Source organism: Pseudohaemophilus parahaemolyticus, assembly GCF_938021905.1.
Classification (GTDB): domain Bacteria; phylum Pseudomonadota; class Gammaproteobacteria; order Enterobacterales; family Pasteurellaceae; genus Haemophilus_A; species Haemophilus_A parahaemolyticus_B.
The window spans coordinates 1-81,421 of the sequence record NZ_CALIFA010000086.1 but is presented as its reverse complement, the minus strand read 5'-3'; the positions used below and the strand labels follow the sequence as shown (position 1 = coordinate 81,421).

Below are 81,421 nucleotides of genomic sequence, written 5' to 3'. Positions count from 1 at the left end.
ATTGGTTTTCCAGTCGGGGCTTTTTTATGCCTCGAAAACGGGGTGGAGTATGAAATCAATGTTTAAAGACCCAGGAAATCAAAGTTATCTTTGGTCGGGTTTTTCTGGACTGCTTGCGTGGTTGGGCGATCAGAATAACCTGATGTTGCTCAGTATCACAATTGGTATTATCACAGCGGTGGTGAATGCGTATTCAAAATGTGCTGAAGGCAGAATGTTAAAACGAGAAAATGAGCGAAAAGAAGAATTGCACCAAGTTAGAATGGCTAGATTGAAGAAGGGATTAGATGATGAAGTTATCTAAAACAAGAACCGCTTTAGGATTCGGCACGGGTGTCTGTTCTGTGGCGGCGATTATTCCGTTATTGTTTGCCAATTTTGGTGGTGAAATTCGCACCTCTAAGCAAGGTTTGGAAATTATTGGCGATGCAGAAGGGTGTAGACGAGACCCGTATCAATGCCCAGCGGATGTACTTACGGTGGGGATTGGTTCAACAGCAGCAAGCGGTGAGAAAATCGATCCAAAACACAGATATTCTGATTTGGAAATTGCCGAGCGTTGGAAGAACGATATTGTGATTGCCGAGCAATGTGTGAATAAATATGGCAATGGTAAACAGCTGCCGCAATCGGTATTTGATGCTGCAGTGTCGATTACTTTTAATGTAGGTTGCGGTGCAGTAAGTAGGTCCACGATGTTTAAGCATTTACAAACAGGCAATTACAAGCAAGCGTGCAATGAGTTTTCTCGTTGGGTCTATGCTGGCGGGCGTAAGCTACCTGGTTTAGCTACACGACGTGAGAAAGAGAAAGCATTATGTTTAGCCGATTTAACGTCGCATTAACCGTAGTCATTTTGAGCTTGTGTGTTTGGTTATGGGGTCAGCATCAGACGGTATTACACTTAAGAGCCGAAAACCTCGCACAAGCCCAAACGATTGTTGAGCAAGAACAAGCGAATGCCAATCTCACCATTCAACTGGAACAAGAGATTGAAGCGGTCAGACATCAGCAAGCAATTGTAATTGAGTTACGCAGACAAGCAGAGGTAAAACGTGAAAGCATTAAAACAATTTTGGTTAAAGAGCCGTGTGCTCGTGTGCCTATGCCTCGTGCTGTTATTGAGCAGCTGCAGTCAAAGAGTAACAATAAAGACTGAGTACTTAGCACCACCACAAGCCTATTTAACGCCTTGCACGCAAACTGCTTTCAAGGGAATTACTTATGGTGATGCAATAGATTACCTGGTTGTAGTAATGAGCGAGCGGGATTTGTGTGCGGCCCAGGTGGATAATATTCGTGAATATGTAGAAAAAAATAAGAAAAATTGAAGACGGGATTAGTGCTAGACACTATCGGAGGAGGGAGTCGGAGAGTGTACATACCCGATTTTCAGCGTTCCTGTGGGCTTAAGCTCGACCGAAAAAAAAGCCCAATAAGGGCTTATTCTGATTTTTCTGCTTGCAAGTTTTTAATTAGTTCTTCAAGGGTGAACTGTAAAGAATATGAGTGTGGACGGTATCGATCATCTGTTCGCATATAGTTATATAAACCGCTGCGGTTTACTCCGATCAATCGGCTAATTTCACTTGTAGAAAGGTTAAAATCATTTTGCAAAGTGCTAATAAGCCGCGAGAAGTATTCGCGGCTAGGGTTGAAGTATTTTTCTGCGTTCGGTCTTAAATCGTCCATTCTAATTCGTTATACTCTGTCATTGTCTCCAATGCATAGCGTGCAAGCTGTTCTAAAAATGCTTTCTCTAGCGAGCCGTTCCATAAAGGTTTTTCGGTGCATTGATAGGCTAAACTGTGGCAAAGTTTAATAATTTGCAAATTGCTATACCATTGACGACTGCGTTTAGGGTTAAAATAAAGCATTACGCTTTCTTGATAGCGTTCGTTATATGATCTAACGTTTGCACTCAGTAGGCGTTGCCCTGCTTCTTGGTAATTATCTTGTGTAATTTTATAACTATGCCCTTGATAGTAGCAAGTAAAGCAAGAGTGAAGTGCATAGGTTAAAATTGCGTTGATGTGTTTTTCAGATACGATTTGTACTGACATAGTTCGATTCTCCATATTGGTATATAGGTTCTTGTTATCTAACAAGTGGTATTGCTTGCCGATGTGGGTATATTAGCAAATAATTATTGACATTGTCAACACTTAAGATTAAAATTATCTCGAATTTTTAATATAAGGTAAAAATATGAAAGCGTTATCTGTAAGACAACCTTGGGCACATTTAATCGCTAATGGTGAGAAAACGATAGAGGTAAGAAGTTGGCAAACTGATTACCGTGGTAAATTGCTTATTTGTACCTCTCTGGCAGAAAAAAATTCATTTTTTAATGTATCTAAAGAAGTTGGTGGCAAAGAGAATGAAGTTTTAGTTATGCCGTATGGTGTAATGTATTGTTATGTTGATCTTGTTGATGTAAGAAAATTAAGAATGTCTGATTTTGAAGCTGCTGTTTTAGAAAATGGCTTTGATTTTAGAAATCAATATGCGTGGGTTTTAGAGAATCCCGTTCCAGTTCGCTTTAATAAGGTGTATGGCAAATTACGCCTTTTTGAAGTTGAAGATGAGCTGATAGTACCAGTTTTAACTACTAATGATTGGTTAAAGCAAGCGAGAGAGTTTGAACCTCAAGCAAAACCAACAAAAAGAAGTCAAATTTGGTAAAATCTATGTGTGAAGATAACCGTCCGATAGGGCGGTTTTTTTATGAGGTAAATTTATATTATGGCTGGATTTACAATAAATCGAATTGTGCCAAATACGCACTTATCCCATCAAGGATACCGAGGTAATGCAGCAACAGGTAATGCAAAACCACATTTTAAAATGCATAAAACTGCAGGAGAAGCGAAAAAAGCACAAAGAACCGCTAATCGCCGTAAATCAATGGGTGGTAAAGGTGGTTAATGTATGTCGAAACTTTACGATCCGATAAAAGCACAATCACGCATAACGGATAATGTTATTGTAGCTTTTTCTGGCGGTAAAGATTCGGTGGTTACGCTTGATTTATGTTGTAGATACTTCAAGCGTGTTTCAGCTTTCTTTATGTACCAAGTGCCCGATTTGAGCTTTCAAGAAGCAACTATCAACTTCGCTGAGAAAAAATATGGGATTACGATTGAACGCATCCCTCATTTTGAATTATCGGAAATCTTAGCTGCAGGTGCATTGAGAAAAGAAGACTATAGTGTGCCAATTATCAATATTAATGATTGTTATCGGTATGCTCGTTTAGTCAATGATTCGTGGTGGATCGCTGCTGGTGAACGTATTGCTGATAGTATTATTCGTCGTGCTATGATCAAACGGTCAGGTTGTATCGACGAAGTGCGAGGGCGGTTTTATCCAGTGGCGAACTTCACGAAAGAGGATATTTTACGTTATATCAAGCATCATAATTTAAAGCCTGCACCTGAAACGGCTGTAATTGGGCACAGTTTTAGGTCGTTAATGCCTAAGGATGTTTGGTCGATTAAGACGTATTATCCGAAAGATTTTGAAAAAATTAAGCGGTGGTTTCCTTTCGTAGAGGCTGCCGCTTTACATTATGAGTTATACGGCGATGCGGCATTATGTAGCAGTTGCACAAAGTCCGAAAATTGACTAAAACCGTATTCCAAATTAAATGCCTTTCCGAGATGATCTCGCGAAAGGCATTTATTTTTTCTGAAATTTTACTAACAACATCATCATTTTTCACGCAAATTTTCCATTTTCCGCTGATTTGAGCGTAGCTAATCCGCTCGACCGCGATTTTGGTAAGCTAATTATCTCTTTCTATTTAAATCTGATGAAATATATCTAAGTCAGTTACAAGTTATGCAGCCAACAGCATTTCATCATACTTCATCTGTTCTTCTAATCGCTTGAAGTAATTTTGTGAAATTTCTTCGGGCGCAAAGGCTTGCATGCCGATTAACTCACCTTGACGGTGATTCCCTTGCCAATAACCGACCCATTCTTTGAGTGGTAATACCCATAAACAGCGTTGAAGTACATCAGAAAATAATTCACCATTGGATTTTCTACGATTATCCGACATAAATGCCGCTTGATTGGCGTAATGCAGGGCATATTTATTATCGGTTTTGTGATGTACGCCACGATGTAAATCACGAAAACGTGCGTTAAAGGATTCCGCAAGGTTGTTGTTTATGCCTTTGGCACTAAAGGCTTCTTGATGATTGACCGACCAACGCGTGTAATGGAAATCGAGGTTGTGATAGGCTGGATTTTCATCGCACATAATATCGCTGCCTGCGGTGACAAAACGTTGATTTAAGGCGAATACGGTGTTGGCACTTTCGGTGTAATCCATCGCGACAATGGTGCGATTTGAACCCCACATTTGTTCATCGTTGGCGGAGCGTTGGTTCAAGCTGATAATACAGCGTTTAGTCGGGCGGAATTTGGGAAATCTCCGTCCTTTTTCATGTTGGCGTTGTTTGTAGTTGTTTTTGCGGTAGTTTGGCTTACGTAGGGTAAAATTAATCCACGCCCCATCTTCGTGAATTTCGCCTTGCATTGGACGTAAATCACGGGTTTTGAACAGAGCTTCACGCAGCTTATGGCAAAGCACGAATGCGGTTTTGTAATTGATGTTGAGATGGCGGCTAATATCAATAGCACTAATGCCTTTTGAGCTATTTACCATCAATAACGTGGTGGCAAGAATATCAACTAACGGGAGCTTGTGAAAAGCGAAAATCGTGTTGGTGGTAATATAAAAATAACGTTGGCAATGTTTGCAACACCAGCGTTTGCGAGATTCGAGAAAATAGGCGTGGTGGCGAATGCCGTAATGCGGACAACAAACATCGCGAATGTTATCAGGATTGCCCCAGCGTTTTACTTTGAGCAGGTGAAAGGCTTCGCTTTCGGTTAAACGGAAAATATCTTTTAGTCCGATATTTTTGGATTTACTTGCTAATAGGTGATGTTGAGCCATTGTGAATTTCCTTGTGTAGTACAAGGCATTCGAGATTGCTAAACGCTAGACATAAAAAATCGCCCACTTGAAAATTCAAGTCGACTCAAAGCGTTTATGTCTCGAATACCGTAACACCACAAAGAAATCCGTGGATTTTTAAATAAAAATGGCGACAAACTTAAAATAGAATCTTGATATAAATGCAAGGTTCTACGCCTATTGGTTCATCTTACTTCCAATAAGGAAATGTTAGGCTTAATTAAATAGTGGTTCGTTGGCAAATTGTAGTCATTCTTGGTGGGAATTTTTTCCTAAAGAATGAGATTTGAATGTAATCCTAAATGATGGATTCGTCAAGTACCCCCCCTTTCGGGGTTGATTTACAAGTATGAATAATCAGGTTCTAGTTGTTCGTTGAACCTTGATAACCTGTTCATAGCCACAACAAGGACATTTAGATTTTCTGTCATAAAAATTTGTGGTTTTATTATGTACATCTGTTGTGTAGTAATGAGAAAACTGATCTTGATCTAAATAACGCAATTGAGTTGTGCTTGTTTGGTGTGTACCTGTATGCTGCATATCAAGTTTCTCATATTCAGATAATTTGCTTGTAATGAAGCAATATTGACATTGGTACTGTTTCCTTTTTGACATATAAAATAGATAAAGACCAATAATGATAGTACCAATCAGATATAACCCATCTCTGATTTCTGTTGATGTGTTCATATTGAATAGAATCACTACTATTGCAATAATTAGTCTTAAATACCGTATTTACAAGATTATCTACTTTAGGTGAAAAATTGAATTTTCTACTAATAAATGGATAGATAATTTTAAACAGATTAACAATAATAAACTTTAACATAGTGAGTTCCTTTTAATAGGATAGGATATGTTATTTATAACATCGCAAGGTGATTTTCTAGTAATCTGTAATGGATTAGGTAAACAGCTTACACATACAATATCAGATTAGATCAGATAGAATATTGTTTCAATAAAAAGCAACCATTACTAGGTTGCCTAAACTATAATATAAAATTATTAGCGGTTTCTTATTCCCATTTTATTGGTATAGAAGCCACTAATTTCCAACGTAATTTTTCATCATCTGGAGAAGAGACGCGCGCATACGGAGTAGTCGAATCATTAGTGAACTCATCTTGATATTCTTCTTTAATACTATCATATTTTATAATATTAATTTCACCATCAACTAACTTTGTCGCTATACATGCAGAATCAGAACTGACCACCGTTCCATTAAGTAAACCCAAAGAACCTCTGTAAGTTTTAGTGTCTGCATTGCAACCATGACGCATAAAGTCTTTCAGACTACCTAATTTTAGATTCATTTTTACCCTATAAGATGCTTGTTCTGACCAATCCTTTAACTTAGAAATTAAATCTATTTGTTTCTGAGATGGTTCTATATAAAACACCAATTGGTCAAAAGGTTTTCCACTTGCTTCTTCAATACTAAAAGAGGAAACTAAATTTTCTAAATCTAATTTAACTCTTCCTTTATCTTTATAAAGGGCGTGTTCATATTCAATATTTGGACCATTAGCATTTTTAATTTCATAGGAACTCTCGGAAAGTAGATATTTTTTAGCCTTATCAAGGTGATCCTTATAATCACTCTGTAATGATTCAAAATTTTTCTCTAAATACTCTGTGGCTTCTGCCTGTTTACGCTTTAATGAATCATCATTGTTACAATCATATCTAGGAAAATACTCGCTATTTCTCAGATCTATCTTATTTTCAACAAAATAATCCATATATTCATGACGATATAGCATGCCCTTAGCAGAGATCATTTCTACATCTGAACGACACGTATTTTTTACATTGTTAGGAAATCCAGCTTCATCTAAATTTCCTGATTCTCGATAAGAAGGATCATAATAGGACATGTCATCATATACCGACGATAAAACATCTAATGTACAAAGTGTAGCAACAGTAGGGAAAATAAATTTTCCAAATTTGTTAAAATTCATGATTATTCCCCTGTTTGTTGAGATTTATTGCTTTCTTCGTGTTGTTTCTTACTAAATTTTGCAAACAAGTCTTTCGGATATATACATACTATCTTTAAGTAAGTTTTGAGAAAATCGGGAGAATTAACGTCAAGCCCAGCGGTTTTACGGTGAGCAACGTAGCAGCCAACAATGAGATAAAAGTAGATGATTTCTTTCATAATTTGTCCTTAAATGCCTAATTAGATAGGTTAAATTTGAATGAATATATGGTTCTGGGCGTGTGTAATTTAGTTGTTTTATGATAAAATTTGACTTATAAATTAACTAGCAACAGGTAGTGTCTATTAGCTTCCCTAGTTGTGGGTAAGCTAACCTGATAGTGGGTGATGCGGTGAGTGTGAACGAAAAAATCCGAAAAGTCAGAGAATCTAAAGCATGGTCGCAAGAGCAAATGGCTGAAAAGCTGAATATGTCATTAAATGGCTATGCCAAAATTGAACGTGGCGAAACAAAATTATATCTAGATAAACTGGAGCAAATTGCTCAAGTGTTTGATATTGATGTTGTAGAGCTGATGCAGTCTGATGGTCAAAATATCTGTTTCCAAATTGAATCGCCGCTAGGCTCGGTCTATCAAGGTGGTGGAGAAACTCAAATGTTGATTGAGATTGAGCGGTTGAAGTTAGAGCTTTCTCACGCTAGAGAAAAGGAAAGTTTACTTACCAAAATGCTTGAACAAAAAGATAGTGAGATTCAGGCATTAAAAGATTTACTGAAGGTAGTAATGCCTGAATAACTAAAACAAAAATGTAATTGACTACCGTATTTTTCGAAGAAAGAGATAACAAATGAATATTTTAGGTATTAGGGTTTCTCCCAAAACTATTTATTTTTCTATTTTTGATTCAAATGAATATTCATTTAAGAATGTTGAAAAAATTAGTGTTCCACAAGCTCTTATTATCCCTGAGCAATTAAAATATATTCGTAACAATATTTTAGATTTATTACGCGAATATAAAGTTGAAAAAGCTGGCATAAAAATTACTGAAGGAAATGCTCAATCCATCTCAATAGAACGATTATATCTTGAAGGTGTAATTCAGGAAACATTCGCTAGTAGCCAAATTAAAAGTTATAAAACATTAATGCTTTCAGGGATTGCTAGTCGATTAAATACTAATGCTAGAGAATTAAAAAAATATATTGAAAATAAGCCTAATAATACAGGGATTGATATGAGTGTTTCTGACTTTAATAAAGAAGAAATAGAAGCAATGCTAGTTGCAGTGGCGGTGGCACAATGACGATGGAAAAAGTTTATTCACCGGCATTAGTTTCTTTCCATAAAGAGAAAGAAATTGGACAGGAAGGTAAAAACTCTAGGGTATATCTCGCACATGATGAATATATGAATGCTCAAATTGTTGTAAAAGAGATACCAAATTCAGGAGATACCCAAAAACTATTGTTAGAAGCTCAGATTCTCTATGCAAGTTCACATCCAAATGTAGTTCAGATTCAATATGCCTGTAAAGATGATAGTAATGTTTATATAGCAATGCCATTTTATAAAAACGGCTCATTAAAATCTATAATGGCTAATAGAATGCTAACAGCGAGAGAAATTATTCGTTATGCCATTCAATTTATTAGTGGTGTAGCACATATTCATTCAAAGGGGCTTCTGCATTTAGATATTAAACCTGATAATATTCTTATTTCTGATAATAACGAAGCTTTATTATCGGATTTTGGACTTGCAGATTACACCGATAATAACGGGTGGTATCAAGTAACCAGACATTATATAAAACATACGACTCCTGAAATTTGGGACGATAATGGCAACTGTTTAGGCTGGGCAACAGTTCAATTTGATATATTTCAAATTGGTTTGACGTTGTATCGAATGTGTATTGGTGACATAGCCTTTAATGAACAATTTGAAAAAGTACGTGTGTCTCGTGAGCGTTTTTTGGACAGTTTAAATAAGAAAGAATTTCCGAACCGCAGTATTGTTTTACCACATATCCCTGAGACTTTAATGAGAATTATTTGCCAATGTCTAGAAGTTGATGTGAGCAAACGATACTCTAGCGTTAGGGCAATCTTAAATGATTTGAGTAAAATAGAGCACGAGGGATTAGATTGGCAATATACCAGTACAGAATCTAATCATCAGTGGAACTTTGAAGATGAAAAAGGTCTAAGTTACATAGTGAGTACTAGTAAAAATGACTATAAAGATTATAGAGTAACAAAAAATGGTAGGAAATATACTCCTAAGGCTAAGGGCATTAGAGCTTTTTTACTAAAATTAATATGAAAATAGCAATAAAAGTAGATCGAAAAACATTTCAATCAAGATGCTCTCTTGTTGAGTCTAAAAGAAATGAGCCAACAGCAGAATCAAAACAAAATGCTCAAAAAATTATAGGCTATAAACAGGAGGGGAACTATTTTGTTGCTGTAATAAAAGAAAAAGACTAATTCAAACCGCTATTGTGGCGGTTTTCTTTTATCTATTGCTTGGAGATATACGACTACTTTTCTATCAAATTTCTGAATGTTATATCAAATGCAATTTGAGTATCATTAGACATTTTCCGATAATACTTAATTAGCTGTTGCTCTTTTTCGTTTAACTTAGAGCTATTTATTGAACTATAAAACATTTCTCCTTCATTCCGCATTAACCAATTCAAATCAACATTCAACACATCACTAACTTTTATCAAAACTTCAGCACTTGGATCACGTTCATTGAGCAAATAGTTCTGAAGGGTGCGATAAGGTACATCAAGTAATTCAGCAAAGGCTTTAATACTCAAGCCTTTATACTCCATCACCTCTCTTAAACGGTTGTTTATACTCATTTTTGTATCCCATATTGACTTTTGTGTAGTTTTTGAGTATGATTAAATCATCTTATATACCCACATTGTACATTTTTTTAGATTTATGGCACAGCATTTTTTGTTATCTAGCTCTGCAAGAAAATTAAGTCCGCTAAAGATAGCTCAACTATCTGATGCAGATGCATTTTCTTTATTGCATGAATTGCGCTGGAGAAGTGAAAATGAACAAGTTTGCCCTAAATGTGGTGTACAACATCAAGCCTATTTTATCTCTACTCGTAAACAGTGGCGATGCAAACATTGTAAGCATACCTTTAGCATTACATCAGGGACGATTTTTGCGAATCATAAGTTGCCGATTCAAACCTATTTATTTGCTATTGCATTATTTGTGAATGCGGTAAAGGGAATTTCCGCTTGCCAACTCTCGCGCGATTTAAACGTGCAATATAAGACGGCTTTTACACTTGCTCACAAAATCCGTGAAAGTTTACAAATTCAGAAACAGTTATTTCCGCTTTCAGGTGAAATCCATATCGACGGCACTTACATCCATTCCGCCCCACGTCCTAAAAACAAGAAAAGTGAACGTGTCGATAGACGTTTAAAAGCGAATGCAAATCCGAATAAACGTTCTATTTTGGTGATGCGAAACCGTTATAGTGAAGCAGAAACGGCTCAAAATCCGCACTTAATTGGTGCGAAGAAAACCTTAACGTTTCAGATTTTATCGGAAAATACCCAAGTCGTGAATAAACTTGCCACCACCTACATTAAAGCAGGTAGTCGCATTCACGCAGACGAAAACTCGGCTTATGACGAATTGATGATTCACTACGATTTACGCCTTGTGAACCATCAAAAAGAATACCGTAGCGATGAAGGTATCACTAACAATCTTGCAGAAAGCTATTTCAGTCGCTTTAAGCGTATGATTATCGGCACGCACCATAAAATCAGCAATAAATACCTCGATAATTACGCCAATGAATGTGCTTATCGTGAAGATAATCGCCGTGTCGATAACCTTAGCTTGTTCAACAGTACGCTTGAGCAATGCCTTGCCACCGACAATGCAACCGACTGGCAAGGCTATTGGCAAGGTAATCACCGCCCAGCAGAAAGGCTCATGATGTAATGGCAAAGAAAATCTACCTTAGTCAAATTCAGGCGAAAGTCGACCGCTTGCAGCGTGAACGAAAGCAAGTATTAGAACACCTTGAATTGGTTGATAGCAAAATCAAAAAGCTCCAAGATGCCTTAGAGGTGATGGAAGCCGAAGCTTTGACTAATGAATACGATACCGAGGTTTACTCTTATCGTACTTATAAACGGCGATTTAAAGGGAAACTCCGCCAATTATTACTGGCAGAATTAAAAGCCGAACCCGACCGATATTTTACCGTGAATGAGTTGATTAAACGCGTATTAATCAAGTGCGGTCAAGAACCTATCATTCACCCTCAACATACCGTGTCGATGCGTGCTGCGTTAAAGCATTGGCTTGATAAAGGTGTTGTAGAACGATTGGAAATTAATGTGGTGGACGTGAAATGGAAATTCAAAGATAATGAGCTTAAAACATAATCAATTTAAGGAAAGTTTATGCTGTATATTCCTCAAACACACCCTAAACGCTATGTAAGTAGTATTGTGGCATTAAACGTGCATAGTCCAAATGGTACGGGCGATTGGCATAGTGCGGCAGCGTTAAATGATGATGCTTATCCGCAAGATTTTTACATTTACGGTGAAAACCAAAAAAGAAACACTAATCATCTATTGGGAAATCTAGGCGTAATTGATGGCACTAAACGATTAAATGAAATGGGATATTACCCTAAAAATTATCCTGTTTGGCTTGCCGACCACCCCCGTGCTTGCGTGGATTATCTCTATACCGCTGTACTTCAAACAGGCTCAATCGGACGTGTTATTTTAGATGATTGGTTCCCTAATGATGAAGATAAACAGTCAGTTTATGATTTGCTGAATCAAATTGAACCACACTTAACTGAACAAGAATGGGAAAATTTACAATTATGGAAACGCAAAAACCCGATAATGTAATGCTCACGGAACGTGATAAACATCACGAAAAATTGATGGTGAATATCCTAAAAAATCTTTCTGATACGCCTTTGGTTTTAAAGGGCGGTACAGCACTTTATCTCGGTTACGGCTTAAACCGTTTTTCCGAAGATTTAGATTTTGACTCTGGTAAGAAGTTAAATTTGCTCAATAAAATTAAAGCATCAGCTCCGCACGGTATTGTCATTGATGAGATTAATGTGAAAAAAGATACAGATACAGTGAGCCGTTATATTGTGAATTATCATATCCGTGATACAGGTGTCAAAGATGCCCTAAAAATGGAAATTTCTTACCGAACACCCGCATCAGATGAGCAAATTACGGTTAAAGATGGCATTCGTTTTTCATCGGTAGAACGCATTATTGATAACAAACTGCACGCCGCTTATGATGGTGATAATATTCGAACGAAAGGGCGTGATTTATTTGATTTGCATTTCTTAGCAAGCCATTATGCTGAACATTTCGATGATGAACTTGCTGCACGTTTAAAAGGTTTTTCACAAGATCCTGATAAATTAGTGAGCTTATATCGGGAAGATATTGAAGCCGATCCATTACTAAATAAGATTATGGACGTTGAACAAATTGCACTTGAGCTAAATGAAATGGCAGAAATGATTTATTTCACGCAACAAATGCACAATCACCCAGCTATGCAGGCATTAACGCCTAATGCTCAAAAGCAATTTAAAGCATTGCTAGATGAAGCAACAAATAAGAAAGAAGAAACACCACAAAATGTTGTGTCGTCCTCGCTTAAAATGAAATTCTAAATGATAATAGCGGTATTTCTACCGCTATTCCTTCCCCCTATTCAAACGATTTTAACCGCCATTCTGATGTATCAAACATTCCTCTTTTCTTAATCTTATAATGTAAGTACTTCTCTTGTCGCTCAATGATTCCTTGTTTATATAACTTACGCAGTGCATTTCCGATAGCACATTTATGCTGTATTGTTACTTCAGGGTAATGAGTGGTTAATAACTCTTTATCTATTTTAATCGCATAAGAAGTGATTAAATATAAATCTAGCCATTGATTCTTTTGTTTAAATACTTCTGAAATTAGATACGATAAATTCTTATTGAATGGTTTTTGACGAAGTAATTTTGCAGCATCATAATCCTTTTTAATCGTGTTAAAATCAAAATTGGGATCGATATATCCTAAAGATGTTGTAAAAGAGCTAATCTGTGCTTCTAATAATTTCTCTTGATTAACCAATTCTTTCAATCTATAAGAGACAATCGTTTTTTCTTTATGGCATTTCTCAAGTAACTTTACCATTTGCGAAATTAGATAGGCTTCTGACATAATAAAAATCTCCATTGAATTGTAAGTTCAATGGAGATTGTAGTGTTTTCAAGTGGTTAAATCTTTGTGCAACTGCTACATAATGCCGCGGCGATGGCAAAAACAAAGCTTCAGAAATACGAGATGGCAACGCTCAAGCGGAGTGATATTTTGCCACACCCTAAAAATCCTCGACAAATTGATGCAAAGGCACAAAAAACACTTTTCAACAAGATGGGAGAGATCGGTTTATTGCAGCCGCTAATTGTCAACAAAAGAACAGGTTATTTACTCGGTGGTCATCAACGCTTGGCAGTGATGGATAAACACGAAAAATACAAAGACGGTAAGAATGATTATGAGCTTGATGTTGCTTTAGTTGATTTACCAGAAAAAGATGAATTGGCGATGCTAGTTTTTCTTAATAATCCTTCAGCACAAGGGACTTGGCAAACTGATTTATTAGCAGAAATCAATTTAGAGCTTGGTGTTTCGTTTGATGATATGGGTTTTGACCGTTTAGATGTCGATTTATTATTTGATGGAGATAGTCGTTTCAGTGAGTTGTTTGAAGATGATCCAGAAGTTAAAGAGACGAAAGCATCCCTCGACGAGATTAAGGCTCACCGTAAAGAGAGTACGGAAAAATTAAAAGAGGCTAACTCTGCGGAGTTCCATTTTGTTGTGGTGTGTAAAGACGAAAAAGAAAAGCGAGAATTGCTCAAAAGTATGAAAATTCCTGCTCACGAAAGTTGGGTAAGTGCGGCTGCATTGCAAGGATTGAAGAGAGGTTCTGATGGCTGATAAGAAAAATAAAGGCGGTCGTCCTGCAACGGTTTTAAATGATGATCAACTTGCTCAAGTAGAGGCATTAGCATCATTTCTTACTTTAGACCAGATAGCAGATTATTTCTGCATTGGTAGAACTACATTTCATCGTATTATGGAACGACAAGAAGAGGTTTCGGTACGCTATAAAAAAGGGAGAACAAATGCGATCGGTACGGTTGCAAAATCTCTTATTCAACAAGCTCGTGAAGGCAATATTACTGCTCAGATTTTTTACTTAAAAACACAAGGCGGCTGGAAAGAAGGTAATCAACTTGAAATTGAAGTAAAAAAAGAACAAAAACTACCATCACTATCGGAGTTATTTGGCGATGCGACAGAAACTAAATCCGATACTACAACCGCTAATTAGCCCATTTCGCTATAAGGTGCTTTATGGTGGGCGTGGGAGCGGTAAATCTTGGGGAGTAGCTCAGCTTTTAGTTGAAATTGCAATGCGTTCTAAAGTACGTGTTTTCTGTGGGCGTGAGTTGCAAAATTCGATGAGTGATTCGGTGATTAAGTTGATTGCGGACACGATCGAAGATTTAGGTTATTTGGCTGATTTTGAAGTACAACGCAATGCGATTTATTGCTTGAAAACGGGTGCTGAATTTATGTTTTATGGCATCAAAAATAATCCGAACAAAATTAAATCACTTGAGGGGATTGATTTAGTTTGGATTGAAGAAGCCGAAAACGTCTCTGATGAAAGTTGGAATATTTTGATCCCAACTATTCGTAAAGAGGGTTCTGAAATTTGGATTACGTTTAACCCGAAAAACTTGCTTGATCCAACTTACCAGCGGTTTGTGATCAACCCTCCTCATAATGCCTTTGTTCAAAAGGTTAATTTTACTGAAAACCCCTACTTTCCCGAAACGTTGCGGCTTGAGATGGAAAGTTGCAAAGAGCGGGATTTTGAGCTTTACCGTCATATTTGGCTTGGTGAGCCAGTGGCAGATTCAGACTTATCAATCATTAAGCCTGTTTGGATTGAATGTGCGGTGGATGCTCACAAGCGGTTAAATTTCGCTGCAAGCGGTCGAAAAATTGTGGGCTTTGACGTTGCCGATGATGGGGCTGATGCGAATGCTATTTGTTTTGCACACGGTTCTGTGGTGCTTGGTTTAGAGGAGTGGCGGGGCGAAGATGTGATTAAATCCGCATTACGTACCCATTCAAAAGCAGTGGAATGGCAAGCAGATGAAATTGTTTTCGACTCTATCGGTGTTGGTGCGGGTGTGAAAGCAAAATACCGAGAAATTGAGACGAATCAGATCAACTGTATCGGCTTTAATGCAGGTGCTGCAGTGTTTAATCCTGATTCCTTTTACACACAAGGCAAGAAAAACGGCGATATGTTCGGCAATATTAAAGCTCAAGCGTGGTGGCAATTACGAGATCGTTTTTATAAGACCTATCGTGCGATCAAATATGGCGATGTTTATTCCGTTGATGAAATGATTTCACTCAGTAGCGATATACCTGATTTGGACTATTTAAAAGCAGAACTCTCTCGCCCTCGCGTAGATTACGATAATAACGGCAAAGTGCGGGTAGAAAGTAAGAAAGATATGCGTAAGCGTGGTATTCCCTCACCAAATAAAGCGGATGCACTCGTGATGTGCTTTGCCCCAATTAGACGCGATGTGCTCAAACAAACCGCCCTCAAACTCTATTAAGGATTCACTATGTCAGTTCATCTTCCCACCGCTGAAATGGTGGAATTAACCAAGAAAACTAAAATCATTGATGATTTACTCGGTGGCACGGCAACAATGCGAAAAGCCGCACAAACCTACCTTTTCCAAATGGAAATGGTAGAGCCCGATAGTTACCGCAAACGCCTTGAGCGTTCGACCCTTTATCCTGCCTTGTCGGAAACCCTTTCGCAAATGACAGGGCGTGTGTTCTTCAACCCGATTGACGTTGCCGATGTGACAGAAACAGTGCAAGCCCTTTTTGATGATGTGGATTTAGTAGGCAATAACCTTGATGTGTTCGCCTCCCGCTGGTTTTATTCCGCCTTGGCATATGGTTGCTCCTTTGCTTTGATTGATTTCACGCGTGTTGAAGCGGTGAAAAGCCGTGCGGAAGAGAAAGCCTTAAATGCCCGTCCTTATTGGGTGCATATTAAACCGCATCAAGTGTTAGGCATTAAAACCGCACGAGTCAATGGTAAACAAGCGATTACTCAATTTCGCTATGTTGTCCATGAACAGGTTGAGGAGGGTGAATTTGGCGTGAAAACCGTGAAGCACGTTTATGTGTATGAAATCGGCAAAGTGCGGAAATTTAGCGAAGCAGAGGGTGAGTTTCGTTTTGAATCGGAATTGCAACTGACGGCACAAAATCGACCGCTTGATTTTGTGCCTGTCGTGCCATTTATCACCAAGCGTAACGAACTCACCAATGCCATTGAGCCGCCTTTAATGGAGTTGGCGTATTTGAATATCAAGCATTGGTCTAGCCAATCCGATCAGGACAACATCACTAACATTGCTCGCGTGCCATTGTTAGCGATTTATTCCAATGATGAAGTGAAACAGCTTGCTATTGGTGGCAGTGCGGTTCATCTTCCGACGGGTAGCTCAATGCAATTTGTCGAACACTCTGGACAAGCGATTGAAGCAGGAATGGCAAGCTTGAAAGACTTAGAAGAGCAAATGAAAACCGCAGGGGCGAAGTTGCTCACTAAAACCGCCTTAGCAATGACTGACAGCCAAGCTCGTGATGAAGCGGGTAAGGAAATTTCCCAATTGCGATTGCTTGCTAATCGTTTTGAAGATGCGATTGATTTAGCCTTGGAATATACAGGGCATTGGCTTGGCATTGCCAAAGAGCAAGTGGGTAACGTGCAGATTTCGGGCAACATTGAAAACGATCTTGACCCGTCCGCTTCAATGGCAAGCGTGATTCAGTTGCGTAATGCGGGCGTGATTTCGAATCAATCCACCTTTGACGAAGCCAAACGCCGTGGATTATTAGCCGACGGCTTAGAATGGGATACAGAGCAAGAACGCCTGCAATCGGAGGGAATGCATTTTGACCTCGAAAAAACATCAGAAACAAACACTTAGACAACGCATTGCCCACGCTTTAACTGACCGTAAAATTCTGCATTTTCGCTATGATGCCCATTTACGCCAGCAGGTGTACAAGCGGTTAAATGCACTGCAAAAATTGCTGATTAACCGCATCAGTGCTATCGGTGTCGAAGCCTTGCCCGCTAAAAAACTGGATAAACTGCTCACCGAACTGCAAACGGAAATTGCAAAAACGTATCAAGAAACGACCGCTTACACTCGATACGAGTTAAGCGGTTTTTTACCGCTTGAAGCAGTCAAAATCAGCCAGCTTTATAATGATGAAATCGGCTTTGATTTGTTTAATGATGTGCCAAAAGAACGGATTAAAGCGATTAAAAACGTTGCTGTGATTGAAGGGCAACCGTTAGAAGCATGGTGGAATAAACAGCGTGCCGATTTAGCCTTTAAATTTGAGGGGATTATTCGCACAGGCGTTGCCGAAGGCAAACAAAACGGACAACTTGCCACTGAAGTGCGTGAGTTAATGAGCGTTAGCCGTCGTACCGCAGATACTTTAGTCATTACTGCTGTGGCAAAAGTGGCTGACACTGCCCACGAAGCTTTGCGTGATGCCAATCTTGATATTCTGCAAGGAGAAGAGCATCTTTCCACCCTTGATATGCGGACTTCTACCGTTTGCCAAGTGCGTGATGGCAAGCGATGGGATTTAGACAAAAAGCCAATCGGGCATAACATTCCCTACAAACGCCCACCGTTGCACCCTCGTTGTCGCAGTATTCTCCAGCTTGTGACGAAAAGCTGGGAAGAATTAGGCGTGCAAGGAATGCAAGAAATGCCCACCAGCACCCGTGCATCAATGGACGGTCCAGTTGATGAGAGGGTTAACTATGAGAGTTGGCTCAACAGTAAAACAGCTGAAGAGAAAGAGCAGATTCTGGGTAAAGGTAAAGCCGATTTATGGCAACGTGGTGTGATTACGTTTTCGGATATGTTAGACCAATCTGGCAGGGCGTTGACGTTGAGGGATTTACAAAAATCCTATACGCAATCTTGGATAGCGGAAGATATTTATCAACGTATTTCAGAAGAAGTAAAAAATAGTCCTAAAATTCAGGCATTTAAAGCCGCTTATAACATTACTCATCACGAGATTGTTGCAATGAAAGCCTACACGAGCGAGCTTTATTGGGATTTAAATCAAAATATGCGTAATGATAATCTTACACTGACTGATAATCGGTTTATTGCTGTGGTAAATCAAGGGTTGGAAAAAGCGCCTGCTTACGAAGGTGTAACTTATCGCGATACGACTTTGCCAGATGAGGTATTAGAAAAATATCAGATAGGTAAAATAGTCACAGAAAAAGCTTTTACGAGTTCAAGCATTGATAATAGTTTATCAACTTTTAAAGGTAATGTTCGATTTATTATTCAAAGTAAGAATGGTAAAATAATCGAAGATATTAGTGATTATCCTGATGAACGAGAAGTTTTATTTAAAAATAAAACTCAATTCAAGGTTCTTAAACGAGCTATCAATGAGAATGTTACGGAAATTACACTGGAGGAAAAATGACATCAGTTCTTGATTTACCTTTAGAAGAGCAAAAAAAATTAGCCGAAGAAGATGGAATGCCTTTTGAGGAATGGGTGCTGCATACAAAAAAAGTACTTAAAGAATGTGATGAGTTTCAAGAAGAACTCAAAAATCACAAACCAACGGAAGAAGAAAAAGCTGAAAAAATAAAAGCACTTCGAGAAAATCCGAACGCTATCCATTTTTATCGCAGAGTAACTGATAATTACAATTTAACAGTGGAAGAAGCGATTGAAGCTATTAAGCGTAGTTAGGCAATCCAATGAAACGCAACTGGGATTTAATCCGTCGCATTCTGCTTAAACTAGAAGAAAAGGCTGTTCCTGAAGATTTTTTGATGTCTGATCAGATTCAAGGCTTTGATCGTGTAACTGTCGCTTATCATTTTAAGTTACTGCATCAAGCAGGCTTAATCGAAGGAATGGATAGCTCTTCGATTGGGCAGTTTGATTTTTATGTCACGGGGCTGACCTGGCAAGGGCACGAATTTCTCGATAAAATCCGTAACGATACTTTATGGCAAAAAGTGAAAGCAACCGTGCAAAGTAAAAGCCTTGATTTGTCATTTGACGTTATCAAAACAGTCGCAACGAATTTAATTAGCTTGGCATTATAAACAAACTGAAAAATTTAACCGCTTACAGCAATGTAGGCGGTTTTTTTACGCCTTGGAAAAGGCAACTCTCACTAAACTGGAAGGAAATCCATTATGACAATGAAACTTAAACTTGATGAAAACAACAATGTGGTGGTGAAAGACGGAATGCCTGTGTATGTTCACGCAGATGGAAAGGAAATTCCCTTTGATGCGAATAAAGCAACCGTCAAAATCGCAGAATTAAACGGTGAAGCCAAACAACATCGTGAAGCAAAAGAGGCGGTGGAAGCCAAATTGAAAGCCTTTGAAGGGATTGACGATCCGAAAGCCGCTATCAAAGCCTTGGAAACCGTGAAAAATCTCGATGATAAGAAGCTGATTGATGCGGGCGAAGTGGAGAAGGTCAAAGCAGAAATGCGTAAAACCTTTGATGAACAACTGGCAGAATCCAAATCTCACGCTGAAAAACTGCAATCACAATTGCACGCAGAACTGATTGGTGGTTCGTTTGCTCGCTCTAAATATGCTGCAGAACATTTAAATTTACCTTCTGATGTGGTGCAAGCCTTCTTCGGTAAGCATTTCAGTATTTCAGATGAAGGTAAAGTGGTCGCGAAGTTCGCCGATGGCAATGAAATTTACAGCCGTTCACGCCCAGGTGAAAAAGCTGATTTTGAGGAAGCATTAGAGGCGTTAGTCGGGGCGTATCCAAATAAAGATGCGATTTTAAAACCATCAGGTACATCAGGTTCAGGTGCAGGCACGGGAACCGGCGGTGGTAATGCCCCGAAATCCCTTGCCGAATGCAAAACTGACGCAGAAAAAATTGCGTATATGCAACAACATTCATAATCGGGTGCAAGAGATTGCACCTTTTTTATTTTAACTACGGTGCAATCGCACCATTTAATAGGAGCTTATTATGGCTTTTGACTTACAAGTCTTCAACAAACAAACGCATTTAGCGTTAACTGAAACGGTCGATCAAGATATTGAAAAATTCAATCAAGCCTCAGGTGGCGTGATTACCTTGCAAAATGCCCCAACACAAGGTGATTTTGATATTCGTGCAAGCTTTAAAGCGATTCAAGGCTTAGTGCGTCGTCGTAATGCGTATGGCAGTGGTACGGTGCAAGCGAAACGCTTAGAGCAATTACTCAATGTAGCCGTAAAAGTGGCTGCAGGCACGCACCCGATTGAGTATGAACCGCAACAATATCGTTGGGTATTACAAAACCCTGAGCTTGCGGCGGTAGAAATCGGGCAACAACTTGCCAAAGCCCGTTTAGCGGATATGTTAAACACCGCAATTTTAGGGGCGGTTGCTGCAATTGGCGGTCAAACAGCAGCCGTGTTAGACGACAAGAAAAATGCCCCGAATTTCCGCACACTTAATAAAGCAGCGGCATTATTTGGCGACCGCTCTAGTGCATTAAAAGCGTGGATTGTGCATTCAACCACCTTACACACCTTGTACGACAACGCCTTAACCAACGCAGAACGTTTGTTTACTTACGACAACGTGAGTGTGATGCGTGATCCGTTTGGTCGCTTGTTTGTGGTTACAGACAGCCCTGCATTAGTGGATAGCACTGGTGCGGCTTATAACACGCTAGGTTTGCAAGAAAATGCGGTGATGGTGAGCGGTAACAACGACTTCAACAGCGAAATGCAGCCAAAATTAGGCGGTGAAAATATCGCAGCGGTTTATCAAGCAGAATGGACTTATAACTTAGGTATTCTCGGTTATGAGTGGGATATGACTGCAGGCGGTAAATCTCCTGATGATACTAAATTAGGGGCTTCAGCCAACTGGCGTAAAACGGCTACCTCATTGAAAGATACTGCAGGTGTGTTGGTGAAAACCAAGTAACGGTAATAAAAAGCGAAGCCCCGTGTAACGGAGAATTACACGGGGCTTCTTTTATTCCAACTTTAAAGAGGTGCGTAAAATGCTGAAAATGTATTTAGAACATACGCAAATTAAAGTCCTTGTTTGGGCTGTTTTATTTATTGCTTTTACCTTTGCGATGGCGAATTTAATTGCCGCGATCAAATGGTGGTAAGTTAAGGAGCAAAAATGACCGCTTATCTTTCCGTAGAAGAAGCCAATGCGTATCACAATTTGCGAATGAGCAAAGAGGCGTGGGCAGCGTTAGATGAAGAGGAAAAGGCTCGCCGCTTGGTGAGTGCGTCAGATTTCTTAGATGTGAATTACCGTTTTACGGGCGAAAAAGCCGACCCAATGCAGCTACGCCAATTTCCGCGTAAAGGATTTGAATCGTTAAAAATCCCTACCGCCATTATCTATGCCGTGTGTGAACTAGCATTACAAGAAAATCTCAACCAAAACGCAGAGCAGAAGATGACCAGCGTAAAAGTCGGCAGTTTATCGGTCAATTATGACAACCGTGCAACGATTGCCGATAGCAGTAACCGCTTTGATTATGTGCGACAACTGTTAGTCGCTTGGTTAGATCGCAGTAGCTTTGGCGTGGTGAAATTGGAGCGTGGCTAATGCAACTTTATCAAAACTTACAGCAGGTCTCGACCAAGCTTATTCGCCAGTTTGGCAGCCCTTGTGTGATTTCACAAGTAAAAACGGGCAAATATAACCCCGAAACGGGCGAAGTGAGCCAATCAAAACGCAGTGTATCGGCATCCTGCTTATTTGATACGCTTGCCTACGATTTTAGCCGTCAGACCACGCATGCCGATGTTCAAGTGGGCGATGTGTTGATGTTACTCACTGAAAAAGCGGAAGTGAACGACATTGTGTCGGTCAATGGCGAAAAGTGGCAAGTGATTCGGGTGCAGCCGATTCGTCCTGCACAACAAGCGATTTATTATCAAGCACAAGGAAGACGTTATGGGTAGATTTAGTGCCACCATTGATGGCTTTGTGGATTCCGCATTATTGGCTCAAACACAAGGCTTTCGCAAAATTGCGTTAGATACCCTCAACAAGGTACAGAAGAAAACACCTGTTGATAGTGGCGCGTTGCGACGTTCGTGGACGGTTGCCTTGAATGCTGTACCGAGCAATTACGATGGTAGTCAAATCGCCATTGCTCAGGCTCGGTTGTCCGATACGATAGTGATTGCGACGGATAAACCTTATGCCCCTATGCTGGAGTATGGGTTATACCCTAGTCCTTCCAAAACAGGGAAGACACGACGTGGTTATTCTGTGCAAGCCCCTCAAGGGATGATTCGCATTTCCGTGGATGAAATCAATGCGTATTATGCTCAACATTCACCTCTATGAGGTAGGCAATGAAACCGCAAATTCGACGCATTTTAGAAAGTCATTTAGCAAAATTGGATGCTTTTCCGACCGCTTGGGAAGGGGTGAAAACAGAGCCTAAACTGCCTTATCAAGCGGTCTATTTAACGGTCAATACAGCAAAGACCAGTACGATTTCCGATAAACCGCTTGCGACAGAAACGGGCTTTTTACAGCTCACTTTATTTTTTGACAACGGGCAAGGCACAAAAGCGATTGAGCAGAGAGCGAGTCAGCTACGCCAACATTTCTACGGCTTGAGTGTGGTTGAATCCCACATTCAGCTGATTATTCATCACCCACCGCAAATCGGTGGGCTTTTTTTATCAGGCAATAGCCTTGCATTGCCGATAACGATTCCTTTTACTGCTTATCAATTGGAGGACAACGATGGCAAACTCACAAGGGACACAGCGTTCGGTGGCACTGTCTAAAGAAACCACCTTCGGCACGAAACCTGCCAAAAACACGGCGAAATTATTGCCTCGTATTGAAACTTCACTTAACGTTAATTTTGAGTCATTCCAGTCTGAAGAAATTCGCGACGATATGCAACGTGCGGCTTCAATTGTCGGGTTTGAAAAAGTGGAAGGCGATGTAAAAGGTGAACTTGCCGCAGGGCAATGGGCGTGGGCATTTGCTGCGGCTTTACGAGGTGCTTTTGGTGCTGAAGCGAAACCGCCGATTATCAAGAAAACCGCAAACGGGCAAGGTGAGAAAAACGGTAAGATTTTAGTTGTACCACAAACCGCACATTCGACGGATAGCTTCACGATTGAAGACTGGTTTAAAGATATTGGCTTATCTCGCCAGTATCTCGGTTGCCGTGTATCAAAATTATCACTGGAAGTGGAGCCGAATGGCATTGCCTCTGTTACCGTCACCTTTTTAGGGCAACGTGGGGAAGAGCAAACTGCCCAATACTTTACCAATCCGACTGATATCGCACAATCGGGCAAACTAGCGGGCGTGAAGGGGTCATTGCAAGTCAATAAGCAACAAATGGCACTAATTACCTCGTTTAAGCTTGATATTGATTTGAACGCATCCAGTGAAGCGGTGCTAGGGGCGACTTATGCCCCCGATGTATTTATTGGCACCGTTGCCGTCAGTGGTTCATTTACGATGTATCTGCAAAATAAAGCGATGATTGATGCGGTACGTCTTGGCACTAACCTTTCTTTGGCGTTGCGAATGGATGCAGAAACCGCGAACAACAGCGATTACATGGCGATTATTCTGCCAGCGATTAAAGTCACCTCTTCTGAAATTGATGACGGGGCGAAAAACTTAATGCAAACCCTTAATTTTGATGCCTTCCCTGGGGTGTGGGATGCAGCCAGCACGATTGACGACAGCTTAAAAGTGGCTACGACAATGATTGTGCAAGATACGCTGGCTTAATACCTTTACAAGCGGTCAATGTTGACCGTTTTTTTGCAACATAAGGAAATTTTATGGACTTAAAAAACTTATCAAAATCAGCTTTAGCAGAAACTTTTACCTTTAACTTGCTTCATCCTGAAACGAGTGATGAATTGGGGGTAAAAATCAGTGTGGTGTCGGCAAAATCAGACAAGGCATTTGCTTACTTGCAGAAAAAACTGAAAAAAGAGCAATTGCGTGAAATTGAAAATGCCAAAAGTCGCAAGCCTCAATTAAAAGGTTTAGATGAATTACGCACAGAAACCTTAGAGCTTGCCTTAAGCCGCTTAGAGAATTGGGACGGTTTAGAGTGGGAAGGTAAACCGCTTGCCTTTAGCGAAGAAAATGCCCGTATGGTATTGAGTGAATGCGATTGGATGATTGACCAAATTCTGGAACATTCCAACGATTTGGGAAAGTTCTTGACGGCTTAATTGACGATTTGCTGCGTTACGCCCAAAAAGAGTTTGAGTTGGATAAACGCCCCAAAGAGAGTAAAGCGACCTTGAGAGCACATTTACTCTCGCTGTATGAGCAGACAGGCGAAATGCCCGTCGAGCTTGACAATGAGCCACCGAATGATGCGGTGGCTTATTTATTGGGTTATTTCCAACAACTTTCCACGGCAAGACAGTGCGGAATGAGCTTGAACCCGCTGACTTTTACGGAAATAGAGGCGTGGGGCAGGCTCTATAAAATGAAGCTCGACAGTTGGGAAATTGATGTGATTAAACAATTGGATTTAATTTATCTCAATACGCAAATGGAGCATTGATGGAAACCTTAAATTTTAGTCCTGATTATCAAGCGAGCAAAAAGCAAAGCCCGAAATTGAGTGAAGTTGATTTTGGCGATGGCTATACCCAATCTCGCCCGCAAGGGTTAAACCATAACCGAGCGACCTTTAATCTGACTTTTAGCGGTAATCCTGCTCGTATTCGGCAGATTGATGATTTCCTCACAAGACACGGCGGCTATCAAGCCTTTCTCTGGACGCCACCGTTTGGTCAACAGGGGAAATATAAATGTAAAGAGCATCAAATTACCTACCAACAAAGCTATTGGCAACTGACTGGCGAGTTTGAGGAGGTCGTTTCATGACCGCCAATATCACTCCAACATTTCAGCTTGAACTGGCAAAGCTCGAACAAACGGCGTTGCTTGACTTGTTCGAGGTCGATATGCGACAGCTTACGGGCAAAGACGGCAATCGTGGCGAACTGTTCCGTTTTTATGCGGGTACGAATGAACTCACTCAGCCGATTATTTGGCAAGGCAACCGCTATACGCCCTTTGGGGTCAAGGCTGAGGGCTTTGAAATGTCAGGACAAGGAGCGAGCAATCGCCCCACGCTCACGGTCATCAATTTTGATGGTTTTGTGACCGCACTCTCGAACAACTTTGAGCAATGCTTAGGTGCGATTGTACGCAGACGGCAAGTGTATGCTCAGTTTTTAGATGCCGCAAACTTTAAAGCGGGCAACCGCAATGCCGATCCACAGCAAGAGCGAGTCAGTTATTACCTGATTGAGCAATTAACCACGCTCACGCAAGATATGGCGACCTTTACGCTGGCGTTGCCGATCGAAACCGATAATGCCGTGATTAACAAGCGAACGATTTTAGTCACGTGCCCGTGGGTGTATCGCTCAATCGAATGCGGTTATACGGGCAATCCTGTTGCGGACGAAAAAGACCAACCGACCACCGACCCGAAAAAAGACAAATGCTCGGGGTGTTTGCGGGGGTGTCGGCTACGTCATAACACTCTCAATTATGGTGGGTTTATTGGGGTCAATAAATTGGGGTAGAAAATGAAAACCATTGAACAAACCATTTTAGACCACGCTAAACAATGCGAACCGCAAGAGGCGTGCGGATTGATTCTCAGTGACCCTATGATGGGCGAGCGGTTTTATTACCCTTGCCAAAACATAGCAGCCGATCCGCTTAATTTCTTTGAGATTTCGCCTGAGGAGCAAATCGAGGCAGAAAAATTGGGGTGGATTGAGGCGATTGTTCATTCACACCCGAACGGTGAACCTGTGCTATCGCTTGCCGACCGTCAGGTGTTCGCTCACACCGATTGCGATTGGCTTTTAGTCTGTGAGGGGAAATGGCAACGTTTCCCGAAAATTGCACCGCTTGTTGGTAGAACCTTTGAGCACGGCAAAACTGATTGCTACACGTTGTTTAAAGATTTTTACTTTTTAGCGGGTTTAGATATGGATGAGTTCAATCGTCCCGATGAGTGGTGGCACAACGGGCAAAATCTTTACTTAGATAATCTCGAAGGGCAGGGATTCAAGCGGTTAGATTCTCAGGAAACTTTGCAAATTGGCGATGTGATTTTGATGCAGGTAGGGGCGAACGTGCCGAATCACGCGGGCATTTACTTAGGCAGTCAGATGGTGTTGCACCATAGTCCCAAACGACTTAGCAAGCGAGATTTATACGATGGCTACTGGCTCAAACATACACACTCGATTTGGCGACATAACAATGCCGAGCACTTGGATTTTTCTATTCCGCTCGGCATTTTAGGTTAAATTGGGAAAATCTGGCTGTAACCCGTTGGCATTTTGACGGCAAGGCTGAGTTCACCGCCCATTTTCTCAATGTAGCGTTTAAGTGTAGAGAGTTTAACATCATTGCCACGCTGTTCAATCTGAGCAATCGCGGATTGAGATACACCTACGGCTTGTGCCATCTCTTTTTGCGACAATGCTAGGTTTTCACGAATCATCGCAAGCCCTGTTTCTAAAATCAGTTCATCGGACATCTCTTTGATTTTTTGTTGAAACTCAAGTGTTTCACGGGCAATCATCTCTTCAAGGGTGTACATTTTTTTCATCTTATTGCTCCAAACTTTGTAAGTAGTCGGTAAATTCTGCATCGGCGATTTCAATCATTCGCTTATAAAATTGTTTGTCGTTACTTTTATCCCCCGCACAGAGCACAATAGCTTGTCTAAGTGGGTCGAAAGCGAAAAACGCTCGCAACGGCTTGCCTTTATGCTGAATGCGAAGTTCTTTCATATTCGGATATTTTGAGCCTTTTATCGTGTCAGCATAAGGACGTGAAAGCTGGTAACCATACATTTTCAAGTTATTGAGCGATGCAAACACCGATTGACGAACATCTTCGGTTTGCTCAAGCAGCCAGAGATTAAATCGCTCAGTAGCGATTACCGTCCATTGAGATTGTTTTTTCATTTTGTGGTTTTATTGGGTAAGTTTTATCTTATTTTATAATGTATAGATTATATTTTCAATAAGATACAAATTATATCTAAGGAGATATATGATCAAGATTAAATTCTACGGCTCACTCAAGCGTTTTGGCACGGATTTTCAGCTAGATTGCCAAACGGTGGCAGAAGTGCTGAAAGCGTTAATGAGCCAACTTCACGGCTTACGTGAGCAGTTGCAAGCAGGCTATTACAAGGTGCGTATTGGTTCACAGTATTTAGATAATCGCTACTTGGAAAAAGGCTTGCAGTATCGTCTGAAAGAGGGAATGACGGTGCATTTTACTCCCGTGATTAAGGGAGCGAAACGTGGTGGGGTCTTTGGCATTGTGGCAGGGGCATTACTGATTGGGGCGGCAGTGTTACTCGGTCCTGTGGGGGGGGTTATCGCTTTACAAACGGCAATGATGTTAGGCGGAATGGGGCGTCGATGCTGCTCGGTGGGGTGGCACAAATGCTGACTAAAACGCCGAGTATGGGGAGTTTCAATGAGCAAGAGAAAAAATCTTCGACGGCATTCAGTGGGCTACAAAATCGGGTCGCACAAGGGCAAGCCATGCCACTGGCTTACGGGCGAATTTTGGTGGGATCATTGATTATTTCGCAAGGGATTGAGACCTTTGATGTGGTGGAAGAGAAAAAATAACCCGAAGCATTCTCATACTTCGGGTTATTTTACGCCCAGTTTAAGTTGGGTCTACGATGGTTGATCGCACAATCTTTGAGGTAAGAGTTAATAAGCGTTTGATAAGGAATCCCTATTTCGGCGGAGAGTGATTTGAAATAATCGACAGACTCGTCATCAAGGCGAATCGTGATCACCTTTTTCGCTTTAAGTTTTGCGGCATAAGGATTACGCACCGCGTGGCTGAAATTATATTCTTCTTTCATCATATTTGCTCCTGATATTGTTTTGTCTCTCGTAACGTTGCTCGTCTGGCTGAAATAATGCGAATATTTTGATCACGTTCACAATGAACAACCACTAAAGTTCGATTTTTTTCACTCAATCCGAGCAGTAAAAAGCGTTCTTCATCAAAAGAGTGCTCTGGGTCGGGCATAAATAAGGAAAAATAAGAGAATTTGTGTCATAACCATTCCTAAAATTGCTGTTTAATCGTATTCAGTGTGCCAATCCATTCGATTTTTACAATACCATTGACGTAATGCACCTTAATGACAAGGCGGTAATGATTGCCTTTAATATTAAAAATCACGTGATTATTGGTAAGATTTCTTCAAGCAACATTTTTAGAACAAAGAAAGCTGATGAGCTACCTTAGGTTTAGACTGCACTAAATTAGGAGGCAAATCAATTGGCTTTTCTTTTAGCGTTTCTAATGCCTTTTTAATTCCAACTGCAATTTCATACGCCAAATTTACAGGCACAGCATTACCAATCATTTTGTAGGCGTCATTTGTATTCTTGTAAATAAATTTAAAATCATCAGGAAAACCTTGTACTCGAGCGACTTCACGAATTGTCATTCTACGATATAAATTTTCTTTTCCCGCTACAAAACGGTAATCGTTTGTTCCATGCTTTTCCATTTTCGGAGCTTGTGGGTGTAATTGGCATTGTCGTCCCGATGCTTGAACAGTAAAACCTTGTTCATGCCACGCTTTCACTCGATTTCGACTCATAAAAATTGGAGAAAAGCTACCTGTAAAATATTCGTTATTATTGACCGCTTGCGGATTCGTCTGATTTCGTTCTAATGCTGGAACAGCACTATCTTTTAAATCCCAAATAATATCTTTCAATGAAATTTTCTTTTCATCATCAACAGTTGAACCTTTTGGAAATTGAAAATCAATTTTTAGATCTTTTCTAAATCCAATGTAAAATACACGCTTACGTTCTTGTGCTACGCCATAATCTTTCGCATTAACCATAGTCAAGGTTACGTCATAGCCACACTCATCAAACATTTTCAGCAAATTTTGTACTGCTTCCGAATGGCGATTAGCAAGCTATAATTTGCTACGCCTGAATTATCGATTTTCTCACCGTTTACAAATGAATTTCGCTTATCAGGTGGTAAATTATTCCCTGCATAGACATCAAGATATTGTTCTTTGTTTAACAGCATTTCACCCGATAATTCTCCACTTAATTTATTCATTAGCTCAAATTTCCAGCCTAATGTTATCGCCCCTTTTTCAGTTCTTTTGTACTTGTTTTTATAAATCAGGGGTTTGGCAAAGAATTTATCTTTGATTTTTGATGTAGATTGTTCAATTAAAGAATACCATTTACTTCCAAATAATTGTTCTGCACGTTCAGCCTTGATTTTGTTTTCCAAGAAATCTGCATTTTCTTTCTTGTATGAAATTTTGATTTCAACTTCACCAGACTGCTCATTAGCAAGCAAAATATAAATATCTGTTTTCAGCTCACCGTTCTTACAAGTAGGCTTTCCTGATAATGTAATTCTGCGAATTGAATTCAACGTACTCACCAACCACAAAATACTGCTGAATACTTCTTTCGGCTTCTCCAAAATGTGCCATTTTTAGCTCCTAAATTATAGTATTTTTGTTACTTATAATCAACAATTACATTCCTTCAAAAAATTGATGAAAAGTTACACCAAGCGTATTAATGATTTTCTCTAAGCTCTTAATAGATGGATTTCGTTTGCCTTGCTCAATTCCTGCAAGGTAAGTACGGTCAATTTCAGCTTTCAATGCAAATTTTTCTTGGCTTAAGTCTTGGGCTTTCCGTAACTCACGCACTCGGCTGCCTATCTGTTCCAAAATCATAAAAGAATCTCCCAAAATTTTTGCTGATTATCCTTTTTGTAGGTTATAAAACAACGGACTATAAGTAACAAGTCAGAAATAAAACTGAAGAATTACTTGAAAATTAAAAATGCAAGCGGTCAAATGGTGAGTGAAAAATCGCAAAGTTTCACCATAAATCGCCCACTGTACCCCGTGATGTGCGTGTGTTAGGCGGATTGGGGAATATTTCTATCTCGTGGGCGTGGGTAGATGATTTCACCCAAACTGAAATCTGGGCCAGCGAGCAGGATAACCTTGCCAGTGCACAACGTTTAACCAAGCTCACTGCAAAAATGTACAGCCATGAAGTCGGTGCAAAACAGGTGCGTTATTACTGGCTTAGACACGTGCGTGGGCAAAATGTCGGGGCGTTTTATCAACAAGCGGGCGTGCGGGGCGAAAGTTCGGTAGATATTGATAAAGAGCTGAAACTGCTGAATGAAAAACTCAGCCAAAACATCATCAACGAAGTGTTTGATACTGCCGCCCCAGCACGTAAGTTGGAGATGGTAAAAACCGTGGCGAACCTTAATGTGAACCAGTTTCAAGGCGTGAAACAGGTTTACAATGAAGGAGACGGCAAACTTTACACTTGGAATGGCAGAAAATACGAAAGCGGTGTAACGGAAATTTTGGCAAGTGCAATTAAAGGCACAATTGGCGTTGACCAACTTGTGCCGATTCCAACCACCAAACTCACAGGGCAGTTAAACTAAAATCAAATCCCGAATATCAGTGCGAACAAAATTCAAGAGGCGTTAAGCCTTGCTCAAATGCCTGCAATTCCGACAACAAAACTCACGGGCACGATTGGGGCAAATCAACTGCAAGCTAACAGCATCGGGGCGAACCTGATTCAAGCTAACGCCATTGGCACAACGCATTTGCAGTCAAACAGCGTGGGCACACAACAAATGCAAGCCAACAGTATTGGTGCGAATACCATTCAAACTAATGCGATTGGGGCGGATAAACTACAAGCCAATAGTGTAACGGCGGCAAAAATCAAAACGGGGGCAATCCGTGCGAATCACGTAGCTGCAGGGGAGATTTCAGCAGATAAACTGGCGATTGGGCTAGGGGGGAATTTGCTCACTAATCCGATTTTTGCTAATAATGGTAATGGGTGGACGTTATATGTTAATACGTCTCAAATTGCGAATGCTGGTTGGAGTTTCAATCGGAATACTGGTGATTATCAAGGTTATGGCTATCTTGAAACAGAAAACCAGTTCCATTGGCAGACAGCACGAACAAATTCAGATACAAGTAATGTTCGATTTGGTGGCTTGTATCAAGATTTAAAACTAGTGAAAGGGCGTTATTACTGTTTTTCTGCTTATGTTGGCGGTCATCGTTCGTTTCAAGATTTAAATATTGAGCAAGGTGCGGTACAAATTATCAAGAAATCTTGGACAGGGCGTGGCAAAAATGGCGGATATGGTGCGGGTGCGGGCATTTCTAGCAGTGTGGAAGAAGAACGTCGGATTTATATGATTTTCAAAGCCAACGGCAACGTTAATCAAAATTACCGACTTATTATCAATCAATGGGCAGAAGGCGCACAGCAAAACCCGATGATAAAAATTCGTCGCCCTATGCTCGAAGAATGTACCGAATACACCCGAGAGCCTAGCCCTTGGCAAAATGCAGGTGTCACAGCGATTCACGGTGGCTCGATTGTCACCAATTCGATTACCGCTCAGCAAATTGCAGCGAATACGATTACAGACAATGAGATTGTTGGTGGCACGATTGCGGGGAAATATATTGCAAGCAAGACCATTAATGCAGGTCATATTGTGAGTAAGTCTATTACGTCGAAAGAGTTGAATGTGGAAAACTTGTCGGCGATTAGTGCGGATTTAGGCAACATCACAGGTGGTTCGTTGAATATCAACAACCGCTTTAAAGTGAGCAATCAAGAGCAAGTAGAAATGCGTGCTGCAGCAGGAGATGTCGGGCTCGTCATCAACAATAACCAGATTATTGTGTATGACGAGCGAGGAAATGTACGGGTAAAAATTGGGCAGCTTTAGGCGTAAATAGGCGTGATATGAAAAGTTTGATTTTGCTCAATTTGCCATAAATCATAATCAGCTTGCATACCAAGCCACATACTAGGGCTGTTATTTAACGCAAGCCCAATACGAGTTGCCATTTCTGGCGTAATGGCAGTTTTACCGTTAAGAATGCGAGAGAGTGAAATACGGGAAACCCCTAATTTTTGGGCAACTTCACCAATTTTCATTCCCTCAATATATTCTCTTAACACTAAACCTGGATGCGGTGGATTGTACATTTTCATAGTGCCTCCTAGTGATAATCTTGATAATCAACGATTTCAGCGTGTCCATTTTCAAATTTAAAGGTAATTCGCCAGTTTCCATTTACGGTAATCGACCAATGCTCTTTAAGATTACCTTTTAATGGATGCAATCGCCAACTGGGTGCTTTCATATCTTGCGGGCAAGTTGCACGATTGAGAGCATCCAGCTGCAATCTTAATTTCGTTGCGTGCTTGGCTTGAATTCCAGCAGTGAACCTGTAGTGAAAAAGAGTTCAAGCCCTTTGTGTTTAAACGATAGAATCATTTTAGCCTCTTTGTATAAAGTTAGCATACATCTTAAAAGTGGTTTGTAAAGTAACTCGATACAATAAAGGAGAAAAATATGATAGTTGCACTTTTAATTGTAGTGATTTTGTTAGCAGTCTTAGGACTGCTTTTTTATTGGCTAAAAACTAAGAAAAGCGTTAAGGCTAAGGAGGAGAATGTGAATTATGGTTTTAATATTTGTTCTAATTCAGGTAATTTAGAACCACTTAATTTATCTAATAAAGTGCGTTTTTTATTTCAAGGTCAGGTAAGTTTAAGTAATTCTCAAAAAAGTAAACGTATCCAAATACCTTATAAAATTCAAGGTAAAAAATATCAAATTATTGTAAGAATGCCTGAAGATATGCCAACTTATGCTTATACATATTCACCAAAGGTATTTAGGTTTTATCATAAAAGTGATAAGGATGCCATTCTATTTTCCCTAGATAAAATTTCTGAAACATACTTTGATATTATTACCTCAAACATTAATGATGGAGCAGGTACTGAATTTATGGTAGTGATATATGAGTAATTATGGTGTTCAAATTGGCAATTTATCTACACAAGAAATGTCGTGTCTTTTTTTATCGACTATATTTGATATTAACTTAGTTACTGCTAAAAATGGATATAAATCTATTTCTTCAGTAGAAATGTATAGTAAATTAAATAAATTTATTAATGATAATCAAAGAGGTTTGGTTTTTTTAAAGTTTAATGGTTCACAATATATTGATAAGAATTATGGAATAGAAGTTCAAGGTATGAATTTTGAACTTGTAGCTCGTTCTGGAATTGATAAATTCCTTCAATTTAAAGGAAGTCCATTTTTTAATTTTAAACTTTATTTTTATCACCCATAAAAACAATGGTTGAGACTGGATATGGTATATCCATAAGAAATTCAAATAATGAAATTATTTATATTCAGGGATCAAATGGTGAGTTTTCTTATGCTGAGGATTTCAAAATAGGAAATGTGGGTAATAATCGATTATATTTATCATCAAGTTATGCTTTAGCTGGAAATATTCGAAAATTTTATGCTTCAGATGCACAAGGTGGGTTAGTTAGAGCTGAAATGATGACAGGAAATACAGAGCCGTCATATTATCAGTTAGATACGCCTATATTATCTATTAAAGCCCCATCTATTGCAGATGAGGAGACGGTGAAAAAAAGAGGAGCTTATATTGTTTTAAGATAACTATAAACAAAGTGCGATCAATTCTGCACTTGTGTAAGCTCGCAAAAATTTTTGCATAGTTTCGCAAATTATTTTGCATAGCTAATCTCCAAAACCCTATGTAAAATAAAATGCAAAAACCCTCTTTAAATTGGCTTTAAAGAGGGTTTAAATTTAGAACTTATAAATCATATTATCTTCATAAATCCCATCTTTGGAAGCAGATGCTTTAACCACAATTCGCTCATATCCCTCAAACGCCTGCTAATTATCTGTCTTGCTCTCCTGCATATAGTCCAGATAGCGAATAAACTCACTTTTCGTACTGCTGAAGAAGATATATGGCGGTTTTGTGATGTTGATTAAACGCAAGAAATCAATCAAATCAAAATAAGTTGCCTGCTTGTAGCTTTCTTGGCGAGTGCATAAGTAAGGCGGTTCAAGCAATCACAACACCTTTTCTTGGATCTGATAGCATGGAATCAGCTTGTGGAAGGACTCGCTGACAATCTCAATGCCATCTAAATAAGCCTCAGCCGAAGGATAATCACTTTGGCGAACACAGTTCTAGAAATCTTTAGCAAATAACGCCTCAAAACTACCAACTTGCTGACCTGAAAATAGCAACCAAGAAGCCAAGCAATTTAGGTCTTTATAACCTTGAAAATTATTGATTTTACTGATAATTTTCGCTTTAATTTCTTTGCTTAATCGTCCGTTTTTTGGTATAATGCCATGTAAGTAATTAAAGATAATTTGGCGTAATTGATTGGTGTCGTCAATGTGTTTTAATCGTTCTGTGTAGCCATCAAAATCGTTATAAATTACGGTTTCCTTTGGCTTGAGCTGTTTTACTGTATGGCTTAATAAACCACTACCACCAAATACGTCTACAATCGTCCAACCTTTACCCTCTCCATCAATGTGTTTGTCTAACACGGTTTTGACGTGCTTGAGGAACATGCGTTTCTGACCTATAAATGGCAATGGTCCAGCTTTAAATTTTGTTTGTCATTATTATCCCTTTTCTAATTTATTCAGACAAACGGGCTGAATATCCAACCCGTTTTCAACGACTACTTATCGCTGATGAACTTCCGCCTATTTGAAATTTTCGACTTCTTTTGAAAGCTCAAAGCCCTCTTTTGTCGCTATTTAAATGCCAAAATCATCCCTGATAAGCTCTATTTACCACCTCTTTTTCAAGGTGATAGCCTTCCTTCGTTTTAATTTCAAGCACTAATTTTTTTTCCATCCCATCAAAACTGTAGCCTTCAATGTGTATATCGAAAAACTCATACCCTTCCTCATCTGTCATAAATCGGTGATATTCATTTGTATTTGAACCATCTAACGTATTCATTATCTCAACTTGACTGAGCTCCTCTCCAATTTTTTTATAAACCGTAACCTTTAATTTATCTTTACCATATTCAAGATAACGTGCCGCGTCGTTGCCTCCTTGTCCTTGCCCTGTTAAATACAATCTATCAATCATGCCGTATTCATTTTGAGAAATCTCAATGTCAGGCTGTGAAGTAAAAATCACACCTTTTTTCTTCGGATTTTCTATAGCATCAAAATAGATTTGAGAAGTGGCTTGCTCTGGGCTAAAAAGGAATATTGTTGCTTGTCGGTAAGTCGTTTCGTTCGAATAAAATTCGATAGCGCCATTTGAATTAACCGTCCCGCTATTCAATAAAGGACGATTTCCTTCAAACATAACGTAAGCTAATCCTGCATATTTACTATCAAGCTGAATAGTACCCGAAATATGGCTTTCATCTCGAATATAATCCCCATTCCCAAGCTTTTCTCTGTTTTCCACTCGGTCTTGTGGGTCAATCGAAACCGTTACCACCGCCAGCGGGCGTGTTTGAGTCATTGTTGGTACTGAAGTGCCCTCCAATTTCTCTACTCGGTCAGTCAATCCTTTCATATCTTGCCCCACTTGGTAAGCAAAAAGCTCGTAAGGGGTATTCATTTCTGTTGTCATAAGTGTTCTCCTTGTGTAAAAAATTAGGCTCTGCCACGTTGATATGCGGCTTTTAAATCCGCATTGTTAAGTGCGGTCATTTGTTCGCTAATGCCATCTAAAGCGGTCTTAAATTCAGTGATTTTGCTCACTAACGCTTCAGGGGCTTCACTGCCTTTTTCTTTCAATCTGCGTAGCTCTTCGGCAAGTTCGCGGAAGGTGTCTAAATCTGCCGATACTTCGCCACCGAGTAAATCCGCTTTAAGTTGGTTGATTTTTGCTTCGAGCTGTTGATAAAGAGCTTTATCTTGCTCGCCTAAGTATTGAGCAAACTCGGTTAAAAGTTGTTGAATGTTTTGTGTTGTCATAGTCGTCCTATTTTGTAGTTGAGGATTAAGTCGGATAAATCAGGAAAGACCACCGACTCACGAATAACCTTTACCCCGCTTACTTGTTGAATCTGTAGACGAGGCTTAGGCTTAAGGGTAATTTGCACAGGCTTTTTTGCCCGCACTTGCACCTTGTTTTTCGGTTTAGCGTTCAGGCTCGCCATAAGTCACGTCCTTACGTAATGACATTCGCCCACCGCAAAGGGTCTTGACTAAGCCTTGTGGGTTGGTTTGTTGCAAATCCCACTTCGCTTGCGACCACGTTGCCTGCTCGCTTTTCTGGTGGGCAAAAATCAGTGTAATTTCGTTATTTGCCACCAAAATTTCACCGCTTACCGTCGAAAGGCGAATCGGATCTCCACCTGCAGGGCGAATATCGCAATCAAAGCGACTCCCCGTGAAATCAAGCGGTTGATTTTGCTCATCAGTAAACACCAAGGTTTCTGCCTCATCATCTCCCCGAATCCAATCGAAGTTAATTTCTTGCATGATGCACCTCTCTAAACCGCTCATCGTGCTGTTTGCCTGACAGCTCACTCTCATAGGATGCTTTACAATGGTTCGCATCAAAAAATAAACCATTGATAAGGCGATACAGCACACGCCAGCGTTTCTTAGGGTGTTCGGTAAGAACTGCCCTACGATAAGTACGGCTAGAAAGCGTTTCATCGGCAGCACCGCCTGTTAAGGCGTTAAACAGTTGGTCTATGGCAATAATCACGTGATAGCCATAGCGTTTTAACTTGCTTGGAATTGCCATGCGTTTACCTCCTGCTCTAACTGTTCTAATGCTTCCAGCGTTTCAATCGCCACCAAGCGGTCTTCAAATTGCTGTCTTTTACCAATAATAATGCCGATAGCAACCGCAAATTGGTTTGATTTCTCAATCACTTTCTCAATCAGCACATCCAACGGTACGCCACGCACACGAGCGATTTGTTCCAACATCGGCGTTTCAGCTTTTGGATTCGCTTGTTTTGCCAGCGCCTCTTTTTCTTGGCGATAAAAACTCTCAATCTCCGTTTGCGGGTAGCCCACCAGTAAGCCGTTTTTGAGTTGGTCGGCTCGGTTGGCAAGCGTGGTTAGTAGGGTTTCTTTACGTTCCGCAAGGTAAGCGGTCTGTTTTTCGGAGGAAAGCTCAAATCGCTTAGTATCCATATTAAAAACATGAAATTCACTTGGTGCTTTGCCTGAATAGCAAATTTTTCCTCTCTCTACCCAAACCACACCACCATTTGTAAGACTTTCGGAAATGCCATTGATGATTTTTTCATCTTCGACAAGATAAATGCCATCTGGTAATGATTCGATATTCGAATCATCGTAAACAGGGGAGAAAGTGTTTGTTGTTAAATTAAAAAATAATTTCATTAAAACCTCCTAAAAATTAACCCAGCCAATAACAAATAAATTTATTCCTACAGTTTTATTTTGAGGTGTATAAACTGTTACGATGTTATTACTGGTTACTTTAGAGCCGTATGAATATTTTACATGTCCATCGTCGGTTGCAATACTAAGTGATTGAGTGGTCATTTCTTCTGGTAGATAAATAGGCACTGTACCTGAGCTATTTTTAATCTCAGCCCTTAATTGAATAATTCTCAAACCGCCAAATTGGTTGAATCTCATTGTCCAGACATGAGCACCATGATAATGTGATGGATAACTTCTCTCGGCGAATCCCGATTTGTCATAGTAATTGTTTTTTACTCGATCAAAATCACTTAATGGCGCTTTTCCATTAACATCGGCTTCTAGTGCAAGCGTGCCAGACTTCTTGGGTAGCAGTAATGTATTGATATTTCTATATCCATTATGAATATCAAGATGCGATATTTCTCCCATGAAACCATCGTCATTAGGACGACTTTCTAACTTGATGCCTTGTCCTTGATTATTATCGAGCACAACTGATGACCAAGGGCTACCATTCTTTACAACTAAATTCCCCGTCATCGTATCGCCTGATTTCGATACACGATTGTTGGCGTTGTTGTTGGCACTCTCTGCCGTGCGTTGGGCTGAATTGACATCCTCTTTTACTGCGATTTCTCCATTTCGCTTAGGTAATTGAAGTTTAAAGATATTATCGCCATCTGTTCCACGATAAATCATGCTTCCGAATGCATTAGATTCGGTATCTGGATTAACTTCATAGACTAGGTATTTATTCTGGCGATTGCGTAACAGTAATGCAGACCACGCAGCATTTGAGCTATCTATAATCAGATTGCCCGTCATCGTATCGCCTGATTTCGATACACGATTGTTGGCATTGTTATTCGCATTATCTGCCGCTCGTTGAGCATTATCCGCTTTGGTTACCGCACTATTTGCCGTAGTTTGAGCCGTTGTTGCCTTACTTACACCCTCGTTTGCCGTGCGTTGTGCACTATCTGCCGCATTTTTGGCTTCCACGCCTTTATCATAAGCCGTCTTTACTGCTGCACTCGTTGCCACGGTATCGGTACTGGTGCTATTTACTGCGGCAGATTTTTTGGTGTTGGGAATGTAATCACGCTCAATCTCTTGTTTGGCTTGAACTATTTGTTGTGCCAACGCTTTGCCCGCTTTTGCCGTTAAGGCGAGGTTTTCTGCATCTGAATTTGGGGCGTTAGTGAGTTGCACAATGCCTTGTTGAGTGAGGCTGGCCTTGGCAATTTCAGTTAACGTAAAGCCCCAACGCTGCCAATCCGTAGAATTCACTTCATCTGGACGTTTATTTTTATTGGCTCTCAGCGATTTGTAGCTGAGATTGTTATATTGAACGAAAGCCCCTGCAGGATAATCTTGCGTTTCCGACCATTCAGGTAATCCACGCTGCATTAAATATCCGTGTTTTTCATCAGCACGTTTAAATAACCAGTTGAACCACTCCATCGGTGGAATTCCGCCCGTTTGCTCAAAGGAAATTCCCCAGCCACGCAATAAATCGGGGAAATTGTCCACTTCGCCTTGTTTTGCTTCTGAAGCAAAAATATGTTCATCTGGTTTGTTATGTAATGCCATAAGTACCTCTATTGAAGTTCAAATATAATCTGAGTCCCGGCTTGGCGAGGGAGAATATCTAAATGTGAAACAGCGTATTGGATAAACTCCGTCAAGTTTTCACTAGGCACATTGACCGTGACCGTCATATTCAAGTTATCCACCACACGACATTCTCCGCCAAAAATAAAACGGCACGCTTCGATAATATTCGGGAGCGTGCCTGTTTGATAATTTTTAAGAATGCGACATTTAATTAAAAATCGATAATCATCATCCGATAATCGAACACTATCAGCGAGCGGATCACGTTTTCGATACCATTGCCCACCGCCTTTTCGAAGACGACTAAAGCTCATTGCATTTTGTGCGTTTTGAAAGCCGAAGAATTTTCGCAACAAATAACCGTTAATCACTCGAATTTGTCCGACGTGCTTACCCACTAAATCCAGCTGATCGCCTATGGCTTCTTCAATGTTCAGCACATTTTGTAATTGATATAAATCAATAAACCCTTGTACAATCACGTTTTCTAGTAGCCGAATCGTTTCAAGGGCTTTATGTTTACCTTGGTATTGCCAGATCAGCAAATCAGAATACGCCATTACTCTACCTCAACGCTAATATCTGCCTTTAAAATCCGTGCTAATTCACGGGATTGTAACACCACATTTTCCGCTTTCAGGCTTTGTCCTTTACGGGCGATTTTTAGCTCTTTTATCCAGAAACCACCTACCTGGTTAATGGGTGAGTAAAGGCGAGAAAGTGAAACAGATTGCCCAATCTCAAATTTTTGAAGGGTAAGTAATCGCTTGATTTCCTCTTTATCAATTTCGGTAAAGTCTTCATAACGCACACAACGCATCACAATTTGAATATCAACTGCAACCGCACGATCAAACCGAATTAAACGAGGCTCTTTATGCTTCTGCAACGTAACTGCGATTGCACCTTGCAAACCAACTCCCGCCCCTTTGTTTTGATAAATTACCTCCGCAATTTGACTATTTTCACCACCCTCTACAATCACATTGAGAGAATGCGGCTCAATGCCTAATTTATCGCGTTGAGCACTGTTATTTTCGAGAATACGCACCTGCTTCACATCTGGCAATGCCCGAATTTTTGCCGCAATCGCTTCTGCAGAGTTAGTGGCATTTTTAGTACGGCTTACCCAAAAACGCTCACGTAGCTGTGGGTCTGTTTCTTCATCTTCTCCCACTTCGGCATTTTCAAACGTGGTGGCACGCTGTAGCCCTAAAGTGACCGTTTCAATGGTAAGCAGTATGTTTTTGCCTAAATTATACGACCCCAGTTGTTCACTTCTAAAATCGGCTCTTGCCGAACCGTTGCTATCAAGCTGAACATCCGACACCAACACCCATCGGGTTTTATTCGGATCGGATACCATAACACCTGCATAAAGCTGGGTATATGGCTCGCCTGTGAGAATGACCGAACGCAAATAGCTGTAACTTGCAGCACGACGCATCAAACCAGCATAAGCCACACGTTGTTCAAGCCAAGCACCTGTTGCGGCATCAGGATCGAGCTGGTTGTATACCGTTTGAGCCAGCTCTTCAAAATCCATCCGCATTTGAGCAAGCAAGCCTATCATTTGACCATCGGGCGTATCGGCATCAAGGTTGATATTTTGCCCGTAAATCGCTCTAAAACCTTGCTCCAACTTTGAAAGAATGGCATCAAAACTTTCAATCACAATGCCCGTTTCTGTTAGCGTTGCCATTGTTCACACTCCTATTTCTTCGAGGTTGTTTTATCTTTCTTTTCTGATTTGTTTTTTTCTACAGGCTGGAATTGGCCGCCTACCACCGTCATTTTTGAGAGCCAATCGCCCTCCATTGCATCACCTGAATGGAGCAATTTCACGACCTTATATTCCCCGTTGAAATAATCTAGAATTGATTTCACTTCCACCAAGCCGCCAATCGCTAACTGAGGATTAAGCAAACATTGCAACTCCAAACCATCATCGGTATGTTCAGGGGCATTAACCATTCCCGTTTCTTGTGAAATCAGAATAGCTTCGGCTTTCAACACTTTATTTTTAGGGAGAAAAACCAACTCGCCATCTTGAATAGACCAGTCCGCTCCACTGTTTCTTGCCAAGCGATTTAATAATTCTCGGGTATCACCATTCATTACTTTGCCACGAGGTAGTTTTCGCTTATTCGTTACCTCTACCGTACCTAAACTCACGTTGGGCAAGGTTTTACTTAGTTCAGTTAATATCTGATCATCATTACTACCTGATTTCAGCGTGCTGGTAATGCGTGCCTGTGTATATGCACGGAAACCATCGGCACATTCAAGCGTTAAAATAAAATCCAGATCGTGCCGTTGTACATGGGCTTTGGTAATATCGCCCGAATAAATTTGCGTTAAGGTTTGATAACCCACCGATAACGCCACTTTATCAAATGCACCGCTCAGAATTTGATTTAGATGAGAGCGGTTTAAGTTCCACACCCGAATCGTGGCTGGGTTCGGTTTTTCATTGATGGTTTTATCAATATCAAAGCTAATGCGAAGATTATTGATAACCAAAGTGTCGGATTTACCGATAATATCCAATTGAAATTGCCGTCCGAATTGTCGCATCATTTTTCTCCAATATAGAGCGAACAGCGTCCGTTAAAGTCGGTTTCAAACATCGGGTCAAGGGTATTACCACTGTTATCTTCTACCCAGAAAAAATAAGGCTGAGCAGAACGCACCAATAATGGCACACCACACACCATCGCCATTCCTTCCATCACGGATTTATTTTCGCTCAAATCAAATACGCTCATCGCCCAAAACTGCCCGATACTATTAAAGCGGATGGTAAGCCGAATGTTCCGCCCATTAAAGGGGATGACCATTTCTTGATGCACAGTATTTGAGAGCGGAATTTTGTGCAGCTGCATTGTTTCTCCTAAAAATGACCGCTTGTTATAGCTTGCCGAAGTGTCTATTTAAAATACTTCGGGTTTTACCTTCTTCTGAGGCGTTAGGTTGCACCTTACCTTTTACTACCTTGCTTGCAGATTGCGTACTCGCACGACCGCTTTTGCTTTTACCATTCGGCGAGCTTTTCTGACTGCCCTGATTCTGCCCTGCCGTTGCAACCGTCTGAGTCTCAACAATCAATACCTGACGAGCGGTAATAGTAAATTCAGCCGAACCATCTTGCGTCTGACGTACAGAAAGGCTTTCAATTAGCATATCCTCATAACGAAAGATACCTGTTTGAATGGTAATGACCTCACCCGATTTTTGTGTTTTTAGCAAATCAGCATAACATTGCTGAACACGCCCGCTTTGTTCGCCTAAAATATCGCCCAGCCCAAAATCGGGTAACCACGGAGCAAGAACGCGAGCCGCATTCAAACTATCATTTACTGCTGAAATAATGCCTTTCGCTTGAGAAATCAGCCGATTAGCTTTTGCAATGGTTTGCACCGTTTTGGTCGCAACGGGAATGGGAAAAGGAAGGTTATTTAGAAAATCGGTTACCCCTCGAATATGAGGTACACCCAGTTCTTCTAGGGGCGAACTACCGTGGTCGTGATCGACCATTACCCCCGAAATAACCACGCTTTTAGGGCGAACCACTGCGTGATCGGCAACCACACCGCCCGATTCAATCGGGTTTCCCGTGATATTTAACTCGCTACTATGATCTTCTGAGGTAACCGCATCAAGGCGAATTTCGCCAATTGAACGCCCTGAAAGAGATGCCAGCATTTTTCCTCCAAAAAGAAAACCGCCCAAAGGCGGTCTATTATTTAATCGAAATGAATTGCTTGAGCCGTTGATAATTGATGAACTTGCCTTTGCTGTAACAAAGATAGGTGTCGAATAGATACCATAACACACCAATTCCAAACGGCATGGAAAGTACTTTCAATACAGCCAGCTGTTTATCGCCGACATACCACCGATCTACACCTAAAAAACCTAAGCAAAATGAGAGTAGCAGGCAGATATAAGGGCTTTTAAGTGGTACATGTTGTATTAAAATTTCTCGTTGTGCTTGGTTTAGCCCTGCAAAGAATCGCTTTATGCCAAAATACTGCGAAGTTGGAAAATAGTAAGTGGGATGTTTAAACGCTGTTTGCCAGCGGCTGCGGTTATTGCTCATGATTACATTCCTCTTTTAAAAGGAATGTGCCACAACCCAAAACTAAAAGCAATGACTATTGAACAAAACTACTGCCCGTGTTGCGAATCGTTTTAGCCGTTTGATCTGCAACTAATTGTGCCTGTGCATTATTTTGCACGTTAATATGCTGAGTAACCTGATAGCGATTATTGCTATTGGTTTGGCTATTATCGGTGGTGTTGTTTGTTGCCCCAGTTCTGGCAATAGACGCTGCATTTACACCCGACTGTACAGATTTCATCGTTCCTGCAATAACGCTACTGTCCATTGCGTTAACGGTTGAAACCACCTGTTTGACAGGAATTTCAATCGGATCAATGTCTGCCCCAAATTTATTCACCAGTGAAATCAAGCCATTCAGGAACTCAATCGCTGCGACTTTGATATTGTGCCAAGTATCACTGACAATACTCCCCATCTTCTTGAACATAGCAGAGAATGCACCAAGCCAATCGCCAGAGGTAAAGCCATTCACAATTGCTTCCCACACAGCATAAAGCATTTGGAAATACGCAATCACCACGTTAATCGCAATCTCAAAAGAACTTGCTAATGTGGTAGCTACAACAGAAATAATGCCAACAACCACCTCAATTGCCGTTGCAATATCATTAAATACATCTCCGACTATTTGCCCGATACTTTCTGCAGAGCGACCGAATTCGTCGGTTTGTTCAGATGCACCAAATAACGCACCGAAAATACGCCCAATAATGCCAAAGAGATGGCTAAACACACCACCTATAATCCGCACAATGTTAATGAGAGGTTGCATGGAAGCGGTTGATTTTTGCCAACCTTTTACAAAGTCAGCTACCCACGTTTTTACGCGCTTAAGCCAATCACCGACTAAAATCAGCCCGTCTGCAATCGGCTTCCAATAATCACCGAAGAAACTCTCACCGCCCTCCATATAGACGATTAAATCTTCAATTAACAGCAATACAGCCGCAATACCCGCAATCCAAAGCGTAAGCGGGTTAAATAGCAGAGAACGCCCCATCCAAGCCAATGCTGCACCCACAAGATAAATCGCATTTTTCCAGCCGATGGTATGACTTACCAACCGATCAAGCGTGGTAATAAAGGCGTTTGCTGCATCAAAAATCAAGCCCAGAACAAACCCGATGGCATTACCAATAGACGCAATTAACGCACTATTTTCAATAAACCACGCCTTAAATTTTCCGATAAGTTCAGTAATCGCAGGTGCAATTCGCAAAGCGATGGTTTCGCCAAGCGATTTCAGCATAATGCCAAGTTCCGTTAACGCATCTTTAAATGCTGCGGCGGTCGTGGTGTTTTCTTCAGTCCCCACGCCAAGAGTCATCAACTGCATTTCTGCCATTTGTTCGTTGAATTCGTCCAAATCAGCCGTTAGCAATTGAATCATTGAGCCATCAACGCCCAGTTTGGCAAGCATTGCGATCTGTTCACTGCTTTCCATACCTCGCATTTTCTGACGCAATTCTTCAAGCACCACAGAAGTTTGCTTAATGTTACCCTCAGCATCTTTTGCCGATAAGCCATATTGCTCAAAGGCTTTTGCCCCTTTTCCCGTGCCATTTGCGGCTTCGCCAATCACTTTAGAAAGCCCCAAAATAGACGACTGAGCCGCTTGCACGCTTGAACCTGATAATTCTGCCACTTGCCCTAAGCGATGAATGTAATCCGTACTTTCGCCCGTAACATTACCCAGTTGTCGCACCTCATCAAGTGCAGTGAGTTGGTCATCTACAAATGCGGTAATTGCACCACCTGCTGCTGCAAAGGCCAAGCCAAATGCACCGAGTTTTTCGCCAAAAGAGTCGAATCCTGCTGTGAAAGCATGGAATTCATCTCTTGCATCTTGCAAACCAAATACGGCTAAACTCAATTCGCCCAATAAACCTAAAAGCCCTTTCTGATTTTTCTCTAGGGCTTCTGTGTTTTCTTCGACCGCTTTGGCATTTTCAGTAACCGTTTTGGTTTCGTCTTCGGTTGCTTGTGTATGTACTTGAGTGGTTTCCGTAGCCTTTTGCTCGCTTTCACTTAATTGATCAACGCTTTCAGTGGTTTCCGCTAGTATTTCGCTAATAGTTTCGCCCACCGTTTGAGCATCCAATCCTAGCCCTTCAAAGCTCGTACCTACTGCAGATAAACGCTCTTCGATTAAAGCCGTGATGCTTTCAACATTCGCATCACTCGCTTTTAAGCCATCAGTCAGTGCTTCGCTAATGGTTTGCTCAATCGCCGACAAATCAGGTTCAATCTGATCAAAAGCTTTCTCAATTTCACCTACAGCAGTTTGAGCACTTACACCGAGTTCAGATAAACTCTGCTCAAAGGCTTTCAGCTCTTCGGCATCAATATCCACGCCAATTTTAATGAGTAATTCATCGAGTAGCATTAGCTTGTTTCTCCATTAAGGCAAGTTCTGAGATGCACTCGTGGAATGCAAGCAGATCGGAAAGGCTATACACGGTGCGAAGTTCTTGTAACGAACAATAACGCTTAGAAATTGGCGTGAAGATAAACCAATCAACACTAGTACTCTCTTCACGCCCATCATTTACGCCGTCTCTTTGAGCGGCAGAATATCTTTGAGCAATGTCTGCCCATTTTTGAAAAAATCGGCGAATTGGTATTTTACCCCTCGCATAAGTACACCAATAAGATGGTGGCGATATTGGTTAAAATGAGGTTCCAAACGGTCAGATAAACGATACGTTTTACCATCAACTGAAGCTGTTGCGTGAGAAAGCACAAGTTCTTCAACCTCTCTTACTGCGGGTTCACCCAAGTTAGCCAACAGTTGAGAAAGCAGAGCACTGCCGAGCTTTTTCGCTTCTTTTGGACCACTTAGCTGCACACCTTGAGCAATTTTTAACGCTTTTTTCAGTACATTCCACGCCTTAAACGCATTGGCTGGCGTCATCACATAACGCACACCATCTAATTCAAACTCAAATTGTTGTTCCATCATTAAATCCCTTTCTCAAGATTCATTGCACCTTTTTCAAAGACAAATGTCCACGTCTGGGCATTATGCCCCTGCCCACGCACGAAAGTCGGTGGGGTAGTAAAATAGCCTTTTGTTGCCGTTACCAAATCGCCATTCATTAAATCTCGAATAGCAAGAGTCATTGGCGTAAAGGTTTTAATTCGCTCTTTTTGTTGATTGCGAAGTTTAATCAGATACGCATTATCTTCACTGTGCTGTTTCACTTTCAGCGTGAGTTTGCCAGAGCGGTTAGTGTTAGCGATATAAATACCCGTGCCATCAGCACCAATAACCATCTCGCCATCATCGGTTTGAAAAGCAAAGTTAATCACATCAGAGCCATCTGCCCAATCGCTAATCTCACGACCGTCTAACAGCACCACAACTTCTTTTGGATCGAATGTTGCCATAATATTTCCTCTAAATTATTAACGATTGAAGTTGATGATCACATCAGAGAAGTGAATCGCACCTGCTAATTTCACCGCTGTTTGAATCGGTGTTGCACGACGTTGCTCACGATCGCTATCCGAGAGCGTATCCATTGGTGCTGCCCACACATAGTAACCTGCTTCCAAATAATCGCCCGTATTCAATCTGCCAAAACCATCACCATTCCATACACCTGGTGCAAATGCACCATTGTTGATACCTTCCAAACACACTTTTTCTACTGCAGAAATTAAAACTGCCTGCCCTTTATCGGTTAGTGGCACTTTAGTTGGCGATTTATACAAGCGAGCAAATACCTCTTTTTGTACCGCATCGGCAAACCAGTCCAAGATCACAATTTCATCGGCGAATTTACCACCCATGACCGTTCCTTCAGCAATCATCGCGGCATCATCAAAATAGGTGTATACGTTAATACCGAGTCGTTTGGCTTTCGCAAATTCGGTTGCGGTAATTTCATCAGCCGTAATCGTTGGTTGTTGTTTGAATTTCAACGTGAGCGTTGAGTTATTTGCCGCAAAGTTAGTTGAAAGTAAACGTGCCAAAGCTGAAGAGGCTGGGTAAAGGTCATTTTTGTCGAACATTGCCAACGTATGGTCGCACCCTGCATCCATCAATTTTTTATACACGTTATCAGTGGACCACTCTAACTGCTCTTCACGAATCACGTTCGCTCCAAACATTTTTGTGTTCGTTTGAGCATATTTTGCAGCCGCTTCTACCTGTGCATCGGTTAATTGTGCCGCCACCGTAAAGCCATACCAGCTATTGTCTACTTCCGCCACGTGGAATAAGGCTTCTTCCAGTTTTTCTGCTTTTAACGAAACCGCATCTTTACCCAGCACACGTAGTGCCTGTCCTTCTTCTAACTTCAACAAGCCACCGATATATTCGCCCTCACCTGCCTCATTGATTGCATAGAAGATTTGCGTGTCTTTATTTTCACCGCTTGTTGCCGCTTCAATCATAAAGCGATTACCAAGAGCATCATAAGAAACCGTGGCTTGCACAGAAAGTGCCGTCAGTTTTTCTTGAATTTGGGCTGCGATTGCATTGAAATCAGCTAATCTTGAGAAGTTTAACCCTTCTACTTTTTTGATTTCACTACCAATGGTTAAGGCAAAACGGCCATTGGCTACCGCTTTAAACGTTTCTAAATCATCAGAAAGCGTTGCACCACGTAAAGCATTATTGGTTGCGTTGATGGTTGCACGATCTTTTTGCCAACGAGCAATAATCAGTTGCTTCGCACGAGGGCGTTGCGCAAAAAATGGCTGTGCCGCTTTTGCCGTTTCCGAATTTGTGCCAAAAAGCTGCTCCACATCTTTCTGGCTTTCGACATAAACATAACGCGTTTTTGAATCAGTAAATGCTTGCCCCGCTTCTGGTGTGAACAGTGCCACAATGCCAAAAGACTTACGAGCCACCGATTTTGGCATGGTGTTTAATTGAACATTTACAATATTACTAATTGAAAGTGCCATATTGTTTCCTTAATTGAAAATTTTAATTATGCCCAGTGACTTCAACCGAGATTGAGCCACCTAGCTCCACAGAACGAATTTCCTCTAGCTCCGTTTGCACGATATGAGCGTGAGAAATAACGCAATCAAACTGCCCCCGTTCTTCATAATCCGCCCCCACCGTTGCCGTTAAATTACGCACATCTGAAAAACGAACGATACCCGCCTGCATTACCCTTAGCCCATCAATCAGACGTGAACTTTGCAAAATATTGCGAATTTTGACTGCTTGTTGGTAGGCATTCTTGCCATAACAAGAGATGGAAAGAGTAGATAGCAACGAGGAGTGAATCTGCTCCACCTCATTAGGCAAATAGACACGTCGGCTTTGCCCAATTTCGGTGGAAAAAGCAATGTCTACCGTAATAAATGCGGTGTTTAATTGCTCAGGTAAATGCCCACCAATCACCACTCCATCAGGTAACTTCAAAGCCTGTTGAATCAACTTTCGCAGTCGGACGATGTCGAATTGCGATTTGGTTAAAGTATCCATAATCTCCCCAATCTGAGCGGGCAGAAACCCGATAATCAAACCCTCTGAAATGTACCAAATCACCGATATTTAACGGCGACATCGTAAAAATCTTCAGGCTTGGTAAATAACGCTCGCCTTCAGGTAATAACGCCACATCATTGCTGGTGGTTGGCATAACAATTGCCACTTGCGTTTCTTCAGTATAATGGGCTTCAAAACCCTCTGCCGAATGTTCGCCTTGTAACCGTTTAACCTTGATTTCACGCCTAAATTTACTTGAAGCAAAGCGGGCTTTTTGATTAAGTAAACTCATACCACCATCACTCCTACACCTACTAATTTACGCAATCGCAAGTATTCCTGCCCATACGCAGTTAATTGATAATCCGCATTTGTACCCGTAAGGGTTGAAGGCTGATAACTTGCCGATAATTCGCCCACAGATTCGCTCGCAAGCGGTCGGTTCGCTTCCCCTTGCGATTCGGTCGATAATTGGTTTAATCGCAACAAATGGGCGGTTAATGCCAACACGCCACGCTGATAAAGTTTTCCCCAGCGTGATGGGCTAATTTCCATTTGAGCATCCAATAAAAAAAGGTCGATTTTTTCATAATCGACCTTTTCAAATTCGGGATAACGCTGAGTTAAATCATAGGCTTCCACTGTTGGCATTGTTTCCTCCTTAGTAATCTACATAAAGTGCTGATTGTGGCTCGTGGAATACTACACCACCAAACACCATTTTTAAGCCAGATTCATAGGTCATAATGCCTTTTTTCTCTGCACCTAACACGGTTGGTGCTTGCGGAACATCCATTGATACATAGTTCTGGTCATTGATATAAACCACTGCACGGTTTTTACCGTTAGTGACTAATGAGCCAAAATTGCTTGGTAACGCTTTAATTTCCACCGCTTTACCTGCAGCACCGCTTAATTTTTTGGTTAAATGCTCTAAAGCGGTGGTTTCGTTAATGGCGTTTTCGCGCGTAATTAAGCCTAAATGAGCATAATCCATCGAATCTAATGCAAAGGTATTCGGTGCTTGAATACGGTAGGTTTTTTCCATTGCACGCAAGAAGAGGTCTTCAAAAAAGGCCACACTTTCATCAAAAGTCATTGCAGACACCAATTTCGCTTTTCCTTTAGGCGTGTACACTTCAATCTGGCTTGAATTTAACAACCCTTGTAAGCGAGTATCTTGCTTATGCCCTAAAAAAGCCACTTTTTGCAAAGTTTGTTGAGCATTTTGGTTTAGTGCCATAATTTTTTGCGTATCCAGTTTTACGCCCAACTGTGCCGCTTTCTGAAGCTCGATCTCTTGCCATTGCACCGTTTTCGCCCACGTCACAATCGGTGAACGGGTATGAGAGAAATTCACACCCACTTGATCGAAGTTGTTTGTGTTATAGGTAATTAACCCATTATCAAGATCGCCCGTTACGTCTGCAGAAAAATGCAATTTCTCATCCATTAGCGGATTACCCGAATGATCTACATAAACAAACTGCGGAAACACAATATCAGGATATTTTGTTTGATTGATTTGTTGTGATACTTCCGTCAATGCTGTACGAAGTACGTTAATATGTGGCATATAATGTCCTCTTTGTAAATTTTTTTAAAAAATTCAACCGCTTCTTATAAGCGACTTACTTCGGCAAGGGTTTCTGTTGCTGAAATCACCACCAGTGAAGTTGCAATCGTATTTGTACCGTCTGCTTGAGCCTGCACTTGACCTGCGTATTTCTGGCTGCTTGCAACAGCAACCACGTGAACCGTATTCCCACGTTTTACTGTTTCGCCTTTAGCAATTTCAACCCAAATAGAATCGCCTGTACCAATATGCATCACATCAGCCAGTTCGCCCTTCTCCCAGTCATCTTTAAGCACAGAGCGAACAACCACGCCAGCAACAGTCTCAGTTCCTGCCGTCAAGTTTGCAACACCGCCTTCTGTCATCGCAACAAAACGCCCAGCTACCAGCGGTGTTTCGCCTGTGTTCATATTCGCCGTGGTTTTGGAATTCGCTAAACCACCTTTGCCAATATCGCCTGCACTAGCAGTTAATGTATTGCGTGCAAATGCCATCTTTTACCACCTTATTTTTTGTTGTACATATCGTTAAAATTAAAAGACACCGCTTGAGGTTGTGTATCTTTCATCATCTGATCGCCCATTGATTTACCAGTCTTGAGCTTGTCTAATTCCGTTTGCGTATCTTTGAGCGTTTTATTGGAATCGCTCACTTGTTTTTTTAGCTTCGCAATTTCCGCTTCCGCATCAGCTACCTTTTTCTGCTCAGCCTCAAGTTTTGAGTTAGCTTCCGCCAACTGTTGCTTTAATGCTTTTACATCATCCTTACCGTCAGCCTGATTAGTTTTATCTCCTGCAGGTGGTTCTTGCGGTTTTTCATCGGTTTTATCCGACTCCTTCTCGCTCTCTTCCACCGCTTTAGCTTGTTCGTCCGAAAGTTTCGTGCCGAACGCACCAAGGATTGCATCTAAAAATTTACGTGTTGCACTCATTTTTGATTGACCTTTTTGTTCATCGGCTAACTTACAAGACTCACCACAGCGACCGTCAGCCACTATCGCTATGTGATTGCCGATCATCGGCGACATCTCAAAATCTACTCCCTGTTCTTGGCTCGGTAAAAGCTCGCTACGATAGCCGCAAGAGAGTTCTTTAATGCCAAACTGCTGAATTTGTTTAATTGCAGCGGCATCGTAGATCCACGCTTCCCCCGCTAAATGCTCACCATCACGCCGCACATTTCGCACACTACCCACCGCAAGTTGCTTCCAGTTTTCCGCAGTCACATCATCTTCAGGGTGACCTACTGTAATCGGGGCATTCTCAAAACTGCGGATAGTTTCATCGGTAAAAAGGGATTTTTCCGTTCTTGCCAGGCGCTGAATGCCCTCCCCATCCTTGCCTAGTTCCTTGTTGTGATAATCAAACACGCCTAATTTTGAAAGGGTAGCAGGAACAACTAAAAACCCGTCCTTGGTAAAAGAACGGGTTGTTTGTGCTTTATCAGTTAATCTCATTGTTTATTTCTCCGCAGTAGCACGGTTACGTTCGCCATAAATATCGAGGTAATCTACTGAAATGGTTATTACTCGGCTGTTGGGGTCGAGTTCTGCGTGATAATCTGTAATTCTCACCACGCCTTTTGTTTGCAACACTTGCTTTTTAACCGCTAATTCAATCGCATCAAGGTTGGCTTTTTCTTTCAAGTAAAGCCAATCCATACCGTGTTCTAAATTCAAAAACCAATCATTCACAAACGACCAAAGCCGTGTTTTGACACATTGTGCAATCGCCTCGCTTTCTCTGGCGTAATTATTTATTCCTTGCCCAAACGTCCAATCGTGATTACTATCTAGCCGTCTCACTCTCATTCGGGTACTCCCGTTTTTCCACCACTATCGCCAGTATGTTTATGATTTTTACCCGAAATACTTCCAGCCATTACATCAGCATCACTCGAAATCACGCCCGTTGAATGGTGTTTACCCGACTGGGTTGTATCGCCTACGTGCTGAATGTTGCCTTTAATATGAATGGTGCCATTGGTAACGCGAATAAAGGTTGAGCCATCAAGCGACTGCATTGATAATCCTCCTGTATAAAAATCCTTGATCGCATTAGGCACAGAGCAAATAGAGGGATAAAACATACCATCAGATAAATCGTGCTGACGGTAATCCATCGGCTCACTTGCTCGGCCCGATTGCCACCACCCATCAATGCAACGTTCCGAAAATATCACAATCCCCTCATCGCCAGCATTCAGCGGAAAGGTCACCGCATAGCCACCACCGCGCGGAAATGCCACAGGCACATCAACAAGCGGTGGAATTTGCACTGCACCTCCCTCAACTAAAAGCTGAGTGATTTGCACCGCAAGCGTTACGGTCTGATGTTGAGGATTAAAATCCACCACTTTCGCAGGCAATGCCGTGTGAATTTGTTTCTGTGCGTGCTGAATCTGAGCTTCCACTGCTGTTTCAGCCGTCGCATTGTGCGTTTCGTAGGTCATAATATATCCAGTAGTGATTTGTTTTTTAATGGAGCAAAGCACATTATTAGAGCATCGGCTTTATTTGGCGATGGAATGCCACGCTTTTTCATATCCTTCTTGCTTTCTACTTTTACTCGTCCGTTGTTATCATAATCAACTCGTGGTCGAGAAAGCTCAGCTATTAAATAATCCAGTTCAGGCAAATCAGAGGAAAGAGAAATTAACTCATCATCAGGATATTTATCACCGAATTCAATCGCACGGTAGGTTTTATAAAACCGATCCCGTAATGCCCACCAAGCCTGTGCTTTAACATTGGCAAACATATCGCCATTCTTTTTGCCTGCTTGATATTCTGCTTCTTTCCGTAATACCTCTCCGCCAGCATTAAATCCCGTAGTAGCTAACCGTCCATTTAGTCGTTTAAACTGAGCTTTTACTCCAGCACCAACACCTATGCTATCAAATACAATTTCATCAACATTTTTCTCGTTCGCCCATTGGTAAGCCTTGTCAGCAGAGTAAATAACATCAGTTTCACGCCATTCGCTTAAATCGCTCACAATCGAACCGTGTGCAAAACAAACGACATTTGCGTCCTGCCCTTCGTCTGCGACATCAAAGCCCACGACTTTGCGTCCTATTGCGGAAAATTGCAATTTTTTATGTGCATCAACTGATTTCTCAATCCATAACGGCTTAATAATAGCTAGTTCACTGTCCGCAACAGGCTCACCAAGCCAAATGTGGCGGTAAAGCTCATAATCTCGTTCTTTGCATTGTTCCATCTCGGAACGTAATACATCAGGAAAATGTTCATTGCTGTCATAGTTGATTTTACAAACAAAGGCATTTTTAGGAGGATTTACGACAAATCGCTGATATGTCGGGTCGAGGATATTTTTAGGGTTAAATGTTGCCCAAATTTCAGAATTTTCCTTACGAATTGTCGGGATTAAAATATCCCAACTTTCATTCGAGACGTTTTCCGCCTCCTCAACCCAGCAAATATCAACACCTTCTAGCGATTTAATTTTAGTAGGGTTGTTTTTTATGCCATAAAACATAAATTCCGCCCCGGTTGCCAAGCAGTAAATGGCGTTGCGCTGAATTTCAAAACGGTGAGAGTAGCCAAGATCCGCAATGGTGTCTGAGATAAGTTTTAAAACTGAGTCGCTAATCGAATTTTGCAACTCACGCCCACATAAAATACGGCAGTTTGTTTGGTTGGCTATTTCTACCAACAACTCCGCCACTGCCCACGATTTCCCGCTACCTCGTCCACCATATAGGATTTTATAGCGATAATGGTTAATCAGTGGCTTCAGCTTCGGGTTTAATTTCGCTCTCATCGGCAAATAAGTCCTTCAAACTGCGTGGTTGGCTAAACGAACCGTCAGAATTGGTTAGATCAAGCTCATTTTTTTCCTTCCAACCTGCACGGGCTTTCAAAAAGAAAATCATCGCTGTTACATTACCGCTTTTGACCTGCTTCATAAGTTCGTTGGTAACAACGGCGATCCCTTTGGCTTTTCCTCTTTTTATAGCCTCTTCAAATTCTTCATTTTCGCGTTTGCGTCCATAAAGTGTTGAAACGGAAATACCAAGACTATCGGCAATTTGCTGTTGTGTCAGTCCATTCGCCGCCATTACTTCCACTTTAGCAAGATCAATTTCAATTTTCGGTTTTGTCTTTCTTTTTGCCATAAACTACCCATTATCGAGCAGCAAGTTCATCGAATTGTTCACCTGTGCTTTCTAAAACTGCTGCTTTACCCGTGAATTCTTGCCAACGCTTCACGATAACATCGCAATACTTAGGATCAAGCTCCATTAAACGAGCTATTCGATTGTTTTTCTCTGCAGCAATGAGGGTTGTCCCGCTACCGCCAAAACTATCCAGCACCACATCGCCACCTTTGGTGTTATTCAGCAAGCAATACTCAAATAGTTCAACAGGCTTCATTGTTGGGTGTTCCGCATTACGCGATGGACGATTGAATTCTAGAATAGTGGTCTGCTTGCGGTCGCTTGCCCATAGATGACTTGCACCTTCTTTCCAGCCATATAAACACGGTTCGTGTTGCCATTGATAATCTTGGCGACCAAGCACCATTGATTGTTTTTTCCAGATTAGGCACTGACGAACTTTCCAACCAGTGTCTTTAGCTGCTGCACGGAAGTTAAAGCCTTCACTGTCTGCGTGCCAAATGTAGAAAACTGCACCGCATTTAATATGCTCATTTGCAGTTGAATAGGCATCAACCAAAAATTGGCGGAAATTATCATCTGACATGTTGTCATTCTGAATTTTTAACTTCTCTTTTGTTCCACCTTCATACGCTACGTTATATGGCGGATCGGTAAGCCAAACATCAGCCTGCATTCCGCCCATCAAAATAGCCATATCATCAAACGAACAGCTATTGCCACACATCAAACGATGTTTACCCATAATCCAAACATCGCCAGTTTTTGTTGTTGGTTCGGCTGGCATTTCAGGTACATCATCTTCATCTTTCAAGCCATCTTGGATAGGTTCTGGGAACAGATCCGCCAATGCATCGCCAAAACCAAGCAAATTAAGATCAAAATCCAATTCTTTAAGATGATCGATCTCAATTTTTAATAGTTCCAAATTCCAACCTGCATTCAGTGCCAGTTGGTTATCCGCAATCACATACGCTTTCTTCTGTGCTTCTGTTAAGCCCATCAAGCGTACCGTTGGAACAGAATCTAAATTGAGCTTTGTTGCCGCCAACAAACGCCCGTGTCCAGCAATAATGCCGTTTTCTTCATCAATCAGAATTGGGTTTGTAAAGCCAAATTCTTTAATGCTGGCACAGATCTGCAAAACCTGATCATCTGAGTGAGTACGGCTGTTGTTAATGTATGGAATAAGATCTGCTATAGGAATGTATTCAATAGAAAGTTCTTTTTTCATATTTTTGCCATTAAAAAACGAGAGCTTTTACACTCTCGCTTTACTATGAATTACTGTGATTTACTATGAGTTTTTACCCATTTTTTAATTTGTTCAATTTGTGCCGCACAAAAATCCCGCTCGCCCATCACAACCACCAAATAATCTACTGCATCACCATAAGTAATTCCCTTGAAAGCAGTTTGCGTGCAAGGCGTTAAATAGGCTTGCGGTGGTGTGAGGTAAACGGTCTTAATGCGTGGACTGCTGCAGCTGCTTAATAACAGCACGAGGCATAGGCACACGAGCACACGGCTCTTTAACCAAAATCGTTTTAATGCTTTCACGTTTTACCTCTGCTTGTCTGCGTAACTCAATTACAATCTGTTGCTGATTTCTGACCGCTTCAATCTCTTGTTCCAGTTGAACCGTCAACGCTTGGTTGACAGTTGCTTGTTCTGCAATCAATAATTTCTGTTCAACATTCTCTTGTGCTAATTTCTTCAGCATATTATTTTGATGGAAGAATGATCCTGCTCCACCAAGTACAATTACCATTCCGCCAACTATTAACGCATTACGCAAGCCCATTGAACATATCCTTTTCACGCTTACGGCGATTTAACAAACCGTTGAGCGGGCGACCACCTGCATTCTTCCATACTAAAAATTGCTCTGCTGCACTTTTAAAATCATTGGCATTGAGATTTTTCAATAAAGTCGAACGGGCAAAGTTCGTTTCACCAATGTTAAACACTAAACTGACTAATGCGTCGAATTGGTGCTGTTTGAGTGGGACTTTCACAAGACGATTGATAGCTGCCTCAAACTTTGCAACATCAGCAATCAATAATACACGGGATTTTTCTGCAGTAATGGTCATTCCTTTTGTAATGGGAATGCCGTCTACCGTACCCGTATGCCCAACACCGATTGTCCACACACCAATCACATCGGCATAAGCCATTAAACGCTCACCTTCTTCACGGCGAATAAAACTCAAACCATTCTCACTGATCTTCATTTTCTACCACTCCTGTTTTACTTTTTAAGAAACGCAAAATTAACTGACGAATTGCACTCGTCCCCAATAAGCCTAAAGCTGCACCGATCGGTGTGATTAAATCAATATCCAACCCAAAATGCGTCAGCAATGGACGCATTGAGCCTGCAATCAGACTGCATAAAAAGGCTTCTACAATGACCCGCCTGGCTGTATCTTTTTTGCCATACAGAAACGATTTCGATAATGATGCAAAAAAGGCGACTAACACCCCACATACAAAACTGCTATGCTGCAGGACATAAACCACCACCACAGACCAGAGATCAGGATTTTTCTCTGGCATTTTCATACTCCACCCCGTTTTCGAGGCATAAAAAAGCCCCGACTGGAAAACCAATCAGGGCTGTAAAATTTATTCATTGCGTTTATGCTTGCTAATATCGCAAGATATATTAAATACTACACTTTCACTTCGAAGTGGTCAAGCCTAATTTTTAAATTCTGGAGGTAAATCTGAATCTAGGCAATACCAACTTTCTTCACTATCAAAAGGCACAAATCTCAAAACCGAATCAGTATTTTTATTCTCAACCCAAACAACAGGCATTATAAAAACTTCACAAAGACCTAACCTAGGAAGAATGACATCTTCTATCTGAACTTCTTCTCCTACTTTCTCAATTTTAAGTGCATATTCTTTCAGCATTTCATCAAAGGTTTTTAAAAACATAATTGTTCTCCATGTTATTTAACACAGAGACATTAACGCGTTTAATGAAGAACTAATCAAGTTAATGATTTGAATAGCGGGTATTTTGGAGGTTATTTTGAAAATAAGTTGATTGAAATCAATATATATCAATAAAACTTAGATGAAAGTAGAATGTTGCCTTCGCCTTCTTTTTGCAAGTATTCTGCAAGCTCGCCAATTAAAGGTGTGCTTTCTGGTACAGCAGATAACGCATCAACCATCAATCGCCCTGTGCCTTTTAGGACACTATTACCTAAATCAGCCGCAGTATCCCATCCTGAAGATTGATTACGTGGGTCGGCTTGTTGCCCAAATGACGCCAGTGCGTTGGTAATTTGTTCGCCAGAATAACCTTGCTGTGCTAAATGGTCTTGGAATTGTTGTCCGTATTTTTCAAAGGCTTGATACTGTTGCACGGGAGAAGCCGTCGGATATTTTGCAAGTTGTGCAGTAAAATCAGCCGCTTGTTGAAGACCAAGTTCACTTGCATTTTGTGTGCGAGATTGCTGAGCATTCAGCCAGTCTTTTGCATCAAATGGACGTGCTGCTGAAGTTGGTGTAACAGGTTGTGTATTTTGCTCTTGGGCTTTTAACCAAGCTCTTGCATCAAAAGATTCGCTCATTATGACTCCTTAAATTTCAGGCGTAAAAAAACCGCTTAAAGCGGTCGAGTTTTGGGGTTGCTTTTCATTTACTTTTGCGGAAGTTGCCAGCCTTGATTGCGAACCACGCTATCCGCCCATGCATTAATTTCATTCATCGCATTTGCATCGTGTCCGTATTTATTCACTAATTTTCCTAGCTCTTTAGCAAAGGATTCTTGCGTAAGAACGCCATCATAATTCGCTGAGTTGGTCAGAGCTTCGCCAAATTCTTTCGATAAAGCTGAATTTTGTTTGATGTTCGCCCAGTTTTCTTGTCGTTCGCGTGAATTTTCTCCACGTGCATCAATTTCAGCTAAGGTATAAGGTAAACGAGCTTTAGCAATCGCCTCCGCTTTTTGTGCTTCTTGTTGAGCTTTGAAAATATTTTCAAAACCTTGCCACGCTTTACCTGCCCCAAAACTTGCTAACGTATAAGGGTTTGGCGTTGTACCGACGACTGCACCTGAATTGAGGTTAATTACATTACCCTGATTATCGACAATATTAGGCGAAAGCCCTGCCATTGCCCGAAATTGCGATGCCATTTGAGGGTTAATTGGGGCGATTTCTTGTGCGGCATTTTGAGCATAGTCTTGGTTTGCAGAAAATAACTGTGCGTACAATGCTGGATTGAGCTTTTGACTTTGAGCCAGCGTAAATAACTCTTCTGCTGTTCTTGCTCGACCATTTTCATCAATGGCATTTTGCTGTAAGAAATTCCACCCTTGTTGTATTGCATTCGCTTGCGTGAGTTTGTTTTGTTGTTCCGCTATACCTGTTTGGTTAGTTGCATTTTGTAGTGCAACACGCCAATCCGATGTCGCAAGATTCTCTCGGTTCGCCCGATGCTTTTCACTACTTTGAGCAAATCGTTCTGCCATATCAAAAGCGGTTTTCCACGCATTTTGGTCGAACTCTGAAGGTTGGGCATATAAGCCCATTGCTTTGTTAATATCTGAAATTGCCATACGTTACCACCAGCGGATTGCGTTAATCAGTTCAGGCAATGCCCAAACCATTCCCAAAATAAATGCAAGAATCACTACGCAATAAGCGAATTGTCTTGCTTTCTTTGAGCGGTCAATTATTTCTAACATTTTGCGTACCTCATCAAATATGTTAAAATCCATTTGAATTTTGTTCCTTCTTGTTTGGAAGTTGGAATGAAAAAAGCCCCGAATAACGGCTAATTATTCGGGGCTTTGTGTTTTCTGCTATTGATTACGCTGGGTCGTAAATGCTTTTCACTAAATCACCGATGTAATCGGGTAAACCTACTTTGGTATCAGGACTTACACCAAAGGCCTGTGCCAGTTGGTTTTGATACTGAGATTTATTCGGTTGTGTTTCAGGCTCAACTGCACCTAACGGATTAAGCGTGTTGTTGAGTTGGTTAAATGCGTCCGTAAATCCACCGCTTGTTTCTGCTGGGGCAAAGTTGCTGGTAAGTGTATTGGCGATAGATTGTGGTGCTGTAATAGGCGTTGGGGCAAAAACCGTGTTGGTATTCGGTTGCGTGGTGCTGTAGTCGTGTCTTTGACCGTTATATGGGTCTAATCCAGCACTTTCTATAACATCAATTAAGCTATTGGCATAATTCGGATCTGTAGCGTAACCAGCTTTTTGCAACGCCATTGCAGCCTCTGCTGGTGAAGTTGCGTCAAAATATCCTGCTTTTTTATAGCGAGGATTGTTCTTTGTGAAATTCACGCGATCAGCAACACTTTCATCAATACTGTTGTAGTCCTTAAATCGGTCTTTAATTGCAACTCTTTTACCATTAATGACTTCGTGAGTACCTACTAAAGACCCTGCATCATTTTTTCCTGCTTTAATACCAAAAACATTGTTCTTTCCTGACGGGCTCTTACCCCAACTTGATTCGATAGCCCACTGTGCAGCAACAATTTCAGGGTGCGGTTCGCCTGCATTTACCGCAGCTTGATAAATTGCCATAAAGCGTTCTTTTTGTTCTTTGGTTGCCATATTTTCTCCAATAAAAAAGCCTACGATTTTTCGTAGGCTATATATTATTTAATTTCTGTATCAGACCCTTTTCGGTAATACTTTAATTTCGTTATAAACCCTTTAGCTTTATTGACCGAATAAGTAAATAAGCGTGGGGCAGTTTCGGGATCACCTCCGCAAGTTTCGTTATGAACCTCACGAACATCAACGTAATAATAAACATCTGTTTGCTCAGACTCAACAAACATTAAGCACTCTTTTTTTAACGAGGTGAGTTTATTTTTCTCAACCGACTTCATCACTAAATCAATCGCTTGATCGAATGATTTCACAGGCTTTGCCATTACCCCCACACTTAACCCAAGTGCGGCTAAAAATAAAGTGAGCTTTTTCATTTTCGTTCTCGTAATTTATGCAGTAAACATTGTTGAAAGGCAACCGCAAAAGGCTCAAATTTATTGTTGGCATCATCGCCTAAATTAAACGGGAAGTTTGCAGCTGTCGGTGGGAGAAATCGCATCACCATTCTATCTGGCTGAAGATAGCCCAATTCAAAAAGCTGGTTGATTTCTTCTTTCGGATAAACCTCTTCTCCTTCATCAAGCACGACAATTAGCTTAAAGCGTAAGCTAGGCAGTTCGGCATTTTCCGATAAAATCGCCATATCGCTTAAACGCAAATAAGGTTCGGTTGGCATTTCATCATTGATGGATTTACGGTAACATCCATCAAGCGATAAGGCTTGGCGTAAGTAACGTTCCAACATCTTCGCTTCAGCTTGCAACTTTTGTGAAAGTGTTTGTTGCGATTGTTTAAAGCGTTGGTATTGGGTGCGTAGCTGTTGATGGAAGTTCATTGATTTCCCCTCTGTTGCGGTATTTTATAAACTTTTTAAAATGATTTCCACATATTCATCAAAAGCGTTGTCGCCTTGCGTTAAGTCTACAAAACGGTGGATAAAAGGCTTGGTAATAAATAAGGGATTATCCAGTAACAACGCCATTACGCAGCCCTGTAACTTGCCTGTTTCATCGCGTGCGGTGAACACTTTGATTTTGGTGTAAGGCATTTGCCCTGCCCAAATCTGAAAGAAGTGTTGCCATTCGGTGCGTAGCTGTGCGGTTTGTTCAAAGTGTTCGCCAATGTAGCTAAACAGTTCCGCAAGTAAGGTTTGTGATTGAGATAAGTTTTCAAGATGTTCGGTTTGGTATTGCATTATTCAGTTCCTAATTCCGCAACCGATGTTGCGATATGATATTCCCACACTTCGCCTTTGCCTGTGATTTCTACATCAAAGAACAAGGTTGAGTAACCTGCTTTTAGGCGGTGCGGTCGGCTGTCGATTACGGTTTTGTCGCCTAAGATGATAGGCTCTTGCACCATTTCGCCCCGATGACGTTTGTAGGCGGTGTGTCGAATATGATTGGGTTCGTAATCTTGCACGACTTTATAAGCAGTGAAAGCGTGATAAGAAGGCGTAGCGTTGAGTCTGCCCACCCATCTAAACGTTTTCCAAGCCTGCCCTGCGTTCCATTGGTAGATACCATCTCGGGTTGCAAAATAGAGCTGGTCTTGGTCGGATCGATACACTGCTGTTGGACGAATAGAGAGAGTTGTGAGCGTTTCAATTTGGGTTTCCTCGTGAATGGAATCAGGGATTTTAAAGCGGATAGCGTGATTTTCGGTAAAGCCAAAATAGTAGCCATTATGCACCACGCCTAACATTTGCCAGGGGGCAAGAGCTTGCCATTGGTCTTGGGTGTAAAGCGATGCAGTCACAATTTTCACTTGATTGCCTGCCAACATCACTAAGCCATCAAGACTGGCATAAAAGCACGCACCATTATATAAGCACGCCGATTGATACGAAATAATCGGTAACGGCTCTTCTAACACAGAAATCGAACGGCAACCTTGCGATTGGCAAGGGCTTTCCATTTCGATTACCGCTGGGTATTCGTCGGTTAAGATATACCCTGCTCTTTCGCTACACAAAAAGCGAATCGGCTTGCCGTTAAATCGCCCATAGCGGTAGGCTTCAGGGAAAGCGTGCGGTTTTAATGGTTCAGAAAGCCAAAGCTCTGTGCCTACCAAGCCACCTAATTGTCCGTTGCCGCAGTATTGTAGATCGGTCATACATTCGTGCGGTGGTTCGTATTCTTCTGTTAAGCACTCTTCGCCATAGACGGTATGCGGTTGGTGTACATAACTGCCCGTGCCAAAATCCAATTCATCAACCAGCAAAAAATGAGCTTCCGCATTTTGGTCTTTGACTTGTTCGCCATAATCCAGTTGCGTGACCGCGCAATACAACCGCACTTTCTCGATGGAATAGGTCGGGAAAGCAGTAGGTAATCCACTGATAACGACAGATTGGTCGTTATGAGCGTAAATTGGATTGCTCGGTAAACTGGGGGCTGACTCAAAACCGAAATTATCAACCAACGTGTAAATATACTGGCGTAATTCTTGGTTGAAATCTTGGCTTAACGTGCCTAAAAATTGGGCGTGCGGTGCAGCCAATTCCACAGGAAAGCCTAACCGTTGCCAACTTTCATTACAGGCTTGTTGGCGTTTTTGAATCACGGGATATTCTTTCACGCCACTTGCCACGATAAAACCGCAATCGGTATCAATGCGAGAAAACGAGGCTTTGCAGTTATCACTTGCCAAATAGCAGCAGTGATCAACAAAAATAGATTTACCTGTTTTATCGCTGACCTTTTTATCGGTTCGCCAAGGGCGTAACGTACCACGCGATAAATCCACGTCTTCTGCCACTTGTGCCATCGCTTGATGTAAGTTATTCGGGCGTTGCCGTGGAGCAATTCCTCCGAATTGAGTGAGTTTGAGTGAGGGCATAGGGCTCCTTGCAAATTTGGGGTATAAAAAAACCGCTTACATTGCTGCAAGCGGTTGGATTTTACTGTTTTATTGCTGAATTTGATGTCCTGTTCTAGTGATCATATCCTTTATGTCCTCTGTCGCATTGATAACAAACAGTTGAACATTAGGGTGTTCATTTTGATACACACGGAAAATCTGATCCGCAAAACCTTGCCCGATACTCGTTACATCTTGGAAATCCAAAATGACTTTTTGGAAATGCTCAAATCGTGCAACAAGTCGTTTGGCTTGAGCACGAGACATTAAAAACTCACCTTCGTGCTTCGCTAAATTTACGGGTACAAGCGTTGTTGCAAAAGCATATTCATCTGGCATTGCGAATTGATCAAGCACCTCTTTGGTTCGCTTTGTTGATGAGTGAGCTAATTCAAACATCACTTTTGTTCCTTCGATATGCTCAATATCGTGTTCATACATCACATCAACAATCCCTGCATTACGTTCATAGTGTTCTCCATAAGTCATCATTGCGCACACCAATAGTAACCTATAAATCAATTAAATGTAATGTTTATTTTGATCATTAGTAACTTTATGGATAAACACTTCTCAACAATTCAAAATGCGGGCCGTCGTAGAACTTCTCATCATCAGAACGATCATTCATATTCCAATCACCACCCCAGCGAATGGTAATGCCGAGTTCTTTTGCGGCTTTGAGCATTGCTTGGGCGACTTGCTCAAAGGCATGTTTGTTGTTCCAGTCTAGCGGATAGGGAACAAGATCGACTGCGTGCCCTGTGAGGTGTCGGCTGTTCATTGTTTTGGTTGCTTTCTTGGCAAACAATTCCTTTTGGCGTGCTTTAGTTCGCACACCTTCAATCACAGTAAAATCCACCGTACTTAATTGCAATGCACGACGTACTACTTTGATTAAATCAGGGTGAACACCGTTGAGATTGTCTTCACTTCGTTGGCTAAATTTAAACATTCTGTTTCCTTAGCGTTTTTTTAACGCGTAACGTAATGCCATTTCACGCACTTTATCAATGCCAAATAACGCCACAATCGCACCCAGTGCAACGGAAAGTTTAATCGGCATTTGTAGGTAATCGAACACGCTTTCACTTGCCACGGCAATTAAGCCGCAGAGCGTCGATTCCACTAATACACGCAGTTTTTTGCGTTCTTTCCCTACATAACAAATACGAAAAAGGGCAATAAAAAACGCCATCACAAAACTGTTAATGGCGTTGGTATGTTGATGATAAAAGGCAAATAATATTGCCCAGAGATTAGGATCTTTGGTTGGCATTGGTTTCTCCTTTGCAACCGCAGTCTTCACAACGTGTCGCAAGCTCCACAATTTGCCGTTCAATCACACGCTCAACAGGGCGTGGTTTGGCAAGTTGTTCACTTAATCCGACCGCTTGTTTTTTGCAGCATTGGCATTTTTTACATTTTTCAATCACTTTGCATTTTGACATTAGATTCGCCCCCAGTGGTTAAGCGTATGTTCGCCTGTTTCAAAATCACGCATTACATCAATTTTCGCCTGTGCAATGCCTTGTTTGAAATTGCGGTCGTACATCATTGCCATTTGTGGATCGGCAAAGGCGTACTGTCGCATTAAAAGCAGTTGTGCTAATGCACCGTTGACCACCACATCGTGATAGCGGTCAAACAAGAGTTTATCCACTTCGCACGCATTTTGGGTTGGAATGGCAAAGTAGCGAACGTAAAGCTGATTTTCCGCATCAGCACGTGGGGCTTTTTGCAGAATGATTTTGTCGTTTGGCTCAAAGGTAAATTCACGGCAAGCGAAATATCGCATCGGTTTATAATGGAAACGTGAGCAAGGTTTGCGTTTGTCTAAGTGAATGTCATCGACATAATGCACCTGCTCTGCATCGCCATTGTCTAAATAATAATCCCGCACGCCTGCTTGAACATCTAAGCGAAGTTCACGCTTGAGTAATAAGCTATCGCGTGCAAGAGTTTGAGCAGCTTGGCGTAAATATTCCAACGCCACGTCATCAGGTACACCTTTAGCGATCAGGGTGACACGCGGCAAAAATTCAGCAAGGGAAATAAATTCCACATCACGCCCATCATTTTCACACACAAAATTGACCGCACTTTGGCTACCGCATTTGGGTTTTAAGCAACCGCAAGGCATAAATTTCTCCCATAAAAAAACCGCTTGTAACGAGTGTTACAAGCGGTTTTCTTCTAAATTTTATTTACTGTTTATCTCGACGCAAAAATGCAACGGCTAAAGAGCCAAGCCCAACACTTGCGATAATACCAGCTAAAGTTTCAAAGCCTAATACGGCAGAATAAATTGCACCAGCAATGCTGCCCATTCCAATTAAGGCTCCTAGCAACAATGCACCTATACGTTCAATAAATGTATAGCGAATAATTTTGCTATCTGATTTCCGACGATGCTCTGCTTCTTTTGCTGTTTGTTCTACGACAAAATCAACAATATCAGGTCTAAATTGTTGCAACTTTTCTAATGAAGTAACATCAAGTAAAGGTGTATCAACCTGACTATGCGAAAGATGAATTTCACTATTCGCATTGCGTGCTTTAATCTGTGTATTCTTTGCCATATTTGCTCACATTACGGTTCAAGCCTTTTACAACCTCATTACAATTCTTGCAAAGATTTCTACGATCTCGCTCAAACCCATAATGAACATTAGGATAAGAGGCAGGCTCTTGTAAAACAGACGATACAATACTCAAATTGGTTAAACGTTTTAATAAATTCAACATTTTACCCTCCTCATTGGTTTGCTCAATGGTAGAGAGAAAACGTTTACTTGTCAAACGTTATCCATTATTTACCCACTTTCGAATTTTGTAATACTTTCTTTGTAAAGGCAGCTCGAACTTGCTCTTGTAACAAAGTTCTGTCTAAAAACTGCTTGTAGTACATCGCCGCTTTTTGCTGTGAGGTTGTGCTTTCCGTTTCCGCACCAAATAAGCGATACAACACATAATCTACCAAGTTCGCATAGTTTTCGGTAATGGATTCATCGAGTTCTCCTTCAAGGGTTACGGGTTTTGGTTTAACAGCACACGTCATTCGAGCATAAACAGTTTCATTTGGGCTAACAGGCGGTTTTACCGTGAATTGGTTGTCGGTATTTGCCACTTTGCTGTAACTACGGCTGTCGGTTTTGCGACTGATGCAGTTTTTCTTCCCAAATGCCGATTGAACATCGTTATCCACTTCTTTCATTTCTGCAATAAAATTGCCGTGAGCATCAGTAATGGCATCCACCGAAAGCAATAAATCGCAACAACAAGGCTGCTGTAAATCGCTGTCGTCGAGTTTTGCCACAACAGTTTTCAGAAACTTGTTCGGGTTGAGCTTGAACATTTCCGCCACACCTTCGTTGAGGTAGTTGATAATGAGCGGATCTTCAATGCGGTCTGCATCAATATCATTGTAATCGTAGCGGACGCGTACAATGAAATCTTTGGCTTGCATTAGTGGATTTCCTGTTCTAATTCAGATTTTTTGCCTTTCTTACCTTCGGCTTTTTTGGCTTGATGTTCAACACGGACAAATTCTTTTTTCTCAGACTTCATCAGTAATGACGCAGTAAGTTGGTCGTCCACATCAAAACGTGCACCGTTAACATTAGAGGCAAAAGTTCTTTGAAATGGGGTCATTGGGTTGTTCCTTATAAAAAGAAGCAGTCGGAAAACGCGATTTATTTGCAGCATCCGACCACTTGGGGTTACATCATATAGCCTTCTTGCTCAAAACGACGAGCAAAGAGCATTTTCACATCTTTTGGAATGCCACCTTTTGGTAATGCGGTAATTTTCAACACCACCGCATCCACTTTGGCGTTGTAACCATTTTCCACAAAATGCGAAATTTGGGTGCGAGGTTCAACCGCACCTGCATCAAAGCTAGCTAAATCAACATCGCTTACCGCTTCTACTGCAAGATTTTCTGCATAGGTAATTTGTTTGGTTTTACCTGTAGCATACTCTGCTCCATTGACCGATTTAATTTCAAACTTGAAACCTGCAACAGGTTCACGGAAATCAATGAACAGCGATTTAACATCTGCATGATTCGGTTGTAAGAAGATGTAAAGCTCATCACCCACTTCTAAATCAGACACCGATTTGCCATAACGTAAATCTAAGGTTTCCATTAAGCGTTTCCATTCGATTTTTTCACGGAAGCCGTAGCCACCATCCACTCGAACATCTGCTTGTAAGAATACAGGTAATTGCGTGTTGCCATCGACATTGCAAGTATTGCACGCTTTACCGAACTCAGGGGCAACGCCCCCTCGAGCTAAGTTATATTTTGCCATTTTGTTACTCCATAATGATTGCAGCGACTGCAATAGATTGACTTGAAAGGGCAGCAACATCAAAACGGTAGTTACCCACAAGGTAAATATCGTTCAAAATGGTTTGCCATTCTAGGTAATCCAATGATACTGGGGCAGCAATGTGTTTTGGATCGACCATCAACACATATTCCACCGTACGACCATCAGGTAATTTGTAGCGAGGCATATGTAATGATGAGAACACATCCATCCCTAAAGTTGGATGCACTAAGCCTGTCACAATTGGGTTCTCTTTTAAGCAGCAGCCTGCACCTAATTTAGATTGTTCACGGCGAATACGAGAAACGAAAGCAGGACTTGCTGCAACTTTTAACGCATTGCCACCGCAAGTTACGCCACTTTCTTGTAAGGCTTGCTCCATACGCTCTAATACTTCGGTTGCTTCTAAACCGTCTTTACCGACAATCACAGGATTTACGGTATCGCCTAAACGGATATTGCCACTTAATGCACCTGCTTTGTTACCTTGTAATTGAGCGTGAGCCATTGCCACTAATACACGGTAGCCGTAGCGTTCTGTTGCATCACGTAATGCAAAGCCGATAGATTGTTCATAGCCGTCTTGCACCATTTCCCAACGTTTACATAATGCAATCGCTTCTTGGCGTGAGAATTTATGTTTGATTGGGATTTGTTGGCAAAGGGTAATTTCACCGCTGCGGAACGGATCGCCTAAATCCATTGACTCGCCATTGAAGTTTGAATTACCGAAATCGCCTAATTCAAAACCTTTCAAAATGGTGTAGTGAGCCACAGGGGCACAGTCTAAGCCTAAGTTAGTGATGTCATAATCAGGATTGATTAAGTGCATCAAAGAAGAACAGTTATGCAGTTCACTTACCACAATATCTGTTGCGTATTCTGGGATATACAATCCTTGCGTTGCACCGCCTAAATCAGCGGCACGAATATTTTTTGCCATAGATTTTCCTATTTAAAGTTATTGAGAAAGGCACGCAGCTCTTTGGTTTTCCCATTGTGAGCTAACGCACGTGCTTTGGCGCGATCTTTCTCGGTCATTTCTGGTTTTGCCTTCGATTGCGTTGAAACACTTGCCGTTTTATTACTCGGTGGTGCAGTAACCACAGGCGAAGGTGGTTGATTGCGTTGTTCAAATTCAGCAACCAATTCCGCAATTTTAGGGATTAGGTTGAGGTCTTTGGATTGCCCTGCATAGTTAAGCAAGGCTGATGCGGTATTCCCTGCAAAGTCGATCACTTTTTCATTAGTAAATTCAATGAATGCCGAATCATTGACGAGTGCTTGAAAACGTGGGACTTTATCAATCAGGGTTTTACCAAATAGCTCTGCTTGGGTTTGAGCTTGTTGGCGTTGTTGTGCCGCAGTCAGTTTTTCATCGACCACCTTTTCCACATCGGGTATTGGCGAAGTTTTTGACGTTTTTAACCGCTTGCGAAGTTTTTCAGTAAATTTCTCACCTAATTGAAATCGCACATCTTCCCAATCTGCATCAGAGAAATCGTCTTCTTCTGTTTCTTCTACAGCAGGTGTCGCTGGTTTTTGCAGTTCAGCTAATTGTTGCTCAAGGGCAAGTTTTTCTTGTTCTGCTTTTTGACGTGCGGCAACTTCCGCTAATAAGCGTTGATTGGTTTCTTGGTGAGCAGTTTGTTCTTTGTTAAGTCTGCCTTTCCACGCTTTGACCTCATTTTCTTCTTGAGGCGGCTCTGTATGAGTAGGCTCTGATGGAGTCTCTACAGGAGGTGTAGTCGGTACATCTTCCTGGCTCTTGTTGAGCTTTTGCAGTGGCAAGTTTACGTTTGATGTATTCAGGGGTGTTGTCACTTAACTTAACAACGGTGTCGTTTGACTGAATTTGATTATCTTCCATTGATCTTCCTTAAAAGAGATGGCATAAAAAAGCCACCGCAATGCGATGGCTTGGTGAGCGTTAAAGCAGCTACACTTTGAGCTGTCTTTCCGTTGTCATTGGTTTTTCTGGGCGGAACAGTTGCCCGAGTAAATCCACTAAAATATTAGCAGAGTGTTGGTATTCGCTTTTGAGAGCTGGGTTTAATTCGACTCGTGCCTTTTGACTGAATACTAAACTTTGTGCGTGTAAATAGGCTTCCAGCTGTTCAGCAAAATGCGGATTATGCGAAAGTGTGATACGCAATTCGGTCAGTTCATCTAAACTGGTGGGCGAAAAAAGTTGTTGCCACAAAGGTTGCTTAACGAGTTTCATTGATACCTCAGCAATTAACGACCGCAGCTTTTACAGCCGCTTGCCCCTTTTGACGCCATAGGACGCACCCCACCATTTAAGATACCAGCTACTTTACCTGTGGAATCTTTAAAGCGTACGCCCATATTGCCGTTAGATGGGGTGACCACATTTTTTTGATTAGCAAGGGGTTTATAGCCTGCCATTGTGTTTCTCCTCTGTTGTTGAGATAAAAAAAGCGACTGAAACTAGATGTCGCAGTCGCAGATTCGGTTTTTTACCATTACTGGGTCGTCGTAGTAATCGATAATGACTTCATTATTGCCGTGATATTCAAAGTAGTAAGTACCTGCATCATCAATATGAATGGTTGGATCGTCAGCCGTTAATACCACCGCTTGCTTACACTTCTTATACGGCATATGTTGCACATTCGCCACCACACTTGGCTCAATCACGCAAGGGCAACAATCATCGGTTAACGCCCAGTGGGGATTACCTAACGACTGCACTCTTGCGATATGCACGGATACACTTTCACCCGCACTCAATCCCCACACAATCACCCGTTTAGGATGTTTGCGGACTTCAATATTGGTTGAAGAGGGAAAGAGTTCGTTGAGGGTAAATCGTGGTTCGTTGGGTTGAGTCTGTGCAGTACGAATGTGGCTATGGGTTTTGATGTTGCCCATATTGTACCTGCTGCGTTAATTGTTGAATAAATCCTTCATAGCGTTTTTGCCAATTGGATTGTTTATACGAAAGTGTTTGGTTAGAAAATTCTTGTTGCGTGTTATGTTTTATGCGTGAAAGCAATAAGGAAGTATCTGCCAAGTGATTTAAATCAGGTAACTGACCTTGTACAGGTTGAGAATAGTTTAACCATTCCCACGCCAAAGGGTTACTTTTACTTAGTGCGTTTTTGAAATTACGATAACCCCATAAATGTATATTTAATTGATTATTCTTGTAACTCTTAAAACAATCCTTATCTACTTCAACAATACAAAAGAAATCCCAATCTGAACTTTCTACTTCTGTTTTCCAATATCTTGAACCAACTAAACCAAGATAGATGATTTCGTATGGTTCAAGTATCTTTAAACATTCTCTAAGAATTGTTGGATTTATCTGGGTCATTAGCATTATGTCCGCTATCGTACCAACTATCATCAGAAGATCCAGTGCTAGATTTTCTTACTCTTTTAGTAGTTTCGTTAATTTTTTCTGAACATACGATAGAACCATTAACTTTCCAATCCTTCCAAGTAATTGTAGTTACTTGATTGTAACGACTAGAAATGCTAGTCGTTACCTCTTCATTTCTATCAATACTTGTCACATTCTTCGTATTACGCATTTCCGATGTTTCTACGCCATTGACTTTCTTCACTTCATAAGTGACGGTTGCACAAGGGATTGGGTAGGTTTTAGTGATCCATTCGATAACATCATTATCTAATTTGATTGTCGCATCTGTTGTTGTCCCAGTCGTATCAGATAAAGGAAAAGGTGCATTTGGTGCTACACTTAATACATTTTGAGGTTCATCTTTGAAGCAATCAGTAAAACTTCTGACATATCCCCAATTCGTGCTTTCATCTGATGCTGCAACTTTTTGCCCTGTTGCGGTGTTGATAAACATACCAGAATGGATATTGCTTGGTTTATCAGATAAGTTCCACAAAAATACATCGTGAATACCTTTGGACACTTTTACTTTTCTTGTGCCACCTGTACTAATTTTTGTATCTCTTAAATCCCTTGATGGAATATTAGAGTATAAAAGTACAGGAATACCGTCCAAGTATAAGTTAGCGTAATCATCACCAATCGCACCAAAAGTATATTCTCCAGTTTCAGGGAAATTTACTTTAGCTTTAGCCCAATACATAAACGCATTAGAACCTGTGTTCAGATAATTAATATCTGATGCTAAAGGAACAATCCCTTTGATATGGTATCCTGCAACAGAATCAAGTCGATTCGGATAATTATAACCACCACCGAAGGTATCGACTACACGACCTTTTGTATTAACCAATCCCAAATACTGAAAAGCAATTTTGGGTTCAAGCATACTATTTGGATTGCGTGTTGCTTTGAGTACCCTTCCATCAGGTAATTTAAATACACTATCTGACCCTAAAGAAAACTCAACAGATTGACCGGCAGTTAAGTATACTAAACAATGTTCTACACCTAACCCACGATTAAATACGGTATTGATGTTACCGCCAGTTGCAGAAAGAATAACTAAATAATACCCTTCTTTTTCAGCGGTAAAACTTTGTTTAGGATTAGAAGCAATAGCAGAAAAACGATATACATTTGTCTGACAACTAATCATTGTTTTTGGCTTAGTTCGATTAAGCATACCCACAGGATTCGCACAACCACACATTGTTCTGCAAGCCATATCGCCCCCTATGCCGATTCAGTATCGCCAAAGACACGAACCACTTTACCCATTTCATAAAGCACCGTCACCGCAGCATCGACACCGCCTAACACTAAACTGCCTTCACGCGGTTTCACTAAGCGATTATTACCGCCATTTGCTAGCGTGACTTTATTTGCTGTGGTTTGAATAATGGTAAACATTCTGCCTTGTGGAATGTTATCAGGTAAGGTAATGATAATTGGTGCCGTATTGATACAAATGAGCGTGTTATCATCATCTTGCACGGTGTAGTTTGCCGATACGTGTTTGCAAGGCACTTTACAGGTTTTGTTGAGTTCGCTCTCTAATGCAGAAACACGTGCTTTTAACGCATTAATGGTTTCATTTTGCGTGGTATCTTGCCCAATAAGTGTGTTGATTTGATTTTGCATCTGCTTAATCATTTCATTAGTCACACCACCTGCGTTATCAAGTTTCTGCCAAGTGTTCCAACCGTTCGGATTTTTCAATGAACCATCGGGGTTTACACCGTGATCGTTGGAGATATACCAAGTATCATCGCCATTAGCCACCCAGATATTAAGCTCACGATCTGAGGCGATGTAGTAACCGTTGAAATCATACATTTGAGTATTGACATATTCATCCCAAGTAGTTGCCATTGCAAGGTTCTTTTCTTGGGAGCTAAAATCTTTTGGTAAGCCGAGCACACCTTGTCTTGTTTGATTATCCACATACCCAGTAAAAGTGTGGAAACCCCATTTATAATTTGAGGTTTTAAGTGAATTGCCATTCGCTAAGACTTGCGGGCCTACTGCATTTAAAGCGAGTTTACCTTCGGTGTTGATGGTTAAATCATTGCTTAGGTTCAATCCAAGCGGTTGATTTTTAGTACCATCTCCCGTAATGCCTGAGTTAGGCTTTACGGCAACAGCGACATCACCAGCAATAGATTGCTTGATTTTTGCGACAGAAATTACCCCACCTTTGCCGTTTTGTGGGCAAATTGGCGAAGTGGTTACGCCATTTGCGTTATCTGCACAATCAAGTAAAGCGGCTTCCGCTTTCATTGCCGATTGAGCAATCTGTTCTTTAGCATTATTTAATGCCTTTGCCTGCTCAGTTTTTGCAGTATCAAGGGCTTTATCTTGAGCATCTTGTGAGTCTTTAAATTGTTTACATGTTACAAATGACATATCGCCCCCTAGGCGGTAAAGTTCACTACGCCATTAAATGTAGCGAGTTTTAGTGTGCTAGACTTGATGCGTAATTTTTTAGGTACATCACGTGTTTCTTCACTTTCTCGGAAAATATTAGGTTTTATAATTAAGTTACCAGCGTGTATATAAAAACTATTGCTTCCGTATGTAAGTGTATGAAATACCGTTTGCTCTTCGGTTGGTTCAATAGTATCTCTCACGACTTCAACTACAACCTCGCCAGAAAATAGCCCTTCTTTTTTGTAATTAAACGGGATATGTGCGGATAATTGAATAGAACGATTTGAGATCTCACCAGATAATTGTACTGCAACTTCCTGATAAGGTTCTTCTGGTAAAGGATATTCTTGTGTTACCGATAAGATTTTTTCGTGAGGTTCAACTTCACTAAAGCGTTCTTGAGTTGTAATAGGAACGGTAAGTTTAGCTTTATTAAACTCAAGTGCATTAGCGTAAGGTAAGAGATTAATGTTATATCTATATACAGGATCTTGTCCTGCTTGATCGATGCCTGATGTATAATGGCAATCGTATTCAATGGTATTGCCATAAGCAGACTGACGAATTTGCACCTTTGTTAAAACTTCATTACGAGGTTCACCACGTTTAAATTTCTTAGCACTTGAACCTTGAATGACTAAGCCCGTTTCTTTATGTTTAAGATAAACAGGTGTATCTTTTACATAAAATTCATCATCTGGTTCAGGTTTCACATAGTTTTCGACCACCTCAAACTCATCTTCTGCGGTTTCGCCCGAAGGTAATACGGCAAACACCTTCCCTTCATTATTTACTTGAATAGTTTTACCATCCAAGTCGTCTTTTGTAATAATTTGAATCATACAAACATTCCTACTAAATTTAACACCACTCGCTCATTGCTTTTTACTTGAGAGAAAACAATTTCACGCGAACCTTTGTTCCACCAGAGCAAGCCTGAACCTGCATTTGTTGAAATCGTTTTTGTCGGAAGTGGTGCACCTTCGGGCATACGAAATGCCACCGTGCGATTACTATTTACCCGACAAATAAAGTCCAACGAGATAATGCCTAGCCCCATTCCGTTAATCGACACCATTTTGCGGGTATCGGTATTGGCATCAGTAATAATTTGAGTGGCATTTGGATTGACGACTTCTAATACATAATCTTGCACCTCTGCAGTTTTTTCTTGCATCAGCTGCTTAAGTCGTTCTTCTTTAATTCGAACATTGCCGTTTACTACATCAAAATCCTCTTGGTGTAGGTCTTGCTGTTGAATAATCGTAATTGCCATTTAACCTCCTAGTAAAAGAAAACCGCCCATTAAGAGCGGTCGGATTTGTTTACTGTTTTACTGAGGTTGTGATGTTGGTGGGAACATAAAACCAAGTGTCACACCACCTAATGAACGCACTTCTTCGGTTGCAGCTTCTTTTGCCGCTTCAACCACTTTTGCTTTACCAACAAAAATGCCATCATCTTTTGCTTCAGCTAAATTGCCTTCCGCTTGAGAAAGTACAATCAGTTTAGCCAGCGTGGTTTCAACGGTTTGAGCATTCTCACCATTTTCATCAGCAACGGTAATTTTCAATTTGCCTTCTTCTGGTGTGATCGCTGTTACACGTAAATCCACCTTAGAGGTTGCAACCAGTTGATTATCCACAATTTTGATGGTTGAGTTATCCACTTCAACTAACAATTTACCTGCTTCAATTTTAAGACCAGCACCAATATCTGCATCTGTTACGACTTTTTTTACCATTTTAATTTACCTTTTATTTTTCGATTGGAAATACCTTGCCATCGCCAATACTGAATACGCCTTCGTATTCTTTCTCTTTAATGCCAAGCTCTTGTTTCAGTTGCTGCTTGGTTGCATCATCTGAATTTTTCACTGCATCAAGCAGTGCTTTTGCTGTGAGCGGTTCACTATGACTTTCGCCACAGCAAGCCATTTCACGCAAATTCTCTGTATAAATTGGTTTTACCGACATTTAACACCCCGTTACTTGTTGTGGTGCGGTTGCACTGTTGTTTACGGCATAGCCTATTGGCGTATCGTTACCACATTCAATGATAGGCAACGTATGCCCATCGCCTGCTGTTGGGTAGGCATAGCCCCATAGTTTCCCATCGCAATCTGTAATTGCTACCGTTGCATCAGGATCGCGTGTTTCATTTGGATGGAACAGATAGCCCATAAAAGTTGAGCCACAGCAACCTTCATCTAACGTAATTGGAAGCGGCACGCTGGCATAGTAGCCACAGCGTTTTGTGGTTCTACGCCAACGAACATTGCCACAGTTGGAAACCTCTTCCACCTCTACAAAATGTTGATTACAACGTTCTGCCCCTGTCGTTTGCCAAGTTTTATCTAGGCAAAAGCCGCAAGGCACGATACCTTTTTCTGTATCCGTAAAAGAGTTGCCTGAAATCGGCTCAACCGTAACTGCTACATCAGGCGTATTTTCATTGTTACGGACGGGAATGTAATGCCCACTTTGCGTAATCACCAACGAACGACGCTTAGGCGTTAAGCTTGGTTGGCATTCGCCTAGTTGGTAAAGGGTTGCAGAAGCCACTTCTGAAACCGTTGGAGAAATCAACGCACAACCAGCACGCTCAAAGTTTGCTTGGTTGCTGCAATAATCTACCCGTTTGAATGTAATGGTTTCTTCGCCACTTAAATGGTTTACCGTGACCAACACAGGCTGCGTGCCCACGCTAAACCCTTTTGCATCGGTAAAGTGAGGAGAAATAATGGTAAGTACATTAGGATTACACTGCATTATTGACCTCCATAAATGGCGTTTCTCACACTTTCCACCACAGCAAGAAATTTACTGTAATCCACGCCTTTGCGTGGAGTGAAAATCATCGGCGGCTGCCACCATAAAACTTTAAATCCACCTGCATAACCACCTTCAGTAAAGGTGAGTACGTGGGTGGATTCATTGAATTTCACATCACAAGTGCCTGATTGCACTCGCACTACATTACCCCAGCCGTAACGGTCGTGCCAGACCTGATCGCCTTGAGCAACGTTATCTAAGTCAATTTTCATTTCACGATTAACTCCTTCTATCGACATAGCCCTCTGTTGGGTTCTGCATTTGCGTATTTGGAGTGAGCATACTGTCTTGTGGCATTGCGTAGCGTTCAGTATCTACTCCTTGCGTTTTGAGATAATCCATTGCAAAGTCGGCATACATTTGCGAAGGAATCGCTCCTTGTTGGGCAAGTTGCCCCATCTGCGGCATTAAGCCTGCTTGCTGTTTCGCTTTTTCAAGCTCTGCTTTCAAGCCCAACAAACCTGTTGCAATGATTTTGGCATCGGCTTTTACACTGTCGTCTTTACCCAATAAATTGCGTGCATACATCAACGTAATCGCTGGGCGGATAAAATATTCATCAATATTAAAAGCACAGTCTTCCAAGCCAAGTACTGCGTTGTCCGTCATCATCGCCAAACCACCTAACGTTTGCCCAGCACCTTGTAACCCTGCATTACCATTCAGGAATGAAGGTAAACCACATTCATCATCTGCCAACCGAATTTGATTAGTAAGGAATTGGAATAACATCGGGAAAGTTGGATTGATTTGATGCTGCACAATACCACGCACATTTCCATCACTTTGAGGGTTAGAAAATACACGTGAAAACGGCTGCATATTGATTTCTTGCGGCTGGTCAAATGCGTTAGCATTAACCTCAAGCATCGGGCCTGCAGAATAACTTGCATTAAGCAACATTGAATACTGCACTCGATTGATGGCAAGTTGACGATCATACACCATCATACCAACGGAAATACCGTAAGGTTCGCCAGCAATGCGTTTATAGCTCGCAGAGAAATAAGTGCGTTCGCCTTTCGGATGAGCCACGATATTGCAACGAATTACCTGCTTATTGCAGACCTCAATATCTACATTGAAATAATCAAACTGCTCGCTTTCTTTAATTGCCACACCATATTCGATTAGATCTGCACCGCTAACCAACATTTGGCAACGTAGCACGTGGATTTCATCTTCTTGCAACATTCCCTCAAGGAAATCATTACCGAATTCCGTGCCTAACCAATTACTATCGCCGTGCTCTAAAATGTATTTCAAAGGCTCATCGCGATAACCTAACTGCTCATTCCCAATAAAACTGGCAAGTTGAGATTTCGACCGCTTGGCAAGCTCAATAAAGAAAGCACCATCTTGAGCATTTGTACAATCAGGGGCGAAGTAGGCATTTTCAGGTGGTACACGTCGGAACATTGGGCGAATGATGGTTTCTTTCACAAATTTATTTTTCTTCCAAACGTGATCGATCACCGCCTCATTCTCAAAGCTCCATACCGCCACAGGTTTTAATGCAATATCGAAAATTACCTCACCTGTACTGCCTGCAAAATTGCCTTCAACTAACTGGTCTTTAATCAGCTTTACCATTTTTTGTGTAGCATCAAAAGCAATTTCATACTCTTCTTTCTGCAAAGCCTCTTTCGCATTTTTCGCTTCGGTTTCCACAAATTTCGCCACTTCAGCCAAAAACATTTGATCTTGCCCAAGCAAGGCTTCAGGCGGCAAGTCATTCTCAATCATCTTATTTAATAATTGAGCTTTAACTCGCTCCAACCCTTCCTCTTGTTTATATTTCGGTAGCTCAACAATAGGCGTTGGAGAAATGTTAAAAGGCGGATTCGCGAGGTTAATAAATTTTGACCGCATATAACTTGTTGTCGCACTCACTTTCATTGCGGTTAAGCCAAAATAAGAAGACATATTCGGGCGATCTTCTAGCTCTTCCATCTCGTGAATTTTGTGAAAGGCATTATGTAGTCGTCTAAACCACTCGTCTACACTTCGCCCCATTATTAAATGAGAAGAACGATAGCTTTTCGCCAAACGGAAATTTTCCATTACGCGGTCAGCTAATTCATCGTGAATTTCTTCTACTGCTTCTTCATCATCAGGTAATTCAATCTGTTCTTTAGAATCTGCCATTTAGCATACTCCCTCCGTTAGTTGGTCGGCGTTGAATACCCTCATATTCTTCAGGTTGCTCCTCGTGTGGGCGAACGTGTTCAACATAAAACGTCATCGCTAAGGCATCGGCTAAATCAGGCGAACGAGTAAGTTCTTTCTTGCTTTGCAATTTTAATCGCTCGTGAGCATCATATTCATACCCAAGCATTAACAAATCACTTTCAAGGTGGTTGTAATCGTGAATACGCACTCGACCACTTAGCCATTCCGACATTCTTGCCCACATCTCAGCACGCTTATTAGCGTAAGTGTTATCTTTATCTGCACAGCTACTTGCCACCGCTTCAAATACACGATCGCCATAACCTAGCTCTTTCAAGCGGTCATAAACGCCAGCTCCCACGCCGACGGTATCGATAAACATTGCATCCACACGGTATTCTTCAATTGCTTTCGCACACCAAGCTGCCGTTTGCATTAAATCTTCCGACTTCAAACGAGCTACTTTCAATGTTGCACGACCTTGGCGTATCACAACACCCGTGTAATCTCGACCTTTACGAGCTGGGTCAATACCAGCAATGATCGCCCCCACAGGTTCAACATCTTCCGCTTTTCTGGCACGACGTACATCATCCGCATTGATAAAGCTCTCGCCAGAAGATTGGAATGCTTCTTCTGCGGTAATCGGATATTGCTCACGGAATAATGCCAGTTTTTGCTCAGGCGAACCCTCAAACTGTTTCATCTTCGCTTGTCGCCACGCCAACTGCTCATCATCAATTCCGTGCAAGGCTTGATAAGCACGCTCTTCTGCAGAAAACTCCACACCCTCAGCTGATTGACGATATTCCGTCATTGCTGTCCACGGATAAAACACAGGGGTAAATTCATTCTCCCCACGTACCGCATCCTGCCAACATTGATAAAAATATTCGCCTACGCCATTCGCCGTGCTTTCTAAGAAAATCATCGTACCGTTGCCCGTTGGAACGGTTTGCATTACACCAGCAGTAATATCCGCTTGGTTGCGTGAGCGTGACACTTCCGACCAATGCAAGCACTGAATTGTGGAACCGTGACCGACATTCTTATTCCCAGCCGTTGCGGTTTTAATCGCACAATCAATCAAAGAGAATGCCAGTTCATTGGTACTGTCGCGATGAGCAGGCGGCTTAAATGCTTCAGGACAATTATCGTGATAGCGACGAGTCATCTCAAACAGCTCTTTTGTCGCACTGTCTAAATGCGTAAGCACAAGAGATTTCGTTCCCGCGTGAAAAATTGTCCACCAATAAATCAACGCCTCAATAAAAGTGGAAAGCCCCATTTGACGAGCTTTCAACACAATAAAACGAGCACGACCATCAAATCGCATCGCATTTTCGAACTTATCGAGCAAATCTAATTGCACCGAATTTAACTCAAATGGCACAACACCATTTGTTTTGGTACGGATTTTTAAACAACGGTAGGCAAATTGCTGAAAATCAGTTTTGAACTCAGAACGTAGCTTTTTAATTGTTTCGCTCACTGTCTTTCAGCCACTCCGCAAAATCTTCAGAAGAACCCACTGCTTGATTATCGGTACTTGCACCTAATGCCAAACGATAAACTTTCTGCAAGTTCACTAACGCACTTGAAATAACGGCAACTTGATTAGGCTTATCCGCAGAGTCAAGCATCATATTCAGCTTACCTAATGCTTTCTTCGCTGTATCAACACATTCGTGTTCCAGATCTGTTAATTGGTACGCCCGTATATCAGAAGATACCTCAGCACTTTTCCGTACCGTTTCCGCACCAACTTGGGATCGCTCATTCATCCAAGAACCTTGAGCCACTTGCTTTTTTAACGTACCAAGCGGTATATCATATTTCGCAGAAAACTCAGGGATTGTTAGCGAAGAATTGATAAACTGAATTTTAATCGCCACCCAGTCATAAGATTTCTTCGCCATACTCTCTTACCCGACTAGATAACCAATTACACCGCCAAGCACTAAACCTGCCATAATGCGATAACCTAAGCAGCATTGACAGTTTGTGCCATAAGCAAAAAATAAAGCAGCCTTTTTAAGCTGCTTAAATGGAAATGGAAGCTCATCAGCACCTTTCGCACAAATCCACGCAATCTGCTGCCCTTCGAATGGGTCTGGCACAATCTCATCGTAGCCATCAAACACCAATTCAGCCGAAATAGACTTCGCTTTCTCTTTCGCTTCCTTAATGGTTTCAGCCGTAATTGCTAAAGTTTCCCAATCGCCATTGTTGTTAAATTTAAAATAGACGTTTAGCATTTATTTATTACCCTTCTTACGGTTTGCCGTGCGAGAAATTACCTGCAAGTTCGCACGGCGATTACTTCCGCCCTTGCTCAACGGAATAACGTGATCTACCTCTTTCCCTTTTAAAGCAGATTTTCCCTTCTCACGCTCCATCTCACGTCTAGCTTTGTTGCGTTTTGAGCGGTTAGCAATCTGCTCAGGTTTACTGTGGTAGTCACGATATTCTTTTTTATAATCACGCTCACGAGCGGATTTTGTTTTCTTCGCTACCATAAAAATTCCTATAAAAAAGCCCCGACTGGCGAACCAATCAGGGCTGTAAAATTCATTCGGTGAACATCACTTATACGATGACCACCATTGCAGATATACTATATGAAACCTCCACCGATTTCAAGCACTTTTTACACGTTAAAAGCAAATTTTTGCAATTTAGGTGCATTTTTATGATTTTTAATAGCAAGATCGAGCCACTTAGCTACCACCCATTCCGAAGCCTTAATGCTCTGTGTTACTCTTCTATACCAAGCATTGAATGAAACAGATTTATCTTTTACGTGCTGATACTTCGCAATCGCATACACCGAACGACCATACACGTATTTTGCTTCCAGATATTTATAATCCTGCGGACAAGGCTTCTTAATGCAATATCCCACCACCGAACTAATGACCATACCCAGATCATCGTTGCACTGCTCACGCACAGGCTCTTTAACCTGATTTGGATCGACCGACAGCATCAGTCTCGCAATCATATTTGTACGGCACTCAAAATCTAAACCACTATAAACCCACGCCCCCCACTCACTCAACCGAGCTTCAATCCACGCCTGCTTATGCTCATCAAGTAATTTATCCGCCATGTTTCAACTCCTTACACTTCGCCTTATACGCCTTGATTAAATCCTTGATTTCCTCCACCGACAACTTCAGCAGAGGGTGGTCTTTGCGTTCTAAAAATTCCACCTGTTCCAGCCCGATTTTCTCAATCAATCCCAACCGATATTCCAAAATGTTACCGCT

At 41.3% G+C, this 81,421-nt stretch carries 125 protein-coding genes and 4 pseudogenes; 39 read left to right on the top strand and 90 right to left on the bottom strand.

Annotated elements, in window-relative coordinates; translation table 11 throughout:
• The first annotated feature begins 58 nt into the window (after positions 1 to 58).
• Genes QMF79_RS10020 through lysC (QMF79_RS10440) form a run of 4 tightly spaced genes read left to right on the top strand, consistent with a single transcriptional unit; the run spans position 59 to position 1,331 of the window.
• A complete protein-coding gene (locus QMF79_RS10020) occupies positions 59 to 304 on the top strand; it encodes a hypothetical protein (protein WP_281773749.1) in 246 nt (81 codons plus the stop codon).
• Positions 291 to 845 carry a lysozyme gene (locus tag QMF79_RS10015; protein ID WP_281773748.1) on the top strand — a complete coding sequence of 185 codons (555 nt, stop codon included), beginning with the start codon at positions 291 to 293 and terminating at the stop codon, positions 843 to 845. Before QMF79_RS10020 ends, QMF79_RS10015 begins: the two co-directional genes overlap by 14 nt.
• On the top strand, positions 818 to 1,159 hold the full coding sequence (locus QMF79_RS10010) for a DUF2570 family protein (protein ID WP_281773743.1): 342 nt from the start codon (positions 818 to 820) through the stop codon (positions 1,157 to 1,159). The genes QMF79_RS10015 and QMF79_RS10010 overlap by 28 nt, the downstream gene beginning before the upstream one ends.
• Complete coding sequence (gene lysC / locus QMF79_RS10440; protein ID WP_425591897.1) at positions 1,056 to 1,331, top strand: Rz1-like lysis system protein LysC; 276 nt, start codon at positions 1,056 to 1,058, stop codon at positions 1,329 to 1,331. The genes QMF79_RS10010 and lysC (QMF79_RS10440) overlap by 104 nt, the downstream gene beginning before the upstream one ends.
• Positions 1,332 to 1,443: 112 nt before the next feature.
• Here the strand turns inward: lysC (QMF79_RS10440) and QMF79_RS10005 are convergent, their stop codons facing one another.
• Together QMF79_RS10005 and QMF79_RS10000 are read right to left on the bottom strand one after the other, a co-directional pair.
• Positions 1,444 to 1,692, bottom strand: a complete 249-nt coding sequence (locus QMF79_RS10005; RefSeq protein ID WP_281773742.1) for an XRE family transcriptional regulator — start codon at positions 1,690 to 1,692, stop codon at positions 1,444 to 1,446.
• A complete protein-coding gene (locus QMF79_RS10000; RefSeq protein WP_281773741.1) occupies positions 1,680 to 2,063 on the bottom strand; it encodes a hypothetical protein in 384 nt (127 codons plus the stop codon). The genes QMF79_RS10005 and QMF79_RS10000 overlap by 13 nt, the downstream gene beginning before the upstream one ends.
• Before the next feature lie 145 nt (positions 2,064 to 2,208).
• Here QMF79_RS10000 and QMF79_RS09995 point away from each other — a divergent pair, with 145 nt between their 5' ends.
• The 3 genes from QMF79_RS09995 to QMF79_RS09985 are packed head-to-tail and all read left to right on the top strand — an operon-like array spanning position 2,209 to position 3,627.
• Positions 2,209 to 2,685, top strand: a complete 477-nt coding sequence (locus QMF79_RS09995; RefSeq protein ID WP_119222779.1) for an ASCH domain-containing protein — start codon at positions 2,209 to 2,211, stop codon at positions 2,683 to 2,685.
• Positions 2,686 to 2,745: 60 nt separating this feature from the next.
• A complete protein-coding gene (locus QMF79_RS09990; protein WP_281773740.1) occupies positions 2,746 to 2,928 on the top strand; it encodes a hypothetical protein in 183 nt (60 codons plus the stop codon).
• 3 nt (positions 2,929 to 2,931) lie between these two features.
• Positions 2,932 to 3,627 carry a phosphoadenosine phosphosulfate reductase family protein gene (locus QMF79_RS09985; protein ID WP_281773739.1) on the top strand — a complete coding sequence of 232 codons (696 nt, stop codon included), beginning with the start codon at positions 2,932 to 2,934 and terminating at the stop codon, positions 3,625 to 3,627.
• 214 nt (positions 3,628 to 3,841) lie between these two features.
• Here the strand turns inward: QMF79_RS09985 and QMF79_RS09980 are convergent, their stop codons facing one another.
• The 3 genes from QMF79_RS09980 to QMF79_RS09970 all read right to left on the bottom strand — a co-directional run bounded on the left by QMF79_RS09980 (position 3,842) and on the right by QMF79_RS09970 (position 7,169).
• A complete protein-coding gene (locus QMF79_RS09980; protein ID WP_281773738.1) occupies positions 3,842 to 4,972 on the bottom strand; it encodes an IS1595 family transposase in 1,131 nt (376 codons plus the stop codon).
• Between the two features lie 1,046 nt (positions 4,973 to 6,018).
• On the bottom strand, positions 6,019 to 6,969 hold the full coding sequence (locus QMF79_RS09975; protein WP_281773737.1) for a hypothetical protein: 951 nt from the start codon (positions 6,967 to 6,969) through the stop codon (positions 6,019 to 6,021).
• 2 nt (positions 6,970 to 6,971) lie between these two features.
• Positions 6,972 to 7,169: a hypothetical protein gene (locus QMF79_RS09970; RefSeq protein WP_281773736.1), complete on the bottom strand. Its 198-nt coding sequence runs from the start codon at positions 7,167 to 7,169 to the stop codon at positions 6,972 to 6,974.
• 173 nt (positions 7,170 to 7,342) lie between these two features.
• Here QMF79_RS09970 and QMF79_RS09965 point away from each other — a divergent pair, with 173 nt between their 5' ends.
• The 3 genes from QMF79_RS09965 to QMF79_RS09955 are packed head-to-tail and all read left to right on the top strand — an operon-like array spanning position 7,343 to position 9,280.
• On the top strand, positions 7,343 to 7,747 hold the full coding sequence (locus QMF79_RS09965) for a helix-turn-helix domain-containing protein (RefSeq protein WP_281773735.1): 405 nt from the start codon (positions 7,343 to 7,345) through the stop codon (positions 7,745 to 7,747).
• 52 nt (positions 7,748 to 7,799) lie between these two features.
• Positions 7,800 to 8,258 carry a hypothetical protein gene (locus tag QMF79_RS09960; protein ID WP_281773734.1) on the top strand — a complete coding sequence of 153 codons (459 nt, stop codon included), beginning with the start codon at positions 7,800 to 7,802 and terminating at the stop codon, positions 8,256 to 8,258.
• Positions 8,255 to 9,280 carry a serine/threonine-protein kinase gene (locus QMF79_RS09955; RefSeq protein ID WP_281773733.1) on the top strand — a complete coding sequence of 342 codons (1,026 nt, stop codon included), beginning with the start codon at positions 8,255 to 8,257 and terminating at the stop codon, positions 9,278 to 9,280. Before QMF79_RS09960 ends, QMF79_RS09955 begins: the two co-directional genes overlap by 4 nt.
• A gap of 217 nt (positions 9,281 to 9,497) precedes the next feature.
• Here the strand turns inward: QMF79_RS09955 and QMF79_RS09950 are convergent, their stop codons facing one another.
• Entirely contained in the window at positions 9,498 to 9,830 is a 333-nt protein-coding gene (locus tag QMF79_RS09950) for a helix-turn-helix domain-containing protein (RefSeq protein WP_281773732.1), read from the bottom strand.
• An 85-nt stretch (positions 9,831 to 9,915) separates the two neighbouring features.
• Here QMF79_RS09950 and QMF79_RS09945 point away from each other — a divergent pair, with 85 nt between their 5' ends.
• The 4 genes from QMF79_RS09945 to QMF79_RS09930 are packed head-to-tail and all read left to right on the top strand — an operon-like array spanning position 9,916 to position 12,682.
• Positions 9,916 to 10,950 carry an IS1595 family transposase gene (locus QMF79_RS09945; RefSeq protein WP_281773731.1) on the top strand — a complete coding sequence of 345 codons (1,035 nt, stop codon included), beginning with the start codon at positions 9,916 to 9,918 and terminating at the stop codon, positions 10,948 to 10,950.
• The gene (locus tag QMF79_RS09940; RefSeq protein WP_065265161.1) at positions 10,950 to 11,399 is read left to right on the top strand and encodes a DNA repair protein; all 450 of its coding nucleotides are present in this window, start codon (positions 10,950 to 10,952) and stop codon (positions 11,397 to 11,399) included. Before QMF79_RS09945 ends, QMF79_RS09940 begins: the two co-directional genes overlap by 1 nt.
• An 18-nt stretch (positions 11,400 to 11,417) precedes the next feature.
• On the top strand, positions 11,418 to 11,882 hold the full coding sequence (locus tag QMF79_RS09935; RefSeq protein ID WP_111353937.1) for a hypothetical protein: 465 nt from the start codon (positions 11,418 to 11,420) through the stop codon (positions 11,880 to 11,882).
• Positions 11,855 to 12,682 carry a nucleotidyl transferase AbiEii/AbiGii toxin family protein gene (locus tag QMF79_RS09930; protein WP_281773730.1) on the top strand — a complete coding sequence of 276 codons (828 nt, stop codon included), beginning with the start codon at positions 11,855 to 11,857 and terminating at the stop codon, positions 12,680 to 12,682. Before QMF79_RS09935 ends, QMF79_RS09930 begins: the two co-directional genes overlap by 28 nt.
• Before the next feature lie 37 nt (positions 12,683 to 12,719).
• Here QMF79_RS09930 and QMF79_RS09925 read toward each other — a convergent pair whose 3' ends face one another.
• Complete coding sequence (locus tag QMF79_RS09925; protein WP_065265164.1) at positions 12,720 to 13,226, bottom strand: hypothetical protein; 507 nt, start codon at positions 13,224 to 13,226, stop codon at positions 12,720 to 12,722.
• A 93-nt stretch (positions 13,227 to 13,319) separates the two neighbouring features.
• Here QMF79_RS09925 and QMF79_RS09920 point away from each other — a divergent pair, with 93 nt between their 5' ends.
• The 19 genes from QMF79_RS09920 to QMF79_RS09830 all read left to right on the top strand — a co-directional run bounded on the left by QMF79_RS09920 (position 13,320) and on the right by QMF79_RS09830 (position 26,541).
• Positions 13,320 to 14,009 (top strand): ParB N-terminal domain-containing protein, encoded by a 690-nt coding sequence (locus QMF79_RS09920; RefSeq protein WP_281773729.1) that lies wholly within the window; start codon positions 13,320 to 13,322, stop codon positions 14,007 to 14,009.
• Complete coding sequence (locus tag QMF79_RS09915; protein ID WP_005705660.1) at positions 14,002 to 14,406, top strand: hypothetical protein; 405 nt, start codon at positions 14,002 to 14,004, stop codon at positions 14,404 to 14,406. Before QMF79_RS09920 ends, QMF79_RS09915 begins: the two co-directional genes overlap by 8 nt.
• Positions 14,366 to 15,718, top strand: a complete 1,353-nt coding sequence (locus QMF79_RS09910) for a PBSX family phage terminase large subunit (RefSeq protein ID WP_281773728.1) — start codon at positions 14,366 to 14,368, stop codon at positions 15,716 to 15,718. Before QMF79_RS09915 ends, QMF79_RS09910 begins: the two co-directional genes overlap by 41 nt.
• Before the next feature lie 9 nt (positions 15,719 to 15,727).
• A complete protein-coding gene (locus QMF79_RS09905) occupies positions 15,728 to 17,116 on the top strand; it encodes a DUF4055 domain-containing protein (RefSeq protein WP_281773727.1) in 1,389 nt (462 codons plus the stop codon).
• On the top strand, positions 17,082 to 18,662 hold the full coding sequence (locus tag QMF79_RS09900) for an ADP-ribosyltransferase domain-containing protein (protein WP_281773726.1): 1,581 nt from the start codon (positions 17,082 to 17,084) through the stop codon (positions 18,660 to 18,662). The genes QMF79_RS09905 and QMF79_RS09900 overlap by 35 nt, the downstream gene beginning before the upstream one ends.
• A complete protein-coding gene (locus tag QMF79_RS09895) occupies positions 18,659 to 18,937 on the top strand; it encodes a hypothetical protein (protein ID WP_281773725.1) in 279 nt (92 codons plus the stop codon). The genes QMF79_RS09900 and QMF79_RS09895 overlap by 4 nt, the downstream gene beginning before the upstream one ends.
• Before the next feature lie 8 nt (positions 18,938 to 18,945).
• A complete protein-coding gene (locus QMF79_RS09890) occupies positions 18,946 to 19,299 on the top strand; it encodes a DUF2513 domain-containing protein (protein ID WP_111313696.1) in 354 nt (117 codons plus the stop codon).
• 93 nt (positions 19,300 to 19,392) lie between these two features.
• Entirely contained in the window at positions 19,393 to 20,133 is a 741-nt protein-coding gene (locus tag QMF79_RS09885) for a DUF6651 domain-containing protein (protein ID WP_281773724.1), read from the top strand.
• A 70-nt stretch (positions 20,134 to 20,203) separates the two neighbouring features.
• Positions 20,204 to 21,154, top strand: a complete 951-nt coding sequence (locus tag QMF79_RS09880) for a major capsid protein (protein ID WP_281773723.1) — start codon at positions 20,204 to 20,206, stop codon at positions 21,152 to 21,154.
• Positions 21,155 to 21,361: 207 nt separating this feature from the next.
• Positions 21,362 to 21,799, top strand: a complete 438-nt coding sequence (locus QMF79_RS09875; protein ID WP_281773722.1) for a DnaT-like ssDNA-binding protein — start codon at positions 21,362 to 21,364, stop codon at positions 21,797 to 21,799.
• Entirely contained in the window at positions 21,799 to 22,158 is a 360-nt protein-coding gene (locus QMF79_RS09870) for a hypothetical protein (RefSeq protein ID WP_281773721.1), read from the top strand. The genes QMF79_RS09875 and QMF79_RS09870 overlap by 1 nt, the downstream gene beginning before the upstream one ends.
• A complete protein-coding gene (locus QMF79_RS09865; RefSeq protein ID WP_281773720.1) occupies positions 22,151 to 22,549 on the top strand; it encodes an HK97 gp10 family phage protein in 399 nt (132 codons plus the stop codon). The genes QMF79_RS09870 and QMF79_RS09865 overlap by 8 nt, the downstream gene beginning before the upstream one ends.
• An 8-nt stretch (positions 22,550 to 22,557) precedes the next feature.
• On the top strand, positions 22,558 to 23,001 hold the full coding sequence (locus QMF79_RS09860; RefSeq protein ID WP_111313692.1) for a phage tail terminator-like protein: 444 nt from the start codon (positions 22,558 to 22,560) through the stop codon (positions 22,999 to 23,001).
• Positions 22,958 to 23,971, top strand: a complete 1,014-nt coding sequence (locus tag QMF79_RS09855) for a phage tail tube protein (protein ID WP_281773719.1) — start codon at positions 22,958 to 22,960, stop codon at positions 23,969 to 23,971. The genes QMF79_RS09860 and QMF79_RS09855 overlap by 44 nt, the downstream gene beginning before the upstream one ends.
• Before the next feature lie 53 nt (positions 23,972 to 24,024).
• On the top strand, positions 24,025 to 24,426 hold the full coding sequence (locus QMF79_RS09850; protein WP_040216388.1) for a hypothetical protein: 402 nt from the start codon (positions 24,025 to 24,027) through the stop codon (positions 24,424 to 24,426).
• Positions 24,427 to 24,434: 8 nt separating this feature from the next.
• Positions 24,435 to 24,767 carry a phage tail assembly chaperone gene (locus tag QMF79_RS09845; RefSeq protein ID WP_281773718.1) on the top strand — a complete coding sequence of 111 codons (333 nt, stop codon included), beginning with the start codon at positions 24,435 to 24,437 and terminating at the stop codon, positions 24,765 to 24,767.
• Complete coding sequence (locus tag QMF79_RS09840; protein ID WP_111313688.1) at positions 24,767 to 25,093, top strand: phage tail protein; 327 nt, start codon at positions 24,767 to 24,769, stop codon at positions 25,091 to 25,093. Before QMF79_RS09845 ends, QMF79_RS09840 begins: the two co-directional genes overlap by 1 nt.
• On the top strand, positions 25,090 to 25,803 hold the full coding sequence (locus tag QMF79_RS09835; RefSeq protein WP_281773717.1) for a phage minor tail protein L: 714 nt from the start codon (positions 25,090 to 25,092) through the stop codon (positions 25,801 to 25,803). Before QMF79_RS09840 ends, QMF79_RS09835 begins: the two co-directional genes overlap by 4 nt.
• 3 nt (positions 25,804 to 25,806) lie before the next feature.
• Positions 25,807 to 26,541, top strand: coding sequence for a C40 family peptidase (locus QMF79_RS09830; protein ID WP_281773716.1), 735 nt, complete (start codon positions 25,807 to 25,809; stop codon positions 26,539 to 26,541).
• On the opposite strand, the gene QMF79_RS09825 is transcribed toward QMF79_RS09830, so the two are convergent.
• Positions 26,538 to 26,846 (bottom strand): helix-turn-helix domain-containing protein, encoded by a 309-nt coding sequence (locus QMF79_RS09825; RefSeq protein WP_425591896.1) that lies wholly within the window; start codon positions 26,844 to 26,846, stop codon positions 26,538 to 26,540. The two genes, QMF79_RS09830 and QMF79_RS09825, sit on opposite strands and share 4 nt — an antisense overlap.
• 1 nt (position 26,847) lies before the next feature.
• Positions 26,848 to 27,207 carry a type II toxin-antitoxin system RelE/ParE family toxin gene (locus QMF79_RS09820; protein ID WP_281773715.1) on the bottom strand — a complete coding sequence of 120 codons (360 nt, stop codon included), beginning with the start codon at positions 27,205 to 27,207 and terminating at the stop codon, positions 26,848 to 26,850.
• Between the two features lie 88 nt (positions 27,208 to 27,295).
• Here QMF79_RS09820 and QMF79_RS09815 point away from each other — a divergent pair.
• Positions 27,296 to 27,888: pseudogene (locus tag QMF79_RS09815) on the top strand (tail assembly protein).
• 29 nt (positions 27,889 to 27,917) lie between these two features.
• Here the strand turns inward: QMF79_RS09815 and QMF79_RS09810 are convergent.
• From QMF79_RS09810 to QMF79_RS09785, 6 genes and pseudogenes are all read right to left on the bottom strand, one after another.
• A complete protein-coding gene (locus QMF79_RS09810; protein WP_281773714.1) occupies positions 27,918 to 28,136 on the bottom strand; it encodes a BrnA antitoxin family protein in 219 nt (72 codons plus the stop codon).
• Positions 28,133 to 28,303 (bottom strand): BrnT family toxin, encoded by a 171-nt coding sequence (locus QMF79_RS09805; protein WP_281773713.1) that lies wholly within the window; start codon positions 28,301 to 28,303, stop codon positions 28,133 to 28,135. Before QMF79_RS09805 ends, QMF79_RS09810 begins: the two co-directional genes overlap by 4 nt.
• A gap of 39 nt (positions 28,304 to 28,342) precedes the next feature.
• Positions 28,343 to 28,462 (bottom strand): annotated as a pseudogene (locus QMF79_RS09800) (type II toxin-antitoxin system HigB family toxin); the annotation flags it as partial.
• 31 nt (positions 28,463 to 28,493) lie between these two features.
• Positions 28,494 to 29,174 carry a DNA (cytosine-5-)-methyltransferase gene (dcm, locus tag QMF79_RS09795; protein ID WP_281773746.1) on the bottom strand — a complete coding sequence of 227 codons (681 nt, stop codon included), beginning with the start codon at positions 29,172 to 29,174 and terminating at the stop codon, positions 28,494 to 28,496.
• 2 nt (positions 29,175 to 29,176) lie between these two features.
• A complete protein-coding gene (locus QMF79_RS09790) occupies positions 29,177 to 29,695 on the bottom strand; it encodes a hypothetical protein (protein ID WP_281773712.1) in 519 nt (172 codons plus the stop codon).
• 106 nt (positions 29,696 to 29,801) lie between these two features.
• A complete protein-coding gene (locus QMF79_RS09785; RefSeq protein ID WP_111427304.1) occupies positions 29,802 to 30,008 on the bottom strand; it encodes a helix-turn-helix domain-containing protein in 207 nt (68 codons plus the stop codon).
• Positions 30,009 to 30,193: 185 nt separating this feature from the next.
• Here QMF79_RS09785 and QMF79_RS09780 point away from each other — a divergent pair, with 185 nt between their 5' ends.
• Positions 30,194 to 30,745 carry a hypothetical protein gene (locus QMF79_RS09780; RefSeq protein ID WP_281773711.1) on the top strand — a complete coding sequence of 184 codons (552 nt, stop codon included), beginning with the start codon at positions 30,194 to 30,196 and terminating at the stop codon, positions 30,743 to 30,745.
• Positions 30,746 to 30,802: 57 nt separating this feature from the next.
• Complete coding sequence (locus QMF79_RS09775; protein WP_281773710.1) at positions 30,803 to 32,068, top strand: hypothetical protein; 1,266 nt, start codon at positions 30,803 to 30,805, stop codon at positions 32,066 to 32,068.
• Here QMF79_RS09775 and QMF79_RS09770 read toward each other — a convergent pair.
• A complete protein-coding gene (locus QMF79_RS09770) occupies positions 32,065 to 32,337 on the bottom strand; it encodes a HigA family addiction module antitoxin (RefSeq protein WP_281773709.1) in 273 nt (90 codons plus the stop codon). The two genes, QMF79_RS09775 and QMF79_RS09770, sit on opposite strands and share 4 nt — an antisense overlap.
• An 8-nt stretch (positions 32,338 to 32,345) precedes the next feature.
• Positions 32,346 to 32,623, bottom strand: a pseudogene (locus tag QMF79_RS09765) (type II toxin-antitoxin system RelE/ParE family toxin).
• Positions 32,624 to 32,701: 78 nt separating this feature from the next.
• Here QMF79_RS09765 and QMF79_RS09760 point away from each other — a divergent pair.
• From QMF79_RS09760 to QMF79_RS09750, 3 genes are read left to right on the top strand one after another with little or no spacing between them, the layout of a single operon-like run.
• Positions 32,702 to 33,163 (top strand): hypothetical protein, encoded by a 462-nt coding sequence (locus QMF79_RS09760; protein ID WP_281773708.1) that lies wholly within the window; start codon positions 32,702 to 32,704, stop codon positions 33,161 to 33,163.
• Entirely contained in the window at positions 33,156 to 33,494 is a 339-nt protein-coding gene (locus tag QMF79_RS09755) for a hypothetical protein (RefSeq protein WP_281773707.1), read from the top strand. The genes QMF79_RS09760 and QMF79_RS09755 overlap by 8 nt, the downstream gene beginning before the upstream one ends.
• A gap of 5 nt (positions 33,495 to 33,499) precedes the next feature.
• The gene (locus QMF79_RS09750) at positions 33,500 to 33,838 is read left to right on the top strand and encodes a hypothetical protein (RefSeq protein WP_281773706.1); all 339 of its coding nucleotides are present in this window, start codon (positions 33,500 to 33,502) and stop codon (positions 33,836 to 33,838) included.
• A gap of 153 nt (positions 33,839 to 33,991) precedes the next feature.
• Here the strand turns inward: QMF79_RS09750 and QMF79_RS09745 are convergent.
• From QMF79_RS09745 to QMF79_RS09385, 73 genes and pseudogenes are all read right to left on the bottom strand, one after another.
• Positions 33,992 to 34,804, bottom strand: a pseudogene (locus QMF79_RS09745) (hypothetical protein).
• A gap of 181 nt (positions 34,805 to 34,985) precedes the next feature.
• The gene (locus QMF79_RS09740; protein WP_281773705.1) at positions 34,986 to 35,813 is read right to left on the bottom strand and encodes a hypothetical protein; all 828 of its coding nucleotides are present in this window, start codon (positions 35,811 to 35,813) and stop codon (positions 34,986 to 34,988) included.
• Positions 35,814 to 35,836: 23 nt separating this feature from the next.
• Positions 35,837 to 36,160 carry a hypothetical protein gene (locus QMF79_RS09735; protein WP_281773704.1) on the bottom strand — a complete coding sequence of 108 codons (324 nt, stop codon included), beginning with the start codon at positions 36,158 to 36,160 and terminating at the stop codon, positions 35,837 to 35,839.
• On the bottom strand, positions 36,157 to 36,345 hold the full coding sequence (locus QMF79_RS09730) for a hypothetical protein (protein WP_281773703.1): 189 nt from the start codon (positions 36,343 to 36,345) through the stop codon (positions 36,157 to 36,159). The genes QMF79_RS09735 and QMF79_RS09730 overlap by 4 nt, the downstream gene beginning before the upstream one ends.
• Positions 36,326 to 36,670 carry a hypothetical protein gene (locus tag QMF79_RS09725; protein WP_281773702.1) on the bottom strand — a complete coding sequence of 115 codons (345 nt, stop codon included), beginning with the start codon at positions 36,668 to 36,670 and terminating at the stop codon, positions 36,326 to 36,328. The genes QMF79_RS09730 and QMF79_RS09725 overlap by 20 nt, the downstream gene beginning before the upstream one ends.
• On the bottom strand, positions 36,657 to 36,941 hold the full coding sequence (locus tag QMF79_RS09720; RefSeq protein ID WP_281773701.1) for a DNA helicase UvrD: 285 nt from the start codon (positions 36,939 to 36,941) through the stop codon (positions 36,657 to 36,659). The genes QMF79_RS09725 and QMF79_RS09720 overlap by 14 nt, the downstream gene beginning before the upstream one ends.
• Complete coding sequence (locus QMF79_RS09715) at positions 36,920 to 37,552, bottom strand: hypothetical protein (protein WP_281773700.1); 633 nt, start codon at positions 37,550 to 37,552, stop codon at positions 36,920 to 36,922. Before QMF79_RS09715 ends, QMF79_RS09720 begins: the two co-directional genes overlap by 22 nt.
• Positions 37,553 to 37,561: 9 nt before the next feature.
• A complete protein-coding gene (locus QMF79_RS09710) occupies positions 37,562 to 39,193 on the bottom strand; it encodes a tail fiber protein (protein WP_281773699.1) in 1,632 nt (543 codons plus the stop codon).
• 8 nt (positions 39,194 to 39,201) lie between these two features.
• Entirely contained in the window at positions 39,202 to 39,777 is a 576-nt protein-coding gene (locus QMF79_RS09705; RefSeq protein WP_281773698.1) for a DUF2612 domain-containing protein, read from the bottom strand.
• The gene (locus tag QMF79_RS09700) at positions 39,777 to 40,919 is read right to left on the bottom strand and encodes a baseplate J/gp47 family protein (RefSeq protein ID WP_281773697.1); all 1,143 of its coding nucleotides are present in this window, start codon (positions 40,917 to 40,919) and stop codon (positions 39,777 to 39,779) included. The genes QMF79_RS09705 and QMF79_RS09700 overlap by 1 nt, the downstream gene beginning before the upstream one ends.
• A gap of 11 nt (positions 40,920 to 40,930) precedes the next feature.
• The gene (locus QMF79_RS09695; RefSeq protein WP_425591895.1) at positions 40,931 to 41,797 is read right to left on the bottom strand and encodes a phage protein; all 867 of its coding nucleotides are present in this window, start codon (positions 41,795 to 41,797) and stop codon (positions 40,931 to 40,933) included.
• On the bottom strand, positions 41,794 to 42,102 hold the full coding sequence (locus QMF79_RS09690; RefSeq protein ID WP_276783342.1) for a phage baseplate plug family protein: 309 nt from the start codon (positions 42,100 to 42,102) through the stop codon (positions 41,794 to 41,796). The genes QMF79_RS09695 and QMF79_RS09690 overlap by 4 nt, the downstream gene beginning before the upstream one ends.
• A 25-nt stretch (positions 42,103 to 42,127) precedes the next feature.
• Positions 42,128 to 42,922 carry a phage baseplate protein gene (locus tag QMF79_RS09685; protein WP_281773696.1) on the bottom strand — a complete coding sequence of 265 codons (795 nt, stop codon included), beginning with the start codon at positions 42,920 to 42,922 and terminating at the stop codon, positions 42,128 to 42,130.
• Positions 42,923 to 42,959: 37 nt separating this feature from the next.
• Positions 42,960 to 43,319, bottom strand: coding sequence for a TM2 domain-containing protein (locus tag QMF79_RS09680; protein WP_281773695.1), 360 nt, complete (start codon positions 43,317 to 43,319; stop codon positions 42,960 to 42,962).
• Between the two features lie 55 nt (positions 43,320 to 43,374).
• A complete protein-coding gene (locus tag QMF79_RS09675; RefSeq protein WP_281773694.1) occupies positions 43,375 to 45,729 on the bottom strand; it encodes a hypothetical protein in 2,355 nt (784 codons plus the stop codon).
• Positions 45,730 to 45,891: 162 nt separating this feature from the next.
• On the bottom strand, positions 45,892 to 46,305 hold the full coding sequence (locus tag QMF79_RS09670) for a phage tail assembly chaperone (protein WP_281773693.1): 414 nt from the start codon (positions 46,303 to 46,305) through the stop codon (positions 45,892 to 45,894).
• Positions 46,305 to 46,733, bottom strand: coding sequence for a phage structural protein (locus QMF79_RS09665; RefSeq protein ID WP_281773692.1), 429 nt, complete (start codon positions 46,731 to 46,733; stop codon positions 46,305 to 46,307). Before QMF79_RS09665 ends, QMF79_RS09670 begins: the two co-directional genes overlap by 1 nt.
• 18 nt (positions 46,734 to 46,751) lie before the next feature.
• Positions 46,752 to 48,260, bottom strand: coding sequence for a DUF3383 domain-containing protein (locus QMF79_RS09660; protein ID WP_281773691.1), 1,509 nt, complete (start codon positions 48,258 to 48,260; stop codon positions 46,752 to 46,754).
• Between the two features lie 22 nt (positions 48,261 to 48,282).
• Entirely contained in the window at positions 48,283 to 48,792 is a 510-nt protein-coding gene (locus QMF79_RS09655; RefSeq protein WP_281773690.1) for a phage neck terminator protein, read from the bottom strand.
• Entirely contained in the window at positions 48,716 to 49,087 is a 372-nt protein-coding gene (locus QMF79_RS09650) for a hypothetical protein (protein ID WP_281773689.1), read from the bottom strand. The genes QMF79_RS09655 and QMF79_RS09650 overlap by 77 nt, the downstream gene beginning before the upstream one ends.
• Positions 49,084 to 49,446 carry a DUF4054 domain-containing protein gene (locus QMF79_RS09645; protein ID WP_281773688.1) on the bottom strand — a complete coding sequence of 121 codons (363 nt, stop codon included), beginning with the start codon at positions 49,444 to 49,446 and terminating at the stop codon, positions 49,084 to 49,086. Before QMF79_RS09645 ends, QMF79_RS09650 begins: the two co-directional genes overlap by 4 nt.
• A gap of 10 nt (positions 49,447 to 49,456) precedes the next feature.
• Positions 49,457 to 50,371, bottom strand: coding sequence for a major capsid family protein (locus QMF79_RS09640; protein ID WP_281773687.1), 915 nt, complete (start codon positions 50,369 to 50,371; stop codon positions 49,457 to 49,459).
• Between the two features lie 44 nt (positions 50,372 to 50,415).
• A complete protein-coding gene (locus QMF79_RS09635) occupies positions 50,416 to 50,865 on the bottom strand; it encodes a structural cement protein Gp24 (protein ID WP_281773686.1) in 450 nt (149 codons plus the stop codon).
• Between the two features lie 11 nt (positions 50,866 to 50,876).
• Complete coding sequence (locus QMF79_RS09630; protein WP_281773685.1) at positions 50,877 to 51,827, bottom strand: DUF2213 domain-containing protein; 951 nt, start codon at positions 51,825 to 51,827, stop codon at positions 50,877 to 50,879.
• Between the two features lie 3 nt (positions 51,828 to 51,830).
• Positions 51,831 to 52,181 (bottom strand): hypothetical protein, encoded by a 351-nt coding sequence (locus QMF79_RS09625; protein WP_281773684.1) that lies wholly within the window; start codon positions 52,179 to 52,181, stop codon positions 51,831 to 51,833.
• Entirely contained in the window at positions 52,178 to 52,822 is a 645-nt protein-coding gene (locus QMF79_RS09620) for a Gp138 family membrane-puncturing spike protein (protein WP_281773683.1), read from the bottom strand. Before QMF79_RS09620 ends, QMF79_RS09625 begins: the two co-directional genes overlap by 4 nt.
• A complete protein-coding gene (locus tag QMF79_RS09615; RefSeq protein WP_281773682.1) occupies positions 52,819 to 54,156 on the bottom strand; it encodes a PBSX family phage terminase large subunit in 1,338 nt (445 codons plus the stop codon). The genes QMF79_RS09620 and QMF79_RS09615 overlap by 4 nt, the downstream gene beginning before the upstream one ends.
• On the bottom strand, positions 54,116 to 54,511 hold the full coding sequence (locus QMF79_RS09610) for a phBC6A51 family helix-turn-helix protein (RefSeq protein ID WP_281773681.1): 396 nt from the start codon (positions 54,509 to 54,511) through the stop codon (positions 54,116 to 54,118). Before QMF79_RS09610 ends, QMF79_RS09615 begins: the two co-directional genes overlap by 41 nt.
• Positions 54,512 to 54,521: 10 nt before the next feature.
• Complete coding sequence (locus tag QMF79_RS09605) at positions 54,522 to 55,748, bottom strand: site-specific DNA-methyltransferase (RefSeq protein WP_281773680.1); 1,227 nt, start codon at positions 55,746 to 55,748, stop codon at positions 54,522 to 54,524.
• 50 nt (positions 55,749 to 55,798) lie between these two features.
• Positions 55,799 to 56,017: an Rz1-like lysis system protein LysC gene (gene lysC, locus QMF79_RS09600; protein WP_281773679.1), complete on the bottom strand. Its 219-nt coding sequence runs from the start codon at positions 56,015 to 56,017 to the stop codon at positions 55,799 to 55,801.
• Positions 55,980 to 56,318 (bottom strand): DUF2570 family protein, encoded by a 339-nt coding sequence (locus QMF79_RS09595; protein WP_281773678.1) that lies wholly within the window; start codon positions 56,316 to 56,318, stop codon positions 55,980 to 55,982. Before QMF79_RS09595 ends, lysC (QMF79_RS09600) begins: the two co-directional genes overlap by 38 nt.
• Entirely contained in the window at positions 56,305 to 56,751 is a 447-nt protein-coding gene (locus QMF79_RS09590) for a lysozyme (RefSeq protein WP_281773677.1), read from the bottom strand. The genes QMF79_RS09595 and QMF79_RS09590 overlap by 14 nt, the downstream gene beginning before the upstream one ends.
• Positions 56,738 to 57,076 carry a phage holin, lambda family gene (locus QMF79_RS09585; RefSeq protein ID WP_281773676.1) on the bottom strand — a complete coding sequence of 113 codons (339 nt, stop codon included), beginning with the start codon at positions 57,074 to 57,076 and terminating at the stop codon, positions 56,738 to 56,740. Before QMF79_RS09585 ends, QMF79_RS09590 begins: the two co-directional genes overlap by 14 nt.
• A 144-nt stretch (positions 57,077 to 57,220) precedes the next feature.
• Entirely contained in the window at positions 57,221 to 57,463 is a 243-nt protein-coding gene (locus QMF79_RS09580) for a hypothetical protein (RefSeq protein WP_281773675.1), read from the bottom strand.
• A gap of 128 nt (positions 57,464 to 57,591) precedes the next feature.
• Positions 57,592 to 58,107 (bottom strand): hypothetical protein, encoded by a 516-nt coding sequence (locus tag QMF79_RS09575; protein ID WP_281773674.1) that lies wholly within the window; start codon positions 58,105 to 58,107, stop codon positions 57,592 to 57,594.
• Positions 58,108 to 58,175: 68 nt separating this feature from the next.
• Positions 58,176 to 59,096 carry a hypothetical protein gene (locus QMF79_RS09570; protein ID WP_281773673.1) on the bottom strand — a complete coding sequence of 307 codons (921 nt, stop codon included), beginning with the start codon at positions 59,094 to 59,096 and terminating at the stop codon, positions 58,176 to 58,178.
• Positions 59,097 to 59,099: 3 nt separating this feature from the next.
• Positions 59,100 to 59,225 (bottom strand): hypothetical protein, encoded by a 126-nt coding sequence (locus tag QMF79_RS09565; RefSeq protein ID WP_281773672.1) that lies wholly within the window; start codon positions 59,223 to 59,225, stop codon positions 59,100 to 59,102.
• Positions 59,226 to 59,349: 124 nt separating this feature from the next.
• The gene (locus tag QMF79_RS09560; RefSeq protein WP_281773671.1) at positions 59,350 to 60,114 is read right to left on the bottom strand and encodes a glycoside hydrolase family 73 protein; all 765 of its coding nucleotides are present in this window, start codon (positions 60,112 to 60,114) and stop codon (positions 59,350 to 59,352) included.
• Between the two features lie 44 nt (positions 60,115 to 60,158).
• On the bottom strand, positions 60,159 to 60,491 hold the full coding sequence (locus QMF79_RS09555) for a hypothetical protein (protein ID WP_281773670.1): 333 nt from the start codon (positions 60,489 to 60,491) through the stop codon (positions 60,159 to 60,161).
• The gene (locus tag QMF79_RS09550; RefSeq protein WP_281773669.1) at positions 60,488 to 60,952 is read right to left on the bottom strand and encodes a hypothetical protein; all 465 of its coding nucleotides are present in this window, start codon (positions 60,950 to 60,952) and stop codon (positions 60,488 to 60,490) included. Before QMF79_RS09550 ends, QMF79_RS09555 begins: the two co-directional genes overlap by 4 nt.
• Positions 60,953 to 60,976: 24 nt before the next feature.
• A complete protein-coding gene (locus tag QMF79_RS09545) occupies positions 60,977 to 61,312 on the bottom strand; it encodes a hypothetical protein (protein WP_281773668.1) in 336 nt (111 codons plus the stop codon).
• Positions 61,312 to 62,958, bottom strand: coding sequence for a hypothetical protein (locus QMF79_RS09540; RefSeq protein ID WP_281773667.1), 1,647 nt, complete (start codon positions 62,956 to 62,958; stop codon positions 61,312 to 61,314). Before QMF79_RS09540 ends, QMF79_RS09545 begins: the two co-directional genes overlap by 1 nt.
• A 69-nt stretch (positions 62,959 to 63,027) precedes the next feature.
• Positions 63,028 to 63,471 (bottom strand): STAS-like domain-containing protein, encoded by a 444-nt coding sequence (locus tag QMF79_RS09535; protein WP_281773666.1) that lies wholly within the window; start codon positions 63,469 to 63,471, stop codon positions 63,028 to 63,030.
• 64 nt (positions 63,472 to 63,535) lie between these two features.
• Positions 63,536 to 63,934, bottom strand: a complete 399-nt coding sequence (locus QMF79_RS09530) for a M15 family metallopeptidase (protein WP_281773665.1) — start codon at positions 63,932 to 63,934, stop codon at positions 63,536 to 63,538.
• A gap of 9 nt (positions 63,935 to 63,943) precedes the next feature.
• Positions 63,944 to 64,258: a phage holin, lambda family gene (locus QMF79_RS09525; protein ID WP_281773664.1), complete on the bottom strand. Its 315-nt coding sequence runs from the start codon at positions 64,256 to 64,258 to the stop codon at positions 63,944 to 63,946.
• A complete protein-coding gene (locus QMF79_RS09520) occupies positions 64,239 to 64,430 on the bottom strand; it encodes a hypothetical protein (RefSeq protein ID WP_281773663.1) in 192 nt (63 codons plus the stop codon). The genes QMF79_RS09525 and QMF79_RS09520 overlap by 20 nt, the downstream gene beginning before the upstream one ends.
• Complete coding sequence (locus QMF79_RS09515; RefSeq protein ID WP_281773662.1) at positions 64,430 to 65,122, bottom strand: hypothetical protein; 693 nt, start codon at positions 65,120 to 65,122, stop codon at positions 64,430 to 64,432. Before QMF79_RS09515 ends, QMF79_RS09520 begins: the two co-directional genes overlap by 1 nt.
• Positions 65,123 to 65,186: 64 nt before the next feature.
• A complete protein-coding gene (locus tag QMF79_RS09510) occupies positions 65,187 to 65,561 on the bottom strand; it encodes a hypothetical protein (protein ID WP_281773661.1) in 375 nt (124 codons plus the stop codon).
• The gene (locus QMF79_RS09505; protein WP_281773660.1) at positions 65,539 to 65,781 is read right to left on the bottom strand and encodes a hypothetical protein; all 243 of its coding nucleotides are present in this window, start codon (positions 65,779 to 65,781) and stop codon (positions 65,539 to 65,541) included. Before QMF79_RS09505 ends, QMF79_RS09510 begins: the two co-directional genes overlap by 23 nt.
• Positions 65,782 to 65,791: 10 nt before the next feature.
• Positions 65,792 to 66,448 (bottom strand): DUF6682 family protein, encoded by a 657-nt coding sequence (locus tag QMF79_RS09500; protein WP_281773659.1) that lies wholly within the window; start codon positions 66,446 to 66,448, stop codon positions 65,792 to 65,794.
• Entirely contained in the window at positions 66,448 to 66,633 is a 186-nt protein-coding gene (locus tag QMF79_RS09495) for a hypothetical protein (protein ID WP_281773658.1), read from the bottom strand. The genes QMF79_RS09500 and QMF79_RS09495 overlap by 1 nt, the downstream gene beginning before the upstream one ends.
• Positions 66,634 to 66,701: 68 nt before the next feature.
• Positions 66,702 to 67,295: a hypothetical protein gene (locus QMF79_RS09490; RefSeq protein ID WP_281773657.1), complete on the bottom strand. Its 594-nt coding sequence runs from the start codon at positions 67,293 to 67,295 to the stop codon at positions 66,702 to 66,704.
• 4 nt (positions 67,296 to 67,299) lie between these two features.
• Entirely contained in the window at positions 67,300 to 68,259 is a 960-nt protein-coding gene (locus tag QMF79_RS09485; protein ID WP_281773656.1) for a hypothetical protein, read from the bottom strand.
• A gap of 8 nt (positions 68,260 to 68,267) precedes the next feature.
• A complete protein-coding gene (locus tag QMF79_RS09480; RefSeq protein WP_281773655.1) occupies positions 68,268 to 69,140 on the bottom strand; it encodes a hypothetical protein in 873 nt (290 codons plus the stop codon).
• A 115-nt stretch (positions 69,141 to 69,255) separates the two neighbouring features.
• The gene (locus QMF79_RS09475; protein ID WP_281773654.1) at positions 69,256 to 69,540 is read right to left on the bottom strand and encodes a hypothetical protein; all 285 of its coding nucleotides are present in this window, start codon (positions 69,538 to 69,540) and stop codon (positions 69,256 to 69,258) included.
• Positions 69,541 to 69,554: 14 nt separating this feature from the next.
• A complete protein-coding gene (locus tag QMF79_RS09470) occupies positions 69,555 to 69,725 on the bottom strand; it encodes a hypothetical protein (RefSeq protein ID WP_281773653.1) in 171 nt (56 codons plus the stop codon).
• 42 nt (positions 69,726 to 69,767) lie between these two features.
• A complete protein-coding gene (locus tag QMF79_RS09465; protein ID WP_281773652.1) occupies positions 69,768 to 70,211 on the bottom strand; it encodes a hypothetical protein in 444 nt (147 codons plus the stop codon).
• A complete protein-coding gene (locus tag QMF79_RS09460) occupies positions 70,189 to 70,659 on the bottom strand; it encodes a DNA polymerase beta superfamily protein (protein WP_281773651.1) in 471 nt (156 codons plus the stop codon). The genes QMF79_RS09465 and QMF79_RS09460 overlap by 23 nt, the downstream gene beginning before the upstream one ends.
• Positions 70,631 to 71,938: a hypothetical protein gene (locus QMF79_RS09455; RefSeq protein WP_281773650.1), complete on the bottom strand. Its 1,308-nt coding sequence runs from the start codon at positions 71,936 to 71,938 to the stop codon at positions 70,631 to 70,633. Before QMF79_RS09455 ends, QMF79_RS09460 begins: the two co-directional genes overlap by 29 nt.
• A gap of 8 nt (positions 71,939 to 71,946) precedes the next feature.
• Positions 71,947 to 73,119 carry a hypothetical protein gene (locus tag QMF79_RS09450; protein ID WP_281773649.1) on the bottom strand — a complete coding sequence of 391 codons (1,173 nt, stop codon included), beginning with the start codon at positions 73,117 to 73,119 and terminating at the stop codon, positions 71,947 to 71,949.
• A gap of 8 nt (positions 73,120 to 73,127) precedes the next feature.
• Entirely contained in the window at positions 73,128 to 73,985 is an 858-nt protein-coding gene (locus QMF79_RS09445) for a hypothetical protein (RefSeq protein ID WP_281773648.1), read from the bottom strand.
• Positions 73,982 to 74,419 (bottom strand): hypothetical protein, encoded by a 438-nt coding sequence (locus QMF79_RS09440; RefSeq protein ID WP_281773647.1) that lies wholly within the window; start codon positions 74,417 to 74,419, stop codon positions 73,982 to 73,984. The genes QMF79_RS09445 and QMF79_RS09440 overlap by 4 nt, the downstream gene beginning before the upstream one ends.
• A gap of 57 nt (positions 74,420 to 74,476) precedes the next feature.
• Positions 74,477 to 74,887 (bottom strand): hypothetical protein, encoded by a 411-nt coding sequence (locus QMF79_RS09435; RefSeq protein WP_281773646.1) that lies wholly within the window; start codon positions 74,885 to 74,887, stop codon positions 74,477 to 74,479.
• A 13-nt stretch (positions 74,888 to 74,900) separates the two neighbouring features.
• Positions 74,901 to 75,119, bottom strand: a complete 219-nt coding sequence (locus tag QMF79_RS09430; RefSeq protein ID WP_281773645.1) for a hypothetical protein — start codon at positions 75,117 to 75,119, stop codon at positions 74,901 to 74,903.
• A complete protein-coding gene (locus QMF79_RS09425) occupies positions 75,120 to 75,914 on the bottom strand; it encodes a hypothetical protein (RefSeq protein ID WP_281773644.1) in 795 nt (264 codons plus the stop codon). It abuts the gene before it with no gap.
• The gene (locus QMF79_RS09420; protein ID WP_281773643.1) at positions 75,914 to 76,189 is read right to left on the bottom strand and encodes a hypothetical protein; all 276 of its coding nucleotides are present in this window, start codon (positions 76,187 to 76,189) and stop codon (positions 75,914 to 75,916) included. Before QMF79_RS09420 ends, QMF79_RS09425 begins: the two co-directional genes overlap by 1 nt.
• A 7-nt stretch (positions 76,190 to 76,196) precedes the next feature.
• Positions 76,197 to 78,125 carry a hypothetical protein gene (locus QMF79_RS09415; protein WP_281773642.1) on the bottom strand — a complete coding sequence of 643 codons (1,929 nt, stop codon included), beginning with the start codon at positions 78,123 to 78,125 and terminating at the stop codon, positions 76,197 to 76,199.
• Complete coding sequence (locus tag QMF79_RS09410; protein ID WP_281773641.1) at positions 78,112 to 79,641, bottom strand: hypothetical protein; 1,530 nt, start codon at positions 79,639 to 79,641, stop codon at positions 78,112 to 78,114. Before QMF79_RS09410 ends, QMF79_RS09415 begins: the two co-directional genes overlap by 14 nt.
• Entirely contained in the window at positions 79,625 to 80,068 is a 444-nt protein-coding gene (locus QMF79_RS09405; protein WP_281773640.1) for a hypothetical protein, read from the bottom strand. Before QMF79_RS09405 ends, QMF79_RS09410 begins: the two co-directional genes overlap by 17 nt.
• Before the next feature lie 6 nt (positions 80,069 to 80,074).
• Entirely contained in the window at positions 80,075 to 80,407 is a 333-nt protein-coding gene (locus tag QMF79_RS09400) for a hypothetical protein (RefSeq protein WP_281773639.1), read from the bottom strand.
• Positions 80,408 to 80,668 (bottom strand): HNH endonuclease signature motif containing protein, encoded by a 261-nt coding sequence (locus QMF79_RS09395; RefSeq protein ID WP_281773638.1) that lies wholly within the window; start codon positions 80,666 to 80,668, stop codon positions 80,408 to 80,410.
• 131 nt (positions 80,669 to 80,799) lie between these two features.
• On the bottom strand, positions 80,800 to 81,261 hold the full coding sequence (locus tag QMF79_RS09390; RefSeq protein WP_281773637.1) for an antiterminator Q family protein: 462 nt from the start codon (positions 81,259 to 81,261) through the stop codon (positions 80,800 to 80,802).
• Positions 81,251 to 81,364: a recombination protein NinG gene (locus tag QMF79_RS09385; protein ID WP_425591898.1), complete on the bottom strand. Its 114-nt coding sequence runs from the start codon at positions 81,362 to 81,364 to the stop codon at positions 81,251 to 81,253. The genes QMF79_RS09390 and QMF79_RS09385 overlap by 11 nt, the downstream gene beginning before the upstream one ends.
• Positions 81,365 to 81,421: the final 57 nt, after the last annotated feature.

Excerpts from the sequence above, each read along its gene's own strand:
- QMF79_RS10020 (WP_281773749.1), top strand. The coding sequence starts at position 59 with ATGTTTAAAGACCCAGGAAATCAAAGTTATCTTTGGTCGGGTTTTTCT.
- QMF79_RS10015 (WP_281773748.1), top strand. The coding sequence starts at position 291 with ATGAAGTTATCTAAAACAAGAACCGCTTTAGGATTCGGCACGGGTGTC.
- QMF79_RS10010 (WP_281773743.1), top strand. The coding sequence starts at position 818 with ATGTTTAGCCGATTTAACGTCGCATTAACCGTAGTCATTTTGAGCTTG.
- QMF79_RS10005 (WP_281773742.1), bottom strand. The coding sequence starts at position 1,692 with ATGGACGATTTAAGACCGAACGCAGAAAAATACTTCAACCCTAGCCGC.
- QMF79_RS10000 (WP_281773741.1), bottom strand. The coding sequence starts at position 2,063 with ATGTCAGTACAAATCGTATCTGAAAAACACATCAACGCAATTTTAACC.
- QMF79_RS09995 (WP_119222779.1), top strand. The coding sequence starts at position 2,209 with ATGAAAGCGTTATCTGTAAGACAACCTTGGGCACATTTAATCGCTAAT.
- QMF79_RS09990 (WP_281773740.1), top strand. The coding sequence starts at position 2,746 with ATGGCTGGATTTACAATAAATCGAATTGTGCCAAATACGCACTTATCC.
- QMF79_RS09985 (WP_281773739.1), top strand. The coding sequence starts at position 2,932 with ATGTCGAAACTTTACGATCCGATAAAAGCACAATCACGCATAACGGAT.
- QMF79_RS09980 (WP_281773738.1), bottom strand. The coding sequence starts at position 4,972 with ATGGCTCAACATCACCTATTAGCAAGTAAATCCAAAAATATCGGACTA.
- QMF79_RS09975 (WP_281773737.1), bottom strand. The coding sequence starts at position 6,969 with ATGAATTTTAACAAATTTGGAAAATTTATTTTCCCTACTGTTGCTACA.
- QMF79_RS09970 (WP_281773736.1), bottom strand. The coding sequence starts at position 7,169 with ATGAAAGAAATCATCTACTTTTATCTCATTGTTGGCTGCTACGTTGCT.
- QMF79_RS09960 (WP_281773734.1), top strand. The coding sequence starts at position 7,800 with ATGAATATTTTAGGTATTAGGGTTTCTCCCAAAACTATTTATTTTTCT.
- QMF79_RS09955 (WP_281773733.1), top strand. The coding sequence starts at position 8,255 with ATGACGATGGAAAAAGTTTATTCACCGGCATTAGTTTCTTTCCATAAA.
- QMF79_RS09950 (WP_281773732.1), bottom strand. The coding sequence starts at position 9,830 with ATGAGTATAAACAACCGTTTAAGAGAGGTGATGGAGTATAAAGGCTTG.
- QMF79_RS09945 (WP_281773731.1), top strand. The coding sequence starts at position 9,916 with ATGGCACAGCATTTTTTGTTATCTAGCTCTGCAAGAAAATTAAGTCCG.
- QMF79_RS09940 (WP_065265161.1), top strand. The coding sequence starts at position 10,950 with ATGGCAAAGAAAATCTACCTTAGTCAAATTCAGGCGAAAGTCGACCGC.
- QMF79_RS09935 (WP_111353937.1), top strand. The coding sequence starts at position 11,418 with ATGCTGTATATTCCTCAAACACACCCTAAACGCTATGTAAGTAGTATT.
- QMF79_RS09930 (WP_281773730.1), top strand. The coding sequence starts at position 11,855 with ATGGAAACGCAAAAACCCGATAATGTAATGCTCACGGAACGTGATAAA.
- QMF79_RS09925 (WP_065265164.1), bottom strand. The coding sequence starts at position 13,226 with ATGTCAGAAGCCTATCTAATTTCGCAAATGGTAAAGTTACTTGAGAAA.
- QMF79_RS09920 (WP_281773729.1), top strand. The coding sequence starts at position 13,320 with ATGGCAAAAACAAAGCTTCAGAAATACGAGATGGCAACGCTCAAGCGG.
- QMF79_RS09915 (WP_005705660.1), top strand. The coding sequence starts at position 14,002 with ATGGCTGATAAGAAAAATAAAGGCGGTCGTCCTGCAACGGTTTTAAAT.
- QMF79_RS09910 (WP_281773728.1), top strand. The coding sequence starts at position 14,366 with ATGCGACAGAAACTAAATCCGATACTACAACCGCTAATTAGCCCATTT.
- QMF79_RS09905 (WP_281773727.1), top strand. The coding sequence starts at position 15,728 with ATGTCAGTTCATCTTCCCACCGCTGAAATGGTGGAATTAACCAAGAAA.
- QMF79_RS09895 (WP_281773725.1), top strand. The coding sequence starts at position 18,659 with ATGACATCAGTTCTTGATTTACCTTTAGAAGAGCAAAAAAAATTAGCC.
- QMF79_RS09890 (WP_111313696.1), top strand. The coding sequence starts at position 18,946 with ATGAAACGCAACTGGGATTTAATCCGTCGCATTCTGCTTAAACTAGAA.
- QMF79_RS09885 (WP_281773724.1), top strand. The coding sequence starts at position 19,393 with ATGACAATGAAACTTAAACTTGATGAAAACAACAATGTGGTGGTGAAA.
- QMF79_RS09880 (WP_281773723.1), top strand. The coding sequence starts at position 20,204 with ATGGCTTTTGACTTACAAGTCTTCAACAAACAAACGCATTTAGCGTTA.
- QMF79_RS09875 (WP_281773722.1), top strand. The coding sequence starts at position 21,362 with ATGACCGCTTATCTTTCCGTAGAAGAAGCCAATGCGTATCACAATTTG.
- QMF79_RS09870 (WP_281773721.1), top strand. The coding sequence starts at position 21,799 with ATGCAACTTTATCAAAACTTACAGCAGGTCTCGACCAAGCTTATTCGC.
- QMF79_RS09865 (WP_281773720.1), top strand. The coding sequence starts at position 22,151 with ATGGGTAGATTTAGTGCCACCATTGATGGCTTTGTGGATTCCGCATTA.
- QMF79_RS09860 (WP_111313692.1), top strand. The coding sequence starts at position 22,558 with ATGAAACCGCAAATTCGACGCATTTTAGAAAGTCATTTAGCAAAATTG.
- QMF79_RS09855 (WP_281773719.1), top strand. The coding sequence starts at position 22,958 with ATGGCAAACTCACAAGGGACACAGCGTTCGGTGGCACTGTCTAAAGAA.
- QMF79_RS09850 (WP_040216388.1), top strand. The coding sequence starts at position 24,025 with ATGGACTTAAAAAACTTATCAAAATCAGCTTTAGCAGAAACTTTTACC.
- QMF79_RS09840 (WP_111313688.1), top strand. The coding sequence starts at position 24,767 with ATGGAAACCTTAAATTTTAGTCCTGATTATCAAGCGAGCAAAAAGCAA.
- QMF79_RS09835 (WP_281773717.1), top strand. The coding sequence starts at position 25,090 with ATGACCGCCAATATCACTCCAACATTTCAGCTTGAACTGGCAAAGCTC.
- QMF79_RS09830 (WP_281773716.1), top strand. The coding sequence starts at position 25,807 with ATGAAAACCATTGAACAAACCATTTTAGACCACGCTAAACAATGCGAA.
- QMF79_RS09825 (WP_425591896.1), bottom strand. The coding sequence starts at position 26,846 with ATGAAAAAAATGTACACCCTTGAAGAGATGATTGCCCGTGAAACACTT.
- QMF79_RS09820 (WP_281773715.1), bottom strand. The coding sequence starts at position 27,207 with ATGAAAAAACAATCTCAATGGACGGTAATCGCTACTGAGCGATTTAAT.
- QMF79_RS09810 (WP_281773714.1), bottom strand. The coding sequence starts at position 28,136 with ATGATGAAAGAAGAATATAATTTCAGCCACGCGGTGCGTAATCCTTAT.
- QMF79_RS09805 (WP_281773713.1), bottom strand. The coding sequence starts at position 28,303 with ATGCCCGACCCAGAGCACTCTTTTGATGAAGAACGCTTTTTACTGCTC.
- dcm (WP_281773746.1), bottom strand. The coding sequence starts at position 29,174 with ATGTTTGATGAGTGTGGCTATGACGTAACCTTGACTATGGTTAATGCG.
- QMF79_RS09785 (WP_111427304.1), bottom strand. The coding sequence starts at position 30,008 with ATGATTTTGGAACAGATAGGCAGCCGAGTGCGTGAGTTACGGAAAGCC.
- QMF79_RS09775 (WP_281773710.1), top strand. The coding sequence starts at position 30,803 with ATGCCTGCAATTCCGACAACAAAACTCACGGGCACGATTGGGGCAAAT.
- QMF79_RS09770 (WP_281773709.1), bottom strand. The coding sequence starts at position 32,337 with ATGAAAATGTACAATCCACCGCATCCAGGTTTAGTGTTAAGAGAATAT.
- QMF79_RS09760 (WP_281773708.1), top strand. The coding sequence starts at position 32,702 with ATGATAGTTGCACTTTTAATTGTAGTGATTTTGTTAGCAGTCTTAGGA.
- QMF79_RS09755 (WP_281773707.1), top strand. The coding sequence starts at position 33,156 with ATGAGTAATTATGGTGTTCAAATTGGCAATTTATCTACACAAGAAATG.
- QMF79_RS09750 (WP_281773706.1), top strand. The coding sequence starts at position 33,500 with ATGGTTGAGACTGGATATGGTATATCCATAAGAAATTCAAATAATGAA.
- QMF79_RS09740 (WP_281773705.1), bottom strand. The coding sequence starts at position 35,813 with ATGACAACAGAAATGAATACCCCTTACGAGCTTTTTGCTTACCAAGTG.
- QMF79_RS09735 (WP_281773704.1), bottom strand. The coding sequence starts at position 36,160 with ATGACAACACAAAACATTCAACAACTTTTAACCGAGTTTGCTCAATAC.
- QMF79_RS09730 (WP_281773703.1), bottom strand. The coding sequence starts at position 36,345 with ATGGCGAGCCTGAACGCTAAACCGAAAAACAAGGTGCAAGTGCGGGCA.
- QMF79_RS09725 (WP_281773702.1), bottom strand. The coding sequence starts at position 36,670 with ATGCAAGAAATTAACTTCGATTGGATTCGGGGAGATGATGAGGCAGAA.
- QMF79_RS09720 (WP_281773701.1), bottom strand. The coding sequence starts at position 36,941 with ATGGCAATTCCAAGCAAGTTAAAACGCTATGGCTATCACGTGATTATT.
- QMF79_RS09715 (WP_281773700.1), bottom strand. The coding sequence starts at position 37,552 with ATGAAATTATTTTTTAATTTAACAACAAACACTTTCTCCCCTGTTTAC.
- QMF79_RS09710 (WP_281773699.1), bottom strand. The coding sequence starts at position 39,193 with ATGGCATTACATAACAAACCAGATGAACATATTTTTGCTTCAGAAGCA.
- QMF79_RS09705 (WP_281773698.1), bottom strand. The coding sequence starts at position 39,777 with ATGGCGTATTCTGATTTGCTGATCTGGCAATACCAAGGTAAACATAAA.
- QMF79_RS09700 (WP_281773697.1), bottom strand. The coding sequence starts at position 40,919 with ATGGCAACGCTAACAGAAACGGGCATTGTGATTGAAAGTTTTGATGCC.
- QMF79_RS09695 (WP_425591895.1), bottom strand. The coding sequence starts at position 41,797 with ATGATGCGACAATTCGGACGGCAATTTCAATTGGATATTATCGGTAAA.
- QMF79_RS09690 (WP_276783342.1), bottom strand. The coding sequence starts at position 42,102 with ATGCAGCTGCACAAAATTCCGCTCTCAAATACTGTGCATCAAGAAATG.
- QMF79_RS09685 (WP_281773696.1), bottom strand. The coding sequence starts at position 42,922 with ATGCTGGCATCTCTTTCAGGGCGTTCAATTGGCGAAATTCGCCTTGAT.
- QMF79_RS09680 (WP_281773695.1), bottom strand. The coding sequence starts at position 43,319 with ATGAGCAATAACCGCAGCCGCTGGCAAACAGCGTTTAAACATCCCACT.
- QMF79_RS09675 (WP_281773694.1), bottom strand. The coding sequence starts at position 45,729 with ATGCTACTCGATGAATTACTCATTAAAATTGGCGTGGATATTGATGCC.
- QMF79_RS09670 (WP_281773693.1), bottom strand. The coding sequence starts at position 46,305 with ATGATGGAACAACAATTTGAGTTTGAATTAGATGGTGTGCGTTATGTG.
- QMF79_RS09665 (WP_281773692.1), bottom strand. The coding sequence starts at position 46,733 with ATGGCAACATTCGATCCAAAAGAAGTTGTGGTGCTGTTAGACGGTCGT.
- QMF79_RS09660 (WP_281773691.1), bottom strand. The coding sequence starts at position 48,260 with ATGGCACTTTCAATTAGTAATATTGTAAATGTTCAATTAAACACCATG.
- QMF79_RS09655 (WP_281773690.1), bottom strand. The coding sequence starts at position 48,792 with ATGGATACTTTAACCAAATCGCAATTCGACATCGTCCGACTGCGAAAG.
- QMF79_RS09650 (WP_281773689.1), bottom strand. The coding sequence starts at position 49,087 with ATGAGTTTACTTAATCAAAAAGCCCGCTTTGCTTCAAGTAAATTTAGG.
- QMF79_RS09645 (WP_281773688.1), bottom strand. The coding sequence starts at position 49,446 with ATGCCAACAGTGGAAGCCTATGATTTAACTCAGCGTTATCCCGAATTT.
- QMF79_RS09640 (WP_281773687.1), bottom strand. The coding sequence starts at position 50,371 with ATGCCACATATTAACGTACTTCGTACAGCATTGACGGAAGTATCACAA.
- QMF79_RS09635 (WP_281773686.1), bottom strand. The coding sequence starts at position 50,865 with ATGGCATTTGCACGCAATACATTAACTGCTAGTGCAGGCGATATTGGC.
- QMF79_RS09630 (WP_281773685.1), bottom strand. The coding sequence starts at position 51,827 with ATGAGATTAACTGATAAAGCACAAACAACCCGTTCTTTTACCAAGGAC.
- QMF79_RS09625 (WP_281773684.1), bottom strand. The coding sequence starts at position 52,181 with ATGAGAGTGAGACGGCTAGATAGTAATCACGATTGGACGTTTGGGCAA.
- QMF79_RS09620 (WP_281773683.1), bottom strand. The coding sequence starts at position 52,822 with ATGACCTACGAAACGCACAATGCGACGGCTGAAACAGCAGTGGAAGCT.
- QMF79_RS09615 (WP_281773682.1), bottom strand. The coding sequence starts at position 54,156 with ATGAGAGCGAAATTAAACCCGAAGCTGAAGCCACTGATTAACCATTAT.
- QMF79_RS09610 (WP_281773681.1), bottom strand. The coding sequence starts at position 54,511 with ATGGCAAAAAGAAAGACAAAACCGAAAATTGAAATTGATCTTGCTAAA.
- QMF79_RS09605 (WP_281773680.1), bottom strand. The coding sequence starts at position 55,748 with ATGAAAAAAGAACTTTCTATTGAATACATTCCTATAGCAGATCTTATT.
- QMF79_RS09595 (WP_281773678.1), bottom strand. The coding sequence starts at position 56,318 with ATGGGCTTGCGTAATGCGTTAATAGTTGGCGGAATGGTAATTGTACTT.
- QMF79_RS09590 (WP_281773677.1), bottom strand. The coding sequence starts at position 56,751 with ATGAAGATCAGTGAGAATGGTTTGAGTTTTATTCGCCGTGAAGAAGGT.
- QMF79_RS09585 (WP_281773676.1), bottom strand. The coding sequence starts at position 57,076 with ATGCCAGAGAAAAATCCTGATCTCTGGTCTGTGGTGGTGGTTTATGTC.
- QMF79_RS09580 (WP_281773675.1), bottom strand. The coding sequence starts at position 57,463 with ATGTTTTTAAAAACCTTTGATGAAATGCTGAAAGAATATGCACTTAAA.
- QMF79_RS09575 (WP_281773674.1), bottom strand. The coding sequence starts at position 58,107 with ATGAGCGAATCTTTTGATGCAAGAGCTTGGTTAAAAGCCCAAGAGCAA.
- QMF79_RS09570 (WP_281773673.1), bottom strand. The coding sequence starts at position 59,096 with ATGGCAATTTCAGATATTAACAAAGCAATGGGCTTATATGCCCAACCT.
- QMF79_RS09565 (WP_281773672.1), bottom strand. The coding sequence starts at position 59,225 with ATGTTAGAAATAATTGACCGCTCAAAGAAAGCAAGACAATTCGCTTAT.
- QMF79_RS09560 (WP_281773671.1), bottom strand. The coding sequence starts at position 60,114 with ATGGCAACCAAAGAACAAAAAGAACGCTTTATGGCAATTTATCAAGCT.
- QMF79_RS09555 (WP_281773670.1), bottom strand. The coding sequence starts at position 60,491 with ATGAAAAAGCTCACTTTATTTTTAGCCGCACTTGGGTTAAGTGTGGGG.
- QMF79_RS09550 (WP_281773669.1), bottom strand. The coding sequence starts at position 60,952 with ATGAACTTCCATCAACAGCTACGCACCCAATACCAACGCTTTAAACAA.
- QMF79_RS09545 (WP_281773668.1), bottom strand. The coding sequence starts at position 61,312 with ATGCAATACCAAACCGAACATCTTGAAAACTTATCTCAATCACAAACC.
- QMF79_RS09540 (WP_281773667.1), bottom strand. The coding sequence starts at position 62,958 with ATGCCCTCACTCAAACTCACTCAATTCGGAGGAATTGCTCCACGGCAA.
- QMF79_RS09535 (WP_281773666.1), bottom strand. The coding sequence starts at position 63,471 with ATGATGACTTATGGAGAACACTATGAACGTAATGCAGGGATTGTTGAT.
- QMF79_RS09530 (WP_281773665.1), bottom strand. The coding sequence starts at position 63,934 with ATGTTTAAATTTAGCCAACGAAGTGAAGACAATCTCAACGGTGTTCAC.
- QMF79_RS09525 (WP_281773664.1), bottom strand. The coding sequence starts at position 64,258 with ATGCCAACCAAAGATCCTAATCTCTGGGCAATATTATTTGCCTTTTAT.
- QMF79_RS09520 (WP_281773663.1), bottom strand. The coding sequence starts at position 64,430 with ATGTCAAAATGCAAAGTGATTGAAAAATGTAAAAAATGCCAATGCTGC.
- QMF79_RS09515 (WP_281773662.1), bottom strand. The coding sequence starts at position 65,122 with ATGCCTTGCGGTTGCTTAAAACCCAAATGCGGTAGCCAAAGTGCGGTC.
- QMF79_RS09510 (WP_281773661.1), bottom strand. The coding sequence starts at position 65,561 with ATGGCAAAGAATACACAGATTAAAGCACGCAATGCGAATAGTGAAATT.
- QMF79_RS09500 (WP_281773659.1), bottom strand. The coding sequence starts at position 66,448 with ATGCAAGCCAAAGATTTCATTGTACGCGTCCGCTACGATTACAATGAT.
- QMF79_RS09495 (WP_281773658.1), bottom strand. The coding sequence starts at position 66,633 with ATGACCCCATTTCAAAGAACTTTTGCCTCTAATGTTAACGGTGCACGT.
- QMF79_RS09490 (WP_281773657.1), bottom strand. The coding sequence starts at position 67,295 with ATGGCAAAATATAACTTAGCTCGAGGGGGCGTTGCCCCTGAGTTCGGT.
- QMF79_RS09485 (WP_281773656.1), bottom strand. The coding sequence starts at position 68,259 with ATGGCAAAAAATATTCGTGCCGCTGATTTAGGCGGTGCAACGCAAGGA.
- QMF79_RS09475 (WP_281773654.1), bottom strand. The coding sequence starts at position 69,540 with ATGAAACTCGTTAAGCAACCTTTGTGGCAACAACTTTTTTCGCCCACC.
- QMF79_RS09470 (WP_281773653.1), bottom strand. The coding sequence starts at position 69,725 with ATGGCAGGCTATAAACCCCTTGCTAATCAAAAAAATGTGGTCACCCCA.
- QMF79_RS09465 (WP_281773652.1), bottom strand. The coding sequence starts at position 70,211 with ATGGGCAACATCAAAACCCATAGCCACATTCGTACTGCACAGACTCAA.
- QMF79_RS09460 (WP_281773651.1), bottom strand. The coding sequence starts at position 70,659 with ATGACCCAGATAAATCCAACAATTCTTAGAGAATGTTTAAAGATACTT.
- QMF79_RS09455 (WP_281773650.1), bottom strand. The coding sequence starts at position 71,938 with ATGGCTTGCAGAACAATGTGTGGTTGTGCGAATCCTGTGGGTATGCTT.
- QMF79_RS09450 (WP_281773649.1), bottom strand. The coding sequence starts at position 73,119 with ATGTCATTTGTAACATGTAAACAATTTAAAGACTCACAAGATGCTCAA.
- QMF79_RS09445 (WP_281773648.1), bottom strand. The coding sequence starts at position 73,985 with ATGATTCAAATTATTACAAAAGACGACTTGGATGGTAAAACTATTCAA.
- QMF79_RS09440 (WP_281773647.1), bottom strand. The coding sequence starts at position 74,419 with ATGGCAATTACGATTATTCAACAGCAAGACCTACACCAAGAGGATTTT.
- QMF79_RS09435 (WP_281773646.1), bottom strand. The coding sequence starts at position 74,887 with ATGGTAAAAAAAGTCGTAACAGATGCAGATATTGGTGCTGGTCTTAAA.
- QMF79_RS09430 (WP_281773645.1), bottom strand. The coding sequence starts at position 75,119 with ATGTCGGTAAAACCAATTTATACAGAGAATTTGCGTGAAATGGCTTGC.
- QMF79_RS09425 (WP_281773644.1), bottom strand. The coding sequence starts at position 75,914 with ATGCAGTGTAATCCTAATGTACTTACCATTATTTCTCCTCACTTTACC.
- QMF79_RS09420 (WP_281773643.1), bottom strand. The coding sequence starts at position 76,189 with ATGAAAATTGACTTAGATAACGTTGCTCAAGGCGATCAGGTCTGGCAC.
- QMF79_RS09415 (WP_281773642.1), bottom strand. The coding sequence starts at position 78,125 with ATGGCAGATTCTAAAGAACAGATTGAATTACCTGATGATGAAGAAGCA.
- QMF79_RS09405 (WP_281773640.1), bottom strand. The coding sequence starts at position 80,068 with ATGGCGAAGAAATCTTATGACTGGGTGGCGATTAAAATTCAGTTTATC.
- QMF79_RS09400 (WP_281773639.1), bottom strand. The coding sequence starts at position 80,407 with ATGCTAAACGTCTATTTTAAATTTAACAACAATGGCGATTGGGAAACT.
- QMF79_RS09395 (WP_281773638.1), bottom strand. The coding sequence starts at position 80,668 with ATGGTAGCGAAGAAAACAAAATCCGCTCGTGAGCGTGATTATAAAAAA.
- QMF79_RS09390 (WP_281773637.1), bottom strand. The coding sequence starts at position 81,261 with ATGGCGGATAAATTACTTGATGAGCATAAGCAGGCGTGGATTGAAGCT.